Origin of the sequence: Caulobacter segnis (assembly GCF_023935105.1) — a bacterium.
GTDB lineage: Bacteria > Pseudomonadota > Alphaproteobacteria > Caulobacterales > Caulobacteraceae > Caulobacter > Caulobacter segnis_B.
The window spans coordinates 1335527-1446490 of the sequence record NZ_CP096040.1; the positions used below are offsets into that span (position 1 = coordinate 1335527).

The 110964-nt window shown below is 67.2% G+C and carries 116 protein-coding genes and 1 tRNA gene (1 of these 117 running past the window's edge); 48 read left to right on the forward strand and 69 right to left on the reverse strand.

Annotated elements, in window-relative coordinates; genetic code table 11:
- Window positions 1-221, forward strand: partial view of a histidine utilization repressor gene (hutC, locus tag MZV50_RS06600; protein ID WP_252633608.1) — the end only. The gene continues 487 nt to the left of window position 1, outside the view; the window shows 221 of its 708 coding nt (coding positions 488-708); its start codon lies beyond the left edge, outside the window; the stop codon is at window positions 219-221.
- 40 nt (window positions 222-261) lie between these two features.
- On the forward strand, window positions 262-801 hold the full coding sequence (locus MZV50_RS06605) for a DUF1993 domain-containing protein (protein ID WP_252633609.1): 540 nt from the start codon (window positions 262-264) through the stop codon (window positions 799-801).
- A gap of 16 nt (window positions 802-817) precedes the next feature.
- Here MZV50_RS06605 and MZV50_RS06610 read toward each other — a convergent pair whose 3' ends face one another.
- From MZV50_RS06610 to MZV50_RS06630, 5 genes are all read right to left on the reverse strand, one after another.
- Window positions 818-1372 carry a hypothetical protein gene (locus MZV50_RS06610; protein WP_252633610.1) on the reverse strand — a complete coding sequence of 185 codons (555 nt, stop codon included), beginning with the start codon at window positions 1370-1372 and terminating at the stop codon, window positions 818-820.
- A gap of 10 nt (window positions 1373-1382) precedes the next feature.
- A complete protein-coding gene (locus MZV50_RS06615) occupies window positions 1383-1673 on the reverse strand; it encodes a hypothetical protein (RefSeq protein ID WP_252633611.1) in 291 nt (96 codons plus the stop codon).
- Window positions 1674-1842: 169 nt separating this feature from the next.
- Window positions 1843-2268 (reverse strand): GFA family protein, encoded by a 426-nt coding sequence (locus MZV50_RS06620; RefSeq protein ID WP_436792211.1) that lies wholly within the window; start codon window positions 2266-2268, stop codon window positions 1843-1845.
- 486 nt (window positions 2269-2754) lie between these two features.
- Window positions 2755-3978, reverse strand: coding sequence for a histidine-type phosphatase (locus MZV50_RS06625; RefSeq protein WP_252633613.1), 1224 nt, complete (start codon window positions 3976-3978; stop codon window positions 2755-2757).
- A gap of 96 nt (window positions 3979-4074) precedes the next feature.
- Entirely contained in the window at window positions 4075-6876 is a 2802-nt protein-coding gene (locus MZV50_RS06630; RefSeq protein WP_252633614.1) for a TonB-dependent receptor, read from the reverse strand.
- A 172-nt stretch (window positions 6877-7048) separates the two neighbouring features.
- Here MZV50_RS06630 and MZV50_RS06635 point away from each other — a divergent pair, with 172 nt between their 5' ends.
- Together MZV50_RS06635 and MZV50_RS06640 are read left to right on the forward strand one after the other, a co-directional pair.
- The gene (locus tag MZV50_RS06635) at window positions 7049-7810 is read left to right on the forward strand and encodes a DeoR/GlpR family DNA-binding transcription regulator (protein WP_252633615.1); all 762 of its coding nucleotides are present in this window, start codon (window positions 7049-7051) and stop codon (window positions 7808-7810) included.
- Between the two features lie 107 nt (window positions 7811-7917).
- A complete protein-coding gene (locus MZV50_RS06640; protein ID WP_354668924.1) occupies window positions 7918-8682 on the forward strand; it encodes an endonuclease/exonuclease/phosphatase family protein in 765 nt (254 codons plus the stop codon).
- On the opposite strand, the gene MZV50_RS06645 is transcribed toward MZV50_RS06640, so the two are convergent.
- The gene (locus MZV50_RS06645; protein ID WP_252633617.1) at window positions 8679-9101 is read right to left on the reverse strand and encodes a helix-turn-helix domain-containing protein; all 423 of its coding nucleotides are present in this window, start codon (window positions 9099-9101) and stop codon (window positions 8679-8681) included. The two genes, MZV50_RS06640 and MZV50_RS06645, sit on opposite strands and share 4 nt — an antisense overlap.
- A 301-nt stretch (window positions 9102-9402) precedes the next feature.
- On the opposite strand from MZV50_RS06645, the gene MZV50_RS06650 reads away from it, so the two are divergent.
- The 4 genes from MZV50_RS06650 (at window position 9403) to MZV50_RS06665 (ending at window position 11683) form a co-directional block, all read left to right on the forward strand.
- Complete coding sequence (locus tag MZV50_RS06650; RefSeq protein ID WP_252633618.1) at window positions 9403-9930, forward strand: RNA polymerase sigma factor; 528 nt, start codon at window positions 9403-9405, stop codon at window positions 9928-9930.
- Window positions 9927-10451 (forward strand): hypothetical protein, encoded by a 525-nt coding sequence (locus tag MZV50_RS06655; protein ID WP_252633619.1) that lies wholly within the window; start codon window positions 9927-9929, stop codon window positions 10449-10451. Before MZV50_RS06650 ends, MZV50_RS06655 begins: the two co-directional genes overlap by 4 nt.
- Window positions 10439-10966: a FecR family protein gene (locus tag MZV50_RS06660; RefSeq protein WP_252633620.1), complete on the forward strand. Its 528-nt coding sequence runs from the start codon at window positions 10439-10441 to the stop codon at window positions 10964-10966. The genes MZV50_RS06655 and MZV50_RS06660 overlap by 13 nt, the downstream gene beginning before the upstream one ends.
- Window positions 10967-11071: 105 nt before the next feature.
- Entirely contained in the window at window positions 11072-11683 is a 612-nt protein-coding gene (locus MZV50_RS06665) for a hydrolase (RefSeq protein ID WP_252633621.1), read from the forward strand.
- Window positions 11684-11758: 75 nt separating this feature from the next.
- Here MZV50_RS06665 and MZV50_RS06670 read toward each other — a convergent pair whose 3' ends face one another.
- From MZV50_RS06670 to MZV50_RS06680, 3 genes are all read right to left on the reverse strand, one after another.
- Window positions 11759-12244: a cupin domain-containing protein gene (locus MZV50_RS06670; RefSeq protein ID WP_252633622.1), complete on the reverse strand. Its 486-nt coding sequence runs from the start codon at window positions 12242-12244 to the stop codon at window positions 11759-11761.
- Window positions 12241-13161, reverse strand: coding sequence for an alpha/beta fold hydrolase (locus MZV50_RS06675; RefSeq protein WP_252633623.1), 921 nt, complete (start codon window positions 13159-13161; stop codon window positions 12241-12243). The genes MZV50_RS06670 and MZV50_RS06675 overlap by 4 nt, the downstream gene beginning before the upstream one ends.
- Window positions 13162-13251: 90 nt before the next feature.
- Window positions 13252-16395 carry a TonB-dependent receptor gene (locus MZV50_RS06680; protein WP_252633624.1) on the reverse strand — a complete coding sequence of 1048 codons (3144 nt, stop codon included), beginning with the start codon at window positions 16393-16395 and terminating at the stop codon, window positions 13252-13254.
- Window positions 16396-16746: 351 nt separating this feature from the next.
- Here MZV50_RS06680 and MZV50_RS06685 point away from each other — a divergent pair, with 351 nt between their 5' ends.
- Genes MZV50_RS06685 through MZV50_RS06695 form a run of 3 tightly spaced genes read left to right on the forward strand, consistent with a single transcriptional unit; the run spans window position 16747 to window position 18123 of the window.
- Window positions 16747-17082, forward strand: coding sequence for a hypothetical protein (locus tag MZV50_RS06685; protein WP_252633625.1), 336 nt, complete (start codon window positions 16747-16749; stop codon window positions 17080-17082).
- A gap of 44 nt (window positions 17083-17126) precedes the next feature.
- Entirely contained in the window at window positions 17127-17528 is a 402-nt protein-coding gene (locus MZV50_RS06690) for a hypothetical protein (protein WP_252633626.1), read from the forward strand.
- A gap of 4 nt (window positions 17529-17532) precedes the next feature.
- Window positions 17533-18123, forward strand: coding sequence for an SOS response-associated peptidase family protein (locus tag MZV50_RS06695; RefSeq protein WP_354668925.1), 591 nt, complete (start codon window positions 17533-17535; stop codon window positions 18121-18123).
- An 85-nt stretch (window positions 18124-18208) separates the two neighbouring features.
- Here the strand turns inward: MZV50_RS06695 and MZV50_RS06700 are convergent, their stop codons facing one another.
- From MZV50_RS06700 to MZV50_RS06930, 47 genes are all read right to left on the reverse strand, one after another.
- Window positions 18209-18832: a hypothetical protein gene (locus tag MZV50_RS06700; protein WP_252633628.1), complete on the reverse strand. Its 624-nt coding sequence runs from the start codon at window positions 18830-18832 to the stop codon at window positions 18209-18211.
- Entirely contained in the window at window positions 18829-19428 is a 600-nt protein-coding gene (locus MZV50_RS06705) for an N-acetylmuramidase family protein (RefSeq protein WP_252633629.1), read from the reverse strand. Before MZV50_RS06705 ends, MZV50_RS06700 begins: the two co-directional genes overlap by 4 nt.
- 35 nt (window positions 19429-19463) lie before the next feature.
- Window positions 19464-19781, reverse strand: coding sequence for a hypothetical protein (locus tag MZV50_RS06710; RefSeq protein ID WP_252633630.1), 318 nt, complete (start codon window positions 19779-19781; stop codon window positions 19464-19466).
- A complete protein-coding gene (locus MZV50_RS06715) occupies window positions 19778-20164 on the reverse strand; it encodes a hypothetical protein (protein ID WP_252633631.1) in 387 nt (128 codons plus the stop codon). Before MZV50_RS06715 ends, MZV50_RS06710 begins: the two co-directional genes overlap by 4 nt.
- A gap of 36 nt (window positions 20165-20200) precedes the next feature.
- Window positions 20201-21439: an SGNH/GDSL hydrolase family protein gene (locus MZV50_RS06720; protein WP_252633632.1), complete on the reverse strand. Its 1239-nt coding sequence runs from the start codon at window positions 21437-21439 to the stop codon at window positions 20201-20203.
- A gap of 78 nt (window positions 21440-21517) precedes the next feature.
- The gene (locus MZV50_RS06725) at window positions 21518-23692 is read right to left on the reverse strand and encodes a sialate O-acetylesterase (RefSeq protein ID WP_252633633.1); all 2175 of its coding nucleotides are present in this window, start codon (window positions 23690-23692) and stop codon (window positions 21518-21520) included.
- Between the two features lie 9 nt (window positions 23693-23701).
- Entirely contained in the window at window positions 23702-24361 is a 660-nt protein-coding gene (locus MZV50_RS06730) for a hypothetical protein (RefSeq protein WP_252633634.1), read from the reverse strand.
- Window positions 24358-24846 (reverse strand): hypothetical protein, encoded by a 489-nt coding sequence (locus tag MZV50_RS06735; RefSeq protein WP_252633635.1) that lies wholly within the window; start codon window positions 24844-24846, stop codon window positions 24358-24360. Before MZV50_RS06735 ends, MZV50_RS06730 begins: the two co-directional genes overlap by 4 nt.
- 1 nt (window position 24847) lies before the next feature.
- Window positions 24848-25504, reverse strand: a complete 657-nt coding sequence (locus MZV50_RS06740) for a hypothetical protein (RefSeq protein WP_252633636.1) — start codon at window positions 25502-25504, stop codon at window positions 24848-24850.
- Window positions 25505-25550: 46 nt separating this feature from the next.
- Entirely contained in the window at window positions 25551-26573 is a 1023-nt protein-coding gene (locus MZV50_RS06745; RefSeq protein ID WP_252633637.1) for a phage late control D family protein, read from the reverse strand.
- A 1-nt stretch (window position 26574) separates the two neighbouring features.
- On the reverse strand, window positions 26575-26787 hold the full coding sequence (locus tag MZV50_RS06750; RefSeq protein WP_252633638.1) for a tail protein X: 213 nt from the start codon (window positions 26785-26787) through the stop codon (window positions 26575-26577).
- Window positions 26784-27194, reverse strand: coding sequence for a phage tail protein (locus MZV50_RS06755; RefSeq protein ID WP_252633639.1), 411 nt, complete (start codon window positions 27192-27194; stop codon window positions 26784-26786). The genes MZV50_RS06750 and MZV50_RS06755 overlap by 4 nt, the downstream gene beginning before the upstream one ends.
- Window positions 27194-29416: a phage tail tape measure protein gene (locus MZV50_RS06760; protein WP_252633640.1), complete on the reverse strand. Its 2223-nt coding sequence runs from the start codon at window positions 29414-29416 to the stop codon at window positions 27194-27196. Before MZV50_RS06760 ends, MZV50_RS06755 begins: the two co-directional genes overlap by 1 nt.
- A 119-nt stretch (window positions 29417-29535) precedes the next feature.
- A complete protein-coding gene (locus MZV50_RS06765) occupies window positions 29536-29814 on the reverse strand; it encodes a phage tail assembly protein (RefSeq protein ID WP_252633641.1) in 279 nt (92 codons plus the stop codon).
- A 98-nt stretch (window positions 29815-29912) separates the two neighbouring features.
- Window positions 29913-30446, reverse strand: coding sequence for a phage major tail tube protein (locus MZV50_RS06770; protein ID WP_252633642.1), 534 nt, complete (start codon window positions 30444-30446; stop codon window positions 29913-29915).
- A gap of 65 nt (window positions 30447-30511) precedes the next feature.
- Complete coding sequence (locus tag MZV50_RS06775) at window positions 30512-31960, reverse strand: phage tail sheath C-terminal domain-containing protein (RefSeq protein WP_252633643.1); 1449 nt, start codon at window positions 31958-31960, stop codon at window positions 30512-30514.
- Between the two features lie 66 nt (window positions 31961-32026).
- A complete protein-coding gene (locus MZV50_RS06780) occupies window positions 32027-32536 on the reverse strand; it encodes a hypothetical protein (protein WP_252633644.1) in 510 nt (169 codons plus the stop codon).
- 263 nt (window positions 32537-32799) lie between these two features.
- Window positions 32800-33855, reverse strand: a complete 1056-nt coding sequence (locus tag MZV50_RS06785; protein ID WP_252633645.1) for a phage tail-collar fiber domain-containing protein — start codon at window positions 33853-33855, stop codon at window positions 32800-32802.
- Window positions 33856-33867: 12 nt separating this feature from the next.
- Complete coding sequence (locus MZV50_RS06790; protein ID WP_252633646.1) at window positions 33868-34425, reverse strand: phage tail protein I; 558 nt, start codon at window positions 34423-34425, stop codon at window positions 33868-33870.
- Window positions 34422-35390, reverse strand: coding sequence for a baseplate assembly protein (locus MZV50_RS06795; RefSeq protein WP_252633647.1), 969 nt, complete (start codon window positions 35388-35390; stop codon window positions 34422-34424). Before MZV50_RS06795 ends, MZV50_RS06790 begins: the two co-directional genes overlap by 4 nt.
- Complete coding sequence (locus MZV50_RS06800) at window positions 35387-35761, reverse strand: GPW/gp25 family protein (protein ID WP_252633648.1); 375 nt, start codon at window positions 35759-35761, stop codon at window positions 35387-35389. The genes MZV50_RS06795 and MZV50_RS06800 overlap by 4 nt, the downstream gene beginning before the upstream one ends.
- A complete protein-coding gene (locus MZV50_RS06805) occupies window positions 35761-36357 on the reverse strand; it encodes a phage baseplate assembly protein V (RefSeq protein ID WP_252633649.1) in 597 nt (198 codons plus the stop codon). The genes MZV50_RS06800 and MZV50_RS06805 overlap by 1 nt, the downstream gene beginning before the upstream one ends.
- Window positions 36358-36371: 14 nt before the next feature.
- On the reverse strand, window positions 36372-37100 hold the full coding sequence (locus tag MZV50_RS06810; RefSeq protein WP_252633650.1) for a hypothetical protein: 729 nt from the start codon (window positions 37098-37100) through the stop codon (window positions 36372-36374).
- Window positions 37097-37423, reverse strand: a complete 327-nt coding sequence (locus MZV50_RS06815; protein WP_252633651.1) for a hypothetical protein — start codon at window positions 37421-37423, stop codon at window positions 37097-37099. Before MZV50_RS06815 ends, MZV50_RS06810 begins: the two co-directional genes overlap by 4 nt.
- A 65-nt stretch (window positions 37424-37488) precedes the next feature.
- The gene (locus tag MZV50_RS06820; protein WP_252633652.1) at window positions 37489-38517 is read right to left on the reverse strand and encodes a major capsid protein; all 1029 of its coding nucleotides are present in this window, start codon (window positions 38515-38517) and stop codon (window positions 37489-37491) included.
- A 69-nt stretch (window positions 38518-38586) separates the two neighbouring features.
- Complete coding sequence (locus tag MZV50_RS06825; protein ID WP_252633653.1) at window positions 38587-39258, reverse strand: head decoration protein; 672 nt, start codon at window positions 39256-39258, stop codon at window positions 38587-38589.
- 53 nt (window positions 39259-39311) lie between these two features.
- Complete coding sequence (locus MZV50_RS06830) at window positions 39312-40373, reverse strand: head maturation protease, ClpP-related (RefSeq protein WP_252633654.1); 1062 nt, start codon at window positions 40371-40373, stop codon at window positions 39312-39314.
- A 37-nt stretch (window positions 40374-40410) separates the two neighbouring features.
- Window positions 40411-40683: a hypothetical protein gene (locus MZV50_RS06835; RefSeq protein ID WP_252633655.1), complete on the reverse strand. Its 273-nt coding sequence runs from the start codon at window positions 40681-40683 to the stop codon at window positions 40411-40413.
- On the reverse strand, window positions 40664-42274 hold the full coding sequence (locus MZV50_RS06840; RefSeq protein WP_252633656.1) for a phage portal protein: 1611 nt from the start codon (window positions 42272-42274) through the stop codon (window positions 40664-40666). The genes MZV50_RS06835 and MZV50_RS06840 overlap by 20 nt, the downstream gene beginning before the upstream one ends.
- A 3-nt stretch (window positions 42275-42277) precedes the next feature.
- Window positions 42278-44308 (reverse strand): phage terminase large subunit family protein, encoded by a 2031-nt coding sequence (locus tag MZV50_RS06845; RefSeq protein ID WP_252633657.1) that lies wholly within the window; start codon window positions 44306-44308, stop codon window positions 42278-42280.
- Window positions 44309-45016, reverse strand: a complete 708-nt coding sequence (locus tag MZV50_RS06850) for a hypothetical protein (RefSeq protein WP_252633658.1) — start codon at window positions 45014-45016, stop codon at window positions 44309-44311.
- 160 nt (window positions 45017-45176) lie between these two features.
- On the reverse strand, window positions 45177-45797 hold the full coding sequence (locus MZV50_RS06855) for a hypothetical protein (protein WP_252633659.1): 621 nt from the start codon (window positions 45795-45797) through the stop codon (window positions 45177-45179).
- Between the two features lie 156 nt (window positions 45798-45953).
- Window positions 45954-46574: a transcription termination/antitermination protein NusG gene (gene nusG / locus MZV50_RS06860; protein WP_252633660.1), complete on the reverse strand. Its 621-nt coding sequence runs from the start codon at window positions 46572-46574 to the stop codon at window positions 45954-45956.
- Entirely contained in the window at window positions 46574-47596 is a 1023-nt protein-coding gene (locus MZV50_RS06865) for a DUF1376 domain-containing protein (RefSeq protein ID WP_252633661.1), read from the reverse strand. The genes nusG and MZV50_RS06865 overlap by 1 nt, the downstream gene beginning before the upstream one ends.
- A complete protein-coding gene (locus MZV50_RS06870) occupies window positions 47586-49256 on the reverse strand; it encodes an SNF2-related protein (protein ID WP_252633662.1) in 1671 nt (556 codons plus the stop codon). Before MZV50_RS06870 ends, MZV50_RS06865 begins: the two co-directional genes overlap by 11 nt.
- On the reverse strand, window positions 49253-49477 hold the full coding sequence (locus MZV50_RS06875) for a hypothetical protein (protein WP_252633663.1): 225 nt from the start codon (window positions 49475-49477) through the stop codon (window positions 49253-49255). The genes MZV50_RS06870 and MZV50_RS06875 overlap by 4 nt, the downstream gene beginning before the upstream one ends.
- Window positions 49474-49833, reverse strand: a complete 360-nt coding sequence (locus tag MZV50_RS06880; RefSeq protein ID WP_252633664.1) for a hypothetical protein — start codon at window positions 49831-49833, stop codon at window positions 49474-49476. Before MZV50_RS06880 ends, MZV50_RS06875 begins: the two co-directional genes overlap by 4 nt.
- A gap of 2 nt (window positions 49834-49835) precedes the next feature.
- Window positions 49836-50048 (reverse strand): hypothetical protein, encoded by a 213-nt coding sequence (locus tag MZV50_RS06885; protein WP_252633665.1) that lies wholly within the window; start codon window positions 50046-50048, stop codon window positions 49836-49838.
- The gene (locus MZV50_RS06890; protein WP_252633666.1) at window positions 50045-52624 is read right to left on the reverse strand and encodes a DNA methyltransferase; all 2580 of its coding nucleotides are present in this window, start codon (window positions 52622-52624) and stop codon (window positions 50045-50047) included. Before MZV50_RS06890 ends, MZV50_RS06885 begins: the two co-directional genes overlap by 4 nt.
- A complete protein-coding gene (locus tag MZV50_RS06895) occupies window positions 52621-52914 on the reverse strand; it encodes a general stress protein (RefSeq protein WP_252633667.1) in 294 nt (97 codons plus the stop codon). The genes MZV50_RS06890 and MZV50_RS06895 overlap by 4 nt, the downstream gene beginning before the upstream one ends.
- Window positions 52911-53387, reverse strand: a complete 477-nt coding sequence (locus MZV50_RS06900) for a hypothetical protein (protein WP_252633668.1) — start codon at window positions 53385-53387, stop codon at window positions 52911-52913. The genes MZV50_RS06895 and MZV50_RS06900 overlap by 4 nt, the downstream gene beginning before the upstream one ends.
- Window positions 53384-53689 carry a hypothetical protein gene (locus MZV50_RS06905; RefSeq protein ID WP_252633669.1) on the reverse strand — a complete coding sequence of 102 codons (306 nt, stop codon included), beginning with the start codon at window positions 53687-53689 and terminating at the stop codon, window positions 53384-53386. The genes MZV50_RS06900 and MZV50_RS06905 overlap by 4 nt, the downstream gene beginning before the upstream one ends.
- Window positions 53689-55605: a DNA cytosine methyltransferase gene (locus MZV50_RS06910; RefSeq protein ID WP_252633670.1), complete on the reverse strand. Its 1917-nt coding sequence runs from the start codon at window positions 55603-55605 to the stop codon at window positions 53689-53691. Before MZV50_RS06910 ends, MZV50_RS06905 begins: the two co-directional genes overlap by 1 nt.
- Window positions 55598-56116, reverse strand: coding sequence for a hypothetical protein (locus MZV50_RS06915; RefSeq protein ID WP_252633671.1), 519 nt, complete (start codon window positions 56114-56116; stop codon window positions 55598-55600). The genes MZV50_RS06910 and MZV50_RS06915 overlap by 8 nt, the downstream gene beginning before the upstream one ends.
- A gap of 3 nt (window positions 56117-56119) precedes the next feature.
- A complete protein-coding gene (locus tag MZV50_RS06920) occupies window positions 56120-56521 on the reverse strand; it encodes a hypothetical protein (RefSeq protein WP_252633672.1) in 402 nt (133 codons plus the stop codon).
- A complete protein-coding gene (locus MZV50_RS06925; RefSeq protein ID WP_252633673.1) occupies window positions 56518-56970 on the reverse strand; it encodes a hypothetical protein in 453 nt (150 codons plus the stop codon). The genes MZV50_RS06920 and MZV50_RS06925 overlap by 4 nt, the downstream gene beginning before the upstream one ends.
- Window positions 56967-57566, reverse strand: a complete 600-nt coding sequence (locus MZV50_RS06930; RefSeq protein WP_252633674.1) for a hypothetical protein — start codon at window positions 57564-57566, stop codon at window positions 56967-56969. The genes MZV50_RS06925 and MZV50_RS06930 overlap by 4 nt, the downstream gene beginning before the upstream one ends.
- A 150-nt stretch (window positions 57567-57716) precedes the next feature.
- Here MZV50_RS06930 and MZV50_RS06935 point away from each other — a divergent pair, with 150 nt between their 5' ends.
- A complete protein-coding gene (locus tag MZV50_RS06935) occupies window positions 57717-57953 on the forward strand; it encodes a hypothetical protein (protein ID WP_252633675.1) in 237 nt (78 codons plus the stop codon).
- Window positions 57954-58070: 117 nt separating this feature from the next.
- Window positions 58071-58319, forward strand: coding sequence for a hypothetical protein (locus MZV50_RS06940; protein ID WP_252633676.1), 249 nt, complete (start codon window positions 58071-58073; stop codon window positions 58317-58319).
- Between the two features lie 16 nt (window positions 58320-58335).
- Here the strand turns inward: MZV50_RS06940 and MZV50_RS06945 are convergent, their stop codons facing one another.
- Window positions 58336-58542: a hypothetical protein gene (locus MZV50_RS06945; RefSeq protein WP_252633677.1), complete on the reverse strand. Its 207-nt coding sequence runs from the start codon at window positions 58540-58542 to the stop codon at window positions 58336-58338.
- Between the two features lie 12 nt (window positions 58543-58554).
- Here MZV50_RS06945 and MZV50_RS06950 point away from each other — a divergent pair, with 12 nt between their 5' ends.
- Window positions 58555-59322 (forward strand): LexA family protein, encoded by a 768-nt coding sequence (locus MZV50_RS06950; RefSeq protein ID WP_252633678.1) that lies wholly within the window; start codon window positions 58555-58557, stop codon window positions 59320-59322.
- Here the strand turns inward: MZV50_RS06950 and MZV50_RS06955 are convergent.
- Window positions 59319-59957, reverse strand: a complete 639-nt coding sequence (locus MZV50_RS06955) for a hypothetical protein (protein WP_252633679.1) — start codon at window positions 59955-59957, stop codon at window positions 59319-59321. The genes MZV50_RS06950 and MZV50_RS06955 overlap by 4 nt on opposite strands.
- Before the next feature lie 160 nt (window positions 59958-60117).
- Between MZV50_RS06955 and MZV50_RS06960 the strand changes: the two genes are divergently transcribed.
- From MZV50_RS06960 to MZV50_RS26550, 20 genes are all read left to right on the forward strand, one after another.
- On the forward strand, window positions 60118-60507 hold the full coding sequence (locus MZV50_RS06960) for a hypothetical protein (protein ID WP_252633680.1): 390 nt from the start codon (window positions 60118-60120) through the stop codon (window positions 60505-60507).
- Entirely contained in the window at window positions 60504-60728 is a 225-nt protein-coding gene (locus tag MZV50_RS06965) for a hypothetical protein (protein WP_252633681.1), read from the forward strand. The genes MZV50_RS06960 and MZV50_RS06965 overlap by 4 nt, the downstream gene beginning before the upstream one ends.
- Window positions 60725-61057 (forward strand): acyl carrier protein, encoded by a 333-nt coding sequence (locus tag MZV50_RS06970; RefSeq protein WP_252633682.1) that lies wholly within the window; start codon window positions 60725-60727, stop codon window positions 61055-61057. Before MZV50_RS06965 ends, MZV50_RS06970 begins: the two co-directional genes overlap by 4 nt.
- Complete coding sequence (locus MZV50_RS06975) at window positions 61054-61437, forward strand: hypothetical protein (protein ID WP_252633683.1); 384 nt, start codon at window positions 61054-61056, stop codon at window positions 61435-61437. Before MZV50_RS06970 ends, MZV50_RS06975 begins: the two co-directional genes overlap by 4 nt.
- Window positions 61434-61622, forward strand: a complete 189-nt coding sequence (locus MZV50_RS06980) for a hypothetical protein (protein ID WP_252633684.1) — start codon at window positions 61434-61436, stop codon at window positions 61620-61622. Before MZV50_RS06975 ends, MZV50_RS06980 begins: the two co-directional genes overlap by 4 nt.
- A gap of 12 nt (window positions 61623-61634) precedes the next feature.
- A complete protein-coding gene (locus MZV50_RS06985; RefSeq protein ID WP_252633685.1) occupies window positions 61635-63863 on the forward strand; it encodes a ParB/RepB/Spo0J family partition protein in 2229 nt (742 codons plus the stop codon).
- Complete coding sequence (locus tag MZV50_RS26465; RefSeq protein WP_289781904.1) at window positions 63860-63985, forward strand: hypothetical protein; 126 nt, start codon at window positions 63860-63862, stop codon at window positions 63983-63985. Before MZV50_RS06985 ends, MZV50_RS26465 begins: the two co-directional genes overlap by 4 nt.
- An 11-nt stretch (window positions 63986-63996) precedes the next feature.
- Window positions 63997-64242, forward strand: coding sequence for a hypothetical protein (locus tag MZV50_RS06990; protein WP_252633686.1), 246 nt, complete (start codon window positions 63997-63999; stop codon window positions 64240-64242).
- 123 nt (window positions 64243-64365) lie between these two features.
- Complete coding sequence (locus MZV50_RS06995) at window positions 64366-65367, forward strand: 3'-5' exoribonuclease domain-containing protein (protein WP_252633687.1); 1002 nt, start codon at window positions 64366-64368, stop codon at window positions 65365-65367.
- Window positions 65364-66011 carry a hypothetical protein gene (locus tag MZV50_RS07000; RefSeq protein WP_252633688.1) on the forward strand — a complete coding sequence of 216 codons (648 nt, stop codon included), beginning with the start codon at window positions 65364-65366 and terminating at the stop codon, window positions 66009-66011. Before MZV50_RS06995 ends, MZV50_RS07000 begins: the two co-directional genes overlap by 4 nt.
- Window positions 66012-66014: 3 nt before the next feature.
- Window positions 66015-66215, forward strand: coding sequence for a hypothetical protein (locus MZV50_RS07005; RefSeq protein ID WP_252633689.1), 201 nt, complete (start codon window positions 66015-66017; stop codon window positions 66213-66215).
- The gene (locus MZV50_RS07010; protein ID WP_252633690.1) at window positions 66212-66769 is read left to right on the forward strand and encodes a hypothetical protein; all 558 of its coding nucleotides are present in this window, start codon (window positions 66212-66214) and stop codon (window positions 66767-66769) included. Before MZV50_RS07005 ends, MZV50_RS07010 begins: the two co-directional genes overlap by 4 nt.
- Window positions 66766-66903 (forward strand): hypothetical protein, encoded by a 138-nt coding sequence (locus tag MZV50_RS07015; RefSeq protein WP_252633691.1) that lies wholly within the window; start codon window positions 66766-66768, stop codon window positions 66901-66903. The genes MZV50_RS07010 and MZV50_RS07015 overlap by 4 nt, the downstream gene beginning before the upstream one ends.
- Window positions 66900-67358 carry a hypothetical protein gene (locus tag MZV50_RS07020; RefSeq protein WP_252633692.1) on the forward strand — a complete coding sequence of 153 codons (459 nt, stop codon included), beginning with the start codon at window positions 66900-66902 and terminating at the stop codon, window positions 67356-67358. The genes MZV50_RS07015 and MZV50_RS07020 overlap by 4 nt, the downstream gene beginning before the upstream one ends.
- Window positions 67351-67785, forward strand: coding sequence for an ASCH domain-containing protein (locus MZV50_RS07025; RefSeq protein ID WP_252633693.1), 435 nt, complete (start codon window positions 67351-67353; stop codon window positions 67783-67785). The genes MZV50_RS07020 and MZV50_RS07025 overlap by 8 nt, the downstream gene beginning before the upstream one ends.
- Window positions 67785-68333: a hypothetical protein gene (locus MZV50_RS07030; RefSeq protein ID WP_252633694.1), complete on the forward strand. Its 549-nt coding sequence runs from the start codon at window positions 67785-67787 to the stop codon at window positions 68331-68333. Before MZV50_RS07025 ends, MZV50_RS07030 begins: the two co-directional genes overlap by 1 nt.
- 38 nt (window positions 68334-68371) lie before the next feature.
- Complete coding sequence (locus tag MZV50_RS07035; RefSeq protein ID WP_252633695.1) at window positions 68372-68578, forward strand: hypothetical protein; 207 nt, start codon at window positions 68372-68374, stop codon at window positions 68576-68578.
- The gene (locus MZV50_RS07040; protein ID WP_252633696.1) at window positions 68575-68730 is read left to right on the forward strand and encodes a hypothetical protein; all 156 of its coding nucleotides are present in this window, start codon (window positions 68575-68577) and stop codon (window positions 68728-68730) included. The genes MZV50_RS07035 and MZV50_RS07040 overlap by 4 nt, the downstream gene beginning before the upstream one ends.
- Window positions 68727-69173, forward strand: coding sequence for a hypothetical protein (locus MZV50_RS07045; protein ID WP_252633697.1), 447 nt, complete (start codon window positions 68727-68729; stop codon window positions 69171-69173). Before MZV50_RS07040 ends, MZV50_RS07045 begins: the two co-directional genes overlap by 4 nt.
- 214 nt (window positions 69174-69387) lie before the next feature.
- Window positions 69388-71001 carry a recombinase family protein gene (locus MZV50_RS26550; protein WP_354668947.1) on the forward strand — a complete coding sequence of 538 codons (1614 nt, stop codon included), beginning with the start codon at window positions 69388-69390 and terminating at the stop codon, window positions 70999-71001.
- Here the strand turns inward: MZV50_RS26550 and MZV50_RS07055 are convergent.
- Window positions 70958-71034 (reverse strand) — tRNA-Met (locus MZV50_RS07055). The genes MZV50_RS26550 and MZV50_RS07055 overlap by 44 nt on opposite strands.
- A gap of 54 nt (window positions 71035-71088) precedes the next feature.
- Window positions 71089-71565, reverse strand: coding sequence for a Cys-tRNA(Pro) deacylase (ybaK, locus tag MZV50_RS07060; protein ID WP_252633699.1), 477 nt, complete (start codon window positions 71563-71565; stop codon window positions 71089-71091).
- Between the two features lie 49 nt (window positions 71566-71614).
- Here ybaK and MZV50_RS07065 point away from each other — a divergent pair, with 49 nt between their 5' ends.
- The 3 genes from MZV50_RS07065 to MZV50_RS07075 all read left to right on the forward strand — a co-directional run bounded on the left by MZV50_RS07065 (window position 71615) and on the right by MZV50_RS07075 (window position 75760).
- Entirely contained in the window at window positions 71615-73291 is a 1677-nt protein-coding gene (locus MZV50_RS07065) for a copper resistance system multicopper oxidase (protein WP_252633700.1), read from the forward strand.
- Window positions 73291-74070: a copper resistance protein B gene (locus MZV50_RS07070; protein WP_354668926.1), complete on the forward strand. Its 780-nt coding sequence runs from the start codon at window positions 73291-73293 to the stop codon at window positions 74068-74070. The genes MZV50_RS07065 and MZV50_RS07070 overlap by 1 nt, the downstream gene beginning before the upstream one ends.
- 97 nt (window positions 74071-74167) lie before the next feature.
- A complete protein-coding gene (locus MZV50_RS07075; protein WP_252633701.1) occupies window positions 74168-75760 on the forward strand; it encodes a fatty acid--CoA ligase in 1593 nt (530 codons plus the stop codon).
- A 130-nt stretch (window positions 75761-75890) separates the two neighbouring features.
- On the opposite strand, the gene MZV50_RS07080 is transcribed toward MZV50_RS07075, so the two are convergent.
- From MZV50_RS07080 to MZV50_RS07090, 3 genes are all read right to left on the reverse strand, one after another.
- A complete protein-coding gene (locus tag MZV50_RS07080; RefSeq protein ID WP_252633702.1) occupies window positions 75891-76814 on the reverse strand; it encodes a Gfo/Idh/MocA family protein in 924 nt (307 codons plus the stop codon).
- A 183-nt stretch (window positions 76815-76997) separates the two neighbouring features.
- Window positions 76998-79283 carry a beta-glucosidase family protein gene (locus MZV50_RS07085; protein ID WP_252633703.1) on the reverse strand — a complete coding sequence of 762 codons (2286 nt, stop codon included), beginning with the start codon at window positions 79281-79283 and terminating at the stop codon, window positions 76998-77000.
- Window positions 79284-79346: 63 nt separating this feature from the next.
- Window positions 79347-80390 carry a LacI family DNA-binding transcriptional regulator gene (locus tag MZV50_RS07090; protein ID WP_252633704.1) on the reverse strand — a complete coding sequence of 348 codons (1044 nt, stop codon included), beginning with the start codon at window positions 80388-80390 and terminating at the stop codon, window positions 79347-79349.
- Between the two features lie 639 nt (window positions 80391-81029).
- On the opposite strand from MZV50_RS07090, the gene MZV50_RS07095 reads away from it, so the two are divergent.
- From MZV50_RS07095 to MZV50_RS07105, 3 genes are all read left to right on the forward strand, one after another.
- Entirely contained in the window at window positions 81030-84158 is a 3129-nt protein-coding gene (locus MZV50_RS07095; RefSeq protein ID WP_252633705.1) for a TonB-dependent receptor, read from the forward strand.
- 148 nt (window positions 84159-84306) lie between these two features.
- Window positions 84307-85827: a tryptophan halogenase family protein gene (locus MZV50_RS07100; protein ID WP_252633706.1), complete on the forward strand. Its 1521-nt coding sequence runs from the start codon at window positions 84307-84309 to the stop codon at window positions 85825-85827.
- 11 nt (window positions 85828-85838) lie between these two features.
- Window positions 85839-87401 (forward strand): tryptophan halogenase family protein, encoded by a 1563-nt coding sequence (locus MZV50_RS07105; RefSeq protein ID WP_252633707.1) that lies wholly within the window; start codon window positions 85839-85841, stop codon window positions 87399-87401.
- Here the strand turns inward: MZV50_RS07105 and MZV50_RS07110 are convergent.
- Both MZV50_RS07110 and MZV50_RS07115 read right to left on the reverse strand, forming a co-directional pair.
- Entirely contained in the window at window positions 87398-89047 is a 1650-nt protein-coding gene (locus MZV50_RS07110; RefSeq protein WP_252633708.1) for an ankyrin repeat domain-containing protein, read from the reverse strand. The genes MZV50_RS07105 and MZV50_RS07110 overlap by 4 nt on opposite strands.
- A gap of 174 nt (window positions 89048-89221) precedes the next feature.
- Complete coding sequence (locus MZV50_RS07115) at window positions 89222-89839, reverse strand: peptidylprolyl isomerase (RefSeq protein WP_252633709.1); 618 nt, start codon at window positions 89837-89839, stop codon at window positions 89222-89224.
- A 219-nt stretch (window positions 89840-90058) separates the two neighbouring features.
- Between MZV50_RS07115 and MZV50_RS07120 the strand changes: the two genes are divergently transcribed.
- The 5 genes from MZV50_RS07120 (at window position 90059) to ggt (ending at window position 98707) form a co-directional block, all read left to right on the forward strand.
- Complete coding sequence (locus MZV50_RS07120; protein ID WP_252633710.1) at window positions 90059-91726, forward strand: MFS transporter; 1668 nt, start codon at window positions 90059-90061, stop codon at window positions 91724-91726.
- 88 nt (window positions 91727-91814) lie between these two features.
- Window positions 91815-92408: an RNA polymerase sigma factor gene (locus MZV50_RS07125; RefSeq protein ID WP_252633711.1), complete on the forward strand. Its 594-nt coding sequence runs from the start codon at window positions 91815-91817 to the stop codon at window positions 92406-92408.
- The gene (locus tag MZV50_RS07130; RefSeq protein WP_252633712.1) at window positions 92372-93367 is read left to right on the forward strand and encodes a FecR family protein; all 996 of its coding nucleotides are present in this window, start codon (window positions 92372-92374) and stop codon (window positions 93365-93367) included. Before MZV50_RS07125 ends, MZV50_RS07130 begins: the two co-directional genes overlap by 37 nt.
- A gap of 258 nt (window positions 93368-93625) precedes the next feature.
- Window positions 93626-96901: a TonB-dependent receptor gene (locus tag MZV50_RS07135; RefSeq protein WP_252633713.1), complete on the forward strand. Its 3276-nt coding sequence runs from the start codon at window positions 93626-93628 to the stop codon at window positions 96899-96901.
- A 48-nt stretch (window positions 96902-96949) separates the two neighbouring features.
- Entirely contained in the window at window positions 96950-98707 is a 1758-nt protein-coding gene (gene ggt / locus MZV50_RS07140; RefSeq protein WP_252635199.1) for a gamma-glutamyltransferase, read from the forward strand.
- Window positions 98708-99151: 444 nt separating this feature from the next.
- On the opposite strand, the gene MZV50_RS07145 is transcribed toward ggt, so the two are convergent.
- From MZV50_RS07145 to MZV50_RS07160, 3 genes are all read right to left on the reverse strand, one after another.
- The gene (locus tag MZV50_RS07145) at window positions 99152-102013 is read right to left on the reverse strand and encodes a M14 family metallopeptidase (protein ID WP_436792212.1); all 2862 of its coding nucleotides are present in this window, start codon (window positions 102011-102013) and stop codon (window positions 99152-99154) included.
- Between the two features lie 173 nt (window positions 102014-102186).
- Entirely contained in the window at window positions 102187-105027 is a 2841-nt protein-coding gene (locus tag MZV50_RS26470; protein WP_289781905.1) for a TonB-dependent receptor, read from the reverse strand.
- Window positions 105028-105444: 417 nt separating this feature from the next.
- A complete protein-coding gene (locus MZV50_RS07160; RefSeq protein WP_252633716.1) occupies window positions 105445-106605 on the reverse strand; it encodes a glycoside hydrolase family 88/105 protein in 1161 nt (386 codons plus the stop codon).
- A gap of 175 nt (window positions 106606-106780) precedes the next feature.
- Here MZV50_RS07160 and MZV50_RS07165 point away from each other — a divergent pair, with 175 nt between their 5' ends.
- On the forward strand, window positions 106781-108040 hold the full coding sequence (locus MZV50_RS07165; protein WP_252633717.1) for an alginate lyase family protein: 1260 nt from the start codon (window positions 106781-106783) through the stop codon (window positions 108038-108040).
- A gap of 76 nt (window positions 108041-108116) precedes the next feature.
- Window positions 108117-108731 carry a dihydrofolate reductase family protein gene (locus MZV50_RS07170; RefSeq protein ID WP_252633718.1) on the forward strand — a complete coding sequence of 205 codons (615 nt, stop codon included), beginning with the start codon at window positions 108117-108119 and terminating at the stop codon, window positions 108729-108731.
- 50 nt (window positions 108732-108781) lie between these two features.
- Here the strand turns inward: MZV50_RS07170 and MZV50_RS07175 are convergent, their stop codons facing one another.
- Window positions 108782-109543 carry a FadR/GntR family transcriptional regulator gene (locus MZV50_RS07175; protein WP_252633719.1) on the reverse strand — a complete coding sequence of 254 codons (762 nt, stop codon included), beginning with the start codon at window positions 109541-109543 and terminating at the stop codon, window positions 108782-108784.
- Window positions 109544-109712: 169 nt separating this feature from the next.
- Here MZV50_RS07175 and manD point away from each other — a divergent pair, with 169 nt between their 5' ends.
- Window positions 109713-110924, forward strand: coding sequence for a D-mannonate dehydratase ManD (manD, locus tag MZV50_RS07180; RefSeq protein ID WP_252633720.1), 1212 nt, complete (start codon window positions 109713-109715; stop codon window positions 110922-110924).
- Window positions 110925-110964: the final 40 nt, after the last annotated feature.

The following is a 110964-nucleotide window of genomic DNA, read 5'->3' on the forward strand; positions in this document are numbered from 1 at the left end:
CCTGGCTTCTGGAGCACGTCGCCTGGACCGAGGCCGAGAGCCGCATCGGCGCCATCAACGCCGATGCCGCCGACGCCCGCCTGCTGGCCCTAGACGAAGGCGCGGCCTGCCTGGTCGTCGACCGCCGCACCTGGCGCGAAGGCCAGCACGTCACCCGCGTGCGGCAGGTTTTCCCAGGCGAGGCCTATGATCTGGTGGCGCGGTTCGGGCCTAGCGCCTGACGCGGACTCCCGCTTAGCTTCCGCCGAACCGGAGGACGCCATGGACCTGCACGCGATCGCCATCCCCACCTACGTCCAGATGCTGAAGGGCCTGTCGGCCCAGCTGACCAAGGGCGAGGCCTATGCGGCCGAGGGTGTCATGCGGCCGGAGGCGCTGATCGGCGCGCGCCTGGCGCCGGACATGTTCCCGCTGGCGACCCAGGTGCGGTTCGTCTGCACCCAGGCCAGCGACATGCTCAAGCAGTTGGCGGGCGGTGAGCCGTTCGCCCCGGCCGAGGACGCGACCGATTTCGACGGCCTGCGGGCCCAGCTGGCCGACGCCATCGCGCGGGTCCAGGCGACGCCCGCCTCGGCCTTCGACGGCGCCGCGGAGCGGAAGATCGAACTGAAGATGCCCAACGGGATCATCTTCGACCTGACCGGCGAGCAGTTCCTGCGCGACTGGGCGCTGGCCCAGTTCTACTTCCACCTGACGGCGGCCTACGCGATCCTGCGCCACAAGGGCGTGCCGTTGGGCAAGCCCGACTGGGTCCCGCACATGTTCGCCTACATCCGGCCGGGGACGCTGCCGGGGCGATAGCACCGGGCGCTAGGCCCTAGCGTCCCGCCCACGGCGCGGTGGGATCGCGCGGTTCGCCCCAGCGGTTGACGGCTGGGTCGTCGGACGGGGCGGGGCAGGTCTCGGTGGGCAGGTTCGCCTTCTTGTCGATCGCGCAGGCGCAGAGGCCGCAGACCTGGCTCTGTCCGGCGCCGACGAGCCTGTGGACCAGGTGCTGACCCGGCGGCCGGAGCTCGGGGCAGGCCTGGCAGGCGGCCTTGCGCGTCTGGACCTGGGCTTCGGGCACGGGGCGAAAGCCGATCAGGGCCCATCGCGCCAGGGCCTTCGTCGCCGCGCCCAGCAGCGCCGACGTCGGGGGCGGCGCCCACTTGGGCAGGCTGGCTCCGACCGCGCGGGCGGCGACTGGGGAGCCGGCCAGGGCGCCGGGGCGCTCCTCGATCAGGTCGCGCAGGAACATCGGGTCGACGGCCGCGCGCAACGCGACGGCCCGGGGAACAGGCTCGTCCAGTTCCAGCGCCTGGGCCAGCGACCAGGAGAAGGCCGCCAGGGCCTCCTCCTGACCGTCGAGAGATCTGGGGCTCTCGGAGGACACCGGGCTGGCCCTAGGCGAAGGCTTCCACGGTGACGCCGCTCGACTGGTAGCAGCCGTCGATATTGGACTGCAGCGCGCTGTTGATCGACGAGCAGGGCACGATCCAGGGGCTGTCGGTGCACTGGACCCAGGCCGTCTGGGAGCCGGGGTCATAGGACCAGGCGAAGGTGAAGCCGCTCTTGGAGAAGGACCCGCTGTTGGGGAACGGGTTGGGGCCGCCATGGTTGATGGCCAGTTGGCTGACGCACGACCAGACGGCGGGCGTGACGTTGTTGTAGTTGAGCTGAGCGCAAGCGGACATGACAGGCCTCCCTTATGAAATGCAATTCTTGAGCGAGAATTGCTGATATAAACCTATTAGGTGCATAAGGGCATTTATGCAAGCATGAGATGTCTCAATGCGAGAATATCTCGCATAGGATGTATTTTAAAGATCGATGGCCCTGGTGAGGGAGGCGGTCGAGGCGAGCCTAGTCCGGCATGGTCTCGAACCGCGTCACGCCCTCGGGCGGGATCACCCAGGCCGGGCGGTCGCGGTCGAACAGCAGCATGGTCGGCTTGAACAGGCTCGGGTCGTCCAGCGAGCCGGCGTAGATCGTGTGGCTGTCGTGCAGGCCGTGCTCGCCGCCGAAAACGAGGCCGCCGCAGGTGGGGCAGGAGTTGCGCGTCGCCTCGCCGCCCCGGAACGCTAGGCTGCGGTACTGGCGCGCCGGACCGGTGATGGCCAGGGCCGAGGCCGCGAAGCCCATGAACGGAATGAACCCCGCCCCGGACGCCTTCCGGCAGTCACCGCAGCAGCACATGCCCATGAAGTCGGGCGCGCGGGACGCTTCCCAACGTAACGCGCCGCACAGGCATCCGCCTCTGAAGGTGGGGTTGGGCGTGGGAGAGTCCAATTTAGAGCATCTTCAAAACTTGAATAAGTTCAGTCTGCTGAAAGTTCATGGACAGGGGCGCTTAATGAACTCTTGTCCGCGCCGAATTCCATCTGGCGCATCTTGGATCCATTGAGTCAACGCCGTCACGGAGCTCGGAAGATAGTGCCAGTAGCGGAGCGTTCTATCATCGCGATCATAGCATGCGATCCATTTCGTCAGGCCGTCTTCGCACGGGGCCTGCATGCTGATGTTGTGCCCTGGAGTATATGAATAAGAAACATTGGCGACAGAGGCTGCAACGCTCAGAGTCGCGTCCATATCGGCCAGAACCTTATCGTAGTGAAGTGTACCCATTGGACGCCTTCTCAAGTTCATTATCAAAGCTGAAGCAGCTATACTTGGCGACAAAGGTTGAGCTGGCGTTTCTAAAAGACTTCAATCCGCACCTAGCGTGGAGCGTATATGGCTGGGAGAAGCTTTAGCAGAGAGCCTTAGAGGGCGGGTTCAGTCTGGCGAGTCCGTGTTCGTCGTGATCGCCGCTTCGAGGCGGCGGCGAAATTCGCCCGATGGAATGGCGCGGGAGTCATGGCCCAGGACACCGATCGCCGGCCTCGAAACGCGGTCGTTCAAGCCGCGCAGCGCCTGTGGCGACTGGGTCTGGTAGTAGACGCGGACCGATCGGCTTCCCGCGTCGTCCACTAGGCTCATGAAGATCAGCGCGCCGCCGGGCGGAACGTCGCCCGTCGCGTAGCCCGGCGCGTCGAGGCGTGCGCCCAACGCCGCCGCCATGGCCGTGACGTTGGTGTCGTGGCCCATGAAGATGTCGACGCCGCCAACGCTGGGCGCATCCAGGGCTTCCAGCACCCGCCGGCTGAGCGGGCCGGCCTGGCGCGCGGTCATGTAGGGCGGGCGGGTGAAGACGTCGAACAGGGCGGCGTGGAGCGCGCCGAGGCGTTTCAGGGTGTCGGGCTCGACACCGCGCCAACTGGCGGCGGCGGGAGACAGGCCCTCGACATATTGCAGCAGCAGCACCTGGGCCGTGCCCGAGGCGTCGCGGATCGGTCCGGTCAGATCGATCCCGCGTCCGTCCGCCGAAGGGGCGACACTGGAGGCGCGCCGGGGCGAGCAGGCCTTGCCCGCGCCGCAGTCCAGCACCCGGTCCAGCTCGTCGAGCGCCGGTTGCAGGCGAGCGGCCAGGTGATCGACGCCGCCGGTATAGGCCTGGATCGAGGCGATGGCCGCCGCCGGATCGAACGGGGCGACACCCGCGCGCAGCGGTTCGAACAGCGGATCGACTTCGTTTGGCGGGCGATGGCCGACAGGAGTTTCGCAGCCGGGCGTCAGGCCCCGGGCGAAGGCCTCGCCACTGGCGATCGTGCGCTCGGCGGTGTTGGTCCAGATTCTCACCTGGCCCTCGGCGGGGCACCCAAGCGCCGGCAGCACGCCCAGGCCGGCCAGCCAGCGGCGGTCGGAGCGCCCCAGGATGTCGAGCGCCTTGGCGCCATGCGCGGTCAGATGCTCGGGTGGGACGGACCAGGTCGGCCAGGGGGCGCCGGTCAGGGTGTCCAGCGGCGCCTCGCCCACGATCGGCGCGCGAACGCCGTGGCGCATGATGATGACGACCCGCTCGACACGCGGAGAGGCGGCCAGGCTGGCGGTCGCGCACGCCATCATCGCGCAGGCGAGCAGCACTTGCGCCAGCAAATGGCGAGGGCGGAGGCCGGGCATGATCAAGTCCTTTGCGGTGTCTGGCCGAAACGCGGCGATGCGCCCCTCGCGGGAGGAGCGCATCGCGTCTTCAAAGCGCCGGGGATGGCGGCGCCGTCAGAAGCTCTTCTTGAGTGTCAGCAGCGTGGTGCGGCCGGAGTCGACGACGTCCGAGACGGCCAAGCTGTCGCGGCCGACGTGCGACCAGTAGGTGTAGTTCTTCAGGAGGTTGGCGACCGACAGGTCCAGCTTGAAGCCATTGCCGAAGGCGTAGCCCACGTGCAGGTCGACGCTGCGCATCGGCCGGACCCACAGATTGTCCCATTCCCCGGCCTGATCCAGCACGTCGTACGCCGACAGGTAGGCGCCCGAATAGTGGTAGATCACGTCGAAGCTGAAGCCGCCCTTCTGGTAGAACAGCGTGGCGTCGGCCAGCCAGTCGGGGGCGTTCTGGATGCGGTTGTCGACGCCGTCGCCGAGGTCGACGCTGGTCCACTGGCGGGTGACGTTGACGCCCGCGCCCAGGCCGCTCAGCAGGCCCGGCAGGTCCGCGAACTTCTGGCGCAGCTGCAGTTCCACGCCATAGACATCGCCGTCGCCGCCATTGGTAGGCTGGCTGATCGTGGTCTTGCCCTCGGCGTAGGTGTCGGTGTTCACCGAGCTGGAGCCGTTGTCGTACATGTAGTCCGACAGGCGCTTGTAGAAGCCGCCGAGCATGGCGTAGCCGCCCTTGCTGTTGCTCCACTCGCCCGACAGATCCAGGTTGATCGCCTTGATCGGCTTCAGGTCGGGATTGCCGCGCGAGATCGAGACGCTGCCGTCGTCGCTGATCGCGCGGCGCTCGCCGCCGGCCAACTGGATGAAGGCCGGACGGGTGTAGGACGTCCAGACCGAGCCGCGATAGACGGCCGCGTCACTGGGGCGCCAGGTCACGAACACGCTGGGCAGCACCTCGTTGTACTCGGTGCGGCTGGTGGCCCAGGCGCCCGTCTGTTCGCCCGCGCTGGTGGTCGGGATCGCCCAGTACAGGTTGTCGATCTTGGTGTGCTCGTAGCGCAGGCCGGGCGAGACCTCGACGTCGCCGAACTGGTAGTCAGCCACGGCGTAAAGCGAGGCTACGGCCTCGTCGCCCTTCTGGGTGTTGCAGTTCCAGTTGTTGACGGCGTTCGAGCCGCAGGTGTCGAAAGAGGCGTCGGTCTTGTACTTGTAGAAGTACTCGAACAGCTTCTCCTGGCTGACCTTGGGCACGCGCCATTCGTATTGGCCCGGGAACACGGCGTCGTAATAGCTGGTCGACAGGCCCAGGCTCTGCCAGGTCAGGCCGCCCTGGCCCAGCAGGTTGGCGAAGTGGTCGTTGGTCCAGTCGCGGTTGGTCACCCGGCGGTGGCTGTCGACATATTTGCCACCCAGCTTGACCCATTGCAGGGCGCGGCCTTCGAACACGCGCTTGGCGTCGAACTTGAAGCCGTACTTCTGCTGGCCGCTGAACTGCTCGGTCAGCTGGCCCGCGCGGCGCGCCAGGAGGGCGGTGTTTGCGTTGTTCAGGTCATCGTGGATCGTCGGGGTGAACAGCGGGTAGGGCAGGTTGTCGGCGTAACCGATCGACAGACCGCCCAGCGGCCGGTTCGAGCCGCTGTTGTACCGGTCGCTCTGATTGATGCGGGCCGAGGCCTCGATGTGGTTAGGGCGATCGTTGTTCCCGGCGCTGTAGAAGACCTGCGGCGACAGCGTCCACGCGCCGAGGGTCTTGTCGAAGCCGGCCTGCACGGTGGCCAGATCAGCTTCTTCCGGGTTGGTCTCGTACCAGACGCGGGTGGAGATCTGGTCGACGCTCAGGGCGTAGCGACCGCTGCCGGCGACCGTCTCCTTGTAGCTCTTGCTTGTGCTGACGAACTGGCTGAGCGTCGAGTTTTGCTGGGTCTTGGCGAAGGCGTAGGAGCCGCGCAGATAAGCGTCCAGCGTCTCGTCGGGGCGCCAGTTCAGGGTGAAGTTGCCGCCCCAGCGCTCGGTGTAGCCGTTGGAGACGCCGATGTTCAGGCCGGTTTGGGTGATGTTCTTCTCGGGATCCAGGCCCGGATAGCTGGCGCCGGCGGCGTCGCGGACCAGATAGCTCCAGCCGCCGTCGTTCTGGGCGGCCATGACGCCGGCCATCTCGCTGTTGGCGTAGTTGCGCTTGTCGTAGAAGGCGCTGGCATAGACGCCGAAGCTCTGCTCGGGGCCGAACTTCTGGGCCCATTCGGCCGACAGCCCTCCGCCCAGGCCCTCGTCGCCGTAGTCGCGAGCCCGGCTCTCGACGCGGCCCGACGCGGTGATCGAGCCGGCGAAATCGTCGCGGAAGTCGCAGGCCGACGGCGTGCGGAAGTCGACCGTGCCGCCGATGGCGTCGCCGTCCATGTCGGCGGTCGAGGTCTTGTTCAGCACGATGGTGTGCAGGCCGGACGGCGGCAGCAGGCTCAGCTGGACCTGGCGGCTGTAGGGCATGCCCTGGGCGACCGTCACGCCATTGATCATGTTGACGTTGAACTCGGCGTTCAGGCCACGGATCGACACGAACATGCCTTCGCCGCGCGAGGCGCCGTCGATTCCGCCGAAGAACGACGAGCCGGTGTTCATCACGTTGACGCTGGGCATCATGCCCAGGGCCTCGGCCACGTTGTGGACGGCGGTGTGCTCCAGGTCCTCGGCCGACAGCACCGCCACCGCGTTGGCGGCGCGCATCTGGGTCTTGGCCGCGTCGTTGCGATTGGCGACGATCACCAGCGAGTCGATCGTGTCCGACGGTTCAGCCGAGGCGGCGGTCTCGGCGTGAGCGCCGGCGGCCCAACCCAGGCCGAAGACGCTGGCCAGCAGGACGGCCCTGATCGCCTTGCCCGTCGCGCGAGCCCCGCGCGCGCCGTGTTCACCCGTCCACTCAAACATGTCTGCCCCTGCCCATTACGCGGTTTCGCGACGGCGGGGCTCTTAAGGGGGCGTCGAGACAGTCCTGTGACGTTGTTGTGCAAATTGAGAGAATGTGCGCCTTGATCTTGGAAAATCCACAGGAATGGGTCACACATTCCACAACTTGGCGACGACAGGGGAGGAAGGGCGCATGCTCAGGCGCGAGGATCGCCAGCGCGAAATTCTGCGCAAGCTGAAGCCGGGCGAAAACCATGCGATCGGGCGACTGGCCCAGGATCTGGCGGTCTCCGAGGAAACGATCCGTCGCGAGCTGCGCGTGCTGGCCGCGCGCGGCGACGTGGTCTGGACCCATGGCGCCGTCCAGCTCGCGGTGGTCTCCAACGAAGGTCCACTGGACCGGCGCATGCAGGAAAACGTCGCGGAAAAGGGCCGCATCGCCGCGGCGGCGGCCGAGTACGTCCGGGACGGCGACACCATCTTCATCGACGCGGGAACGACAGCCTGCTTCGTGGCGCGCCGTCTCGCCTCCGTGCGCCAGGGGCTAAAGGTGATCACCAATTCCCTGGTGGTCGCCGAGACGCTCGGCGGGCGAAACGGCAACACCCTGTTCCTGGCCGGCGGAGAGCTGGACTACGACTACAGGGCGTTTTCGGACCACGTCGCCCAGGCCTACATCGCCCAGTTCACGCCGCATCTGGCGATCCTGACCGTCGGCGGCGTGCATCCCGACCACGGCCTGATGGATCGACACGCACGCGAGGCGGTGATGAGCCGGATCGTCTACGAGCGCGCCGACCGCGTGCTGCTGGCCGCCGACCACACCAAGTTCGGCCGGCTTGGCCTCATTCGCACGGCCTCGCCCGAAGAGGTCGACATCCTGGTGACCGACGCGCCGCTGGATGAGGCCCACGCCCAGGCCTTCCGTCGCGCCAACGTCGTCATCGCCCCCTAAGCGTCATGGCCATGATCTCGCACCGTCTCCGACTCGCCGTAGCCGCCCTCGCGCTCGCCACCGCGCATCCCGTCGCCGCCCAGGCCCAAGAGCCTTCGTTCCGGGTGATGAGCTACAACATCCGCTACGACAATCCCGAGGATCGCCCCGACTGGCGCGCCCGTCGCGGCCCGATGGCGCGGCAGATCGCCTCCATCTCGCCGGACATTCTGGGCGTGCAGGAAGCACTGCTCCCCATGGTGGCGGACCTGTCGGCCGGACTGCCCGACTACGCGCACTATGGCGTCGGGCGCGACGACGGCGACAAGGCCGGGGAGACCACGACCATCTTCTATCGCGACGCCCGGTTCGAGCGACTGCTGGCCGAGACCCGTTGGTGTTCGCCGACGCCCGAGCGGCCCGGCAAGGCCTATGACGCGGCCCTGCCCAGAACCTACACCCGGGTCGTGCTGCGCGATCGCGCCAGCGGGGTGCTGCTGGACGTGCGCAACGCCCATCTCGATCACAAGGGCGCGGAGTCGCGGCGGCTGTGCGCTCGGCAGATCCGCGACCAGGCCGCCTGGCCCAACGCTCGTCTGGTGGTGCTCGGCGATTTCAACAGCCTCCCGACCGATCCGCCGCACGCCGCCCTGACCTCGGGCGAGAACGGATTGCGCGACGCGCGGGCCGCCAGCGCCGTCGTGTCCGGTCCGGCGGGGACCTTCAACGACTTCTCGCCCAGCGCTCCGCCGACGGGGCCCATAGACTATGTCTTCGTCGATCGCGGCTTCCGGACGGCGCGCTTCGCCACCCTGACCGACACCCACGATGGCCAGGTGATCTCGGACCACTTTCCGGTCGTCGCCGAGATCGTCCTGCGTCCGCTGAACTAGGCCAGCGCCTGTTGGCGACGCCAGCGGCTGGGCGTGCTGCCGATCACCGTGTGGAACAGGCGTGACATGTGCGCCTGGTCGCAAAAGCCGCAATCCAGGGCGATGGCGCAGAGCGGCGTGCGGCTCTGGCGCATCAGGCTCTGGGCGCGCTCCAGCCGGCTGCGGATCACGTAGGCGCGCGGCGCCACGCCGAAGCTGCCCCGGAAGCGCCGCGAGAAGTAGCTGGCGCTCAGGCCGACCAGGCCCGCGAGATCGTGGACGCTGATCGGCTGGTCGAGATGCTCGCGAATATGCCGGGCGACCTTGCGCTCCTGCCATGGCGCCAGGCGTGACGCTTGCTGAAGGATCTCGGCTTCGAACGCGGCCGCCGCCGTCGGCAGTTCGCTCGCGCCGATCAGGGAAAAGCTCATCATGCTCATGATCGTGACCTCCGTCGGCGGCCGCTGTTGTCCGCCTGACCTGGGAGCACGCAGGACGATCCGAATTCCTCATCGACCATCGTTCGGGAATTCGGCCGGCGAGATTTTTCATTCGATCAAAAAGGCGCTTATTTACAGGAGCTTACTCGCCGCCTGAGCGCCGGCGTGGTGCGAGGTCGACGAAAAAGAAAATTTTCCGGTGAGGACTTTTTTCGGGGCTGCGTTCTGCCTCCTCGAAGCCGGCGTCCGTGACGTTGGACACAAGGCGGAGTCTCTGATGGGAATGGCGCGAGAGGGGCTGATGACAGATGCTTCCGACGCCGCCGCGCGCGCGGACGCCTTCGCCAGGCAGGCGGCGGCGATGCGCGGACCGCTGGCCGCCTATTTCCGTCGGCGGGTGCGTAACGCCGGCGAGGTGGAGGACCTCGTGCAGGAGGTCTTCCTGCGCCTGACCGTGCGCGGCACGCCGGAGAATACGGACCACGCCAGCGCCTATATCTTCCAGACGGCCGCCAGCGTGCTGGCCGACCGCTACCGTCGTCGGGTGGTCCGTCACGCCGACGACCACGTCGCGCTGGATCCCGACCTGCAGGGCGAGCAGGATTTCGACCCCGCCCGCATCTATGCCGGCAAGCAGGCCTTGAACGCCGCCGCCGCGGCCCTCATGACCATGCCGGAACGAACGCGAACGATCTTCCTGCTTCGCCGCATCGACGGTCTGCGCCACCAGGCCATCGCCACGCAGCTGGGCCTGTCGGTGAGCGCGGTGGAGAAACATATGGTTCGCGCCATCGAACATCTCATGGCCCACGCGGGAGGCGCCCGATGACCCGCCAAAGCCCCGATCCGGCGCAAGAGGCCGCGCGCTGGCTGGCCCGTGACGATCTGGACCAGTCGCCCTATCGCGAGCAGTTCGCCGCCTGGCTGGACGCCAGCGAGGACAACCGCGAGGCCTGGGTCAAGGCCCACGAGATGTGGGACGTCTTCGACGACGCCGAGGAAAACGACCTGATCGCCGCCATGGCCCGCGCCGCCCGCCAGGCCAAGCCCGAGCCCGTGGCCAGGACTTATTGGCCGCAGCTGATCGCCGCCTCCATCGCCACCCTGGCGGTTTCGGCGACCCTGCTGATCGGCGCGCAGCAGGGCTGGTTCGGCGGGCACGCCGCCAAGCCGGTCCAGGTCGCGACCAACGAGGCGACCTCACTCACCGCCGTCGGCCGCGCCGACTACGTCACGGGCAAGGGCCAGAAGTCGATCGTCGACCTGCCGGACGGCACCCGCGTCACGCTGGACGCCGAGAGCGCGGTGGACGTCGCCTTCACGAGGGGCGGCGCGACGTGCGCCTTCTGAACGGCCGGGCCTTCTTCGACGTGGCCCACGACCGCGCCCATCCCTTCGCCGTCCAGGCGGGCGGACGTGTCGTGACGGCGCTCGGCACCCAGTTCGACGTGCGCCTGACGCCGGGGGCGGTACGGGTGGTGCTGGCCGAGGGCAGCGTCTCGGTGGCCTCGGCGCCCGGCGGCCCCTCCGCGCCGATGGTCAAGCTGGCCCCCGGCCAGGACTTCGCCGCCCAGGATGGCAAGGCGGGCAAGGTGTCGTCGACCGACCTCGGCGAGGCCCTGGCCTGGAAGCAGGGGGTGGTGGAATTTCAGGACCGCCCTTTGTCCGACGCGATCGAAGTGCTGAACCGCTACACGCGCGCCCAGATCGTCATCAAGGATCCGAAGGTGGCGGCGCTGCGCATCACGGGTGTGTTCAAGACAGGTGACATCCCGCGCTTCGGTCGTTCGGTGTCTCAGGTCTTGCCCGTCAAGATGATCGCGCGTGACGCGGATACATATGAACTGGTTTCGACGCGCCGGTAGTCGTCATTCTACATGAGGAAATTTGAAAAGGCTGCGTTCTGACTCAGTAGAGCGCGGCGAAATCATTTCGGTCGATGCTCGAAAAACTTGAGCGAGGACGCCGACATGACATCGCCCCTGACCCTCCGCGATCCGCTGGCCGATCACCTGCTGACGCCGCAGAACGCCGCCCTGCTGATCATCGACTTCCAGCCCGTCCAGGTCTCGTCCATCGTCACGATGGAAAAGCGCCTGCTGATCGCCAACGTCGCAAACCTGGCCAAGACGGCGCGGCTCTACGACCTCCCGGTGGTGCTGACCACGGTCAATGTCGCCACCGGCCTGAACACGCCGACCATCACGCCGATCACCGACGTCCTGCCCGGCGTCACGCCCATCGATCGCACCGCCATCAACGCCTGGGAGGACGAGGACTTCGTCGCCGCGGTGAAGGCCACGGGCCGTCGGAAGCTGATCATGGTCGCCCTGTGGACCGAGGTCTGCCTGGCGTTCCCGGCCCTGGACGCCCTGGCCGAGGGCTACGACGTGTTCGCGGTGGTGGACGCGGTGGGCGGCACCTCGGAACTCGCCCATCGCGCGGGGATCGACCGCGTCGTCCAGGCCGGCGGCAAGCCGGTCAGCTGGATCCAGGTGGCGTGCGAGCTGCAGCGCGACTGGAACCGCAAGGACACCGCCCAGGGCTTCGCCGAGATCGTCCTGCGGTCGGTCGGCCACTAGAGGCAGGCGCGAAAAGAAAGGGAGCAAGGCTGGTCGGCCTTGCTCCCTTTTTGTCGGATCATGGTCGCGGTCGCCTCAGGGCTTGGGCGCGTTGGCGGCCTCGACATAGTCGGTGCTGGTCGGGCCATAGCCCGAGATGTAGACGCTGGCGCCTTCTGGACCGGTCATGGCGAAGTGATCGACCCCGGCCGGCTCGCTGTAGAAGCTGCCCGGCGGCAGCACCTTGACCAGCGCCGCGTCGGCCTGGCGGCCGTAGCCGAAGCGCCAGACGCCGGCGACGACGATCGCGGTGCGGTCGTCGCGATGGCTGTGCGCGGCGATGCGCATGTTGGGCGGGACCCGCAAGGCGATCGTGTAGGGGCCGGCCTTGGTCGGATCCCCGTACAGCACTGTCGTGCGGATGCCGGACACGCCCGAGGTGCCGGCGGTGGCGCCGCCCTCGACGAGGGCGGCGACGTCCGTGGGGCTCAGGCGCACGAGGCGCTCCTGGGCGATGGCGGCGCCGGCGAAACCGATCAGGACGATCGCGGCGCCGACAGAGGCGAGACGGCGGCGGCTCATTGTTTCGCATCCAGGAAATCGCGGACCAGCGTCACCGTCGCCTTGGGGTTTTCCTCCATGATCCAGTGACCGGAGTCGGGGACCACGCCCTCGGTGACGTTGCTGGCGGCGAAGCGCATCACGGTCGCCATCATCGGGCCGAACGACTTCTCGCCGCCCAGGGCCAGCACCGGCATGGTCAGCTTGCCCTGCGCCACGAAGACCTTGTTGTCGGCGGCGTCCTGGTCGAAGGCGGCGAATTGCGAGAACCCGCCGTGCATGGCGCCGGGCTGGGCGTAGAGCTTGGCGTAGTGCTCGCGCGAGGCTTCGGTGAAGCGGGCGGGCGTGGCCGAGAACTCGTTCCAGAAGCGGTCCAGATAGATCCGCTCGCGGCCGGCGACCAGCCGCTCCATGTCCGGGCCGCCGAAGCGGAAGTGCCATAGCAGCGGGTTCTTGAGGATCTCGTCCCACGGCCCGACGCCCGGCAGGGGCGCATCGATCAGGACGAAGCGGCCGACCCGATCGCGATGCTCGGCGGCGAAGGCGTAGCCGACCATGTTGCCGATATCGTGGGTGACCAGGTCGGTCTTGGTGACCTTCAGGGCGTCCAGCACGCCGGCCACGTCGCCGCCTTGAGTCTTCTTGTCGTAGCCGCCGGAAGCCGGCTTGGACGACAGGCCCAGGCCGCGCAGGTCCGGCACGATGACGGTATGGTCCTTGGCCAGGTTCTCGGCGAGCGGCTCCCACATGTCGCCGGTTTCGCCATAGCCGTGCAGCAGCACCACGGCGGGTCCCTTGCCGCCGACCCGGACGTGGATCGTCACCCCGTTGGTGGCGATCTCCTGCATCTTGAAGTCGGCGGGGAAGGGCTTGACCTGCGCCATGGCCGAGGTCGAAAGCAATGTCGCCGCCAGGGCGACGGAAGCGAGTTTGAACATCTGCTGTCCTCCGGATTGGACGTCCGGCGGGACGTCCTCATCAGGCGGAACGCAGGTTTTCGAAGAACCCTCATCAGGCGCGACGGAAAGCTAGAAACGCGCGACCAGGCCCAGCTCGAGACGTCGCCGACGGGGGTCGCCGTAGGTGCTGTAGTTGAAGGCGTCGAGGCCAAAGCCGACACGGTCGGCGATCACCGGCGGACGATGGTCCAGCAGGTTCTGCACGCCCAGGCGGACTTCGGCGTCCTTGAGGGCCTGGCCGAATGTGATCCGGCGGCTCGCGAACAGGTCGACATAGGCCTGGGAAGGGACCCGGTCGGCGCCCTGCCACAACGTCAACTGGGCGATGCGCTCGGCGATGTCCGATCGCCCGAAGATCCGATACCCGCCATAGAAATAGACGTTGAAGCCCAGCGTGGTCCCGCCCTTCGACCAGTCGAGCCCGCCGTTGGCGCGCCAGGACAGGGGACCATCGGCATAGTCGACATAGTCGAGCGCGGGGCTTCGCGGATCGGTTCGCCGGCGCAGGTGCGGTTGCCAGGTCGCCGCAGCGCGCAGTCGAAAGTCCCCCAGGCGCTCCGTCGGGATCAGGTAGTCGCCTTGCAGGTCGACCGCTTCGACGAAGGTTCGACCGATGTTGAAACTGGTGGTGTCGATCGCGGTGATGACGCCGGCCGTATAGCCCCGAGCGCGATCGGCGTCGGTGAGCGCGGCTCGGCGCACGCGACCCGGAAACTGATCCTCGTTCTGGAGGAAAAAGGTCGTGTCGCCGTTGTGGAAGTTGAAGATCTCCTGGCGCTTCTTGATCTGGGTGTAGTCGATGGACACGCGCAGCCGGTTCAGCGGAGTCACGACCAGACCCGCCGAGAAGCTCCGCGCGTGCTCGGGCCGCAGGCCGATCGCGCCTCCCGAACGAAGGTCGTAGACGCCGAGCTGTCCCAGCGGCTCGCCACCGCGGCGAGGATCCACGGGCTGGTTCTCCGCGGGCAGGAGCACCTTGCGCCCGGTCGCCGCCGCATAGGCCACGGGGTCCGAGGTATAGTGGATCGTGGTGGAGCCGAGTTGCGCGGCCACCGGCGGAACGAAGCCTGACGACAGGCTGGCCCGCGCCATCAGCCAGGACACGGGGAAGACCTTGAAGCCGGTGGTGTAGAGCGTCGAGGACTGGCTGCTGTGCTCGGTGACCGCATTAATCAGGCCGCCAGGCGACGCGTTGGTCGGCGGGCCCTGTCGCGAGGTCTCCCGCCGCAGCGCGAGTTGGAATTCCAGGCCTCTCAGACCCGCGGGACCCGCATAGCGATCCGTCAGCGGCGCGCGAAGCTCGCCGTAGTATTGGCGCGTCGACTGGACCAGCCCGTTGATCATCAGGTCGATCGAACCGAATCCGCCGCTCGAGAGATGCGCGGTGGTTGACGGCACCGCCTCGTGTCGATCCTCGACGGCCAGGGACAGGGTCATCGGACCGCCGCCCAGGTCCAGCACGGGCCCAGCCAGTCGAAGCGAGATATCCTTGAACCGATTGCTTTGGGCGAGCGTCGAATGGGCGGGCACCGTCACCTTGGCGACGTTGGCGAGAAACGCCTGCTGCCCGCCCAGCGGGTCGATCTGGCCGGACGCGACCCCGTCGTAGTAGGCCCCCGCCAGGTCCTGCTCGACCAGATCGGCGTCGATGCTGGCGCGGCCGACGCCGTAGTCGGCGTTCAGTTTCCAGTCCCTTGGGAGGTCGATGATCGCGCCGAACGATGCGCGCGCGGTCTTGGCCGTGTTGCGTCCGACCGGATCGAGGCCCGGCAGCGGGACGGTCATGTAGATGGACTGCTGGAATGGATTGCCCGGCGCGTCGGCGTCAAGGCCGACAACGCCGCCGACGCCGCCTTGCGGAACCCGCGCCCGCCCCTGGTTGCGCATCGCCAGCACATCGGCATAGGCCTCGACCGACGCGCCGAACCGATGGCGGATGCTGGCGATCACCGATGCGGTCGTCCTCCGGCTCAGCAGCGCCCGGCGCGCGCCGCGGACATCGGGCGACAGGCCGGTGTCCACGCGACCGGCATTGGCCAGCAGCATCGCGCCGCGATCCGAGGCCACCCCGCCGTACGACGCCGGCGCGAAGGTCGAGTTCGCGCCCAGGCTGGCGCCGCCATAGGCCGGATCGAGCGTCAGGGGCTCGCCGGTGGCGCTGAAGATATTGACCGAGCCGCTGACGGGGTTCTCGATCGACGCCTGCGCTGGATCGTTGCGATAGCGCCGCGCGCGCGCCGTGACCTCGTAGTCGCGGTCGCCGACGTCCAGACCGTCGCCGCGCAGCAGGCCGAAGGCGACCATGACATTGGTCCGACCCTCGTCTGGCGAAAAACCGATGCGTCCGTCCAGCCTTCGGACGGGCGCATCGCCCCGATCGGTGATCCCGTAGGTCACGCCGACGTCCGCGCCGCGATAGTCCCGCTTGAGCACGATGTTGATCGCGCCCGCCGTGGCGCCGGCGCCATAGACGCCCCCGGCCGTGGCGTTGAGCACTTCGATACGGTCGATCGCGGCCAGCGGCAGGCCGTTGACGTCGGTCTGGGCGACCATCGTCGTGGCGCCCCCGGCCGGCGGCAATCCGGGCATGCGGCGACCATCCACCAGGATCAGGGTCTGGTTCGAGCCCATGCCCCGCAGATTGACCTCCGAACGGGGGCTGGCGGTCGTGTTCGAAGGATCCTGCAGCGCCGAGGCGATCTGGGTGTCGCCGGTCGCCATCATCCGCAGGAACTCGTTGATGTCGGCGGAGTGGGACTGCTGGATGTCGCGGCTGCTCCAGACCTTGTAGGCCTGGATGTCGTTCTCGGTGCGCTGGATGTCGCTGTTCTGCGAGCGCGCCGTCACCAGCAGCTCGGGCAGGGCGACCGGCACGTCCGGCGCGGGCGGCGCCAGCGTCGGCGCGGCGTCGACGACATAGGCGCCGTCGGTGGTGCGCCGATAGGTCAGGCCTGAGCCTGCCAGCAGCAACGGCAGGGCCTGATCGAGCGTATAGCGGCCTTTCAGGCGCGGCGCCGGACGGGCCTTCAGCGCCGGTCGCGCCATCAGCAGTTCCCGCCCCGAACGCTGGGCGATGTCGGTCAGGGCGGCGGTCAAGGACTGACCGGTCGTGTCGATCGGAACGGATCGGGTGCGCTGGGCGAGCGCCGGGGTGGCGGCGCCGAGCGCGACGCCCCAAAGCAGCACTACCGCCCACCGATCATTCCCGCGCATCGAGGCTCCCCAGCTCGCCACGCACGTAACAGTTGGCATAACGGTGATCAATCATCCGCGGAGCCGTCCGCGTCATGGCGGCGAAATCGGACCGATCAGCGTCCGCTGGCGCCTTCGAGCGCGCTGGCGATGAGACGCGTGGGAGAACCAGACTGTCGCGGAAATCGTCCTGGTGGCGGGGGGCGGTTACATGACGGAACCCACACCTCCGCGCGCGCCATATCGGATCGCCGTCTAGCGCCTCCGAGGCAACGCCGCTAAGCCCTTGACGCGAACGGCGTTCGCGAGCCGAGCCTTGACTCTTCCGCTCGCGCTGGCGCAGAACATTTGGAGAACATTCCGGAGCTTTCCATGCCGACCACCCGCGTTCAGGAGCGCGCCAGTACGCACGCCAGCGCGGCGCCGCCGCCAACGGTCGGAGACCTGATGACCGCGAACCAGCGTCTCGAAATCGGCTGCTGTCGGTGCGGGCGGCGGGAACTGATCGAGGCTCCGCGCGCGATCGAACTGTTCGGGGCCTTCACGACCTATCCACAGCTGAAGCGAGTGGCCAAGTGCTCGAAGTGCGGGGCCCGTGGAGTTGACGGGGACATCTGGGCCCGCGCATCGGTCGAAGACCATTACCGGAACCATGGTGTGACAGCGACCGCATTGCAGGGCGAAACCAAGAGCCCAAAGCCTACCTAGGCGCCGGCCGACCGCGCCGATAGCTTCCAGCCATGGAGACCGACATGACCGCAACCCCGGAGCCCTTCACCTGGCAGATCGTCGACACGTCGACCAACGAGGTCCGGCGCTTCTACGCCGATGGCGCGGCGCTTGTTGCGACAGGCACCCGAGCGCCCCATGCCTTCTGGCAGCGTCATCCGTTGATCGCCCAAGCGATCGAGACTGCGGGGCCGGACGGCGAAACCGCGACGGTGCGGATCTGGCTGGCGATGCTCGGCGCACCTGAGGCGCCAAACACCGCGCGCCCTTCTCGGCCGGCCGACATGACCTTGACTGGCGAGTGGAAGACCGACGTCGACTTCTGGGCGGCGCACCCGTCCGTCGAACATGTCGAGCTGCACCAGCTGGTCGACGACGACCCGGCCGGAGACTGCTGGACGGCTTCACTCTGGCTGAAGGCCTGAGGCGATGTGCAACCTATACAGCCTCAAGACCGCCGATCTCTTCCGAACCTGGGAACGCGTACTGCGCCTGCCCGTCGTTTGGGACAGCGATAGGCCGGTATCGAACCTTGAACCCCGACCCGAGATCCGGATGACGGAGATCGCGCCGATCGTCCGCCATGTCGGTGATCAGGCCGTGGTCTCCATGACCAAGTGGGCCTGGGCGGGGCCCGGCGGGAAGCCCGTGTTCAACTTCCGATCCGACGGTCGAACCTTCGGCGATAGTGATCGCGTCCTGATCCCGGCCGACGCCTTCTATGAGTTCACCGATCCGCTGCCGGGCCAGAAGCGCAAGACCCGTTGGAAGTTCACCATGCCGGAAAGCCCGCTGTTCTGGGTGGCCGGGATCGTCAAGCAGGGCTGCTGGTCCATGCTGACCACCGAGCCTGGTCCGGACATCCAGCCCTACCATGATCGTCAGATCGTCGTGCTGCCCGGCGAGCAGGGACGCGATTGGCTGGACCTGACCAAACCCGAGGGCGATATCCTTCGCCCCGCGCTGGCCGGCACGCTCGCTGTCGAGCGGGACTTCCCGCCACCGGAGCTTCTGGGCTAGCCCGATCGGCCGTATCGAGCGGCCGATCGCTGAAACGAAAACGGCCCCATCAGCGCAACGCCGATGGGGCCGTTCGATTGGTCGCTCAGCCGGCAGGCGAGCGGTCAGACGCCGGATCCGGCGGCCTGATGTTCTGCTTCCAGAGGTCGGCGTGGCGCACGTACCAGGCGCGCCACGCGATCACCTCGGCAAGCCATTCGTGGGCGACGCCGTAGTTGACGACGACCGTTTCGCCGACGACAGAAAGCGGAATGCCGGAGGGGGCTTCGACAGATCCACTGGCGGATCCGGGAAGGGCGGCGCCATCGGCAGCGGCGTCGTGCAGGCGGACAAAGCCGTCAGGCACAATGCAAGCACGATCACTTTGAACGGTGACATAGACGGGGACCTCCTTCGTCAGGGTCTTGGTGACGGTTCGGATCTCGACCCGGCGCGCCTCGAGGTCGTGGGAAACCTCGGCGGTGATCGCCTTTCCAGCTGTTGCGACATGGGCGATTACCTTCGCGGCCTTGGCGTCGCGCGCCGCGCGGGCGGCTCTCTCGTCAGAGACCCCGACGCCGTAGGCATGACGGCAGGCCAGCCAGCCGACAAATGCGACCAGCAGCGCGAGCGCCGCCAACCGACCAGCTCGGGATTTCAAGAAAGCCCCAGCAAGGTCGCGCGCGATCGTCCAGCCGCGCGCCGCCAACACGCCCAGCCCGCCGATCACGGCTTGGCCCGCGCATAGGCGGCCTTCAGCTTCTGGTCATAGGCGTGCTTGGCGTAGCTCTTGCCGTTGTACAGCCGCGCGAAGCCCGCCCAGTCCGACGCCCGCAACGCGGCATGCATCGGCGGGTTCGCGATGATGAACATGGCGAAGGCGGTGAGCTGAAAGCGCTCCCCCTTGATCATGTCGGCCACGAAGCCCTGCACCGTGGCGTGACCACAGGCGCGGTGATTGAAGCCCATGACCTGAAACAGGCCGTAGGACGCCGATCGCAAAGCGGCCGTTTCGTTCAGCGCCATGGCCCGCTCCAGCTGGTTGTAGCGCTGGATCTGCGATGACGGGTAGTCGCGGGCGCCGAAGTCCGGATAGGAGATGTCTGGGTGCGAGGCGTCGAACACGCCCTTGGTCTCGCGCGAGAAGACATGCGGCTCGAACAGGATGATCGGCCGCCTTGTGTCGGGATGAACGCCACGGCCGTTACTTTCGACCGCCATCACGGCCCGCACGTGGCGCATGGTGACGTTCAGGATCTTGGCGACGGCGCACACGTCGTCGTCGGTGACCGGCAGCGCCGGACCCGCGAAGTCTGCGATCTTCATGGAAGTCTCCGGAAAGAGGCGAACGGCGTTCGCGGTCAGGGGCGGGGCGGCGTCCGATTGCCTGCACGGACCGGCCGCCGCTTGATCACCCAGGCCAGGACGGCGAAGCCCGCGAGGGCGAAAAGGGCGACCAGACCAACCGTGGTCCAGGAGACGACGGCCGCCGGCTGAACCATCGCCACCATGGCGGCGACCAGCCAGAAGATGGCCAGGCCATGCAGGACCTGGCGCAGCCAGACCGGGGCGTCGCGCCAGCCCTTGGCGTCATGCCCCAAGAAGAAGGCCGACATGGCGAACGTCCCGACCGCGACCATCGCGAGCACGACGCTCAGCACCTGCAGGAAGCCGCTCATTGGACCACCCCCGGCGCGACCTTGCCCTTGATCCAGGCGAACAGCCTTGCCCGCGCGTCGGGATTGGCGATCAACAGAACGGTCAGGCTGGCCAGCAGCGCCACGGCCGTCAGGTGGTCGACCTTGAAGCCGACCTTGACCGGACTGATCAGGTTGACGAGGCTGAGCGCCCAATTGACCGCGTCAGCCGCCCAGGGCGCGCAGAGCGGCGCGGCGGCAGTCACCGAGGCGATGGTCAGAACCGCTTCCAAGGCCTGCTGGATGACCTTGCGCCGCCCAGGCGGCGGCTCGCCGAAGATGAAGGCCACCATCTTGAAGCCCGCCCAAAGGGTGGACACGATGAGGGCCACGGCCGCCGCGTGCAGCCGGTGCTTGTCGTCCATGGGGACGGTCTCCTTGTGATGCGAGGGGAAGACCCCTTATTGCCGCCCGATCGCGGCGTAGATCGTGTCGGCGACGACCTGGTAACCAGCGTCGTTCAGGTGGATCGCGTCGAAGCGAAGGGACCTCGGGGTCCAACCCTTTGCGATGTCCGACAGATCGCCTGGTGAACCATCGTTCGCCGCCGCCAGGGCGCTGTTGATGTCGATGAACCGGCGCCCATAGAGCGTCTTAAGGTCTGCATTCAGTTGGACGATTTGCGCGTTGAGCGCCGCAGCGCTGTCGACGCAATTGGGCAGACCCGAACGGATGAAGTAGTGCGGGCCCAGAAGGGTGATAGCCGTCGCGATGTTGGCCTTGGTTGTCGCAGCCGTTACACCGTTAGCAGGATCGTTCTCCAACATTCCCAGAATGTGGATGTTGCCCGGATAAAGCCCCGAGCCTTGCGACGTCACCCGCGTGAGGATTTGGGTGGAAATATCGCCGCCATTTCCCTTTGGGAAACTGAGCCTAGTCGGCGTGAACTTGGCGGCCAAACGACCAGGATAACCGTTGGCGACAATGGTCGCCCCCGTGGCCGCCTCGATCGAATTCCCCCACTCCAACAGGGCCGGACGCACACTAGTTTGCGTCAGCACGACTTCGGAAATCGTCAGGTCCGCGCCAGACGACCCAAAGCCGAAGTTGAGGTAGATGTCCGGCGTCGATGGAGTGAAGGCGTTGGTGTAGGTGACGTTGTCGCCCGCGTTCACCGCCCGAGAGAACAGCTCCGCCCCTGTGGTCGCAGCGCCAGCGCGAACTGAGGTCTGAGATGCCGCTCCAACGACTTTGAATTGCACCTTGTAGGCGCTACCCGGAACCACCCGGATCTTCTTGTAGACGCCCGCCGCCCCCGTTCCATCGCTTACGATCCGCGCCGAGACGTCGGAGTTCAGCGTGTAGGTTCCTCCGCCCAGCCAAACCTGCGGGGGTCCGCTGAAGAGGTTCGGCTGAACCATCGTCGAGATCGACATATTCGCGATCCACTCGGCCAGGGCGTCAGCCTGGGGCGAGTAGAGGTTCGGAAGCGCGACGAAGCCGACGTCCGAGGTGAGTGCACCCCCGGCCGCCGAGATGCCCGCCGACGTGTTTGCGAGCTGCGCGTCCTTATAGGCCTTGCCGGCGATGCCAACGGCGCTGTTCTGGGCGAACGCCTCGGTGACCGGCGCGAAGCCGATCACCGCCACCAACAGGACATGCAGCATCATCGCCGCCAGGCGGCGGAGCTTGGTGCTCATCTTAAGTTCTCCGGATTATGAAGAAGCCGCCCCGGAAGATCTGCCGAGCGGCTTAAGGCGCGCCGAGGCGCACTGATCTCAGTTGACGGTCCAGGTCCCATTGACCGCCGTCGCGACCCACTCCGTCGAGTTGATGGCAGCCAATGTTACGGTGTTGCCGATCGTGGTGGCCTGGATGTTGCCAGCTACCGCTGAGACGCTGGCGCCGATCCTGATCGTATTGCCAGAGCCGGCCACAAGCCGAATACCGTCACCGTCCTGCACAACCGCAGTATAGGTCAGACCAGCCGATGCCGCTGGAAGCGTCTGGGCCGAAATGGCCGTCGCGCCTTCATTGGTGATGACGCTCCCGGCTTGTGAAGCCAGCAGCGTCGATGCGCTCGGCTTAGGCAGGACAACCTTCAGCCTGGACGACGGATGAACGATGTAGACCGAACTTGCCCAGGTCAGCTCAACCCATTCACCGGCATTGAGCGTGATTGACTGGACGGTCGGCCCGCCACCCTCGAACTGAAAGGCCACAGATCCAGACGCGGTGACCGTGGACGGTCCCGTGACAGCATAGGCCACGACGCTAGAGCCAGTCTGTAGCCCGCTCGTCGGAAGCGTCATGCCCGAGGCGTTCAGCGTGATGATGCTGTGGAGGATTTCGGAAGTAGTGACGCTTCGGTTTTGGCCCGACGGGACGTTCGTGAAGTAGCGCTTGGACGAGCCGATCTTAGGGTAGACGCTTTCCAACAGCCATCGGTCACTCGCGGGCTCGCTGGTGGCGCGGTAGATGCTGGAGTTCTGCCCCGAACCGACAGTCACGCTCCCCGCCGGCGCGCCGGTCTCGTTGAAGATCGTGCTGGTCGCCGCTGATAAGGTGAATGCCGCGCCGGTGCTTTGATAGAAGGTGACCTCGGTCCGACCGACAGTCGCGGCCCTCGGGAGATTAATGGTCGCTCCCGTGCCGGTCACGTTGATAGAGACGCCGCCACCGCGAAGATCGCCGACGCCAACATTGAGCGTCCCCGACGTCGCCACGGACAAGCCGCCGGAGAAGATCGGGGCCGAAGCCGTGTCGGCCGACAGATGGCCGGGCGAGTAACCGCCCGAGATCCGGGCTTCATGCCAGGCCTGGAAGTGATATCGCCCCAACGTTGCGAGACCGACGCCATCGAAGTGGAACTGCGGACTATCGGTGCTCTCGCCAATACCAGCGCTGGACACCGTCGTGACGTAAGGATCGAAGAGACCGCTTCTCATGGTGTAGATGGCGTCGTTGCGGTCCCGCTGGATGGCGTCGCCCCAGTCGCCGAGTTCCTGGACCGACACTGTCGTGCTGGACTGCCATTCCGGCAGAGCCCGCCATTGGCCCAGAAGGGCGGAGAACGCAGAGATGTACGTGGACTTGCTGGCGTACGACGTCCCGCTAGCATTGTTGTCGCCTTCGCCTTGCGACCAGATGACATGGTCAATCTTTGCGCCTGGATAAGCGGCCGTCAGCGCGGCGAGGCTGCTCTTGAGGTTGACGAAATAGGCCGAGCTGGCGCCGGAGCCGACCCATTGGGTGATGGACTGGCCGCCGACCGCGTTCATGATGATCACGATCGGCCGCGATGCGGGGATCAGGCCGGAGGCGCGGAGGGCGTTAGCGAAATGAACGCCCATGTTGTTCGTGGCTTGCGCCGGGTCTGATGTCGTTCCGACGCCGCCCGGCCCCTGGTTAAGAGGGGCGGTTCCGAAAGCGGCTGGAACGAACGTCGTTCCCCCGTTCATCGTACTGGTGATGAACGTGTTGGCCGGATTGGTCTTGTCTCCGCTGTGGTCCCGACCGTTCGCGTTCGATTGACCCGCCAGAACCAAGACGTAAGGCTTGGTCGTAGTGGCCCCTACATCGGCAAGGGTCGGCACTTCCGCGCGTGTGAGGCCGCCTGCGGCCGAAATCCCAGCAGTCGTAGACGAGTTCACGTAGGCTTTGAGGGCGACCGCTTGATCATCAGCGAATGCCGGGGCAGCAGGCGCGGTGATCAAGATAATCGCCGCCACCGCACCCTTGCCAAATCTCGGAACGAGGCGCGTCGATCGGCACGATAGAACGCTATTCACTGGGCGCTCGACCGCGAGTGGCGCGTCCGGGACCGTCTTAGCGGCGGCGGGCGCGGGAACCGCAAACGAGATCAGCGTGCCGATCAGAAAAAGAAGCGCACCGATCAGGATGAAAGGAGACACAGCGCAGACGCCTGCGACACTCAAGAAGGTCTTGAACATGTCCACCCTCTACTGGCTGAAGGCGAACGAGACCGTGCCGGTCACGGTGCCAGAGCAGGCCGAGCCGGAGGTCATGGAGCCAGGGCAGAGAGCCGCGATGACGCCGCTTTCGGTGACGACCAGCGGGATCCGGATCGGGACGCCGGCGTAGGCCACCTTGTTCGAAGTGATCGGTGCAGAGCCATCGACGCCGGTGGCCTCAGCGGCCCAGGTCGTTCCGCTGTCACGGCTGTAGATCACGGTGACGGTCGCAGAGCCGGTGCCGCTGATCGTGGCGTAGAAAGTCCGCCCTGCCGTCGGCGTGAAGGTCGATGACAGGGTGTTGCTGGCCAGAGAGCCGGTGACGGCACTGACGCCGCTCGCCGGCAGAGCGGCGGGGACCTGATAGACCGGAGCGCCCGACGTGCCGGCCGGCTGGGCGGCCAGGAGGGCGCGCACCGCCTCGATCTTGGCGTAGGAGCCCTTCTCGACGCCGATCAGGGTCGAGGAGCCGGTGCCGGTATAGGTCGCGTCAGCCGGCGCGCCGACGCCGTCCTTGATGCCCTGGCCAGTAGCCTGGTCCATGGCCTGGTAGGCCGAGGAATTGTCGGGCTTGCGCAGGATCTGCGCCGACGCCGGCGAGCTGATCGCGCTGGCGAGCGCGACTAGGGTGAAGAGGCGACGGATCATCCCCAGAACTCCACTTCGATAACGGAGGGGTAGGCGGCGAACACCGAGACGCGGTCGGTGAACTTGCGGCCCTCGAACAGGGTCAGATGCTGGCCCACCAGAAGCCGGCGCTCGCTGTCGGCCCCCTGGGCGTCGGCGCCGGTCTTGAAGGTGACGAAGTCCGCGCTGCCAGCGCTGCGCAGATACAGGCGCACCGCGCGAGGCGAGCTGGCCGCTGCCACGACGTCGGTCGCGTCATCGGCCGGAACGTCGACGGCAAAGCCGCCGGGATCGTCCGCGACCTGCTGGTTGACCAGACTGAGAACGGCAGCCGCCAGCGCCGCGTCGACCGTCGGCAGCGGGTGGCCGTCATCGACCGGCTGGTCGGCCGAGTGCGCCAGCGCGTGCAGAGGTACGGCCGGGCCGTCCTGCCCGCTGGGGCCGCCGAGGAAGGAGGCGATGAAGTTGCCCGCGCCGGACCGAAAGGTCCGCGTGAAGATAGCCATGTCAGATGACCCCCAGAACCAGGCCAAGGCCCGTATTGTCGATGTTGCTGAAGTCGTCGTGAGGCGCGATCAACTCGGCCCAGATGGCCGTGATGGCCGCCTGGACGTCGGTCGCGCCCAGCCCCGTCAGGGCGTCGTCGAAGCTGACGCCGTCGGCATCGCTCGGCCCCTGCGCGCCGGTCAGGCCGCGCGGGCCCTCGGGCGAGCGCACAACGCGAACGCCGTTCGCGGCGCGGATTATCTTCAGGCCCGCCGCAACGCCGGACACGGCGGCGCCGGTACCGACCAGCGGGGCCCCGGCGCGGCGCGAGACGCCCTCGCGGATCGACTGCCGGCCGATCAGCAGGCCCTCGGTCGAGCCGTCCTGGCCAATCCGCCGAAGGGTCCATTCGTAGTCACCGATCGGGATCGCCCCGACGTCGACGGCCGCCACGCGGATCTCGACGACGTCAGGTCCGTTGGCGACCAGGCCACCGCCGACGGTGCCCAGCCGGAACCCGGGCAATTCGGCGCTGTCGCCGACGCCGGCGAATGCCAGGTCAAAGTCGCTGGCGGTCCAAGGATCGACCTCGGCGTCGGTCAGTTCGAAGGTGAACGGAAACGCCCAGTCGACATCGTTCCAGACGATATCCAGCGGATCCTTCAGCCGAAGGGTCATCGGGCAACTCCAACCATGAGAGAGGATGCGAACGGCGTTCGCGCGATCAGCGGTCGTCGACGCCAGCAGTCCCGGAGGGCTCGCCCAGCTCCAGGCTGGTCTCGGTGCCCTGGCCCCGAGTGTAGGCGTGTCCGACAGAGGTGATCCGATAGGTCCCGTCGATCCCGGCGCGCGCGCCCTTGATGACGCACTGCCCTTCAGGCTTGGCGCGTGGGTCGCAAAGGACGTTTACCGTTCCGCTGCCACCATGGCGCACCACCTCGCCGGCGTCGGCCTCGGCCCTGCCAGCCGCCGCCGAGGCGCTGCCCGCGGGAAAGCGCGACTTGTGCTTGGCGCTCGACCTCTTGGTCTTGGCCGTCGCCGTGTGGGTGGTCCAGCCGCCCGTGTCCGGGTCGTACACTCGGACGCCGGCCGATCCGTAGGCCGTCCGCCCGACATCCGGCGCGATGTCCCAGTCGATCAGGTTGACGCCGTACTCGGCGGTGACCGTGGCCAGCGCCTTGCCCCGCGCGTTCACACCGCCGCCGCGCTGGATCAGATAGGCCTTCTTCCCGGCGATCTTGAACGTGCCGCCGACCTCGCGCGCCAGGCGCTGGCCGAAGGCCATGAAGCTCTCGCCCTGCTGGGCGACATAGTCGCGCGCCTGAGCCGCGAACTTCTCGTCGACCGTCGCGCCTTCAAGGCCCGCGTCTCGCGCGGCCTGGTCCAGCACCGCGCCCAGCTTGGCGTCGTCCCAATGCCGGCTGCGCAGCTCCTTCAGCCCGCCGGTGACGTCCGCGCCCTTGGCCGTGATCGACAGCTCGGCCCCGCCGCGACCGCCGCGCGAGCGGACGGCGTCGACCGTCCCCTTGAACGCCGCAACCAGGCCGTCGGCCGTGGACAGCGAGATCTCGATGCCGACACCCTTGCGTGGCAACTTGATCCGACCGCCCTCGTCGTCCAGCGTGATATCGGCCGTATCGCTAGCCGCGCCTGAACTGTCCTTGATGGAGATCGCCGACACGACCGGCTCCAGCGCCGAGGTGATGTCCTTGCCGTCGATCGTCACCTTGAACTGGGCGTCGGCCATGTCAGTCCCACAGCTGCACGACCTCCACGGTCTTCGTGGCCACGGTCGGTATGGTGATCAGCCGCCCCAGCGGCAGGACGGGACCGACGTCGGCCAAGCCCGGATTGGCGTCCAGGACCGCCTCGGCCAGGCCGGGGGTCGGCTTTCGATAGCGCCGCCACAGGAAGCGGCTGAGGGTCAGGCCCTCGATGTCGACGCGGACGACCTCGCTCATTGCGCCCCCCGATAAGCGGCCCCGGCCGGGGCCTGGGATCGCTTCAGCGACAGGTCGAACTCGCTCAGGCGCGCCACGCCCTGGCCGTCGATGAACGACCCGCTCTCGCGCAGCTGGGCGATGCGCCACCAGCCCATGTTGGTTCCGTCGCCGCGCTGCAGGTGCCGCGCCTTGCCGTCCTTGGAGGCGGAGCGGAGCACCTCGAAGGCCGCCACGCCATCGGGCATCAACGCCGCGTACAGCTTTCCCCGGAACGACCAGTCCTCGCCCGTGGGCCCGACGCTCTCTAGCGGCGGCTGGGCCCCGAGCACGGCCTTTTCGACCAGCTCGGAGCCCGTGGTCCGCTCGAAGCCCTCGACGTTCAGCGGCGCGACCTCGAAGAGGATCCCGTCAAGGGCGTACAGCATCAGGCGGGCCTCATGTCGCTGTCGTAGAACGACGCTTGGGAGAACTGGCGATACTCGGCCTTCAGGCGCGCCAACACCTGATCGGCGATCGCGCGAGGGTCGCCGCCAGCGATGTGGAAGTTCAGCGTCGGCGAGAACACCGGCGCCTGACCTCGACCGCCGGATGTCGGCGGCGATGATCCGTTGGGATAGACCATGCCCCGGCGAGGGAAGCGGACGATTTCCGGCCCCTCTTCGCCGACCCAATAGTCGTGGCCAGGCTCACCCCAGCCGCCGATCGCTCGCCCTGGCGGCGGCTTCTTGCCGCCCCCGCCGAACAGACCGCCGAAGATCCGCTTGCGGCCCTCGGTCCCGACATCCGGCGCCTTGCCCCTGATCCCGAAGAACTCGCGCACCTTGGCGATTGCCTCGCCAACCCATTTGATGAAGTTGACCAGGGTGGCGATCGGCCAGGCAATGGCGTTCCCGACCGCGACACCCCATTTCGACCAGTCCTCGCCTGGCACGCCGCCGAAAAACTTGGCGATCGTAGCACCCAGGCCTCGGACCCAGCCGATCAGTGGCTGGAGCGCGGGCATGACGGGTGCAAGCCCCTGCATGATCCCGCGCCCGACACCCTGGAAGAACGTCAGGAAGCCTCGCCAGTGGCGGATGATGAACACGGCGGCAAGGCCCAAGCCGACGGCGATCAGGCCGATCGGATTACCCAGAAACGCGAGGCGCATGAGGTTCATTGCGCCACGGACCAGGTTCATGGGGTTCAGAAGGCTGAGGAGAGAGCGCCCAAAGCCCGTGATCGACGCAGGGCTCAAGCTCTGAACAAACATCGTCACATTCAGCGCAGATCCCACGGCAGCCAAGATCACCTGTCGCGCGGCGTTCAAGGCGAAGCTGCCCAGTTGGCTGAAGCCCAGGGCCATATCGACGAGCGCCTTTTTCCCGACCGCATTCGCGAGCTTCACAGCGATCAGCGCCGTCTTGAACGCCAGGAGCGCGCCGATCGCTAGCGTGACGTTCGCGACGAGACGAGGATGGGCCGAAACGAAGGCGGTCAGGCGATCCAGAATGGGACCAAGGATGCCGGCGACAAGGCCGAAGGCCGGCTTCAATGCCTCGCCGAAGGTCCGGGACAGGTTTTGCGCCGCGATCTTCGCCGCCTGCATTTTCTGCTCGGCGTCCTGCATGCGCTCAATGAAGTCCTTGTCGGCCACGCCCTTGGACTTGCTCGCTTTTTCACGGATCGCGACATAGTCCTTCATGTCGGTGATCAGCGGTCGCAGGGCCTTCTGCACTTGAGCGTCCTCGAACAGGTAGCTCAGCCGCGAGAGATCTCCGCCGAGCGTCTTGTTCGTCAGCTCGGCGATCGCCTCGATCGGCGTACGACCTTCGGCCTCTAGGCGCTTGAGCGAACCGACAAGGTCGACGCCCATCTTCTCGAACGCCTTGACGGTCTGTTTCGCCGTCATCTTCTGCAATAGGTTGGCTAGGTTAGTGGCGGCCTCGGCGCTGTCCGATGACCCGCGCCGCACGATCTGGAGCGCGGCGGCCAGATCCGTAACGCCCGGAACACCCTTTTGACCGACCGCCGCCGCCGATGCGGCCAGACCGGGCAGATACTTGGCGAGGTCCTCGATCTCGAAGTTGCCCTCCTTGCCCGCCACAGCCATCGCGTCGAGCGCGTCACCGACCTGGTCGATCGGCACCTTCAAGTTCGAGTAGGCCGCAAAGCTGGCCGTCGCCAAATCCTTGATCTCGACCTTGTAGGCTGTCGCGGCCTTGCCGATCGGCGTGATCAGGCGAAGGGCGACACGCGGGTCCAGGCCGGCGCCAGCCAGGACATCGACGCCCTCCGCCAGATCCGTGGCGAACTGGTTGGTCGCCTTGGAAGCGCGAACGATTTCGACGCCCAAGGCTGTGGCCTGTTGCCGCGTAAGGTTCGCCTTCTGGGCGATGGTTGTCAGCTTGGCCTCGAACGCCGTGGCGCTTTTGATCGGCCCCGACAGCGCGAAGCCGAAGGCGGCCAAGGCGCCGCCCGCCCCGACCAGATCACCCGTGAGGCCTCGGATCCTACCGCTCAGCGCGCGGCTGGTCGCGGTCAACTGCTGGACGTTGTTATCGCGGATCGCCTTGGTGATCCCCTGGATCGACTGGGTCGCCTGACGGGCAGGCGCGGAGACGGCGTCAGTCAGACGGAGCAGCAGTTCGGTGACAAAGCGCGCCATGGATCATTCCCGATTTCGGACGATGCGCTCGACCTCTCGATGCCAGGCCTTCACGCGTGAGAACCGCATCTCGCCAACAGCGGGAAGCGGGGTGTTGAAGACATGGGCGATGTCGGCCGCTAGGCTCCGCCAGCCGCCGAACTGGTCGAGCCAGCGCCAAAAGGGCCGTCGATCGCCTGCGCGAACTTCATGATGTCCGACAACCGCATCTCGCCCACGACCTCGACCGGCACCTCGGCGGCTTGCGAGATCATGGCCTTGACCAGCGGGACCTGGTCGCCACCAGCCGCCACATCGGCCTCGAAGCGCTCCAGCTGGTTCACCGTCGGATCGAAGTCGATCGTCTCGTAGGTCTTGCCGTCGTGTTCGATCGGCTTCTTCAGCGTGATAACCGGCATGCTCTGCTCCCGAAGATCTTGGCCGTGAGGGCCTATGAAAAAAGGCCCGCCCAGCAGCACCGGACGGGCCTTCACATTCACGGTTTGGCGGACGCCGATCAGGCGATGCCCAGGTTCGCCATCACGTCGCTGTTCTGGCTGACGCCGCCGACGCGCCAGGCCGAGGTCATGAAGTCGAAGTAGTAGATCTCGCGCCCGCCGATCGTCAGCTCGTAGTGGAAGACCTCGGTCAGGGCGTAGTCGTAGCCCTGGAGTTCGCCGCGCTTGAACTCGTCGGCCTCGACCTTGGTCATGCGCGCCTCGAGGATCGCCTTGCTTTGCAGCGAGGCGCCCGTCAGCTTGTCGCGGATCGAGCCGTAGGCGGTGAAGTTCTGACGCCGCTTCGACCCCAGACCGAACTGGGTCAGGATTTCGGGCTGGACACCCTTCAGCTTGAAGCCCGCGTCCAGCTTCTTCAGGACGCTCATGCCGACCTCGACGCCCGCGACGGCGCCGCCCGGCGTCCATTCCTGCGTCGTCTCTTCCAGGCCCGGCAGCTTCAGGCTCTCCAGCACCAGGTGCAGCGAGGCGGTCGGGTCGTGATCGCCGACGAACAGGTTCGCGGCTTCCATGAAATACAGGGAACTGGCCATCATCGGCTCCAGTTGGAAGGGGAAAGGTCACCGCCCGCGAACGGCGTTCGCGAGCGGCTCGGGGATCACGCGGCGATCTGCGTCAGCAGATCGTCGAGCGCGGCGCTGTAGCGGTACGTATTGATGGCCAGGTTGCGCAGCGTCGGCACCGGCTCGGCGCGGAAGTTGACGGTGAACTTGCCGGCGCGCAGAGCCTCCGGCGTGTTGCCGGCGGCGTCATAGTCGACCTTGCCGCCCAGCACGTGGCCACCGACCTGCAGGTCGCGCAGGATGGTGTTCATCGTGTTCAGCACCGCCTGGATCGTCTGCACCTTCAGGCCGAAGCGACCGATGTAGCTGCGCGTCGTGCGCACCAGCAGCAGGTCGATGTAGTCGCGCATCCGCACCTGGTGATACTGCCGCCACAGCTCGTCTTCGCCGGCGTTGTCCAGGACGACGGCCACGAAACCGCTGTCAGCGATCGCGCCGTCGGCGGTCGAGCCGCGAACGGTGATCCCGATCTGATGCGCCAGCAGGTCCTGACCATCGACGGAGCCGTCGGTCAGGCTGAAGCGGATCGCTCGGGTCAGTCCGACCGAACCCTGAACGGGACGATTGGCGATCACCTTCGAGGGCACGCCGCCAGCCTCGGCGTCACACAGCACTTGCAGGCCGTTGAAGGCGCTGGCCGGATCGATCGTGACCAGGCTTTCACCGACCTGCACCTTGAGGCCATTGTCGACGGGCATCAGGCGCTGATGGGTCAGCAGGGCGCGCCAGGCCTTGGCGGCCGTCGACGTGCTGTCGGGACCCGAGACGAAGGCCACGGCCTTCAGGTCGTCGAGAACCGGGCCCAGGGCGACGCAGACCGAGTTGGCCAGGTCCACCAACGTCACGGCGACCGCCGCGCCGGTCAGCCCGGCCGAGGCGGTCACGGCGGCCGTTGGAGCGGCGGTGTAGATGCCCGGGTTAGTGACGGCGAGCGACGCGATGCTGCCGCCGGTCACCGTGAACGTACCGGCCGCGCCCGTACCGGCGCCGCCGCTGAACACGAAGTTGAAGGTGCCGTTGGCGCCGCTGTTACCGGGGGTCGTGATGGCCAGGCTGACGCCCTTCTGGACCACGCCCGTGAAATTCGGGACCAGGATCAGCCGCGGCGTCACGCCCAGGACCTGGGCCGCCTCCTTGAAAGCGTGCAGGCCAGTCTTGGTCGAGGCGTCGCCGATGATGTTGACCATCGTCGCGGCGGTGTTGGCGCCCGCCGTCACTCGGACGACCACGATCTTGGCCGCGCGCCCGCCGGTGTTGGCGTCCAGCTCGGCGATGGCGTTCTTCAGCTCGCCAGCCGCGCCCAGGTCCGCCAGCATGCCCGCATCGTCCGAGGTCATCAGGACGGGCGTGTTCACCGGGAAGGTCCCGGCGTCGGCGTCGGCGGCCGTGCCGATGATCCCGACGATCGACATGTCGGCCGCCGACGGCGTCCGCGTCTCGTTGTCGACCGGCGTGAGGGTGATGCCGAAAGTCGGCTCGGTCATGGGTGTCTCCACGTGGAAGCGCCCGCGCAAGCGCGGGGATGATGGACGAACAAGCGGATGAAGCGGTTAGGGCGTCGGCTCGCCGGGCAATTGAGCCGGCGTCAGGATCGCCGAGATGATCGTTTCGGCGGCGACGGGATCGTCACCGAAAACCTGACGGTCCTGCTGAAGGCCACGCAGCAGCGCGGCGACAGCGGGGTCCAGGACATTGATGCGGTCCGCGGCGTCATAGTCGGCCAGGGCCCGCACATACGGGCGCAAGGCGACCCAGGTAGGGTCCTCGTTCGTCGGCCAGTCCGCCGGCCGGTTGCGCGCTGTGATGCGCAGTCCGTCGAGCAAGGCAAACGCCGGATCGCTGAACCGGCGCTCGAACGTCACCTTGGCGAGGTAATATTCGGTCGGCGCGGGCACGGGCTGATCGGGCGGCGCGGTCCAAACGCCGTTGACCTTGATCCAACCGTCGCGGACCTCGTCCGTCACGGGTTTGAACAGCTTCTTGGTCTCCGCGTCGAAACGTGACCATGCGGCAGCAGTCGCGGTTACGGCGATGCCGTCGAAATCTCTGGCATAGATCATCGGCGAGCTCCGTCAGACGTCGTAGAGGAAGCCAGTGAAGCCGAAGCTGGCGTCGGTGGATAAGGTATCACCAGCGTTGAGGCAGAGTGGCGACGGCCCCCCCTCAAAGCCCGATGTGTAGGTCGCCCTCGCAATTTGCACTGCGTTAACAAGTACCGCCGAGGTAGTGCTCAGAGGCATTACACGCAATATTGCCTGCTTGCCGGTCGGGACCACGTAAGGACTTCCGGTGGTGACGTTGCCATTGACTGCGGTTCTAGCCATCACATCAATCCCAGAAAGAAGGTGTCACTGTCAGCCTGGCCAATGATCAGCGACACGCCCCGTGGCGTAGCGGCGCGATCGGTGTCGACGCCAGCTCGCATCTCAGCGTCAGTCGCCAACTCGACCAATCCGCGCCGCGCCGACGTGGCGGTTAGAGCCGCCAAGCCTTCCGGCGTCACCGCACGTTCAGTGTCCGTACCGGCGATGACCTCGGGACCAGTCGCCAGCTCCACGAGGCCGCGGCGGCTCGCTGTGGCCGTTAGGCCCGCCAGACCGGCCGGGGTCACAGCGCGCAGGGCGTCCGCGCCAGCAATGGTCTCAGCCGTCGTAGCCAGCTCGACTAGACCGGCCTGGCTATCAGTCGCGACCAACTCGACCCAGCCGGTGACGGTGAAGCGATAGAGCTTCGCGCCGGTGGCGACATGGGCCCCGATGCGCGGGATCTTGAACAGCCACTCTCCGGCGAACCAGACCGCAATCGCGCCATCCAGGCCCGCCCAGGCGCCGGTGGCTCCCGTGGGCACCAGGTAGGCGTCGCCGCTCGATGGCGTCGGCGGCGGCGCCGTCAGCATTGCGCTGATCACCGCGACGAAGTCCTTCGACGCCTGGACGTAGTTCTGGCTAGCGTACTGCGTTCCCGAGGCCACCACGGTAATGTCAGAGGTCGAACTGATCACCAGCCGCAAGGTGATGATCATCTCTGCTTCCTGGCCATCACCCGGCGCCGGCTTCAGGGTTGGCGGATACTTGACCACAGCAAACAGTGTGCCGTTGTCCAGCTTCAGCCCAACCTCGCGAATGGTGAAGCCGCCGACGTCCAGAGGGACGATGGCGCTGATGTTGACCCAATTGGCATGGCCGGGATCGATCGCCACCGCGTCGATCGCCACGCTGGCCAGCTCGTGGACCAGCGCGGTCTGGGCGGGATTGGGCTCATAGGACGCGCCGTTGCCGTCGCCCAGAACCATCGACGCCAGTAGCACCGGCGACGACGACGTCTTCGCTGCCAAGGCGGCCGCGCCGGCATTGGTAAGGATGGCGTAATAGTCGGCCAAGCTGGCCTCCAGCTAGATCCCGCTGTCCACGACGAACAGCGAGGTGATGACGGATTGACCGGCCCCGCCGACATGGACCGTGCCGATCTCTCGGAGGCCAAGGCGCAGGTCACCAACGCGGGATTTGGGCTTTGCCCCCCGGATCGCCTGCCTCAGGGCGACGATCAGCGGCAGGTCGATCAGCGGCGATCCGTCCGCCCAGGCGGTGACGCGGAACGTGCCGCGCCGCCCCTCGGGGGCCATCTGCCACCATTCGTCGAGATCGAAGTCGATCCCCAGCGCCTGCAGCGCCAGGCGCACGGCGCGAACCGTGCCCTTGGCGCGATGGGTGGCCGGCGCGGCGGCGATAACGGCGCGCTTGGTCGCTTCGGACCAGGACGGATCCCATGTGTCGACCGACATCGACCAGGCCAGCCAGGGCAGAAGCTCCAGCGGGCAGGTCGCGGGATCGACCAGCGTCCGGACGATCGCCGGATCCAGCCCCGCCAGCCTTGCCCACTCCATGTCGGCCCAACTGCGCTCCAGACCGGTTGAGTTGTCAGGCAGGGCGTCGGAGCCGCTGAAGGTCATCGCCAATCGTCCTCCACGACCTCGGCCGTCAAAGTGATGCTGGTGCAGTAGGCCGCGCCCTTCGACCCGGGATCGATATCGGCGACCGGGCTGGACAGCTCCAATTCCTCGGCGTCCGTGACTTTCATCGCCGCGCCGATCCCCAGAACCTGCACGACCCGGCCAATGCGCCGCCGTGCGTCGCAATAGGCCTGAACCTGGGCGGTCGCCGCCGCCAGCAGCGGCGCGGGATCGGCCCCGCGTCGATGCTTGACGACGCCCGCGACCGCGTATGGCGTGATCGTCGCCGGCTCGACCGTGACCTTGTCGCCGATCGGCCGAACCTCCTCGGCGTTCACCGCGGCGGCGACCGTGTCCAGCAGCTCGTCGGCGGGCTCACCGTCACCGACGCGCGACAGGACGACCAGCAGCACCTCGGGCGCCAACACCGGGTTACCGGAGCCAGCATAGACCGCATCGTCCTCCTCGCCGTAGCAGGCCACGTCCAGAACGTCCGGATCCGCGCTCAGGGCGAAGTAGACGTAAGCGCCTTCCGGCCCCGCCGTGCTCCGCGCTTCCAGCGACAGGACCGCCCGGGCCCGGAAGTCATCATCCTTTTCCAGGACGGCAGGGACAGGCGGATCCGCGTCGAGGTCTTCCGCGACGAGGACCAGGCGCTCAACGCCGTAGAAGGTTGCGACCAGCTGGTCGAGATCCGCACCGGTCGCCGAGGCGATCAGGTTCGAGCGGACCGCATCGTTGATCCGCTGCCGGATCACCAGCTCGAAGTTGGCGCCCGTCTGCTGGGCGATCGTCAGCGGCTCGCTTTCCAACACCAGCAGCGCGGCGACGGCCGATAGATCCTTAGCTTCAAGGCGACCCTGCAGGTCGGCGATGCGCGCCGCCAGGATCGTCTCAAAGTCCAGGGCCTCGACGGCGGGCGGCGGCGGCAGGCCGGCCAGGTTCGGCGCGACGAAGCGGGTCATGCGGTCTCCACCCCCGAGGGGCCAAGCGTGACGGTGCGAACGCCCTCCGGCGTCAGGTCACCCAGATGGCCGTTAGGCCGATATTCGCCGTCGATCCGCAGCACCAGGTTTCCGCCCGCACCGATCTTGGTGAAGGCCGCGCGCTTAACCCCAAAGCGCGGCTCCCACAGCTCTATGGCGACGGTCACCAGCTGACTGACGCGCAAGGCCACCGCCGGCGTCAGCGGCTTGCCCAACTCGCCGGCCAGTTCGGACCCGAACCACGGCCGCATCTCGCGCTCGTTCAGTCGGGTCGACCAGACAATGCCAAGCGACTGGACGACGTGCGGCCAGCCGCTCAGGATCCGGCCGGTGTCGCGGTTCAGACCCATCAGACCAGCACCCCGCTTCCCGCGCCCTGGTTGTTCGTGTCGCCGTGACTGTCCAGCGAACCCTTGAAGACGACCTCGCGTGTGCCGTCATTCAGTACGGTTTTGCCGCTCGTACGGACCTCGGTCGAAGCGGCCCGGATCTGGTCAGCCGTTACGTTGAAGGATGACGCACCGACGGTGACGGACAGGCCGTCCGCCGCCGCGAACCGGATCACCGCCCCGCTAATCGCGACCTCGACGGCCCCTTCCTCGACGGTGACGCGGACATCGCCGAACGTCATCACTGGTTCGGCGCCATCGCCCGGCGAAACATTGTCGTTAGACCAGCCCAGCGGTGTCGCCAGGCCCTGTTCAAGATCCCCGGAGGCGCTGAACAACGTCATCTGCTGCCCGAGGCTCGGCGGCGTGTGCATCTTCAACGCACCGGCGACCTGGGCGTAGCGCACCCAGGGCGACAGCATCGGCTCGTCCTCGTCGCCGAGGTCCAGGCGGATCCGCTTGCGGGCAAGGTCGACGTGCGTCACCCGGCCCGGCTGGATCATGGAGGCCAGCCGACGTTCCAGTTGCGCGATGCGGGCCTCGAGTTCGGCGTACACGGCGGCTCCCGGTTCTAGTCGTCGGCCACGATCTCGATCTCCGAGGTCTCCGGCGCTTCGTCGTCAATGGTTTCGAATGGCGGCGTGACCCCGATTTCGCGAACGGCGTTCGCGGTCAGCGCCTGGGCCGCTTGGTCCTGTCGCCACGACGCCAGTGGCTCGCCGGTCACGACCGCCACGATCTTGTCGTAGACCTCGGCGAACAGCGGCTCGACCGCCAGGGCGGCCAGGAAGTCCGTCCAGAATATCGGCAAGGGCGCGCCGATCGGCGGGTCCGCCAACAAGCCGCAGGTCATGGAGATCTCCCGCCCCGCGAGGCGAACGCCGTTCGCCTTGTTCGCGCCGCGCTCGAACTTGTACGTGCCCTGCTTCAAGGTCAGCTGGCGCCATAGGCGAGACCATACGACCGTCTCGTCCAACAGCGCACGGCGGACCTGGTGCTCGACCAGGTCGATCGCCAACTCCAGACCGCTGCCCGTCTGCGGCACACCCAGACTACTATCTGGCCCCCGGGTCGTGGCCAGGATCTCCACCACCAACTGGGCGGAACCCTCACCGGCGCCGAAGTCGGCGAGGCCGCCGGTTGCGCTCATCTCGTCGACATAGACGGCGACGCCTACGCCGCCCTCGACCTCGTCGTCCAACGCGCGGATTTCGCTGTCGGCGACGCGATCCCCCGCATCGGTCCGACCGAACAGAGCCAGAACCGTGCAGATGCGCAACGCCATGGTCGCAAGGCTCATGGACAGATTTCCTTGACGCTGAGCCGGAAAACCAGCCGCCCGACCTGGTGACGATCCAGGCGCTCAACCTCGAACTCCGAAGTCGGATGGTCCTTGCTGCGCACGACATCGCCGGACTTCAGCGCTCGGATCTTCGGCCAGGCCACCGGATCGACGTAGGCCTCGGCCTTGCCGTCGGGGATCTGGAGGTCCGACTTGTCGCTGAAGCCGACCTGGCTGCCGGCCCCCACGATCAGCGCGCCCACCACGTCGAACGGTTCTCTCGCGGGGTCGACCTGCGGCGAGCCATAAGGCCCGCCACCGATCATTGGCGTCACGGTCAATTGAGAGCCGTGACGCCGATCCACGATGGCTCGGACGCGGGCGAGACGCTCCGCCCGCGCCGACATCAGGTGCGCCGTCCGCCGATCAGCACCTTCGGACGGGTGCAGACGTTCAGCTCGTTCATCTGGCTGTCGAGCTTGCGGCCCTTACCGTTCTGCATCTTGTACTGACGGGAATAGAGACGCTGACCGATCGTGTTGACGGTCTCCTCGTAATCCGCCGGCGACCAGACCGTGTCGAACAGGCCATCGACACCTTCGGGGAAGAAGTGGGCCTTATTCGTGTCGACGAAGTTCGTCGCGCCGACCGAGCCGCGGTAGTTTTCCCAGATCACGCCGCCGAACTCGAAGGCACCGTAGGACTTGCCGTTGGCCTCGATATAGCCCTCGCGCAGGATCTGGGCCTCGGTCCAGCCCTTGTAGGTCGCGCGAACCTCTGGGTGAGCCAGAAGATCGTCGAAGAAGTTGTCGCCGACGAAGGAGCGGACCTTGCCGGTCCAGATCAGACCGTCCAGCGCTCCGGCGGTCTGGCGCACGATCGCCGCGCACTTCTTGCGGAGAGCGCCGTCGACCGGGTTGGCGTTATCCAGATCCAGGTCGATTTCAGTCGGTTGGGTGACGTCGAATTCGCTGAAGAGGTTCAGCGTCTTGCCGCCCTTGTAGGTGATGATGCCTTTCACGGCGCCGATGCGGGACAGTTCCGAGGTCGCGGCGAAGCTGTTGACGTGACGCGCCAGCTTCTTGCCGACGCGGTCCTGGACCGTCTCCAGCTCGTCGGTCGTGCCGAGCTTACGGACGTTCTGGACCGACTCCGCCAAGACGCTGTCGTTGATCTCGAAGTGCGGAACCCGCAGCGAAACCAGGTCGCGATCGGGGTCACTCTCCATCGTGACGCCGTCGCCGCCGCGTTCGGTCGGCTCGACGAGAACCAGGATGTCGCCCTCGCGCTCGTAAACGGCCGTCGTCGTGGCGATGCCATCGCCAGCACCGAAGATGCCCAGCTCGGCGCAGCGACCCGGCACGAAGGCCATCTCGTTGATGACACCGCTGAGGCTGACGACGCCGAACGCGTCGTCGTCGAAGATATCGATCATGTGCAGGTTACCCTCTCGGGGCCTCGATAGGCCGCGAGGAATGAAAGGTTGGAGACGTGGAGCGGCGCGCTATTGGATCTTGATGAAGCGCTTCTTCAGCTCGCGAATGGCCTTGTTCTTTTGGGCGTCGGTGACACCGTCGGGCCACTGGATGTCTTGACCGTTGATCACCGCGAGCTTGTCGATGACGACGATCCGCTGTGTATCGGAACTGTCGGTCACAGCGCCGTAGCAGCTGAAAGCGACCGGGGTTTCCGCGCCATTGGTGGCGGTCGGATCCCACTCGACATACTGCTCGCCGGCGTCGTCGTCCTCGCCCATGTCGACGTTGAAGTCGAAGGCGTCGCCGACCACGAAGTCAGTAGCCCCATCGGCGATGGCGAACTTCAGCTCTTTGGTAAAGTTCGCCGCCACCGCCTTGGTTTCGACCTCGACGCCATCCCGTTCCAGGCGGAACGTGCCGCCGTTGGCGGCGGCGATGGTGCAGACCGCCGAATAGGCGCCAGGCTTCAGCTTGGCGGTATAGGCGGGCGTCGCCAGCGTCAGGACGCCGTTGCCGGTGTTGCCCGCCCGGGCAGCGGACGTGACGGTCACGCCGGTGGCGGCGGCGAGTAGCGCCAGGATTTGACCGGGAACGATCGTTTGGCTCACCGCCAGATCGCCCTCGTCACGCGACAGGTTGCTGTCGGCTTCCGACAGCACGAACGTCAGGGCCCGCGGCCCCATCTTCTTGATAGCCATAGGGAGGTTTCCCGCAGTTGAGTTTCAGGTCACAGCGCGAACGGCGTTCGCGTTTAGCGGCGGCGGGCCTCGACGGCCTTGTTGTGCTTGTCGACGACGTTGCCCCAGCCGGCCTTGGCCTTTTCCGCTTGCTCGGCCCTCGCTGAAGGGCGCTTGCCCGGCAGGCCCAGGCCATCGCCGTCCTGCATTCGGGTTTTGCGTTCCGCGAAGGTTTCAGGCGGATCCTCGGGTTCATCGCCATCGGCGGACGCCGTCGGCGCCAGCTTCAGGGCGGCGACAGCGGCTTCGACCGACATGTCGGTCTCGTAGGCGAAGTGCTCGGCGAGGGCTTCGCGGCCCTTGGCTTCAGGGCTCGCCATGATGCCCTTGGCGCGAACGCGCTCGGCCTTCACGGCGTCGGTGACTTCAGACATGGTCGGCTCCTTGAGCGGTCTTTCCGCCTTGGGTTGCTGGGGGGGCAGGACGGGCGGAGCCGTCATGGTGGGGCCACGGGGCTTCCACCCCTTGGCTGAGGCGAGCGCGCGAAGCGGCTCGGGCGCCTTGGCATAGATGCCGTAGGCGAAGGCGGAGGCCTCGACGGCCTGGTTGTCGTTCGAGGCGGTCTCGACCTCATCGGCGAAGCCCTTGGCGACGGCGTCCTCGGGCGTCATCCACAGCTCGTCGCGCATGAAGCCGCGCATCGCCTCGATCGTGCCGCCGGACTTGGCGGCGTAGATCCCGGCATAAGAGGTCGCGAGCGCGTTCAGCATGTCGATCGTGCGCTGATGATCGGCCGCCGTGCCCCAGGTGATGGTCGACGGGTCGTGGATCATCATCACCGACCCCAGCGACATGATCACCGTCTCGCCGGCCATCGCGATCAGCGACGCCGCCGAGGCCGCGATGCCCTGGACGATCACCGTGACCGACGCTCCATGACCCTTGAGGGCCGAATAGATCGCCGCGCCCTCGGTGGCGTAGCCGCCGCCCGAATTCAGCTGCACCGTCACCGGGTTGCCGGCTCCGACCATCGCAAGGGCGGTGATGACGTCACCCGAAGTGAAGCCGTCATCCCAGAAGTTGTCGCCGACCACGCCCGTAAGCGTGATCGTGCTACCGTCGACACGGCAGACCATGGGTTCTGTTCCTGGATTGGAGGCCCGCAGGCCTGCGTCAGTAGGAGCGCGGCCGGAACCGACCGGTTATCGCGTAGCGGATCCGCTTTCCGGACTTGCGCGCGCAGGCGGCTTTGAGGCGTTCCGCTTGAGCGAGGATCTTGTCCGGATTGACGTCGCCGAACTCGACCTCTTCGGTGTGCCCTGCCTGGGTCGAGAACTTGACCCGCACCTCGGTGTCACCCTTGAGACGTCGGTAATACGCCTTCATCAGGTCGGGCCACACCAGGCACGGATCTAGGTCGGGATGATCATCCAGCAGGTCGGCCACGCGGCGGGTCCTCGGCTAGGTCAGGATCGTTCGGGTCGACCCCAGGCGCGGTCTTCGGCGCGTGCGGATCAGGTTGGCCGTTGGCGATCGCGTAAGCACTCTCGCGACCTCGCTGGTCGAACTCGGTCTGCCAGTCGAGACCGTCGCCGGCCAAGATCGTCTGGAGCGAATAGCCCAATCCATGACGGACTTCGGCGGCCTTGGCCGATTTGAGATCGTCGGCCTTGGGCATCGGCGGACCAAGCCAGTTTGCTTGAGACGCAGCGACACGGTTCCGAAGGAAGGCGGAGTATCCGCCGGGGAACGGCGTGCGGCCGGTGGCGATGTCCTCTTCCAGCCAAGCCTCGTAAGCGGCCTGATAGAGCGGGACAGGAACCCGTTCGCGACGACGCTCGACATGAGGATACTTCGTTGCGATCCCCAGGTTCAGAGCGGCGTAGCTCGTCCCCTCGTAGTCCCCGGAAAAGCCTTCGTAGGTGACGCCGATGCACGCGGCGATTTCGCGCCCCAGCTGGCGGTCGAACGGCAGATAGTTGCCGCCCGGATGGTTCGAGGTGTGCATCTCGAACTCGTCGCCCGGCCACAGGTGCGCGACCTTGCCGTGGGTGCCAAGGTCGACGCTCGCGCCGTCATAGAAGCCGTCGCGCATCTCCATCATCGCGGCAACGCCGCCAGGATCCGTCAGGCCCGCGCCGGCCTTTGCATCCTCGATCATGCCTTCGAACGCTTCGGCCGAAGGTGCCGCGCTCTTGAGAGTGGCGGCGAAAATCGTCTGTAGCAGTGCAGCCGTCAGCGTGGCGTCGGCGAGCGTGTCGCGCTGACGCGTCACCCGAAGGGCAGGCGCAAGGGGCGAGATGCCGCGCGTCTGATCGGGATCGCCGTCAAAAACGTGAACGATGATCGGACGACCATCGCGATCTCGGGCCGGAAGGTCGATGGTTCGGTCGAAGCCGTCGACACGGGTCTTGATCCGATAGCCTACGACCAGGCCGTCGCTATCCAGGAACACGCCCTGGTGCAGGCCATCCAGGTCGGAACGGTCCTGCACCAGGCGGTGCGGGGCGAACAGCTGGACGCGGCTGCTGTAGCGCGATCCGGGGCGAGGCTTGACCAGCATCCGCGCCGTGCTCTCGCCGTAGAAGTACCACATGCGGATCCAGGCATCGGCCAGCCCGGCCAACGTCTGCTTGCCACGAGCGTCCACTTCGAGAGGGTTGTTCGCGTAGGCTTTGAAACGACGCTCGATGCGACGCGACCACCCGTCGGCGTAGTCCTTAGTCCAGCCCAGTTCCTCGTAGTCGGGCGTCGCACTCAGCATCAGGCCCTTTGGGCCGTTGATGTCGACGACGCCTTGATCGACGGCGCCCGCGATCCAGCCTTGGTTCTGCGCCGCGTCCACGACCATGGCCGCGACCTTGGTGTAGGCGCCCTGGACGTCGTCCGCCTTGGACCGCAGCGACGGGTTATGGGCCTTGAGGATGCCCGCGCCATCCGGCCGCAAGTAACGCATCGTCGGCTTGCCACGCTTGCCAGACTTGCCGCTAGCCTGGGCTGCTCCACCAGCGAAGCGACGGAGCAGCCCTCCGAACATGCGTCATCTCCTATTCAGTCGTCGTCCCAGGTCCCGGAGGGAAGGGCGAGCCGCAGGCGCCGGAGCCGGCGGCTTCGCCGGAGGCGGAGGTTCGTCTTCAGGGGCGTCGTCGCGAACGGCGTTCGCGGCCAGCTCGTCGGCCGCGCCCGTGGGCGCTTCCGACGCCGGCGGCGCAGCGGCGTTCATCAGATCCTCGAGGTCCAGCTGAAGCCCCTTGATTGGCGCTTCGCGCTCAGCCTCCAGCCGGTCCCAGTGCGTGTCGGTGAACGACCGGACGCCCAGCTTGATGGCCGCCGTCTCGGCTTGGTTCATCGTGTCGAGATCTTCGTTCGCCTGGGTGGCGTCCTTGATCCAGGTCCAGACCTCGAAGCCCTGTTTGTTCTTCTTGGCCTTTCGCCGCTCGGACGTCAGCTGTTGGAAGTAGTCGTCTTCCAGACCGACCGGGAACCCGACATAGCCGCGCTCCAGGGGATCGGTCTTATTCAGCAGGCGGTAGAGACCCATCTTCAGGACCGAGGCCCCGAAGTTGAAGAACCGGCGGCTATACTTCAACTTCTTGCCGGTCTTGGCGTTGACCTCTTTCTTGACCCTCGCGATCAGCGGGGCCGTCTCGGTGTTGGCGCCGCGCACCATGATGACGCGATGCGCCGGGTGCTTCTTCGCCCAACCCCAGACGTCCTCGGTCCAGGCGTTGCCGTCGATGGCCAGCAGATCGCAGCCCAGGCCTCGCCCGGCGCTGTTGATCCACAGCTGTTTGACCAGGTCGTCCAGCAGCGCCTGACACGAAGGCTCGCTGATGTGGCCCGGGAAGACCCCTCGCTCGACCACCCAGCGGCGGACCTCGCGGCCCCAGGCGACGACTTGCCATTGGACATAGTCCTTCTGACAGTCCACGCCGATCGTGATGACCAAGCCGCCCGCGGGGACTTGGCCTCGCCGGTAGTGTGACTGGGCGGCCCGATCCCGCAGGACCTCCCATGCGACGGCTTCGCCGGCGGCCTCATAGGCCAGGCCGGCCATGTCGTTCATGAAGGTCTGTTCGCGGGCCGGATCGCCCTTCGCCGTCAGCCAGGCGCGGGCGATGCCCTCCCAGCTTTGCAGCACCGAGTACGCCGCCCACCACCAGAACGACCGGTGATAGCGCATGGCCTTGGGGTTGCCGGCGACGAACCTGTGTCGCTTCAGCATCCAGGGCCGGTGATGTTCTTCGATCAGGCCACCGCACGAGACGCAGCTGAAGCAGGCGGCTTCCGGCTTGGCCTCGTCGAGGTTGGCCAACATGTTGTCCCACGTCAGCACCTGGTAGTGCTGACAGTGAGGGCAGGGCAGTTCCGGCACCTCCTGGCTTCCCGCGCGGAAGCTCTTGGTGATGCGGCAGCCCGGCCAGATCAGCGGCGTGCTGATCTTGAAAATCTTGGCGAACATGTGCGCGGCCGAGCGGCTGTCGGCCTGCGTTTCCGGGTCGCCCCCGGCGTTCATTTCCCACTTGGCCAGGTCGTCTTGACACTGGCGCTTCATCGTCACTTGCGACAGCGACGCGGGCGAGTTCGCGCCCGAGATCTGGAGGGCGCCGCGACCGTCGATGCGCTCCTTGTAGAGGACGCTGTCGCCGCCATCCCGCGACTTGGTCGGGAACAGGCGCGCGATTGCCGTCGTGCCCTTGAGCATCGGCATTAGCTTCATCTTCGACCAGCGACGAGCGTTGTCGTCCGTCGGGTGGACGTAGAGGAAGTCGCCCGGGTCCATGTCGAGGGACCCGAGCGTGAAGATGTTGGCCAGGACCGTGCCGCCGAGCTGGGCGCTCTTGGCGAAGGTCACGATGCGGCACGGATCATCCGGGCCCAGGGCCTTCAGGATCTCGCTGTTCAGCGGGAACCGGTCTTCGTTGTACGGGCCGCGCTCCGGGCTCTCCCGTTCGGAGAACACGATGTTGCGCTTGGCCCACGAGAGGTAGTCGACAGCCGGCGGCGGATCCCACGCCTCCGCCGAGGTTTCCATGGCCAGGCGCTCGGCGTTGGTGAGATGGATGCACACCTAGCCGGGCTCCTCTCCTTCGATCGCGACCTCGTCGGGGACGAGGTTCGGCATGCTGGCGACCTTGCGCCGGGCGGTTTCGGCCGCCTTGCGGCGAACCTCCACGAACGCCGTTCGCAGCTCGTGCAGGACGTCGCGTTGCGACAGGCCGAACTTAGCGGACATCGCGGTCGCCAGATCGGCCAGACCGCCCTCGAAGACGTCGATCATGGACCGCGCCTGGGACGCCAGCGCCGCCGCAATCTCGGCGGTCAACGTGTAGGTCCCACGCCGGGCCAGTTCCTGCTCCGCTTTCTCGCGGTTGGTGAACTGCAGCGACCGAAGCCGTTCCTGTTTGATCGCCTCCTCGAAAGGATCGACGACCCGCCGCATCGGCGATGGCGGCATCGGCCGACCGTCGTCCTCGCCGCTGGTCGATACAGGTGACGGCGCAACGGCGTCGCTCTCCGCAACAGCCGGTTCACGGTCAGCCAGGTCGGTCGTGATCCCGTTGCCCAGGCGCTGGCCCAGGTCCAGCGAAGCCTTCAGCTGCTGGCGCGCGATCGTCACGTTGATCCGCGCCGACCGGCCTTCGCCGACGATGGCAGGCCCGTAGATCTTGGCCTCAGCGATGTACTGGGACACCCGCCCGGCGGACACGTTCAACTCGCGGGCGGCCTCGCCCTTGGAGAGGATGAGGTCGCCGTCTTTAGCGGCGGCAGCGCTCATCTTTAGCCTCTTTAGCCACGACTTTAGGTCTTTAGGCTTCGAAAACTGGGTCTGACTGCTGGAAAATCGGGAGCGGTGTCGCCCGCAGGTGATCGGTGCAGGTACGGTCCCTAAGGGGGTAGGGGGGTGTTGGCCCTCCGGCCGAGGGGTCGGGGGAGGCCTAGCCCGCCCATGACCCCATGGGGATGCCGGTCATCTCGGCGATGAGCTCGCGTTCGATCTCGTGACCGACGCGGTCGATGAGATCGTTGTGGTTGGCCTCCCATGCTTCGATGGGCTCGCCCTTCAGGACCTCGCGAGCGAGGTTCGGACCGTAGACCTGACGGATCGGCAGGCGGCCATGACCCTTGTGGCCATAGTCCATCAGCTTGTAGCGCGTGGCCTTGCTGGCCTCGCCCGTCCGCTTGAACACCCGCCCGCCGTACTTGGCGACGATGAAGGTGTGCGGGAAGATCCGGCGTACACCCCAGGGTGCGGCCGATACCCCTTGCTTGGTCTGACGGGCCTGGAAGACGTTCAGGTTCGTCTCGCGCCCGTTGAATTCCAGCTTGTATTCGAGGCGACCCTTGGTCGCCCGTACGGTGCGGATCGCCTTGGCGATGTCGCGATAGCGGAGGCCCGTGGCCTCAGCCAGCTTGCGCTGGACCTGGGTGCGCTTCTTGTCGCCCTCGTGGTTGAGCGCGCGGGCCATGACCTTGGCCGCGCCGCCCTCGGAGAGCGCCGCCAAGGCGTTCTCGAAACGGGCGAGGCGTTCATCCTTCGGATAGAGCCGGACTTCCATGGGAACTCCGAGAGAAGGCCGGCCGTTCAGACCACACGCGAGCGGCCGGCCAGAGGGGATCTTCAGGGAGGATCGCCCAGCGCGAACGCCAGACAAAGAAAAGGCCCGCTCGACAGGGTGTCGGCGGGCCTCTCGGAAACTCGTATCAGCGGGGTCTTAGATGGCTGCCGCACCCTCCCTCAGAACGATCTGAGCATGGGTGACCTCGACGTCCACGTCCCGGCCTAGGAGCTTGAGTACGACTGACACGCGCTTCGTGTCAACAGGCTCATGGAACACCGCATTCCACTCCGCACCGAGGTGATTGACCTTGAGCGCGTCGCCCGGTTTGAGCGCCGCGATCTCCTCGGCGGACACCGTCGGCTCGGGCTCAACGGCGATTACCGGGTTCTTCCCTTGCGGGCCATTCTTCGGCAGCCGCTCGGCCAAGGCGCTGTCCTCGCGCTCGCGGATCTGGTCAATAACCGCGTCGCGGACCGGAAGCGGGCGCTCGCCGAACATCAGCATCGTTGAAACGCCCTGGGTGTTGAAGATCCGCTTCCAGCGCTCGACGTCGAGGTCCAGTCGCACGAACAGGTGGCGGGCGAACAGCGGGCGAACCAGAGGGTCCGTGTTGACCTTGCCCTTTCGCGCCGGGCGCTCAGTCACCGCGTACGGCAGGTAGCTCTTATAGCCCTCGACCTCGCGAAACATGTCGTTCAGCCAGTAGAGCGCCGTCTTTTCCGCGAAGGGTTTGCTGACCACCACGTACCAGCGCAGGTTCAAATTCGCTTCCATCAGGCCGCCCCTTTCCAGATCACGTCGCGGACACCCGCCCGCTCCAACTTTTCGAAGATTTTCTTCAGCACCTCGGCCGCCAGCTTGGTGCTGGTCAGGATCGTCGCGTCCGCCGCGCGCCAGGTCGCCGGGTCGAGGTAGGACCTGGCGTAGTCATCGCCGCCGGCCGCCACGACGGCAGCCCGCACCTGCGCCGGCCCATCGAACCCGAACAGGTCCGCCACGCCGCCGGGGAGACCTGCGGCATCGGCCGTCGCGCCGAAGTTTTCCCAGCGACCCTCGTCGTAGAACCCGTGGCAGGACTTGGGCCGACCTCGGACGCCCCAGGCCGGTTTGTCGGCGGCATAGGCGAAGGCCGCCGCGATCAGCCGGGCCGCCGTGACGCCATCGGCCAGCAGCGCGGCGACGGCGAGCGCCAGCAGGTGTCGGCTGGAGGTCTTCCGGCCGTCCTTGGGCCAGACGTCCCAGATCGCCTCGACGACCTCACGAACGACGTTCGCGCCCACCTCCGCGCCTTGTGAGGAAGCTTTAGCTTCCGAACTTCTATTCTCTTCTTCTCTTCTCTTCTCTAGCGCTCCAACGTCCTGAATTTCCTCTATTTCGTGGTCGAGAAGTGGCAGGTTTTCCCCGACACCATCCGACTTCTGTTCGACTTCTCCCGACTTCTCCCCGACTTCTCCCGACTTCTCCCCGACCTGAGCCCGCCCCGAACGGGTCTTGGACGGCCCTTTTACGGCCCGCCGTTCGACCTCGAAGGCCGCGTCCGAAAGGTAGGTGCGCGCGCCCTCGGTGAAGGTGATCAGCCGCTCCTTTTCGATCAGGCGCTTGATGATCGGGTTCAGCTTCTGCACCGCGCATCCGCACCAATTGGCGATGAAGGCGCGGTCGTCCTCCAGGGGGAGCCAGGTGCTGTAGAGCAGGTCGATGATGGTGTTGTAGACCGCCCGCTCCTCCAGGCTCAGGCCGACCATGCCGGCCAGGGCCTTGCTGGGATCGCGGCGATAGAAGTTCTCACGCTTCATGGCACTGCCCGGCCTCGCCGGCCCCCGTCCTGTCGAGATATCGCTGCACCAACCCGCGCAGCCTGGTTTCGTCGGTATTGGCGGCCTGGACGCCCAGATCGGGATCCACGACCGCGTGCGCCTCGCTGGCCTTCAGGCCGAGGACATCGAGCATCGGCGGGTCGGAGCCGTCCTCGACGACCAGATAGATCGCCAACACACCCTCGCCACGCTCCCAATGCGGCTGGCCCTCGCGATCGACCCGACCGACGCACTGGTGATGCTGCCCCGGCGACCAATCCAGCTCGCCGAACACCACGGTCGAGCACCGTGCCTGCAGCCCATCCAAGCCCGCGCCGGAGCGCAGGGACATGATCAGGATGTCCGTCTCGCCATTCAGGAACCGCGCCTGGGCGGCGGCCTTCTGACGCGGCGTCTCCGAGCCGGTGAACATGGCCGGCGCGAGGTCGGCCAACTCCTCCAGCCAGATGTCGTAGACCTCGCGATGCCAGCCGAAGAGGAGGATCGGAGCCCCCCCTTCGACCAGGATCCGCGCCACCCGCGCCACGGCCCGGGCCTTGGCCACACCGGTCGCGTGGCGGACCCGAAGGTCCAGTTCGCGGGTAGCCTCGCCACGCTCGCGGAAAGCCCCGGTGGCGGCCGTGTGCGCCAGCGCCCGGGCGATGCCCTCCACGGCCTCCAGCTCGCCCTCGTCGTAGCCCTCCAGGACCTGCACGACCTTGACCGGCTGGGGATCATCCTTGCGCTCGCGCACGAAGGCGTTCTGATCGCGCAGGAACGCGCCGAGTGCCTTGCCGTCGACCGATCCGTGCGGCGCGAACTCGCGTAGGAAGTCGCCGCGCTCGCCCAGGACCTCGGGACGCAGGAACCGCATAATGTTCCAGATCTCGGTCCCATAATTGAAGATCGGCGTGGCGGTCAGGCCAAGGCGATAGCGCCCAGCCTCACCCAGGCGCATCGACGCCTTGCCCTTCTCGGTGTCCAGGCCCGCGCGCAACTCGTGGATCTCGTCCCAGACGACGAGCCCGTGCCCGAGCGAGCCGAACATGTCCGCCCACCCGGCCAGGGTCATGTAGCTGAAGATCCGCACGTCGGCGGGCGGCAGCTCGTACGGCGATCCGCCTTCGACCAGGTGACAGGTCAGGTGCGTGAACTGCTGGATCTTGTTCTGCCATTGCCGCTTCAGGCTGGGCAGGACGACGACGGCCGCTGGCAGGGCGCCGGGCAGCAGCATGGCCCCGGCGGCTGTGTAGGTCTTGCCCTTGCCGACCTCGTCGCCGACCAGCAGACCGCCGAACAGCCCCAAAAGCTCGATGTTGCGCGCCTGGTGCTCGCGCAGCGCCTGACCCTCGCGCAGACCGGTCAAGAGCGGCGGCGTGTAGTCGGTCGCGCGGATCCTGTCGGCCTCGGCGCGCAGACCCGCGAACGCCGTTCGCGCCGTGTCCAGAGCGTTGAGGTCGTCATTGCTGGCGCGCAGCGGATATCGCTCGCAGAACCAGCCCAGATCGGCCGCGATCAAGGGCGTGGCCGGAAAGGTCACCACCTTGTTCGCCTTGGGCACGCCGGGGAACAGCGCCTTGAGCTTGATCGCGACGTGCGGCTCCAGGTCGTTGATCACCCACTGGTCCGCGACCAAGGCGAGGTTGCCGTAGGTCCTCATCGGTCGACGTCCCGATCCCGGCGCAGTTCGATCAGCCGACGGCGAGCGGCGCGCACGGTCGGCACGCCGGCGCCGATGGTCGGGGTCGGTTGGCCGGACCAGGCCGCGAGCAACTTCTCGTCCGGATCGGTCATTCCCGCCGGGATCGCGACGGGGATCGGCGCGAAGAACGCCGCGCCATTCTGACGCTTGCGCAGGCTGCGATTGTCAGGTCCCTTCACAGCCAGGCCCTCCCCAGATGCACGATCAGCACCGGCTTGGCGGCGCGGATCGGCGGCATGCTGCGCCCGGTGATCAGGACGATCGCCTCGACCTGCGGAAACTCGGCGTAGCGCTGCACCTGGCGCACCGTGTCGCGGCGCGAGGACCGCGAGATCTTGGCCTCGACGACGAAGCGGCCGTCGATCAGCCAGTCCGGCCGATTGGCGCGGTCCAGGCGGTGCTCGCGCGAGATCTCGACGCCGGGGAAAGCCTCGCGAAGGTACGGATCGACCTCAAGCTGAAGCGAGCTCTCGCTTGACAGCGAGAAACGGCCTCGGCTGAGCACGTCGGCGATGTCTTTGACGCCCCCCAGCATGGTCAGGGTCTCGCCGGAAAGGCGTCGAAGGGCAGCTCGATGCGGGGTCCGACCTCGAACAAGCGGTCAATGCTGCCGCCATAGATGCGCGTACGCCCGATCTCGTCGGCAACACGCCAGGTCAGCCGACAGAAGAAGCCCATTCGCATAGCGCCGTCCCTTCGGCGCCGGAGCCAGTAAATGCCGTCAGGATGCGGATAAAGCTTGCTAGTCACTCTGCCACCTCCGAAGCCAGCGCCGCGCCCTCGAGGACCTCCAGCAGCGACGGGATCGCCAGCTCGTTTTCCTTGCCCTGCAGGTAGCCCAGGGCGTCGCGGAAATAGCCGGGGTTCAACTCGACGCCCCGGCCCTGGCGGCCCAGGTGCAGGGCGCGGAACGGCACGGTGCCGATGCCGCCAAAGGGATCGAAGACCAGCTCGCCAGGCATGCTGTAGCGTTCGATCGCGCGGTCGACGATGTCGAACTGCAGCGGGCAGACGTGCTTTTCCCGCCCCGCGGCGGCCTGGTCGGTGTTCAGCGTCCGGATCCTCGACACGTCGGTCCAGACGTCGTCGTCGGCCGCGTGCGGCGGCAGGGCCATGAAGGTCTTGGGCAGCTTGCCGACCAGCTCCAGCGCCTCGCCAACCTTGACGTGGTGGTCGAAGTCGTAGAGCGCGGCCAGGTTCTCGCGCTTCCAGGTCCTGACGATGGCGTCCGAAGGGACGGCCTTCCACTCCTCCGGCGACAACAGGCGGTCGCCCGACGATCGCCACAGCGCGTGCGCGTCCAGCTGCCATCGCGCCAGCGAGTACGCCTCGGCCGTCTTGACGACCGGCTGGTCGGCATAGCCCTTGCTCGCGTCGGTCTGGGGCTTGGCGAAGATCAGCAGGAACTCGGGGCTTCCCGCGCCCATCTTGGTGCTGTCCTTCAGCATCTCGCCGTACGACAGCCGATAGGTCTGGTTGTTCTCATAGACCACGTCGGTCGTGATCACGTGCATCCCCATGTAGAGGAAGCCCCCGCGCCGGAACGCCTCGATCGTCTGGGCGTGGAACGGCTCGACCGTATAGCGCCCCGTCCCCGTGACCGACCCGAACTCGACCCGGTCCTTGACGTGGATGCAGGCGATCCGGCCCGGCCGCATCACGCGGCGCAGGCCGTCGATCAGGAACGCCAGCTGGTCGAAGAACCGACCGTTGTTCTCGGTGTGGCCGAAGTCGTTGTAGCTGGGCGTGTACTCGAACTGGTTCGAGAACGGGATCGAGGTCACCACCAGGTCGACGCTGTCGTCGGCCATGCCGCGCACTTCCTCGACACAGTCGTTATTGGCCATCAGCCAGCCCGCGCCACGCGCCTCGATGCGCTGGTCGGTGCGGATCGCCCGGCCGAACTCGGCGGCCATGTCGGGCGACGACAGGCCGTATCGCCGAATGATCTCGCTCATTCGCGCCACCATGTGCTCATGGGCCTTCCACTTTTTCTTGAGGGTGCGGACCGCCTCGGTCTCGCTTTCGGCGTAGATGACGTCGATCGTCACGACCCGCGTCTGGCCGAAGCGATAGACGCGGTGGATCGCCTGGATGAAGTCGCGGAACTTGAACCCGACCCCGACGAACACCGCCCAGGCGCAGTGCTTTTGCAGGTTGCATCCCGCGCCCGCGATCGACGGCTTGGCCGCGAGCTCGTCGACCCAGCCCTCCGAGAAGCGCAGGATCGCATCCTTGCGCGCGTCGATGTCCTGGGAACCATAGATGCTGACGCAGGTCGGAAGACACGCCTCCAAGGCGTCGCGCTCGGCCTCGAGGTCGTGCCACAGCACCACCCGATCATCCGGCCGGGCCCGGCGCAGCGCCACGGCCTTCATGACCCGCGTCGACAGCGTCTCGCGCTTCTCGCGGCTGGCCTCGACCACGCCCAGTGCGGCGTCGCGGAACAGGCGACCCTGGCCGTCGGGCTCGCACCCGGCCGTCGAATGGTCGACCGGCACCTCGTGCCAGCGCACATCGAGCGGCGGAAGGTCGTAACCCTCGTCGCTGCACCCAAGGTCGCTGGGCCGCTGGATGAACAACGCCCAGCTGGCGACCCACAGCCAGAATTCCTCTTCCTTGTGCGGATAGAGGGTCAGGTTGCCGGCCTTGGCGCTGTCGCGCTGGAAGAACCGTGTCAGGGCCTGACCGGTGTCCATGACGCCCAGATAGCCCGCGTAGTGGATCAACTCCTTGTAGCGGTTCGGCGACGGCGTCGCCGTGGCGACCAGCTTGAACGGCACCAACTCGAACAGCGTCAGGAAGGTCTGATAGGTCTTGGACCCGAACGAGCGCAGCACGTCCGCCTCGTCCAGCGTCGTGCCGACGAAGTGGTTCGGATCCAGCTTGCCGTCGCGGATCGGCTCGTAATTAGTGATGTAGACGCCGGGCCCGTCGACATCCTCGACGCGCTGGATGAAGCGCGGGCCGGCCGGCCAGCCCAGGATCGTCAGGGCGTCGCGCTCGAACTCCTGATGCGTGCCGTACGGCGCGACGATCAGGGCCACGCCCGGTCCGCCCTCGGCCAGCGATCGGCGCGCCACCTGGTCGGCCCATTCCAGCTGCATCGACGTCTTGGCCAGTCCGAAGTTGGCGAAGATCGCCCGCCGCCCGCCACGCAACGCCCACAGCACGGCGATCCGCGCGTGATCCTTCAGGCGCGGACTGACCGCGTCCAAGGTCAGGTCCAGATGGCCCGACTGCACCACCACGGGCGCCTTGCTGGCCAGGAAGGCGCGATAGTCGGCATGCGGCCCCGCGACCGCCTCGCGAACGGCGTTCGTCATGGGCGGCGGCTCCGGATCACGATCCCCCGCGCCTCGGCGACCGAAAAGCCCTTGGCCCTGGCCATGCGGTAGTCGGCCAGTTCCGCCCCCTCGAACTCCGCGACAACCGCCCGGGAAAGTCCGCTGGCCAAGCCGCCCTTGCGGCCAGCCTCGACGGCCTTGACCGGATCCTTGCTGAACGATCGCGCGCGCCCAGGCTGGGCGGCGCCGCCCGCCGCGGCGATGGCGCGCATCAGCTCAGGATTTTTGGCGGCCGTGACGGCCCAACCCCGGAAAGCCTTCTTGGTCACGCCGCGCTCCGATGCTTCGAGCGAGCTTCGAACGCGTCGATGCGCTCGGCTAGCTTGCCGATGCGTTGCTCTAAACCCGCCTGCATGGCGTCGACCTGCCGGCCATTCCGCGCGAGGCGGGCATGCGCCTCACTCAAGCGCCACTGCGCCCAGCGCATCACGGCGCGCATGAGGTCATAGTCGCCGTCGGGTCTAGGCGTGAGGGGAACGTAGTCGGGCCACAGCGCCCGCGCCCGAGGCAGCTCGTGCCATCGCCACCAGTCCACCTCAGGCTCGTACGTGAATGAGCCCGGCAGCACCAAGACCGCGAGGCCGTCGTTCCACAACGGCCGGATCCGGTAGAAATTCCAGAGACTGGCGGCATTCCAGAACACGCGTTTGCCGTCGACACCGTCGACAGCTCCAGGGATGATCACGAAGCCGCAAGGCGGCCGGCGCTCAAACAACTCGTGCAGCCAAGGATCCCGCTTCATTGACGTCGGCTCCCGCGCTTATCGATCATCACGTTGTCGACGGTGACGCCGCACAGGGCCTGCATGCGGGCCCGGAACGGGACCTCGCCCCGCTGGTCGAGCGGCAGGCTCATCCACACGGCATGACCGATGGCGCGCATCGCGCCCATGGCCGCCACCGTCCCGGCGTACTTGCCCAAGGACGATCCCGCCGCTTCGCGGTCGAGAAGTTCCACCACCTTGACCGCGACAGCGCGGTCAAAGGCTTCCTGTTCCTCGGTCATCAGCGCCGGTGACGGCACGTTGCGAACGCCGTTCGTCATCAAAGCCACCGCGCGGCCTGTTCGGCCGTCCCGAGGTTACAGGCGATGAACGGCGCAGCGCCTTCGGGCGAGACGCTGTTGCCGATGTTCGCGATCTCCTCGGTCAGGGTTGCCGCCCGGCCGGTGATCGCGTTCCAGCCGGTGACGTAGTCCTTTGGGAAGCCCTGAGCCCCGGCCATCTCCTTGGGCTTCAGCATGCGCATCCCGATGTCCGAGATCTGCATCAGCTGGCCACGGACCACGACTAGGCCAAAGCGGGCGCGCGTCGTGGCGCAGTGCATCGGATCGCCCAGCGGCTGTCCCACGGCTGGCCCGTAGTATTTCATCAGGAAGGCGCGCAACTCGCGCCCATGGGGCGCGTAAGCCATCGCCAGCTCGTGCTGGACGAGGAAATGATGGTTGCCACCCGCCGAGATGCCCCAAGCGGGATCTCGCAGATCACCCGCGCCCTCGGCATTGCTGCCATAGGCGTACTGCAGGTTCGCACTGACGAGCCGCTGAGTGCAGCCCTTGGTGACCATGCCGCTCATGGGCTCGGTCGGGCAGCGACCAACCATGCCGGTGTTGGCTTGCTCGACGTAGGCGGTAACCACGCCCTGATGGGCCCGCGTCGCCATGCCGCGCAACGGATCCTCGACCGGCCCACCAACGTCGCGGGTGTTCATCTGGTCGAGATAGGCGCTGACGACCCCCAGAGGCGCGGCCCCGCCCGGACGCTTGATGTAGCTGTTCGCGGTCGCAGCCGGCATGGGGTCGTTCATGTCGACCCCGACCGCGCCGTTGCGGAACTTCGTCAGATGTGCCGCGACCAGCTGACCGCCGTTTCCAGTCGGAACAGCGGTAGGGTAGGGATCGTCAAGCGACCGGCATCGCGGCTCCTGACCGTCCCGCTCGCCGTAGCGTGGAACCAGGCACCCCGCCATCAGGTCGACGACTTCCGGATCGATAAGGGCGTACTCGCCCCGGTTCGCAGACGTGAAGCCAGGCGCCGGCTCATAGACCGACCGGCCTCGCTCCTCATCTTGGTGCGTCACCGGCACAATGAAAGGATCGCTGGCGCTGATCACATAGCGGAAGACGCCCTTGGCGATCCGCGCCATCGTGGCCTCGGTGAGCGGACGCTTGACGCGCAGGCCCTGAGCCTTCGCCTCTTCCTGGGTCAGGAAGATCGACGGCGTCTTGATCGACCAGTCGATGTGATCGGCCATCGGAGCCCAAGGTTCCAGCCCCTTGGCCTTGGCCTTGGCCCGCGGGGCGTGAGTAGGCTTCGGCCAGACGATAGGCTTGCCATCGCGCCGCAAGATCATGATCAGACGCTTGCGCGTAGTGGCGACGCCGAATTCGGCCATCACCCAATCTTCGCGCCACTCGACGACATAGCCGCACTGTTGGAAGCGCTTGACGAAGGTCCGGAAGCTGCGGCCCAACTGTTTCGGGTCCGGGTACTGTCGGCCATGTTCGTCTGGCGGCAGTAGCGGGCCATAGGTGACGAAGGCGGGGACGTTCTCGATGAAGATTACGTCCGGCGCCTTATCACCCAGCAGCTTGGCGACTTTCAGAACCACCCAGCATAGGCCGCGCACGCTGGCGCTGACCGGCGCGCTGCCCTTCGCGGGGCTGAAATGGCGGCAATCGGGCGACGCCCAGAACGACCGCCATTTCTTCCCGGGGCGGATCTGGCGCGGGTCGATGTCGAACACGTCGGCCAGCAGATGCTCGGTCTCGGAGAAGTTCGCCATGTGGACGCCGAGCGCGCTGATCTTGTGGTTCAGCGCGAGCTTGGGATGGATGCCCAGGGCGATCTCGTACGCCTTGGACGATCCGCCACACCCCGCGAAGTAGACGACGTCGAACGGATCGTCGTCGTCCAGGACGTTCGACGGAACAACGATTGGACCTGCCGAACCGTCAGCCATCGGCGCCAACTAGGTCGCGACCGAGAGTGGACAATCGCCAGCCGAACCGTCCGGTCGGCAGCCGGCGGGAGACCACGACATCGCGGCGCTCAAGCTCGGGGAGCAAGGCACCGACCTTGTTCGCGCCCAGATCCAGGCGCTGGCGAATGTCGGTCACCGTCGCATCGCGCACATCGCGCGCGCCGGCCGCGTAAGCTTGGCCGAACTCGGACAGCGCGCCCAGGATCCTCAGCGAGGTTTCGTCGAAGTCCCTTAGACGCAAGCGCGGCTTGGCAGCAGCGCCACAATCGCCGAGCGGCTGGTAGTCCGGATCGCAGGCCAGGCGCACGTCATGCACCGACCGCCCGACCATCTGGGCGCACGCCTGCCAGCTGGCCCGGAAACGCTCTCGGAAGCCCTCGACCTGTTCGATCTCGTAGCGCCCCATACGGACGCGCGGCGCGACGCCGACATCCGACACCGGTCCGCAGGCCGTGCGAACGACCTGGGCCGTACTGCCCCCCCTAGACATGGCTTAATCCTCCAAGCCCATGCGGGCCCGGCTGGCGATGGCCAGCTCGGCGCCCTGTTCGATCAGGAATTCCTTCAGCACGCGGACGTCGGCCCGCAGGCCGTCCGCGAACGCCGTTCGCATGGCCGCGCCGGCGGCGACGTACAGGTGCATGCGGTCCAGGAACGACTTGGCCCAGCGGGCCCGCGTGTCGCCCTTCGGCACGGGAAAGCTGTCGCCGCTCAGGCCCTTCAGACTGTGCGACAGGTCCCACAGCGGCTCGCCCGAAGGCGCGGCCACGGCCGGCTCGGCGAAGGCCAGCATGGCCAGCCACGCCGCGCGGGGCGTGCGTCGCTCGCCGCCGGACATCGCCGGCTTTGGCCGATAGGAGGAGCCGCCGTAGGGGCGGCTGCCGCGATAGCTCATGCCTCGCCTCCATCATCCAGATGCTTGGCCGCCTCGTTGAAAGCGTCGGCCGCCTCCAGGCACTCGCGATGCGCCAGCCGGCGCCGGCGCGGGTCGGACGGGTTCTGGATGACGGCGACCAGCGCCGCGCCACCCTCGCCACCCTCCTTCAGGGCCGACTGCGTGATCGCCACGATCTTCTCGATGTCGGCGGACGGTCGGGCGGACTGATCCAGGAACTTGGCATAGGCCGCGTGGATCGGCGCTTCCCGTCCGGTCGCTGCGACAAAGGCCGCGTCCAGGCGCATGGCCGCCGCGATCGGCGGCGTCTGGCGCGAGCGGTCATTCGACCAATTGCGGACCGTGCCCTCGCTGACCTGCGCGATGTCGGCGCAAGTGTCCCAGCCCAGCTCGGCGACAATCTTGGTGATGGCGGCGCCGACGCCGCCGGGGTGACGTTCCAGGGTCATGCGCGCCTCCGCGACACGGCCGCGCCCCCGGCGGCGACCAGGTCGCCCGCCCGTTCCAGCGTGCGGTACAGCCAGCGATGCAGGCGCGCCCACCAGGGCCGCCGGACCGTCGTCGCGAACGCCGTTCGCGGCGCATCTGGACGACCGCTTGAGAAAATCGCCACACGATTGCGATGGGACCCAGATCGGGTAAGCGCTAGAAGCTGGGCCGGTTCAGGCGAGAGGGCGCACGAATGACGTTCGAGGAAATGACCAAGGCCCGGTTTGAAGGCTTGGCCAACGTGGTCGCCTTCATGCTGGCCGATCACCTCAAAAGCCGATCGGACCGGGAGATCGAGATCATTCGCGATCTGATCGCCACGCCCCATGCGCCGCTCGCCGAGGCGGAGGTTGACCCCGAAGCGAGCGCCAGGCAGGAGCGGCGACAAGTAATGCGCGACACCAGCGACCTGATTGTCGATCGCGCGCTCGACTTCCTCGGCCGCCGACGATGAGCCGTCGCCTGACAGGATCAAGAGCACCAGGCGCGAGCGCAGCGGGCAAGCTTCGTCGCGGAACACGGCGGGCCATTCGCCGCCCAGTTCATAGGCGCTCATGCGCGCCTCCACGGTCCGTTGGAGAAGCCGCGACCTCGCCGAACAGTGGTCCCGCCGTGGCGCGTCAACCGGGGCTCGACGGCGATGTGTCGCGTATCCGAGACGGGCGTTTTAACTGTGTCGCCAATGGCCACGCTGTATGGGTGTCGGATGACCGACACCTCCGACTTGCCGCACCCGCCCGACCCGATGAAGGCCCTGACGATCGTCACATCGGCGCTGGCCAGCACCCTTTCCAAGACCGAACACCACCTGCTGGAGGTGTTCATGGTCAACTTGCAGGTCGTCGCCAACGAGGTCAGCGAGGATGGCGGGGAGGACGATCCAACCCTGAAATGGGTTGCAAACGTGTCGGCGCAGTTGCTTCGGTCGTATTCTACCACTTGACCGTGAGCGGGGTGCGTGCAGCAATCACAACCTCTGGGGGGGGCGATGCTGCGATCAAGGATAGACGTTGCCGCCGTGTTGAATGGCGGCGAACCACGCATCGAACGACGCAGGGCCATGATCGACTTGCGCCCCGCCAGGCCCGAGCAGACACGCCGCCTCTCGACCCGGCACAGTCGGGCCGTGGCCCTGGCGGACGCGGCGATGATCATCGGTCTGGGCGACAGTCCGCGCGCCAGGCGCCGTTGCGCCATCACAGTGCAGGGGGCGCTGGACGTGCTGGACGAGGCCGCGCCAACCAGCGCGGCGGCTGTCGACGCCGTCAGCGTGATCCTTGCGCGGTGCGGCGACTGCCGGCGCTGCTGATCGCTACACCCGGCGATCACTGGGTAAACTCCGCAGCCGCCTTCTCGAGCTCGACGAGCTTTTCCTCGGCGACCGCGAGCGTACGAACGCCGATGTCCCGGCCATCCGCCAGGAAATCCAGCTTCTTGCCGTCGTTGAAGATCAGGGTGCTGACGCGCGACCGGCTGATCCCTCGGCGGGATGCGACGGCGTCACAGCGCTGGATGAACGTCTCGATGACCATGGAGGCCATTGGATGCGGGTAATTACCCCCGTCGTCAAGGCCCAATTACCCGCGTTCGCCGCTGGTAGCTGTTGCGGCAATGTGCGGGCAATGACCCGCGACCTTTTGTCCCGTATCGAGGCGCGCTTAGTCGCGACCGGAAAGACCGCTGAGAAGGCGTCTAAGGATGCAGATCTCGGACGTGAGTTCGTGCGCACGATTAAGCGCCGACCAGACACCGTGCCACGCGCCGACAACCTGTTGGCGTTGGCCCGCTCCCTTCATACCAGCGTCGAATATTTGCTTGCCGCGACCGATGATCCGACGCCGATTGAGGAGATGAAGGGCGCGGTGGAGCAACCAAAAATGCCTATCCTCTTCACGGCAGCGGCAGGGCCGTGGCTCGAAATTGATCAAGCCGCCCAAGCTCCGCTCGGTTGGGCCGAGGTCGCTCCGGACGCGCGCTTTCCGTACGATCAATGGCTCGAGCGCGTGGCGGGAGACTCGTTCGATCGAAAAATTCCCGACGGGGCGCTTGTCCAGGTCGCCGACGCCAAGGCGATGGGCTACGCGCCAAGGAACGGCGACATTGTGATCGCTGTCCGCACCCGTGCTCAAGGCTCGCTAATGGAGAGGACGCTAAAGCAGGTTGAGGTGACGCCAACTGGCCAGGTTGAGCTTTGGCCGCGGAGCCACAACCCCGCCTATTCCAGCCCAATCGCACTGGGCCACGAGGGTAGCGACGACGTCACGGTCGAAATCGCCGCGCTCGTGTTGAGAGCACATCTGGACGCGGTTTAGCCGCCGAGCATTTCTGCGCAGAAGGCGCCACCTCGGTCAGCGTTGTCGGGTTTAGCGCACCAGGCCTCGACTATTCTTCGGCCGGCTCCGCTGGAAACCCCACCCTCGTGAACAATGTTCAGTAGGTCGCTGCCATACAGGCCATCGTAGTTCGCCGCCTTCATGTCGTCGGCGCGCAAGGCAAAGCTCATCACCTTCTCCCGGCGGTCATTTCCAAGTCGGTCGACAACGTCTGTATCGACAAGGAAATCGACAGATTTGACCGTCGCTGGCAGATCCTTGCTTCTCGCCTTGATTATCTTGCCTTCGCTACGGACGGCGTCCGCCGCATGGTCAAGGAAGCTGGCCTCACTGGCGGTGCCCGCCGGAAGATAGAGGCGCACGGTCACCGTGACATCCCGGATCTCGACCTTATCGACAAGACGGACCTCGGCCAGCTCATCTTGCAGGGACTTTGGCGGCTCGCTCGAAGGCGGAGAATGGGTTGAGAGATAATCCGCACAACCGTTGCAGCCGACGAGAGCAACGAGCGCAAACAGCAGGACTGCGCCGCAGCCCAAGAGGTTCGTCTTCAGGTCGCGCTTCGGCGCAAGCGTTTCATCATTCCCCATTTCCGCCCCCGGCAGGTTCTTCAAGGCGATCCTAGGCCAGCTTCAGCAGAAGCATACGCGGGTAATTACCCTCATTGCCTCTTGACGGGGGTAATTGCCCGCATCTATGGTCCCAGTCACCCGCACCGGACGAGCAAGCACGCAGGGTGTTTGTCCAGGACCAGAGAGGCGCTGAGAACCCTCATTGGCCCCCGTCGCTCCGGTGCGGTTCGGGGTTCAGATGCCAGCCATCGACACGCCGCCGCCCGAGCGAACCTCGGCGCAGGTGATCGACTTTCAGGCCGTCCGCCTTCGGGCCGGCCTCGATCCGGCGCCGCTGCGCGCCTTCGCGGTCGTCCAGCCGGACCTGCTGAGCCCCCAGGAGCGCTGGGCGCTGGAGGCGGTCGTCGACCACTTCGCCCGCCGCGACATCGCCATGCCCCAGCACGCGATCGACGCAGCCTGGGATCCTCGCCTCGGAAGGTTCGACCTGCCCAAGGCCATCGCCGAGGCAGTCGGTGACAAGCCGATCGTCCTGCCGTTGCCCGCCGGTCGTGTGACGCCGTTCGCTCGCCTGTTCGGAGGAGCGCTGTGAGGGACTTCGACTTCGACCTCGACCGCATCCGGATCCGCCGCCAGATCGCGTTCATGCACAGGCTCGCGGTCGCCTGGATCGCCGTCTGCGCGACCGGCGTCCTCGCGGTGATCGCCATCCTGATCTTTGCGGCCTTTAAGGCCTCCACGGCTAGTCCGGAGGAGATGGCCGCCAAAGCCGGTCGCGTCGCGGCGGCCTTTGAGAAGGCCCGCGACCAATGACCATCGATACCGACATGGCCGCCATGCACGCCGACCTCGACGCCGAGACCGCGAACGCCGTTCGCGAGAAGTGCGCGGCGAGGGTGCGTAAGATCGTGCTCGAGGTGCTGAACATTCCCGCCTCGGATCGCAAGCGCGGGCTTCCCGACAGCGCCGGCCTGCACATCGAATGGGGCGCGGACAGCCTGGACCTGATCGACATCACCATGTCGGTCGAGGACGAGTTCGACATCAGCATCCCCGACGCCGAGGCCGATCTGATCGACAGCATCGACGCCATCGTCGATCGCGTGCTGAAGGGCCCCGCGCCCAAGGGGGCGCTGTCGTGACCGCCCTGAAGCGCCAGGCGAACCTTCAGGCGACGACCGCCTACGTTCAGCCGCCGACCCTGGCCATCGAGCCGCACAAGCGGAACGTCGTGTTTCACCTGACGCCGTGGGCGCCGGGCTGCGAGATGTCGCTACCCAGTGACCGAACCCGCTGCTTCGAGGTGTTCAACCGCCGGCCGGGCCAGGCGATGGACGCGCTATGCAGGCGCCTCGAGGTAGGCCCCCGGGCCATCGCGCTGACCGGCCTGGAGGACGGCTCGGTGTCGGTGCACCCGATCGACCAGCCGCGCGATCCCTGGGCCTTCATCTGGCGGGGCCTGACCTTCGCCGAAGCCCGCACCGCCCTCGACAAGCTGATCGAACTGGAGACCCGCCGATGACCCTTCGCCCCGGCATGAGCGCCCGCGTCGTCAACGTCGACGGCATCCGCCTGCCCGGCAAGGGCAAGGTCCCGTTCGTCGTCGGCGACCTGGTCAAGATCAACAAGCTGACCCGCGACGGAAAGCAGGCCCAAACCTCTGCCCATCCCGGCTGGTTCGCCGCCTTCCGCTTCGAACCCCTCTAGGAGCCACACCCTTTGTCAGCCCTGACCCTCCTGGCGTTTCAGAACGCCACCCTTCTTCGCGCCTTTCGCACCGAGACCCGCAACGGCGGTCAGGTCATCCACGCCCTCAAGGATCTGGGCGACATGCTGGAGCGAGACCCCAGCAACGTGCGCAAGTCGCTGAACGCCGTGGCGGAAGACGGCCTGCTGATCATCGACAACCCCAACCCTGTGGCGGGCCGCCTGACGGCGGCGGGCGAGGCGGCCCTGGCCGCGCTGGAGCAGGCGGAAGATGGATATCTCGGCGGCAGCTCGGCGCTCCCCGACGGCTTCGTCGCCGTGCGCCATGACCAGATCGGCCAGGATCCGGACAACGCGCGCAAGACGTCCGGCCTGTCGCCCGAAGCCATCCAGGACATGGCCGACAGCCTGGTCGACAAGGGCATGCTGCAGCAGCCCGAGCTGCGCAAGAACCCTGACTATCCCGCCTGGGAGCCAGAATACCTGCTGACCATGGGCGAGCGCCGTTGGCGCGGGTGGGGGCTGAACATCGAGCGCGGCGACTGGCCGGCCGACAAGCTGATCGTCTGCAAGCTGGAGAACCGCGGCGAGGTCGAGCGCCTGGAGGCGGGCCTGGTCGAGAACCTGCAGCGCGCCGACATCTCCAACCTGGAGATGGCCGAAGGCTTCTTGATCCTGCACGAGCGCCACGGCCGAACGTCCCAGGACATCGCCAAGACGGTCGGCAAGACCTCGCGCTTCGTGCAGATCGCCATCAAGGTGGCGCGCGAGGCCTCCGCCGAAGACAAGGCCCGCTACGTCGAGAGCGAGCGCGCCTACGCCGAGGGCAAGGCCCAGAACATTCCCGGCACCAAGCGCCTGTTCACTTGGGAAACCCTGCGCGACACGGTCAAGACCGCCCGCTACGTCACCATGCTGGAGAAGCGCTCGCGCCTGACCCTGATGGTCGCCGAGCTGGCGATGAAGGTCGACGCCGATCCTGACGCGGTCGAGGTCTACGAGGTCGGCTACGATGGCGTCACCGCCAAGGCCTCACTGATCTCCACCCCGCCCGGCGGCGGCCATTGGGGCGAAGCCCAGGACCTGGGCGTCGCTGTCGACTACCGAGAGGACGGCAAGATCTACGGCGGCGTCACCGCCGTGGCCCGCGAATGGCTGAAGGACGCCGGCTTCGACAAGGATCCTCGCGCCTGGACCAAGGCCCTGGCGGTCGAGGTCCTGACGCCCATGCCCGTCAAGCTGGCCGAGGAAGCAGGGATCTGGAACACCCAGTTCCTCAACCCGCCCAAGCCCGCCCCGGCTCCTCCGCCCCCGCCAGCGCCCGCTGAACCCACGCCGCCCGCCCGTGACAGCTTCGCTGAGGCGATCCGCCAGGTGAACGAGCCGCCCGAGGACCAGGTCAGCCTGCACAAGCCCGCCGCGATGGGCCTGACCGAGAACCTGACGGACCAGCCCGCCATCCAGGCGGCCATAGGCGGCGCGTCGTCCCCGGAGCCGGTCCGCGACGAAAGCCAGCTGTCGCCCGACCTGTTCGTCGCCTTGGTTGAGACGGGCCACAAGATCACCCACCATGGGATCGACACGCGTGGCGGCGTCCTTCGCGGCTGCCGTGTCGGCAACTATTTCTCGGGTCCCGACGCCAAGCTGGCCAGCGCCCTGATCCAGAAGCGCTACATCGCCTTCGTCCAGGCCCCCAGCGGCAACGAGCTGCTGGCCAGCCTGACCCAGGCCGGCTGGGACTACATCGACGGCTCGATCGACGACGCGGTTCTGGAGCTGCACCAGTTCGAGAACCTCGGGCAGGACACGCTGAACAGCCTGCACGCCTCGGGCCGCAAGTACCTGACCGACTGGCTTCAGGATCCGGTGAAGGTCGAGCGCGTGACGCCCACGGCCGCACCGGCGCCAACTCAGGCCTTCGAGGCCCCCGCCGGGGAAGCCTTCGGCGGCGGCGGAGAACTCGGCGCTTCATTCGACGACGACTTCAACGAGATCGATCAGGTCGGCGTGGGCGCGACGCTCTCTCGCGACGAAGTCGACGGCTACATCCGCCAGTGCGCGGCGTACCTCCTGGTTTTCGCCCGGCCTGAAGACGCGATCCACAGCCACGCCGCTTTCGGAACAGCCATGGAAGCCGAAGAGGTCGCCGAGATCCTGAAGGCGTCCGGGCAGTACGACACCGTCGACATTTACGACGGCGGCCCAGGCGGCGCGCTGCTTAGCACGTGGTCCGCGCAGTGAGCGCGGCCCGCGCCCACGGCTGGTCGATCGCCCTGACCATCACCGCCATCAGCGGCCTGGCCTTCCACGCCGCCTGGACCCTCTCCATCCACCTGCTGGCCAGCCCGGCCGGCCACCCCTGATCGGAGCCCTGATGACCGAGATCCGCGCCAAGACCCTGGACGACGTCCGGGCCTACCACCTGGCCGAAGCCGAGCGCTATCTCGCGATCGGCGCCAACTGGCGACAGTCCGCCGAGCGCGAGGCCACACGCGCCGACGGCCGCGCGAACGGCGTTCGCCGCGAAGACTTCGAGGCCTGCCCCCGCGTGGCCGTGGCCATCGCCAGCGAGCACGCCGAGATGGCCGGGCTCTGCTTCCCCCAGCAGCAGGCCCCCTAATGCGCTGGCCGCGCGCCCTCGGCTGGAGCGTCGCCACGCTGCTGGCCGTGGCCGCGTGGATCGCCCTGCTCGAACTCCAACGCATCACCTTCGGCCCGCGCGGCTGAGAACCTGGAGATCCCCATGGCCGACATCATGCTCGACCTCGAAACCCTCGGCACCGCGCCGGGCTGCGTCATCCGCTCCATCGGCGCGGTCCACTTCGACCCGACCGACGACGTCATCCGTGAGCAGCTGTACGTCATCATCGACCGCGCTTCGTGCGAGGCCGCCGGCCTGACCGTCGACGCCCAGACCGAGCAGTGGTGGAACGATCAGAGCCCCGAAGCCCGCGCCGAGTTCGACGGCAAGGGCGTCACCCTGGCGACCGCCCTGGACCTGTTCGACGACTTCTATCGCGCGCACGCGCCGGTCGATCTCAAGACCGATCGGCTGTGGTGCAATGGCCCCAGCTTCGACGAGAGCATCCTGGCCGCCGCCTACCGCGCACTCGGCCGCAAAACGCCGTGGCGCTACAACGCCGCCCGCGATTGCCGAACCATCTACGACCTCAACGGCCTCAAGCTGCAGCACACCGTCGGCGTCTTCCATAAGGCCGACGATGACGCGGCGGAACAGGCGCGGCTGGTGCAGCACGCCTACCGGCTGATGTTCGGCGGCTGGGGAACCGGAGATCTGTCCGAGGCCGAGCGCTTCGACATGTCCGAAATCCTCGGTGGGATCCGGCGCGCCTATCAGCCGTCGCGCCGCAAGGCCGACGTGATCAACGAGACGATCACCCAACTAAGCGTGGCCAACGCCGCCATGCTCGGCGGCTTCCGCAACGCCATCCTTTCGCACGCGATCATCGCAGCGGGCGACATCAACCCGCCCGACGGCGAGACCTGGGACGCCCAGCTGGTCAGGGAAATCAGCCTGCGCATGGTGGCCACCGACCTGGTCAGCTCCGCCAGCTTCTTGGTCCACGTCATCCGGAACCTCGCTGGAGAACCCTTCGATCCAGCAGCGTTCGCCCTGGCCGCCTACGCAATCGCCCAGACGCAGGACAGCGAATGGCAGTCCTGCGAGACCGCACACGCCGACGATGACGCGACGGTCGAAGTCAGCTTGGAGGCGGCCCAATGAACGTCGTTCAACCCTGGGTCCAAGACCTTTCGCTCATGCAGCAGAGCGTGCTGCTGTCGGCCATTCGTGGCCCCGACGGATCGCCCAAGTACGGCAAGACCAAGCTGCTGGTTCGCTGGTTCCGGCGCTGCGTCTTGTTGGGCTCGTTCGAGCGCGCCGCCTTCGCCTCGCCGCACCAGCTGGGCGGCGGCTCCTTCACCGGCCCCAGCATCAGCTACAACGATATAGGCCTCCACTTCGAGAAGCAGCGTTGGGAGAGGTTCGAGGCCGAGCACGGCAGGAACTTGGATCTCTGGGTCGGAAAGCACCACGTCGATCTGGAAAAGCTCAGCGCAGCCGAACTAATCGACCTGTTCGATCGCGAGGATGGCGACTGGACGCCGTACATGGACCGCATCGTCGGCCAGTATCTGCGCGAGCTTGACGCCCTTCCGCACCACTTCCAGCTCCACCTCATGCACGCCGCCGAGATCCTCGGCTACAAGCATCCGGACCCGCGCACGCGCACCTGGTGGAACAAGACCTACCTGCGCCTCGTCCACGACATGCACCTTTGGCCCGAGACCGAAGACCAGCTTGACGCCCGCCTCGGCGACACCCGCGACGGCTGGCTGGCGCGCAACGATATCGCGACGGTGGATTAGGCCATGGGCAAGCGGATCATCATCGGCCTCCCAGGATACCTGACCGCCGCGGCGATGCTGGCTGCGGCCTCGTGCACCGACGGCATGTTCGTAAAGCCCGCCGACCTCGGCGGCTCAGTCATGCCGAAGCTGCCGCGCAGGGCGCCGGACCCGGCCATCGTCAACCGCAGAGGCAAGCTGCAGAAGTCGCGGGGCCGGCTATGAGCGGCGGCGTCCCCATCCCCGGCGTTGAAGGCTATGTCACGCCACGCCTCAGCTGGCCGCGCGAGGCTACGCCGACGACGCTTGAGCCCCGCTGGGCGGGCGAGTTCGTCAGCTTCGACGACTGGGTGAACTTCGCCACGAACCGCCTGGCCGGCACGGTCGATCCGCTAATGGGCGGACAGGTTGGGTCGGTCTGCGTCGATGCCTTTGGCCGTCGCTGCACCATGGGCGGCCACTTCCAGCGCGCCCGCGACGAAGGCGCATTTCCGGTGCGCTATTTCTTCGACTGCGCGCCCGCCCCGCCGAGGGAGCACAAGCCGTCGTCCGATGTCACAATCGGCCTGATCATGGCCGCCACTATCGTCATGCAAGGGCACGGCGAAGATACGATCGCCAGCGAGATCCTGACGGCCGCCGGCATCACCTCGACGTCCGCCGCGATCATGGCCGGCGCGGATCCGTACGACCTTGAAGCGCTGAAGTCGGTTTTCGCCGAGCTGGAGCGCAAGGAAGCCTTGGAGGCCGCGACCGCCGTTCGCGCGACCGCGCCATGACCCGGCTCGACCGCACCGCCATCGCTGTCTGGGCGACCATCATCCTGGCGGCGATCGCCGCAGGCGGAATGACCGCCGTGATCGGGATGCACAACCAGGTCAGCGCCGCATCAGATCGGGGAGGTCAGCCATGACGCCCGAAATCGACGCCGCAACTCGCGACGACATGCACCACGCCCTCGGCCGTCCAACCGACGAGCGGGTCGAACCCTACCGCAACCGGTTCGTCTGCGGCGCTGGCGGCAAGACCGCCCAGCGCTTCGAGGCGAGCGGCATGTGGACCTTGGAGGTGCTGATCAACGGCGGCCGCGAGGCCATCTATGGCGTCACCGACGAAGGCGTCGCGCTAGTCATGGCGGAGGTTCGGGCCGCGCGCCTGGCCAAGTTGGAGGACGAGCGGGCGGCCGGCATCCGGGATTGGACCGTTGAGCTTCGCTTCGGCTCGGAGCGGTTCACGTCGACCGTCCGCGCTAAGAGCCGCTCGGGCGCCCGATATCAGCTCTACCTCAAGCTCGCCGACGCCGGCTGGTACCACAGCTACCCCGATTTCATGAAGGCAAGCGTCAGCGCACGGGTCGCCCATGCCTGACCAACTTCCCACCGTCGCCCTGTCGATCCTCCAGCCCTGGGCGTGGCTGATCGTCAACGGCTACAAGGACATCGAAAACCGCAAGTGGCGCACCCACCGTCGCGGCCCGATTCTGATCCACACCGGCAAGGGCATTGACCAGGACGCGCATGCCGACATGCTCCGCGGCGTCCACCCCTGCTATGACTTGGGACACCTGCCCGCCGATGTACACGAGGCGTACCGGCAAACGTGGGAGGCGGGCCTAATCCGCCGTGGCGGCATTGTCGGACAGGCCACCATCACCGGCTGCGAGACCCAACATAGAAGCTGGTGGTTCTGCGGCCCGTTCGGCTTCACACTGACCGACGCCCTGCCGCTGCCATTCATGCCGCTGAGCGGCGCGAGAGGGTTCTTCCCGGCGACTTACACTCACGAGGCTGCGTGATGCCTCCCCGGATCGCGCCGCACCACATCCCAGGAACGCCTGAACATCAGTTGTCCAGCGCGCTCGATCGGGAAGTCCTCTACACACCCAAGCAACCGTGGCCGGACGAAGCTTACGTTCAGTGGGGCAATGGCATCATCCCAGCCAATCCGTTCTTTGAAGCATTTGTCGCGGATACCTTCCTGCGCGGCGATGCCGACACCATCGACGCCGCCGAGGAGAAGGCATTCGCCAAGTATCAGCGGTTCGTCGGGTGCGAACACGTCTGGAGCCGCACCAGTCGCAAGCGCGGCACCTATACGAACGGCGCCGGTTGGTGCGTGAAGTGCGATAGCTTCAAGAGCCGCGAATTCCCGCCGGTCGTAACCTTGGGATCAAAGCGGAAGCCGATCAGCAAGTCCGAGCTATTCCTGATCGAAGACGTCGACCCCGAGCTCGATGCGATCATGGACGCGAAGTACCCGCATGAGATCGCCCGCCGCCGCCAGGACAAGCGCGAGCTGACGATCCGCCGCCGCATCTTCGGCATCAGCGGGAACTACTTCTAATGGCGCGCCAACCCAAGCCCCGCCGCGCCGAGCAAGTCATGCTCACACCTGACCAGCACCGCCTGTGTCGCGCGCGCACAGCCTTTCTACTCTACGAGGTCAACCGACCCGACCAGGTGAAGCTGATCGACTTGCTGGCCAACGCCTATCACCAAGGCCTGGTTGATGCCGTCGAGACCATGGACAAGCGTGGCTGGATCCGACCGCCTGACAGCGCGCCAGCGCAGCAGGACGGCTGGGCATGACACCGCCGCCCGTCCACCAGGTCGACGAGCGCCCGCCGGCGACTGGCGGCCTTCACCCGGCGATCCTCCGGATCATCGAGGCCCTTGCCGTCGCCGACGTCGAACGCGACTATGACGCCGCCCAGAAGGCGGCCGACGGAGCCCTGTCATGACGTCCCGAGAGTTTCCCTACCGCCCAGATCTCTTTCAAGCTCCGCTAATGGAACTGGCGGTTGCTCCGGCCGGCGCGCCATGGGTCAACGCTCACCTCGAACCGTCAACCTTGCGTAAGAATGCCTGGTCATGGCGCGCAATGCTTACCGACGATCCCAACCATGACACCTACTTCAAGATCCGGTCAGGCCTAGTCGACGCCGAGGCCCGCGTGGCCGAAGCGCTCGACAACATGATCGTGATGGCAGTGGAGCAGGGCGCGGATCTCGCCGTCAGCGATTGGATCTATGACGACACGACCAAGACCCATCGTCGCGAGTTTGCTCTTCTCGGCCCCGGCGCATCACCGCCATTTTCGGCACCGTACCGGATCTACCAGACCTCGGCTGGTTGGCCTGACGGCCAGGACCCTCGCAAAATGACACGGAGCTTAGCGCGTTGAATATGACCATCCGCGATCTCTTCCACGCGCTTGGCCAATCACCGGCCTTCTATGCCATTGGCGATCTCCCGCTCTGGGCCGCCGTCTTGGCGCTCTTAGCGCTCAGCATCATCGCCGCCTACCTGCGAGGCCTCGGCGGCGCATTGGCTCGGGATATGCTCGCCCGCCGCAAGCCACGCCGGCTACTGAGCCGCCGTAGCGATCGTACCTGATCGTGCGCGTCGCCCTCTACGCCCGATATTCCGACGCCGTCCAGAACCCCGCGTCGATCGAAGACCAGCTCCGGATCCTGATCCGCCATTGCCAGGCGCGTGGCTGGACCGTGGTCGCGCACTATACCGATGCGGCGATCTCGGCCGACTTCGTCGTGACCCGGCCGGGCGCGCTGGCGCTGCTGGCCGCCGCCGATCGGCGCGAATTCGACCTGATCCTGGTCGAGCATCAGGACCGCCTGTTCCGCGACCTGGCCGACCATACGGCGGCGTTCAAGCGCCTGAACTATGTGGGCGTCGGCATCGCCACCCTGCGCACCGACCGGGTCACCAAGCTGGACGTCGCCTTCGAGGGGCTGATGTCCGAGATGTACCTCGACATCCTGTCGGCCAAGACCAAGCGCGGCCTGCACGCCAACGCCGAGGCCGGCAAGTCGACCGGCGGACGAACCTTCGGCTATCGCTCGTCGCCAGGCGGCAAGGTCGAGATCCACGCGGAAGAGGCCGACGTCGTGCGAACGGCGTTCGCGCGCTTCGCCGCCGGCGAGACAGGGATGGAGATCGCCCGCGACTTCAACGCCCAGGGTGTGCCCGGGCCCAGCGGCGGCGCCTGGACTTCGGCTGGCCTGACCGGATCGCGCCAGCGCGCCAACGGCGTCCTGCGTTGCGAGATGTATAACGGCGTGAAGGTCTGGAACCGCTTCAGCTACGCCAAGGATCCCGCCACCGGCCGCAAGATCCTGACCATGCGCCCCGAGGCCGAGTGGAAGCGCACGGCCGTGCCCGAGCTGGCCATCATCGATCCCGAGACTTGGGCGGCCGTCGAGGCGCGCTTCGCCGAGATCGGCAAGACCCGGCCGGCACAGCTGGCCGGGCGGGTCAATGCCGGCCTGTTCACCGGGCTTCTGAAATGCGGGTGCTGCGGCGCGAACATCATCTCGATTGATGCGCGGCGCATGAAGTGCAGCACGGCCAAGCACCGCGGCCCCGCCGCCTGCGACAACGGACGGGTCATGCGCCGCAATGAGATCGAACAGCGGATCCTGGACGGCCTGCGCAGCCAGTTGCTGACGCCCGAGGCGACGGCCGCTTACGTCCGCGCCTACCACGCCGCTTGGGCGGCCAAGGCTGGCCAGCGCCGCGATCGGCGCGGTCCGATCCAGAAACGCCTCGCCGAGGTCGAGCGGTCGATCACGCGCATCGTCGACGCTATCTGCAACGGCTCGGACACACCGGCGATGACCGCGCGCCTGAAGGACCTCGAGGCCGAGAAAGCGACCCTGACGGTCGACCTGCAGACCATCGGGCCCGACGAGCCAGTGCAGCTGCACCCCAGGGCCGCCGAACTCTACGCCAAGCGCGTCGAGGTCCTTCAGGCCCGCCTCGGCCAGATCGGCCCCAAGCCTACGTTCAAGGATCGCCAGCTGATGGACGCCGTCCGCGCGCTGGCCGATCGCATCACCCTGACGCCGATCTCCAAGGAGAAGTGGGCGCACGTGAAGATCGATGTCCAGGGCGACCTGGCGCAGTTCCTTCACCCGGTTACAGAACCCCCGTCCGTTGGGTTCCGATTGGTGGCTGGGGGCGGGATCGAACCGCCGACCTGTGGGTTATGAATCCACCGCTCTAACCATCTGAGCTACCCAGCCGCACCAGGAGGCGCGGCTTATAGGCGAGAACCGCGCGGGATATCAAGCGGGCGCCTACTCGGAAACGATCGCCGCCGTCGTCGCCCCCAGCGCCTTCACCGCATCGGCCGGGGCCAATCTGACCTGCAGCCCTCGCTGGCCGCCGTTGATGAAGACGTAGGGCTCGGCCAGGGCGGCTTCCTCCAGCACTGTCGGCAGGCGCTTCTTCTGGCCGAAGGGGCTGACCCCGCCGACCTTGTAGCCGGTGATCCGCTCGGCGTCGGGGACCGGGGCCATGGCGGCCGACTTGCCCTTCAGGGCGGCGGCCAGCTTCTTCATGCTGACCTCCTTGTCCGAAGGCAGGATGGCGCAGGCGGGCTTGCCGTCCAACATCACCACCAGGGTCTTCAGCACTCGGCGCGGATCCTCGCCCAGCGCCTCGGCGGCCTGCAGGCCCACGCGCTCCGAGCCGGGGTCGTATTCGTACGTATGCAGGTCGAAGGCGACGCCGGCCTTCGTCAGTGCGATCGTGGCGGGGGTGCTCTTGGACATGGTTGGCGTAGTACCCAAGTGCGCCAGGCGTTGGAATACGGAACTGCGGATGATCGATCGACGGACCCTTCTGCGGGGCGGACTTGGGCTCGGCGCGGCCGGCCTGCTGCCCAAGTGGGCGCTGGCCGACGCCGGCCGCTCGCCGGCGGCGCTGACGGGCGAGGACATCAAGCTCACCGTCGGCCACACCATGGCGACCATCGACGGTCGTTCGGGCCACGCCGTCACCGTCAACGGCTCGCTGCCCGGCCCGCTGATCCGGCTGAAGGAAGGCCAGCACGTCCGCATCGCGGTGACCAACGCCCTGGCCGACGAGGACACCTCGATCCACTGGCATGGCCTCCTGGTGCCGTTCCAGATGGACGGGGTGCCGGGCGTGGCCTTCCCGGGGATCAAGCCGGGCGAGACCTTCACCTACGACTTCCCGGTGCGCCAGGCCGGCACCTACTGGTGGCACAGCCATTCGGGCCTGCAGGAGCAGGTGGGCCTCTATGCCCCGATGATCATCGATCCGGCCGGCGAGGACCCGATCGCCTATGACCGCGAGCACGTGGTGGTACTGTCGGACTGGAGCTTCCTGCATCCGCACGAACTGTTCCGGAAGCTGAAGGTCAATGCCGGCCACTTTAACATGCAGAAGCAGACGGTCGCCGGCTTGCTGAAGGGCCAGGACCAGTCGCTGAAGGACCGCCTGGCCTGGGGCAAGATGCGGATGGACCCCACCGACGTCGCCGACGTCACGGGCTCGGTCTACACCTATCTGGTCAACGGCCACGGACCCGGCGAGGCCTGGACGGGCCTGTTCACGCCCGGCGAGCGGGTGCGCCTGCGGTTCATCAACGCCGCGGCCATGACCATCTTCAACGTCCGCATCCCCGGCCTGGCGCTGGAGGTGGTGGCGGTCGATGGCCAGCCGGTGTCGCCGGTCAGCGTCGACGAGTTCCAGATGGCTCCGGCCGAGACCTTCGACGTCATCGTGCGTCCCGTCGACGACCGCGCCTTCACCCTGGTGGCCGAGGCCTCGGATCGGTCGGGAATGGCGCGCGCGACCCTGGCGCCGCGCCTGGGGTTATCCGCGCCCGTCCCGCCGCTGCGCAAGCGTCCCCTGGCGACCATGAAGGACATGGGCATGGGGAACATGCATCACGGGATGGACATGCCCGGCACGGACATGTCGATGCGGGCCCAGAGCAACGCGCCGGACGTGCCGCTGACGCCGGGCGTCCAGACCATCTCGCCGATGCCGATGGACCGAATGGCCGAGCCGCCGCAAGGCCTGGAGGACGTCGGCCACAAGGTTCTGATCTACGCTCAGCTGGCCAACCTGCATGAGCCGGCGGACAAGCGTCCGCCCGAACGGACGATCGAGATCCACCTGACCGGCAACATGGAGCGCTTCATGTGGGCGTTCGACGGCGAGGCGTTCGGGCCGATCAAGAAGCCGATCGCCTTCCGCCGCGACGAGCGGGTCCGGGTGGTGCTGATCAACGACACCATGATGGCCCACCCGATCCACCTGCACGGCCACTTCTTCGAGCTGGTCAACGGCCAGGCGCGCCAGCCGCTCAAGCACACGGTCAATGTCGCGCCGGGCGGCAAGGTCGCCTTCGACCTGACGGCCAGCGAGCCGGGCGATTGGGCCTTCCACTGCCACCTGCTGCTGCACATGCACGCGGGGATGTTCAACGTCGTCACCGTGCGTCCGCTGGACGGGGAGGTCGCGTGATGCTGATCCTCGACCTCCAGCACGAGCAGCATCAGGCCGCCGACCCGCACGCCGGCCACGACATGGGAAGCATGAAGCCCGCCGCGGAGGCCAAGCCGCCACCGGTCCCGACCGGCCACGCCGCCGACCGCCTGTTCGATCCCAAGGCCATGGCCGCCGCCCGCGCCCAGCTGATGAAGGAGCACGGCGGCGGGACCTTCTGGACCGTCCGCGCCGACCAGCTGGAGTATCGCTCGCGCAAGGGCGCCGACGCCCAGGCGTTCGAGGGCGAGGCCTGGTGGGGCGACGACTACGGCAAGTGGGTGGTGAAGGCGCGCGGCGAGCGGGTTGACGGCGTCGGGTGGGAGAAGGGCGAGGCCGAGCTGCTGAAGGCCTGGCCGGTCGGGCCCTATTTCGATCTTCAGGCCGGAGTGCGCTACGACCTGGCGCCCAAGGGAAGAAGCTACGCGAGCGTCGGCTTCGAGGGCCTGGCGCCCTACTGGTTCGAGGTTCAGGGCGCGGCCTATCTGTCGGACCAGGGCGACGTCTCGGCGCGGGGCGAGGCGTCCTACGACCTGCGCCTGACCCAGAAGCTCATCCTGCAGCCGCGTGTCGAGGCCGACCTGGCCGAGGCCGGGGCCGCCAAGCTGGAGGGCGGCCTGCGGCTGCGCTACGAGATCACGCGGGAATTCGCGCCCTATGTCGGCTTGGTCCGCGAGCGGGCCTTCGGTCCGGCGGTGGTCGCCGGCGAGCGGACGGGGAGCACGGCGTTCGTGGTGGGCGTCAGGGCCTGGCGGTGACCCCCTATCGTTACGGATAGGTTGTCGCGCGCGTAAGTCTGGCCCAACATTCGTTTGAGCCCCCATCAGAGCGGGCCGAACGAGGGAGCCTGGCCTTATGTCGACCGCGATCGATTTCGACCGCATGCGGACCCTGGGCGACGTCGCCCGCTACCACGCGGAGGCCAGGCCCGACGCCGTGGCGTTCAGCTTCGAGGGGCGTGACACCACCTTCGCCCAGTTCGACCGCCAGACGAACCAGGTCGCCAACGCCCTGATCGCGGCGGGCCTGGGGACCGGCGACCGTGTCGCCTATGTCGGCAAGAACAGCGACGCCTATTTCCAGCTGCTGGTCGGGGCCGCCAAGGCCGGGGTGGTGACCACCCCGATCGGCTGGCGTCTGGCCGCGCTCGAGATCGCCTATATCGTCGGCGACAGCGAGGCCAAGCTGGTCTTCGTCGGGCCCGAACTGATCGCCCACGTCGAGGCGGTGGCCGCCGAGCTGACCCATCGACCTGTTGTCGTCGCGATGGAAGCTGAGGGCGCGGGCGACCACCAGACCTTCAAAACTTGGCGTGACGCCCAGCCCCGAACCGATCCGCACAAGCCGGTCGCGACCTCCGACATCGCCATTCAGCTCTACACCTCGGGCACGACGGGGCGGCCCAAGGGCGCGATGCTGACCCACGACAACCTCTTGGGCATGCGGCGCGAGGCCGCCAAGACCCCGCTGGCCTGGAACCAGTGGGGCCCTGACGACGTCAGCCTGGTGGCTATGCCGGTGGCCCATATCGGCGGCACCGGCTGGGGTCTGGTCGGGCTGATGAACGGCGCCAAGGGCGTGGTGGCGCGCGAGTTCGATCCGTTCAAGGTGCTCGACTTCATCGAGAAGGACCGGATCTCGAAGATGTTCATGGTGCCGGCGGCGCTGCAGATCGTGGTGCGCCAGCCCAGGGCCCGAGAGATCGACTATTCGCGCCTGTCGCACATCCTCTACGGCGCCGCGCCCATTCCGTTGGATCTGCTGCGCGAGTGCATGGAGGTGTTCGGTTGCGGCTTCGTCCAGCAGTACGGCATGACCGAGACGACCGGCACGGTGGTCTATCTGCCGCCGGAAGATCACGACCCGGCCGGCAACACGCGCATGCGGGCGGCGGGCCTGCCGATGCCGGGCGTCGAGATCAAGGTGATCGACGAGGCGGGGAACAGCCTGTCGGCCAACACCGTGGGCGAGATCGCCATCCGCTCGGCCTCGAACATGGCTGGCTACTGGAAGCTGGACGAGGCGACGGCCAAGACCGTCGACGCCGACGGCTGGCTGCGCACCGGCGACGCCGGCTACCTGGACGAGGACGGCTATCTGTTCATCCACGACCGGGTGAAGGACATGATCATCTCGGGCGGCGAGAACATCTATCCAGCCGAGGTCGAGAGCGCCGTCTATGGCCACCCGCACGTGGCCGAGGTGGCGGTGATCGGCGTCCCCGACGACAAGTGGGGTGAGGCCGTCAAGGCGGTGGTCGCGGCTAAGCCAGGCGTGACCCCGGACGCCGACGACATCATCGCCTTCGCCCGGACCCGGATCGCGCATTTCAAGGCGCCGAAGAGCGTGGACTTCGTGGCGGCGCTGCCGAGGAACGCGTCCGGCAAGATCCTGCGCCGCGAACTGCGGGCACCGTACTGGGAAGGGCGGGAGCGGCAGGTGAACTAGGCGGCCGGTGCAGCAGGCCCCCACCTGACCTCGCTGCGCGAGGTCGTCCGCCCCCGAAGGGGGCAGAAGGTGGCGACGTCCTGCTTCCCCCTCCGGGGGAGGAGGGCCGAAGGCCCGGAGGGGGCAAGTCCTATTCGATAAACGCCTCCACGACCTCCCGCGTCCCGACCATGAACGCGTCCGCCACCAGGGTCAGGGGCCGCACGTCCACTTCGGACCGGCCTTCGGCGATCAGCGTCGCGAACCGGTCGTAGAGTCCCGGATACTCGCGGTTCTCGCCGACCTCGACAGCCGTCCCGTCGATGGTCAGCTCGGCGCCGCCCAGCGACAGCTTCAGCACGCCGTCTTCGGTCCAGGCGGTGATGTCCCAGGTCTGCGGGCCGGTCTGCAGGAAGTCGAGGTCGGCGGTGATTGCCATCCCGCCCAGGGTGGTCATGTCGACATGGCCGGCGATCGGCGACTGGACGTTCTCGGGCACCTGCAGCTTGGCGTCAGTGACGAACACCTCAGCCGGCATGATCTCGGTCAGGATCGACAGGGCGTTGATGGCCGGGTCGAAGACGCCCATGCCGCCGGCCTGCCAGATCCAGGTCTGGCCGGGGTGCCAGCGGCGGACGTCCTCGCGCCATTCGATGGTCAGCTTGCGGACGTGGCGCGAAGCCAGCCAGGCCTTGGCCTGGGGCACGCCGGCGGCGAAGCGGGAATGCCAGCTGGTGAACAGCACGACGCCGTGTTCGCGGGCGACGGCGGCCAGTTCGGCGACCTCGCTGACCGTGGCGCCGGGCGGCTTCTCCAGGAACACGTGCTTGCCGGCGCGCAGGGCGGCCAGGGCCGTCTCGCGGCGGGCCTGGGGCGGGGTGCAGAGGGCGACGGCGTCCAGTTCCGGACCCTTGGCCAGCATTTCGTCGATGTCGTAGAAGACCGGGATCCCGCCCAGGTCGGGCAGGCTGCGGCTGGCGGCGGCGACCAGCTGAAAGCGCTTGTCCCCCGCGAGGGCGGGAATGTGCTGGTCATGGGCGATCTTGCCCACGCCGACGAGGCCGATCCGGATCACGCGTGTTTCCTCCATCGGCGTCTTTCCCAAGCGCGCCTTGGGGCCGAGCGGCCTAATTATATTATAAATGGCCAAGCGCAAGCGCGAGCCCAAAAAAAGGAGCGCCACCGAGGCGGCGCTCCGTCAAAGGGGAAGAGCGTAAAGGGCGGCGGGGCAGGGGTAGTCTGGACCCCGCCGGTCCCCCTACTTGCTTGCCGGCGAGACCGGCAGGCTTCGGGCCGCCAGGGTGACCTGGGCGGTGGTGGTCAGGGCCCGGGACGAGGCGCCCAGGGCGATGTCGTACTGGCCGGCCGCGATCGACCAGCCGTGAGCCTTCTCGTCCCAGGTGGCCAGCAGGCGCGGATCGACGCTGAGCGTCACGCGCTGGGTCGCGCCGGGGGCTAGGGAGACCTTCTTGAAGCCGGCCAGGCGCTTGGGGGCTTCCCAGCCACCAGCCTTCGGGCCGACGTAGACCTGCGGCACGTCCTTGCCGGCCCGAGCCCCAACGTTCTTGACGTCGAAGCTGACCGTGACCTTGTCGCCGGCCGCGCTGGCCGAGAGGTTCGAATAGGCGAACTTGGTGTAGGACAGGCCGTGGCCGAACGGGAACAGCGGCTCGATCTTCTTGAGGTCGTACCACTTGTAGCCGACGGCGGCGCCTTCGATGTCGTAGTTGGTGTCGAACAGCTCGCCCTCGGCCTTGCCGACCCCGTCCAGCGTCGGGCGCGGCAGGTCGGCCACGCTCTTGGGGAAGCTGACGGGCAGGCGGCCGGTCGCGTCGACCTCGCCGGTCAGGACGCGGGCGATGGCCTCGCCGCCGGCCGTGCCCGGATACCAGGCCTCGACCACGGCGCCGACCTTGTCCAGCCACGGCATGACCACCGGGCCGCCGGTCAGCAGCACCACGATGGTCTTCCTGTTGGCCGAGGCCACCGCGTCGATGGTGGCGTCCTGGTTCTTAGGCAGGTTCAGGTCCTTCACGTCCCAGGACTCGGTGGTCCACTGGTCGGCGAAGACCAGAGCCAGCTCGCTCTCGGCGGCCAGTTTCGCGGCGCGCGCGGGATCGGTCCCGTCGTCATAGACGACCTTGGCGTTCGGATAGCGGGCCTGCAGCGCCTTCAGCGGCGAGGACGGATAGTAGATCACCGGGCCGGGCCAGGTCGCCGGCTCCAGGCCCTTCACCGCGCGGCCGCCGACCGGATAGACCTGGGACGAGCCGCCGCCCGAGATCACGCCGGCGTCGGCGTGGCCGCCGATCACCGCGATGGTCTTGGCGGTCTTGGCCAGGGGCAGCAGGTCGCCGTCGTTCTTGAGCAGAACAATGCCTTCCTCGGCGTCGGCCTGAGTGATCTTGGCGTGGGCGGCCAGGGTCGCGGCCGGCAGGTCCACCGGGCCGGGGCTGGCGACCGGATGATCCACAAGGCCGCTGGCGAACATGGCGCGCAGCACGCGGCGGGCCATGTCGTCGATACGCGCCTGGCTGACCTTGCCCGAAGCCAGATCGGCCTTCAGCGGCGCGCCGAAGAACGGCTGTTTATCGAAGGCCTCGCCGGCCGATTCCTGGTCGAGGCCGGCATTGGCGGCCTTGGCCGACGAGTGGTCGGCGCCCCAGTCCGACATCACGTAGCCCTTGTAGCCCCAGTCCTTCTTGAGGACGGTGTTCAACAGCCAGTCGTTCTCGCAGGCATAGGTCCCATTGACGCGATTGTAGGCGCACATCACCGAGTGCGGGTCCGACTGCTCGATGGCGAACTGAAAGGCCAGCAGGTCCGAGGTGCGGGCCGCCGCGTCGCCGATGTTGCTGCTGACCACGAAGCGGCCGGTCTCCTGGCCGTTCAGGGCGTAGTGCTTGATCGTCGAGATGATGTTGTTGGACTGGATGCCCTTGATCTGGGCGGCGACCATCGCGCCGGCCAGCCAGGGATCCTCGCCGCTATATTCGAAGTTGCGGCCGTTGCGCGGCTCGCGCACCAGGTTCACGCCGCCGGCCAGCTGGACGTTGAAGCCCGAGTCGCGGGCCTCCTTGCCGATCATCGCGCCGCCCTTGAAGGCCAGTTCGGGGTTCCAGGTCGCGGTGGTGGCCATGCCCGAGGGCAGGGCGGTGCGCGCCCGCAGGTCCTGGTGGCTGCCTTGCGTGGCGACGCCGACGCCGGCGTCGGTCTGGTACTGGCCGGGGATGCCCAGGCGCGGCACGCCCGCGACGTAGCCGGCCGAGGCGTCCAGCGAGTCCGGATGGCGCGTGTACCTCGGCTTCATGTCCGAACCGAAGTAGCCGAAGATGACCGTGAACTTCTCGTCGTTGGTCATCGCCTTCAGCACCAGGTCGGCGCGCTGGTCGGCGGAGAGCTTGGCGTTCAGCCACGGATGGGCGGGCTTGGTCGCGGCCGGTTTCTTGGCGGCCTGCGCCAGGGCCGGGGCGACGGTCAGCGCGGAAGCCGAGGCGCCGATCAGCAGGGCGAGCGACAGGCCCCGCCAGGTCGTTCCAGTCATGTTTCCTCCGTGGTCTTGTTCTTCAGCCCCCGCGCGGCTTCGGACCGCGTCGGGGGAGGGGTCTTAAGGTCGTCTCCGGGGCGGCGCGCCGCTCCGGGCTGGACCCGTGGACTCGCGCACCACCAGGCTGTGCTGCGCGAGGAAGGGGGTGTTGGTCTTGCCGGCGCCCTCGTTGGCGCTCCAGGCGGCGAAGGTCTGCATCGCGCGCAGGGCCATCTGCTCGAACGGCTGGCGGATGGTGGTCAGGGTCGGCCAGATGACGCCGGCGATCGGGGCGTCGTCGAAGCCGACCACCGAGATGTCGTCGGGGATCCGCAGGCCCCGGCGCTGGGCCTCCATGCAGGTGGCGGCGGCCATGTCGTCGTTGGCGGCGAAGATGGCGGTCGGCGGCTCGTCGATGTCCAGCAGCGTCTGGGCCGCGTCGAGGCCGGTCTTGAAGGTGAACTCGCCCTGCACGATCAGCTCGGGCGACGGACGCGGCAGGCCGCGCGCGGCGTAGGCCTCGAAGAAGCCGTTGCGGCGGTGGGTGCTGGCGGCGTGGTCCGGATGGCCGGCGATGTGGCCGATGCGGGTGTGGCCCAGCGAGAACAGGTGCTCGACCACCTCGCGGGCGGCGGCGCGATCGTCCATGCCGATGGCCGGGAACTGCGGATCGGGCGTGGTGGGCGTGATCAGCACGCAGCGCACCTCGAGCTCGCGCATCAGCTCCTTCATCGGACCGAAGTCGCATTCGGGCGGCAGCAGGATCATCTCGCGGATGCCCCCGTCGCGGACGAAGGCGCGGACGCGGTCGGCCCAGCCGGGGATCGGCCCTTCGCTGAGATCGACCGACAGGTGGCGGCCGGTCTCGACGCAGGCCAGCAGCAGGGCGTGGTGGACGCGGGTGTGATAGCCGCCGGACGGGTCGCCCATCAGCACGCCGACCGAGCCGGAGCCTTGCGAGCGCAGGCTGCGGGCCACGGCGCTGGGCTGGTAGCCGAGGTCGTTCATGGCCGCGCGGACGCGATCGCGCGTCTTGGCGCTGACGCTGTCGTGATCGTTGAGAACGCGGGAGACGGTCTTGGGCGAAACGCCCGCCCGTTCGGCCACGTCGTTGATCGTCGTCATCGGTCCCCGCACCCGCTCAACCGCCAAGCTTGCCGGCGCACCCCATCAGCGAAAGGCGGCGCCCGCAAGGCGGCGAACGCCTGAAGGCATAGTCCATGTTGTCCTGACTGTCATGTCCTCAGGACATAAATGGGTCAGAAAATATCGCTTATCGGGACAATTTAGGGACATTTTCGGAGCCGGAATCGCGTGTTTCCTGAGCTCAGAATATCCACCTACGGTGACCGCGATACATTGTGGAGATCGTGCGAAGAGACCGGTACCATTTCTAAAAAAATCAATAAAAACAATGCAAAAGCGATCCGTTGCCTGCGCGCGAGGCGAGAGTTTGGGTCTTTCGGGCGCGCCAGGGGTTGAGTTTTGGGGCGCCGGAAGCCCTCGCGGTCCAGAAATGACAACGTTGACATTATTGTTGACTTGGCCGGGACATTTGACGAATGTGACGGCGTTCGATGAAGGCTGCGGGGCTGGAATCGGATGTCCAGGCGCCGGGGCCGCCGAAGGATTTGGACAGTCGCTGGACAGGCGGCCGGACAAAGCCAGCAAAGCCTCGACCGTTCCTTGACGACCGCCGGCAAGAGCGGCGGCACGGGGTGCGGACGGCAGGCCAATAAGAACGACTATTTGGGGAGCGAGGAATTGTCACAGGAAGCAAGGAAAGCCGTGCTCAAGCGCGGCCTGACGCTGGCGCTGGTCGCCGGCGCGTCGCAACTGGCCCTGGCCAGCGGGGCCTTCGCCCAGGACGGCGGTAGCGACTCCGCCCAGGTCGAGGAAATCGTCGTCACCGGGATCCGGGGCTCGCAGCTGAAGTCGGTCGACATCAAGCGCAAGCAGACCGCCATGGTCGACGCCATCTCGGCCGAGGACATCGGCAAGCTGCCGGACATCACCATCGCCGACTCGCTGCAGCGCATCTCCGGCGTGCAGATTCAGCGCGACGCCGGCGAAGGCAAGACCGTCAACATCCGCGGCTTGGCCCAGGTCATCACCCTGCTGAACGGCGAACAGTATCTCAGCGCCGGCAACATGGGCTCGGCCCAGCCGAACCTGCTGGACGTGCCCTCGCAGCTGATGAACCAGGTGCTGGTCTACAAGTCGACCGACCCGCGCAACGCGCTGTCGGGCATCTCGGGCACGCTGGACCTGCGCACGCGTCGACCGTTCCAGTTCGCCGACGGCTTCAGCATGGCTGGCGGGCTGGAAGGCCAGCGCGGCGACCGCACCAAGGAGAACGACTACCTCCTGAACGGTCTGGTCAACTGGCGTAACGACAATGTCGGCCTGATGATCTCGGCCACCGGCAGCAAGTCGAACCTGGGTAATAACTCTTCGGGCGTCGTCGGCCTGTCGGGCAACAACGACTGGGGCGGCGCGGCGGCCAACAACTGGGTCTCGCCGCACGGCTACGAAAGCTTCAACCGCGTCGTCGAGCGCAAGCGCCTGGGCGTGAACGCCTCGTTCGAAGCGCACATCGGCGAAGGCTTCACCCTGATCGCCGAGGGCTTCTACGCCAAGCTGGACGAGTACAACCGCGGCGCCGGCATCAACATCTCCAACCGCTGGGACGGCGGCGCCTTCGGCGTCTGGAACCAGCCCACCGTATTCCAGAACGCCGGGGTGGTGAACCCGTCGAACGGCCGTCCGTGGGTCGCCGTCGACGAGTACGACATCGACGCCTGGTGGGTGAACTCGTTCACCGTCAACCGAACGACCAAGTCGACCTCGAAGAACTACAACCTTGAGCTCAACTACGACAACGGCGGCAAGTTCACCTTCGAGGCCCGCGCCATCCGCGCCGACGGCCACCGTCTCAGCATGAACGGCCAGGTGCAGGGCGACCTCAGCAACTGGCAGTACGGGCCGGGCCGCTTCAACCTGTTCCGCGACGCCAACGACCGCACCCGCGGACCGTTCTATCCGAAGGGGATCTGCGACCAGTATCCGGCCGCGCAACGCTCGAACGCCGTCGTCGGCAGCGCCGGCGGCTGTTATCTGAACCCGAACCCGCTGGGCTACGGCCAGAACCCGCAACTGCACTACAACATCAGCGGCGACCATCCGGTGTGGAGCGGCTTCGACCGTCCGATCAGCGGCGGCCTGGGCGCGGGCAAGTCGCTCAAGGACTACATGGCCAACAAGGACAGCTACGCCGTCGCGGCGTTCTCGTCCGAGGGCAACAACGAAGTCGACTCGGACATGAACGTGTTCCGCGCCGACGGCCACTACAAGTTCGACGAGAAGCTGCTGGGCTTCATCACCAAGGTCGACGGCGGGGTGCGCTTCAGCGACCGCTCGGTCAGCGTCGAGCAGTTCCACCTGTTCTCCAGCTTCTACGGCGGCACGCCGGGCGCGGTGCAGATGGACGGCTCGCCGGTGCCGGCCTCAGGCTGCGAGGCCCAGTGGAAGGCCATCGACGTCGTGATGAACCAGGCCCAGTGCCAGGCGGGCGAGTTCGTGCCCGATCCGATCTCGGGCCTGCCGGTGTTCCAAGGTTATACGGTCAACCGGCCGACCAAGCTGTCGACCTATAACAACGTCATCTGGGTCGACGACCTGGGCGGCGTCACCTCGGGCATCCCTGGCTTCTGGACCGTCGACCCGCGCGACTTCGACAATGTCGAGGCCTTCCACAAGAAGGTGTTCGGCGGCGCGATCCGCGTCACGGTCCCGGGCCAGACCTACGACGTGACCCTGAAGGAGGAGAGCGCCTATGGCGCGGCCAACTTCGAGATCGGGGCGCTGCACGGGGATGTCGGTCTGCACGTGATCCAGACCGAACTGACCGTGAAGCAGAACCTGACCGGCGACACCCGTAGCTATGGCGACACCAACGCCGACGCGGGCGACCAGGTCACCAAGCGCAAGTACACCGACTGGCTGCCGTCGGTGAACGCGGTCTACGACGTCAACGAGCACATCAAGCTGCGCGCCGCCTACGCCAAGACCATGCAGCCGCTGGACCTGGGCAGCTATGGCGGCGGCCTGAAGATCAACACCGCTGATTGCGGCTGCGCACAGAATATCCGCATCGTCACCAGCGCCAACGCCGACGGCAACCCGAACCTGAATCCATGGCGGGCCTCGAACTTCGACGTCGCCGCCGAGTACTATTTCGGCTCGGCCTCGATGCTGAACATCTCGGCCTTCAAGATGAAGATCGACAGCTTCGTCACCGGCGGCCAAACGACCGGCCGCTTCCCCGACCAAGATGGCGTCATCCGCCGCACGGTCAACGTCTCCCTCCCGATCCAGGGCGACGGCGGTTCGGTCAAGGGCCTGGAAGTCGGCGCTAAGCTGGCCTTCAGCGACATCATCCCGGACATGGGCCTGCTGTCGAACTTCGGCGTTGACACCAACTACACCTACTCGCCCAGCCACGAGAGCCGCCTGGACCTGGAGAAGAAGGAGATCCCGTTCTTCGACAACTCCAAGCACCAGTTCAACCTGATCGGCTGGTACCAGGACGACAAGCTGCAGGCCCGCGTGGCCTACAACTACCGCACCGCGCGCCTGTCCGGCACGATGGGCGGCGGCACGGACAGCAACAACGTCTCCTACGTGATCCCGATCATGCAGAAGGCCACGGGCTATGTGGACGTGAACGTCAGCTACAACGTCCGCGACAACGTCACGGTCTACTTCAACGGGTCGAACGTCACCGGCGAGATCGAGGATTACTACCTGCGCTTCGCCAAGGGTAAGACCCAGTACGCCAACCAGAACGAGTTCGAGCCCCGCTATACGCTGGGCGTCCGGGCTCGCTGGTAGCCAATCCCTCTCCTCCTGCGGCCGCCGTGGAGTTCCACGGCGGCCATCTTTTCTGGGGGCGGGACCTGTCGGGCGCGGCGCCGAGCCGTTAGCCTGGACCAACCGGACGCCAGATCCGGGATGTGAAGACCTCTTGGGGAGCGGTCCGATGCAGGACAACAGGATCCGCAAGCTCGTGATCGTCGGCGGTGGGACCGCCGGCTGGATGGCGGCCGCGGCGCTGCGCCGGCACTTCCAGGGCGGTCCTCTGGAGATCACCCTGGTCGAGAGCTCCGAGATCGGCACGATCGGGGTGGGCGAGGCGACCATCCCCACCATCCGTGGCTTCTACCAGCAGCTGGGGCTGAGCGACATCGAGGTGATGCAGGCCACCCAGGCGACCTGCAAGCTGGGCATCCGCTTCAACGGCTGGACCCGAGAGGGCCAGTCTTTCATCCATCCGTTCGGCCTGTTCGGCCAGGACCTGCGAGGCGTCCCGTTCCATCACTATTGGCGCAAGCTGGCGCAGGCGGGCGAGCCGACCGACCTTCAGGACTACTCGCTGGGCGCGTCCCTGGCGGCCGCAGGCAAGTTCATGGCCCCGCCGCGCAACCCGACCTCCAGCCTTGGGATCTTCGATTGGGCCCTGCATTTCGACGCGGGGCTGTTCGCCCAGCTGATGCGCCGGGTGGCCGAGGACAACGGCGTGCGCCGGATCGACGCCAGGGTCACCCAGGTCAACCTGCGCCCCGAGGACGGCTTCGTCGCCTCGCTGGATCTGCACACCGGCGAGACGGTCGAGGGCGACCTCTTCATCGACTGCTCGGGCTTCCGGGGTCTCCTGATCGAGGAGGCCCTTGGGACCGGTTACGAGCCCTGGAACGACATGCTGTTCTGCGACCGCGCCTACGCCGTGCAGAGCGAGGGTGTCGGTGATCCGGCGCCCTACACGGACGTCACCGCCCACAGCGCGGGCTGGCGCTGGCGCATCCCGCTGCAGCACCGCTACGGCAACGGCTATGTCTACTCCTCGCGCCATATCAGCGACGAGGCCGCCCTGGCCGAGCTGAAGGCGGCCGTGCCCGATCCGTTGCTGTTCGAGCCGCGCCAGATCCGCTTCAACCCCGGCCGCCGCAAGCGGGTGTGGAACAAGAACGTCATCGCCCTGGGTCTGGCGTCAGGCTTCCTGGAGCCGCTGGAAAGCACCTCGATCGCCCTGATCGAGACGGGCATCGACAAGATCAAGGCGCTGTTCCCGGACCGCGACTTCGCGCCCGAACTGATCGACGAGTTCAACGACTGGTCGCGGCGCGAGATGGAGCGGGTGCGCGACTTCATCATCCTGCACTACTGGGCCAACAAGAGAGGCGACGCGGCCTTCTGGCGCGACTGCAACGCCATCACCCTGCCCGACACGCTCCAGCGCAAGGTGGACCTGTTCCGCCAGCGAGGCCACTTCGTCCGCTACCGCTGGGAGATGTTCCAGCCGGCCAGCTGGATGGCGATCTACGCCGGCTTCGAACTGCTGCCCGACATGGTCGACCCGGCGCTGGACGGCGTCGATCCCAAGTCACTCAGCGCGCCCCTGGCCGAAATGCGCAAGGCCATTCGCGAGGTGGTGGCTTCGGCCCCGCCGCACGGCGCCTTTCTCGAACAGTACTGCCGTCCGGCCGCCATGGCCGCGCAGTAGGAATTGCGATCATGACCACGACCAATCCCAACGCCATCAAGAAGATCGTCATCGTCGGCGGCGGCTCGGCCGGCTGGATCTCGGCGGCGATGCTCAGCCACTACTTCCAGAAGGGGGCTGCCCAAGGGGGCTGCGACGTCGAGCTGATCGAGTCCGAGGAGATTGGCACCATCGGGGTCGGCGAGTCGACGATCCCGCCGTTCCTGCAGCTGATCGCCAGCCTCGGCGTCGACGAGCGCGAATTCATCCAGGCCACCCAGGCCAGCTTCAAGCTGGGCATCCGCTTCGAGGACTGGAAGGTCAAGGACGAGCACTACTACCATCCGTTCGGCGCCATCGGCGGCCCGATCGGCCCGCACGAATTCTATCAGTGCTGGCTGCGCGCCAAGGCCAACGGCCACCCGTCGAATCTGCAGGACTTCGCGCCCGGCACGGTGATGGCCGACCAGTGGAAGTTCATGCTGCCGTTCAAGGCGCAGCGGACGCTGATCGCCGGCGCCAGCTACGCCCTGCACATCGACGCGCGACTGATCGCCAAGTTCCTGCGCGACTTCGCCGAGACGCGCGGCGTCAAGCGCACCGAGGGCATCGTCACCGACGTGGTCACCCGCCCCGACGGCGGCGTCCAGAAGGTGATCCTGAAGGACGGCCGCGAGGTCGCGGGCGACCTGTTCATCGACTGCTCCGGCCTCCGCGCCCTGCTGATCGGCAAGGCGCTGGAGACGCCCTATGTCGACTGGGCGGACATGCTGCTGTGCGACCGGGCGGTGGTGGTGCAGACCCAGAACGTCGGTGACCCCCACCCCTACACCCTGTCGCGGGCCGAGGACGCCGGCTGGCGCTGGCGCATCCCGCTGCAGCACCGGGCGGGCAACGGCTATGTGTTCTGCTCCAGGTTCCTCAGCGACGACGAGGCCCGCGCCACCCTGGTGAAGAACCTGGAAGGCGAGGCGCTGATGAACCCGATGTTCATCCCGTTCAAGACGGGCATGCGCCAGCAGCTCTGGAACAAGAACGTGGTGGCCGTCGGCCTGGCGGGAGGCTTCATCGAGCCGCTGGAATCGACGGCCCTGCACCTGATCTATCGCGGCATGGACTTCCTGCTGCGGTTCTTCCCGGACCGCGACTGCGACCCGGCGTTGGCGGCCGAATACAATCGCCGCATGACCGCCGACTACGAAGAGATCCGCGATTTCATCGTGCTGCACTACTGCACCAGCCAGCGCGACGACACGCCGTTCTGGAGAGCGGTCCGCGAGGCCCCGATCCCCGACAGCCTGCGCGAGCGGATCGAGCTCTTCAAGGCGCACGGCGCGCTGCGCGAGGGCGTCGACCAGATGTTCCGCGACCCGTCCTGGCAGTCGGTGATGGAGGGCATGGGCGTGCGCCCGCGCCGCTACCAGCAGCTGGCCGACACTGTGCCCTACGAGGTGATCGCCCAGACCCTGGACCAGTCCGCGCCGATGCTGGCCAGCCAGGTCGCGGGCCTGCCCAGCCACGGCCAGTTCCTGGCCCAGAACTGTCCGGCGCCGCCCCCGGAAGCGGTGACGGCGCCCTTCAAGACGGTGGCCTAACCCAGCACCGCCGCCGCCTCGTCCAGGCCGCGCTTGCGGGCGGCGTCGGCGGGGGTGTCGTCCTTGCCGTTGCGCGCGCGTGGATCCGCCCCGCGCGCCAGCAGCAGGCGGGCGACCGCCACGGCGTCGTCCTCGTCGTCGGGCAGGCAGAACAGCACCGTCGGCGCGTCGCCGGGCAGAACCTCGCTTATCCGCTGGGGCTCGGCGTCCAGCACGGCGGCCAGGCGGTCCAGCCGCGCCTGGCTGGCCAAGGCGCGGACGTCGCGACTGATCGGGGCCAGGCGATCGGCCAGATGGGGCTGGCCCAGCACGACCGCCCAACTGAGCGGCGTGCCGCCCCAGCGCCGCTCGCGCGCGTCGACGTCGGCGCCGGCCGCCAGCAGATGCTCGACCGCTTCCAGCGAGCCGGACTGCACGGCGCGATGCAGGGGCGTGATCCCTTGGTGGTCGCCGGCGCCGACATCGACGCCCAAGGCCAGCAGCAGGGCCACGGCCGGGGCGTTGCCGTGCTCGGCGGCGGACAGCAGGGGCCGGGGCGAACGGATCACCTCGGGCCGGGCGGCGACCAGGGCGCGGGCTCCAGCCTCATCGCCGCGCGCCGCCAGGGCCTGAAGCGCGTCGACACCGTTCAGGGCGACCGGCGTCGCGCCGTGGGCTTCCAGCAGGTCGGCCATCGCCGTGAAGCCCGACAGCCGGGCGACCGCCAGGACGGGCCGCTTCTCGTAGGCGTGCGGCGTGTCGGCGTCGGCTCCGCGTTCCAGCAGCCATTGGGCGCGCAGCAGGTGGTTCTGGCCGACCGCGTTGCCCAGCAGATAGTTCAGCGTCGAGCAGCCCAGGTGCTCACCCAGCCGTCCGGGGCCCTTCACGCGCCATTCGTCGAGCTTTCCGGCGACCTCGGCCTGACGCCACAGCAGCTCGTACCAGTGGGTGTCGTGGCCGACGATCGAGACGTTGTACAGCGACTGGGAGTCGTAGGCCTCGGCCCCGGCCTCGACCAGCAGGGCGACCAAGGCCTCGGCCTGCGGATGGCTGGGCTTGGCGCCTTCGCCCAGGCCGATGGCGCCGGTCAGCACCTTGAACGGCGTCTCCCAGTCGTCCGTGAAGCCGAAGTTCGGGTCCGATCCGGCCTCCAGCAGGCGACGGGCGATCGCCAGGCCGTTGGCGTCATCCAGGCGGCCGTAGGTGACATGGGCCAGGGCGGTCCAGCCGCGCACCGGATCGACGCGTCGGACGGCCTGCGGATCGCGGGCCAGATGTCGTTCGACGGTTTCCAGATCGCCGGCCGCCGCCGCCGTGAACAGGCTGTCGCGCGCCAGGTCTGGATAGCGCTTGAGGATCCGCCGGGCGATGGCCGGCTGGCCGTCCCAACCGTGGCGCAGGATCTGTTCGATCCTTTGGCCGCGCGTCTGGCGTTCGATGGCCAGGTCGTCGAGGGCGGCCTTCAGGGCGATCCAGCTCTCCTGTCCGTACTCCAGGGCCAGGGCGTGCTGGACGTCGCGCAGACCAGGTTCGGTCGGGGCCTTGGGCCAGGCGACCGACAGCCGCGATCGGGCGGCGGGATCGCCGGCGCGCAGGGCTTTCAGCCACCGCTTGGCGTCCTTGCGCAGGGTCTCGAGTTCAGTTTTGGGCGTGAGCGCGCGGCTCATGGCAAACCTTCCTTCCCATGGCCGAGCGTCCGCTTACGAAGGGCCGGAAGAAGGCTCGTAAGACCAAGAAGGTTGAGCTGGATGGGAGTATTCTCCCTTGCCGCGGACAGGTGGCGCTCCAGAAGCGCGCTGGGGTCATCAAAAGCCCAGCGCGCCCGGTCCGTCAACTGGCGGCTAGACCCGCTTCATCGAGAGGATCTTCACGGGCGGGTTCAGGATCTGGCCCTTCATCGACGGGACGTTGGTCGGACCGTCGGTGCGGCCGGCCAGGATCTTCCTGACGACGTCCATGCCCTGGACCACGTAGCCGAACACCGCGTAGCCCTGGGCCGCGTCGGACTTGCCCGGCTTGGCGTCCAGATAGGGCTGGGGGCTGGCGCAGATGAAGAAATCGGCCGTGGCCGACCCCGGCGCGTCGCGGCCCATCGAGACGGCGCCGGTGGTGTGCTTGAGGCCGGTCTTCAGCGTGCTCTCGTGGGCGATCGGCGGGGCGCGGCGGGAATAGGGCTTGGGCTGGCCCTGGATCGAACCCGCGCCCGGCGCGCCCTTGGCCCGGTTGGCGCGGAAGAACTGCCCGCCGTCGAAGCGATGCCGGTCGACATAGGCCAGGAAGTTGGCCGCCGTGATCGGGGCCTTCTTGTCCTCCAGCTCGACGACGATGGTCCCCTTGTCGGTCTCGATAGCCACGCGCGGCTTACCGGCGGCCAGGGCCGGAGAGGCCGCCCCCATGAACGCGGGGAGCGCGGCCAGGGCGCCGATCAGGGCGCGGCGGGCGATCTTGGAAACGGTCATGGCGGCTCCTGGTCTGGTCGGGCCGTTATGGCGCCTCGCCGCCGCGCCCGACAAGGTTGACGTCGCGTCCCCGGGCGTCGCGGGGGCGTGCAGGCTTCCCCAGGAAAAAGTGACCGCTACAGATTTCCTCGGTCGCAATAGTCGCGTTCGTCGAGTTAGGGTCTGCCGACTGGCGACCGCGGGGGACACGCGGCGTGTTTGAGGGAAGGGACTAAGCGTATGGGGGCTGATAGCCAAGCCGCGCCCGGCCAGATGAAGGCGGGGAAGGGGCGCGACGCGCTGGTGATCGGAGCATCGTCGCTCGGCACCGTGTTCGAGTGGTACGACTTCTATCTCTACGGCTCGCTGGCCGTGATCATCACGGGCCACTTCTTCTCGGGCGTCAACGAGACGACCGGCTTCATCCTGGCGCTGCTGGCCTTCGCCGCCGGCTTCGCGATCCGGCCGCTGGGCGCGGTGATCTTCGGGCGCCTGGGCGACATCTGGGGCCGCAAGAACACCTTCCTAATCACCATGCTGCTGATGGGGATCTCGACCTTCGTCGTCGGCCTGCTGCCATCCTACGCCCAGATCGGCGTCGTCGCGCCGATCGCCCTGATCGTCATGCGCTTGGTGCAGGGCCTGGCCCTGGGCGGCGAGTATGGCGGCGCGGCGACCTATGTCGCGGAACACGCGCCCGAGGGGCGTCGCGGCTTCTACACCAGCTGGATCCAGACCACGGCGACGGTGGGCCTGTTCCTGTCGCTGCTGGTCATACTGGCGACCCGCACCTGGCTGGGCGAGGAGACCTTCAAGACCTGGGGCTGGCGCATCCCGTTCCTGGTCTCGCTGCTGCTGCTGGGCGTATCGCTGTGGATCCGCCTGAAGCTGCACGAGAGCCCGACCTTCCAGAAGATGATCGCCGAGGGCAAGGGCACCAAGAAGCCGCTGGCCGAGGCCTTCGGCGACTGGAAGAACCTCAGGATCGTGCTGCTGTCGCTGGTCGGCCTGACCATGGGCCAGGCGGTGGTCTGGTACACCGGCCAGTTCTACGCTCAGTTCTTCCTCGAGAAGACGCTGAAACTGGACGGCGCCTTGGCTAATACGCTGATCGCCACCAGCCTGCTGATCGGCACGCCGTTCTTCGTGTTCTTCGGCTGGCTCTCGGACAAGATCGGCCGCAAGTGGATCATCATCGTCGGCTGCGTGCTGGCGGCCGCCACCTATTTCCCGATCTTCAAGGGCATCACGACCTACGCTAACCCGGCGCTGGCCCACGCCGAGGCTTCGGCGCCCGTCGTGGTCTCGGCCGATCCGGCCACCTGCGCCTTCCAGTTCGACCCCGTCGGCAAGGCCAAGTTCAACACGCCTTGCGACGTGGCCAAGGCCTATCTGGCCAAGGCCGGCGTCAGCTACAGCACCCACGACGCTTCGGCCGGCGCGGCGACCTCGGTCCAGGTGGGGGGCGTGACGCTCGAGGGTTTTGACGCCAAGGGCGCGACCGGCAAGGCCTTCGCAGACGGTCGCAAGGCCTGGGAGGCCGACCTGGGCGCCCAGCTGAAGGCCGCCGGCTATCCGGCCAAGGCCGACCCGGCCCTGGTGAACAAGCCCGCCGTGATCGGCCTGCTGGCCCTGCTGGTGCTCTATGTGACCATGGTCTACGGCCCGATCGCGGCCATGCTGGTCGAGCTGTTCCCGACCCGGATCCGCTACACGGCCATGTCGCTGCCCTATCACATCGGCAACGGCTGGTTCGGCGGCTTCCTGCCCACGACGGCCTTCGCCATCGTGGCCGCCACCGGGAACATCTATTCGGGTCTCTGGTATCCGGTGATCATCGCCGCGGTGACCGCTGTTATCGGTGGTCTGTTCCTGAAGGATACGCGGCACAACGCGATCGAAGACTAGGCATTCGACCCTCCGCGACCCGGTGACGATGGCGTCACCGGGTTGCCTTCCCGGCGCTAATCCGATTGGTTGCGCGCCGAGGGGAGCGTTGATGGCTCAAGACGACGAAGACAGGCGCGCCTGGTTTCGGCGGGAAATCCTGCCGCTGGAGCCGGACCTGCTGGCCTATGCGCGGCGGTTCTGCCGTGACGGACAGACCGATCCCGAGGACCTGGTCCACGAGACGTTCGCGCGCGCCATCGCCTGCAAGACCTGGCGCGAAATCGGCAATCCGGGCGCCTTCGCCACCCGCATCCTGCGCAACTGCGCCCTGGACGCGCTGCGCCGCCGCAAGGTGCTGACCATCACCGCCGTCGCCGACTTCGAGCGCATCGATCCGATCGACGAGACGCCCGGCGCCCAGATGCTGCTCGAATCACGTGAGGAACTGCGCGCCTTGGCCGACGCGATCGCGGAACTGCCCGCGCAGTGCCGCCGCGTCTTCACGTTGAGAAAAGTTTACAGCCTCTCGCCCGACGAGATAGCGGTTAGGCTCGGCCTCTCCGTCTCTACTGTTGAGAAGCACTTGGTGAAGGGCCTCCGGTACTGTTCCGACAAGCTGGGACGTCGTATCGGGCGCAAGAGTAAGGTCGACGAAGGACGCTCATGGAGCGCGAGACGGGATCACGACGCGAAGCGGTGAGGCAGGCGGCCGCCCTCTGGGTGGTCAGGCTTGACGACGCTTCGTGTTCCGCCGCCGATCGCGCCGCCTTCGAGGCCTGGCGCGACGAAAGCCACGAACACGAAGCCGCCTTCGAACGCGAAGCCGCCGCCTGGCAGCGGCTGGATCGTCTGCGCGCCATGCGGCCGGGCGTGGAGCGGCCGGACCGCGACCTGTTGGCGCCCGAGCGCCGCCTGACCCTGCCTGGCTTCAGCCGCTCGCCCTGGGCGCGGGGCATGGCGGCCGCCGCGGCCGTGGCCCTGGCGGTGACCGGCGTCATGACCTTCGGCGGCGGTACGGCCTACGCCACCGCCATCGGCGAGCGCCGGGTGGTCGTGCTCAGCGACAACAGCCGCATCGAGCTGAACACCGACAGCAAGGTCGTCGTGCGCTATCGCCACGGCGTCCGCGAGGTGAAGCTGGTGCGCGGCGAGGCGGTGTTCGAGGCCGCCAAGGACGCGCGGCCCTTCCTGATCAAGGCCGCCGATGCGGTGATGCAGGCCGACGCCGCGACCGAGATGGCCGTGCGCCTGCGCTCGGACGGCGCGGCCGTGACTGTCAAGCGCGGCGCCGTCGCCCTGGATCCCGAGCCCGCCGAGCGCAAGGACGAACTGCGGCTGAAGGCCGGCGTCACCGCGATCTACGGCTCGGCCGGCAGCCGTTCGCGCGCGGTGTCGGACAGCGAGATCGACCGCGCCCTGGCCTGGCGACAGGGCGCCATCGCCCTGAACGGCCAGTCGCTGGAGCAGGCGGTCGCCGAGTTCAACCGCTACAATCGCCAGCGGATCAGCATCGCCGACCCGTCGATCTCGGGCCTGCGCCTGGCCGGCTATTTCCAGACCACCGAGCCCAAGAGCTTCGTCAGCGCCGTGACCAGCGCCTTCCCGGTCCAGGCCTCGGAAGGCGCGGACGGCGCCATCCGCCTGACGCGGCGGGGGTAGGCCTATCCCCGCTTCCCCGGCGAAAGCCGGGGCCCAGATTCATCCAGAGCGTTTGGGATGACGCGCGAGCCGCCTCGGCAACACGCTGACGCTCAGGGCTCGACCTGGATCCCGGCGTTCGCCGGGAAGGTGAGGTAGGGAAGCGGTTTAAAAAAGTTCCATCCCTCACTAGCGGAAGCTCGCCCCATCCTCGTCGGTGCAGTTGAAGGCGCTCTCCCGTAGGGGATTGGAGAGGGCCGAGAGGGGTTATCTAAAGACATGCCGATCGACACCCGTCGCCGCACCGTGCGCGGCTTCCTGATGGCGTCCGCCGCCGTGCTGGTCCTGGCCGGGCCGGCCCTGGCGCAAGAGGCTCGTCACAGCTTCAACATTCCGGCCGGCGACGCGGTGACCGCGCTGCAGGCGTTCGCCAAGCAGTCGGGCAAGCAGGTGCTGTTCCCGTTCGAGGCGGCTACGGGCAAGCGTACGCCGGCGGTGACCGGCGACGTCACTGACGCCGACGCCCTTTCGCGCCTGGCCAAGGCCGCGGGCCTGATCGTGGCGTCCGACGACGGCAAGACCATCACGCTGCGCCAGGCCCCGGCCGAGCCGTCGCAATCCCCCCAGTCCCAGGGCGCGGGGGCCGGCGCGAGCAATGAAGAGGCCCAGATCGTCGAAGCCATCGTGGTCGTCGGCTCGCAGATCGAAGGCGCCCGGACCACGGAAGCCCTGCCGGTGACGGTGGTGGGCGAGAAGGAAATCATCGCGACCGGCGCGGTGTCGGGCGACGAGCTTTTCCGCTCGATCCCGCAGGCTGGCGACGTGCAGTTCCAGGAAGCCCGCACCACCGGCAACCTGAACGACGCGCGCGGCGACGTCTCGTCGCTGAACCTGCGCAGCCTGGGCACCGGCAACACCCTGGCCCTGCTGAATGGCCGCCGCGCCGTGCTGGCGCCGGGCACACAGACCGAGAACTTCGTCCCGGTCCAGACGGTCAACACCAACTCGTTCCCGGTCGCGGGCGTCAAGCGCATCGAAGTGCTGCGTGACGGCGCCGCCGCCATCTACGGCACCGACGCCGTGGCGGGCGTGGTCAATACGGTGCTGGACACCAAGTTCCAGGGCCTGAAGCTGGAAGCCCAGTACGGCGGCTCGGAAGGCACTAGCTACCGCGAAGGCTCGTTCAACCTGAAGGCCGGTACGCGTCTGGAAGACGGCACGCGCCTGACCTTCTTCGGCAACTACACCGCCCGTAGCCGCCTGATGGCGACCGAGCGCGACTACGCCGCCAGCGAGGATCACCGTTCGCAGGTGGCCAATACGCCGTGGGCGGACAACACCACCTTCGACAGCCGCTCGACGTCCAGCCCCTGGGGGTCGTTCACGCTGATCCCGTCCTCGACGGCCCCGCGCCAGAACGGGACCGCCCTGACGACCTCGGGCGTCTTCCACGTCGAGCCGACCAGCAATACCGCCGCCGGCTGCTCCAGCGCCGTCCTGGCCGGCAATCTCTGCCTGAAGTCGGGCACTATCACCGGCGCCACCGACCGCGTGCTGCGCTATGACGAGAACCCCGACCGCACGCTGAAGGGCGGCGTCGAGCGCACCAACCTGTTCTCGACCGTCGAGCACGAGTTCGGCGATCTGACCGCCTATGGCGAGGCGGGCTACTACCACGCCCTGTTCACCGGCAGCCGCGAGCAGTCGGCCCCGCTGAGCACGGCCCCGATCAGCATCGCGGCCAACGCCTACTGGAACCCCTTCGGTCCGGTCGGCAGCCCCAACCGGCTGGCGGGCCTGACCGGCGTTTCGAACACGGGCGTGGCGATGAACATCACCACCTACCGCCCGGTCGACACCGGCCCGCGCACCTACACCGTCACCGACGACAGCTACCGCCTGCTGGGCGGGCTGAAGGGCGCGTGGAACGGCTGGAAGTGGGATTCGGCCATGCTGTACTCGGCCGCCCGCACCAAGGACATGACCCACAATGCGATCAGCAACACGCTGTTCCAGCAGGCGCTGAACCGCACCGACTCGTCGGCCTACAATCCGTTCAACGGCGGCAACCTCGAGAACTACTCGCTGGGCGACACGACGCCCAACGACCGGGCCACGATCAATTCGTTCCTGATCAACGTCTATCGCGTCAGCAAGACCAGCCTGGCCCTCGCCGACTTCAAGGTTTCGAAGAAGGACCTGTTCACCCTGCCCGGCGGCGATGTCGGCTTCGCGGCCGGCGTCGAATGGCGCCGGGAGACCTACAAGGACGACCGCGACGACCGCCTGGACGGCACGATCAAGTACACCAACAGCGTGACCGGGGTGACCTACAACACCGACGTGCTGGGCGCCTCGGGCGCGCCGGACATCAAGGGTGACCGCTCGATCGTCTCGGGCTTCTTCGAACTGGCGGTGCCGATCATCTCGCCCGAGATGAACATCCCGTTCGTCGAGGAAGTCAGCCTGCAGATCGCCGCCCGCGACGAGCACTATTCCGACTTCGGCAACGTGCTGAAGCCCAAGGGCGCGATCTACTGGAAGGTCGGCCGCGGCCTGGCCATCCGGGGATCGGTCTCGCAGAGCTTCCGCGCGCCGAACCTGCCGCAGTTCTATAGCGACGGCTCGACGGTCTCGAACACCCGTCCGGACTGGGCCGCCTGCCGGATCAACAATCCGGCCGCGACGACCTGCGCCAGCGGCAGCACGATCGAAATCCGCAGCGGCAACAAGAACCTGACGCCGGAGGAGGCCGACAACGCCACGGTCGGCTTCGTCTATCAGCCGGACTTCATCCCGGCCGACTACGGCAAGCTGACCCTGACGACGGACTTCTGGTCGATCCGCGAGAAGAACGTCATCGGCATCCTGGGCGGCGCCAACCAGATCGCCTACGACTACTATCTGCGCCTGAACGGGTCCTCGAACCCGAACGTGGTGCGTGACGCGCCGGTCGGCTCGGCCACCGTGGGCAACATCGCCTACATCAACGACGTCTATCAGAACCTGCAGCCGCGCATGGTCCAGGGCGTCGACTTCAGCGTCGACTACGATCTGGACGACACCGCCTGGGGCGACTTCAGCTTCGGCGTCAACGTCGCCAAGCTGCTGAAGTTCGACCAGTCGCCCAGCCCGATCGAGGCGCTGCTGATCCAGGCGATCTCGGCCGGCCAACTGCCGGGGCTGTCGGTCGCCAGCGCCGGCAACCAGATCAAGATGGACGGCTATCCCGAGTTCCGCGGCACCGCCAGCTTCAGCTGGCGCAAGGACGGCTGGGGCGCCGGCGCCTTCGTGAACTATGTCGGCGAGGTCTACGATACCAGCCCAGCCCAGGTGAACGGCCAGTACTTCCCGGTGAAGGACTGGACCACGGTCAGCCTGTACGGCCAGTACGCCTTCAGCGACGGCATGTTCGACGGCTCCACGATCCGCATCGGCGCGCGCAACGTGTTCGACAAGGATCCGCCGGTGACCTCGTCCAACTTCGGCTACCTGGGCTCGGTCCACAACGCCACGGGCCGCTACTGGTACATGAACCTGTCCAAGCGCTTCTAAGTCCCGACGGGGCGGTCCTTCGGGGCCGCCCCGTTCCTTTTCGCGCGTATCGTCTTGCGAGATCCGACCTTGAAACCGTTCCGCCTGCTGACGACCGCCGCCTCGGCCCTGGCCCTGCTGCTCACGCCGATCGCGGCGACCCCGGCCCTGGCCCAGAAGAAGCAGCTTCTGGAATATCCCAGCATCCACTCGCCGGTGGTCAGCGAGCGCGGCATGGTGGTCAGCCAGAACGCCATCGCCACCAAGGTCGGCGCCGACATCCTGCGCCAGGGCGGCAACGCCGTGGACGCCGCGGTCGCCACCGCCTTCGCCCTGGCCGTGACCCTGCCGCGCGCCGGAAACATTGGCGGCGACGGCTTCATGATGGTCCACATCGCCAAGACCGGCGAGACCATCTTCATCGACTATCGCGGCGTCGCGCCCAGGGCCGCCAGGCTGGAGACCTTCGTCGACGCCAGGGGCAAGGAGATCGACGACGTCGCCTCGCGCGGCTATCGCGCGCCCACCGTCCCGGGCACCGTCGCGGGCCTTTTCCTGGCCCACCAGAAGTACGGCAAGCTGCCGTGGAAGGCGCTGGTCGAGCCGGCGTTCAAGCTGGCCCATGACGGCGTGGTGCTGTCGCCCGACGAGGCCTTCGTGTTCAGCTGGGGCAAGCAGCGCCTGTCCGAGAGCGAGGCCGGCAAGACGGCGTTCTACAAGGCCGGCGGCGAACTCTATCGCGCCGGCGAAACCCTGAAGCAGCCCGACCTGGCCTGGTCGCTGCGCCAGATCGCCGACAAGGGCGCGGACGCCTTCTATCGCGGCGAGATCGCCCAGCGCTTCGCCGCCGACATGAAGGCCCATGGCGGCCTGATCACCGCCGAGGACCTGGCCGCCTACAGGCCAGCGATCCGCCAGCCGCTGACCGGGACCTATCGCGGCCTGACCGTGATGACTTCGCCGCCCGCCAGCGCCGGCGGGGCCACCCTGCTGGAGATGCTGAACATCCTGGAGACCTTCGACCTGAAGGCCTCGGGACCCGGCTCGGCCAAGACCCTGCACCTGGAAGCCGAGGCCATGAAGATGGCCTATGCCGACCGCTACAAATATCTGGGCGACACCGACTTCGTGAAGGTCCCGCTGCAGGGCTTCACCTCCAAGGCCTATGGCGCGGCGCGGGCCAAGCTGATCGATCCGGACAAGGCCACGCCGGCCAAGGACCTGGGCGCGGGCGATCCCTGGGCGTTCGAGAGCCACAACACGACGCACTTCTCGGTGGCTGACGCCGAGGGCAACGCGGTTTCCAACACCTTCACCCTGGGCGCGGACTTCGGCTCGGGCGTGATGGTGGCCGGCGCCGGCTTCGTGCTGAACAACCAGATGAACAACTACGCCCACGAGGCGGCCTGGCGAGCCCAGCGCGACGGCAAGCCGGCCCCGCCCAACGCCCTGGCGCCGGGCAAGCGCGTGCTGTCGACCATGATGCCAACCATGATCTTCAAGGACGGCAAGCCGTGGCTGATCACCGGCACGCCGGGCGGCAGCACGATCATCGACACGGTGCTGCAGGTCATCGTCAACGCGGTGGATTTCAAGCTGAACGTCGCGGAGGCGACGCATCAGCCGCGTATCTTCCAGGACGCCAGCGACACGTTGCGCGTCGAGCCGAACTTCAATCCCGACACGGTGGCCCTGCTGAAAGCCATGGGCCACCCCATAACCTCGGACGAGACCATGGGCTCGGCCCAGTCGATCATGATCGACAACGGTCTCTATCTGGGCGGCGCGGATCCGCGCCGACCCGGAGCCGAGGCGATCGCGCCCTAGGGGGGCATCCTCCCCCCCGAGCGTCCCCTCGAGGGCGTGATCATTCGGCGCCGGAGCTGCCCCTCCGGCGCCGATTTAACTTTGGCGTTTGCGCTAGATCAACGTCGCCGCCCTGGGGCCGGCGCAAGCTTCGTCTCGAGGTCGGCGAGGGGCTGCGGTCCGGCGTCTCGCATGATCCTCACGGCTCGACGTCATCGCCAGTCGGCGTCGGACTGGTTGCTGCTCTCGGGACGCTCCCCCAGTGGTCCCGAGCGAGATCGGCGCCGGATTCCCCTCCGGCGCCGATTTTTAGTTTCTGCCCGCCCACTATCAACACCCGCCTCCCCGGCGAAAGCCGGGGCCCAGATTCATCCTGGGCGACGGATGTGAAAGCGCCCTCCGCCGAGGATCGACGAAGGGCGCTGTGGGTTCGATCTGGGCCCCGGCTTCCGCCGGGGAGGCGGTTTATTTGCTCGCCACCGCCGGCCCGTACAGCAGGCCGTTGAACAGGAACTTGAACGTCCCCCACGACTGCGCCCGCTGGGTGATCTCGGGGCCGAAGGCGAAGACCTTGCCCTTGCCGATGTCGATGTCGAGCATGGCGGTCGAGCCCTTCAGCTTCTCCTGGCCCACGGCCCAGCCGCTGCGCAGCGGCTTGTCGGTGTCGAACCAGGCCACGCGCGACACGCCCTTCACGTCGGGCTTCACGGTGAAGGTCGGGCTGCGGTCGAAGAAGACGTCAACCTGGTCGCCCGCGCCGTAGGCCAGGGGCTGCCTGGGATCTACCTTGGCGCGCAGCACCGAGCCGGGGATGTAGAGTTCGCGGTTGGTCAGGGCCTTGAGTTGCCCGTTCTCCAGCTTGGCGGTGGCGACGTCGACCGGCGCGCCCAGGGCCGTGGCCAGGCGCGTCGAGGCGCCGATGGCCACCACCGTGCCGCCGCCCTTCACGAACTCGGCGATCTTCGGCAGGGTCTTGTCGTCGCTGACCCGGCCCAGCCACGCGCGATATTCGGCCGGGATCTCTTCCGGCTTGGGCTGGGTCGAGGGCCGGCCGGCCTTGAATGGACCGTCGGCCGGGGCGGGCACCACGCCGTCGGCGAACACCAGCACGTCGAAGTCCTTGGCGATGTCGCCGGCGTCCAGGCGCTGCGGATAGACGACCTGGAAGGGGGCCTCGAACTTCTCGAACATCCAGCGGTTCCAGCCCGAGGGCATCGAGCCGCCATAGACGTCCACCAGGCCGACGCGGATCGGCTTCAGGGCGATGGTCGCGCCCGAGGGCTTGCCGCCGACGGCGTAGGCGTCGACGCCCAGGTCCTTGACGCCCTTGTCGATCACCGTCTTGGCGGCGGGCGAGGCGGGGACCCAGATCGCGCCGGGACCGAAGGCCGTCTTGCCGGCCTTCGCGCCGTCCTTGACCCAGTAGACCTTGGCGCCGGCCTTCAGCAGGCGGTTGGTCAGGGTGAAGCTGCCGTTGGTCTCGTGGCTGACCAGCCAGCCCGCTCCGCCCGACCCCTTCACCGAACCGGGCGTCACCGCGATCAGGTTCGGCACGCGGGTCGTGGGGGCCTCGAAGCCGTCCAGGATGCGGTCGAACTTGATGCCCATCTGATAGGCCAGGGTGTAGCCGGTGACGTCGTACGGGGCCTTGGGCGGGCCGCCCGGATATTCCAGGTCGTGCGGGTGGTCCTGCGGCTCGAACATGTCCAGCACGTGCGGGCGATAGGCCTGGGCGGTGCGCACGACGTACGAGCCGGCCGGATAGGTCTTGCCGGCGATCGCGAAGGGCTTGGACGCCTTGTCGACGTCGACGCCGGTCTTGATCAGGGCGTTGAGGAACGCGACCACGGTCGGCATGTCGGCCTGGTCGGCGGGGATGACATAGGCGCGGGCGTCGCGGCTTTCCGGCGTCTGGATCACCGACTTGAACAGGCTCGGATCGACCGCCGCGCCGTACGGTCCTGGCTTGCCCTTGCCGGCGGCGGCCAGGGCGTCGACCTTGGTCGGGGTGATCGTCCAACTGTCGCGGCTGCCGCGCTTGATGCTGTTGTCGCCCATCTTCCAGATGTTGAAGAGCAGGCGCTCCTTGTTGCGGGCGGCGTAGTCGATGACCGCGCGGTTCATCGTCCACTGGTAGTCCAGCGAGTCCTGAAGATGCCATTCGCGCGGCGCGATCGGCGCGGGGCGGTCGTTGCCGGGCAGCTGCAGCTCCGGCACCAGGTTGACCGTCGTCGGGGTCGGGCCGCCGATGATCTCGGTCAGCAGGCCGATCGAGTTGTGGAAGTAGGCGACCGACCGCTCCATGCCGTTGTGCCAGGTGGAGTAGGGCGCGGCGCTGCGCGCGCCCGAGCCGGGCTTGTCCTCGGCCACCAGACGGCTGTGCATGGCCATGCCGACTTCCTGCAGCTCGGTCATGACCAGCGGGTCGTAGTTGAAGTTGAACGGGTCGCGGAATGGCGGGACGAACACCACCATGCCGTTCGGGCCGGTCTGGTGCTGGTTGTAGACGATCTGCGGATACCATTCGCGGAACAGCATCTTGTTGACGTTGGTCGTCTCGGCCATCGACGACATGAAGCTGTCGCGGTTGTTATCGTGGCCGATGTACTTGTGGTACAGGCGCGGCAGCGAGTTGAACTCGCGCGTCTTCGGATCCTGGTTGCGCATGTACCAGTCCGAGATCATCTCCATCCCGTCCGGATTGTCCTGGCCGAACAGGATGATGGTGTCGTCCAGCATGCGCAGGGTCTCGGGATCGTTCTGCGAGAGCATGCGGTGCAGGACTTGGATCTGGCCCTGCGAGGTGATGGTCTCGCTGGCGTGCAGGCCCGCGTCGATCCAGACGATCGCCTTGCCTTCGGCGGCCAGCTTGCGGGCCTCGTCCTCCTTGACGCCATCGGCCTTGGCCAGCTTGCGGGCGATCTCCTTGTAGCGGTCCAGCTTGGCCAGGTTGGCCGGCGAGGAGACGATGGCCACCCACATGGTGCGGCCTTCCTCGGTCTTGCCGATGTCGACCAGCCTCATGCGGTCGGACTGGCCCGCCAGGGTCTTCAGATAGGCCTCGTAGGCGGTGTAGTCGGCCAAGAAGTAGTCGCTGCCCACCGGCTGGGCGAAAGCCTTGTCGGGCGGGGTGATGTCGGCGGCGACCGCCATGCCGATCCCGCCGAAAGCCAGCACCAAGCCCAAGGCCGCACCGGCCATCGCTCCGCTACGCGTCATTTCCAACCCCGTAAGCCCTCGGCGGACGCATCGGCGCGTCGGCCCCTCCTTAGACTGACGTAAGTGGATGGCGTTTCCGCACCCGGAGCAACGGCGCGGCCAGCCCATTTTTTCTCTGGCCGAACATGGGCGCACGAAAAAGGGGCCGCCCTCGCGGGCGACCCCTTTCCATCTCATCCGGTCATACTCACGCGACCGGTACGCGAGATAGCTCTTGGCGTGGCGCGTGGCGGCCGCCGAAACCGGCGTCCACTTTCGCCTGCCACGCTTGCTTGGCGCGCCTAGTACTTCAGGCGGACGCCCACGCGGAAGTAGCGGCCCACGATGCCCGACTGCGAATAGGTCGGGTTCCAGTTCACGCCGGCGTAGTTGGCCGGGTTGAACATCGGGCCGGTGTCGAACAGGTTCATCACGTCGGCATAGACCGTCGCGTTCTTCGTAACGTCGTAGGCGCCCGTCAGGTCGACGGTCGTGAACGACTTGATGCGGCAGTTGAAGTTCGAGTCGCCGTAGAGGCAGGCGCTGTCGTAGCTGTCGTCCTCTTCGCGCATGCCCGAGACGTAGCTCATGGTGCCCGTCACGTGGATGGGGCCGCGCTCGAAGGTGTTCATCCAAGACAGGCGGTTCTTCGGCGTACCCGCGCCCGACGACAGCACGTACGGGGCTTCCTTGCCCACATAGTTATAGGTCGTGCCGTCCTGGGTGTACTTGTAGTCGAAGATGGTCGTGGCATCGAGGTTGCTCGTCCACTTCACGTCGGCCGGCAGGTAGAACGTGGCCTGGACGTTGAGGTCCAGACCGCTGGTCACCAGCGAGTCGGCGTTGATGTAGGGCGAGGCGACCGAGAGCACGCGCGCCAGGGCGGTTGGGTGTTCCGGGTCGATCGCGTCGGCCACGACGGTGTAGCCGGCCGGGATGGCCTGGCCCGAGTAGTAGGCGGCCAGGGCCGTGCCCGCGCTGGCTTGCGCGATCACGTCGTTCTTCTTGATGTGGTAGTAGTCCAGCGAGACGCTGAAGGCGCGGGTGGGAGCCCACACGGCGCCGAAGGTGTAGCTGGTCGACTTCTCCGGCTTCAGGTCCGGATTGGCCGTGGTGATCGACGAGAGCGAGTAGGCCTTGGTGTACTCGTTGTTGCCGTGGGAATCACGGAACGCGGCGTACTGGTCGGCCTTGAACGAGAACGTCGTGAAGCCCTGGCTGGCCGAGTTGCCGGCTTCCGAGAACGACGGCGCGCGGAAGCCCTTCGAGATCGTGCCGCGCAAGGCGACCGTCTTGATGGGCGTGAACTTGACGCCGATCTTCGGGGAGAAGTTGCCGCCAAAGTCCGAATAGTGGTCGTAGCGACCCGAGAGATTGACCTCGAGCTGCGTGGTCACCGGCAGGCCGACTTCGGCGAAGGCCGAGGCGACGGTGCGGTTGCCCTCGGTGCGGGCGTTGCCCAGACCTTGCGCGTCGTTGACCGGGTTCAGGGCCGGGTCGTTCGTGGCCTCGTAGCGGAACTCGCCACCGATCCCCAGCTGAGCGTCGCCGCCCGGCAGGCTGAACAGGGCGTGCGAGGCCTGGACGTTCACCGAGTCCATGTCGGTGGTCGAGGTCTTGGCCAGGACCGGCGATAGGGCGTTGCGGACGGCCTGGCTGTTCTTCGACGGGTCGACGAAGTTGTAGGCGCCCGTCTGGATGTCGCTCATCAGCTGCTTGTAGCTGAGGAAGCCGGTCTGGGCGCTCTCCAGGGTGTCGTGCGCGATGACGACATTGGCCTGGTAGTTCCAGTCGTTGATGTCGCCCTTCACGCCGCCGACCACACGGAACATGCGGTTGGTGTAGCGCGCCGTGGCCGGCAGGTCGCTGAAGCGGTACTTGATCAGCGCGTAGTCGCCCGTCGAGGCGAACGGGTTGTTCGGGTTCAGGGTGCGATCGGCGGCGGTGGCGCACGAGACGCCAGCCGAGCAGATGTAGACCGGCAGGACCAGGTTCGACAGGTTGTTGGGCGTGCTCGACGAGATGGTGACCGGGGTGCCGTTCACCGAGGTCTTCGACTGGATGAAGCTGCCCGACAGATAGGCTTCGAAGTTGTCGTTCGGCTTGATCGTGAAGCGACCATACGTGCCGACGCGCGACTGCTTGGGCTGGATGTCGCCGAAGTCGGCGATGTTCTGGGCGCAGTACGAGCCCATCAGCAGACCGTCTTCATCGAACTGGTTGGTCAGCGGGGCGCCGGCGCCGCAGGTGCGCAGGGGTTGCCAGACGTTGGTCGGGTCGTCGATGGCGACGCCGGTGGCCAGGTTGCCCGGCGTGCCCAGGGTGGCGCGCTTGATGTTGCCGTAGAAGGTGCTGCCACCGGTCTGCGGGTTGTTGTTCGCGCCGCCTGGGATCGAGCTGAGATCGTTGGTGTTGTAGGGGAAGCCGCGCTGGTCGCCACGGATGCGCTTGTCCAGCTGGTACTCGACGTCGAAATAGACGTTGTACTTGTCGGTATCCAGGTCGCCGTAGCCGACGTCGCCGTTGAAGCGATATTGGTCGCCGCCGCCATGCTCGCTCTTGCCGTACGAGGCGTCGGCGGACATGCCCTGGTAGTTCGACTTCATGATGATGTTGACCACGCCGCCGATGGCGTCGGCGCCGTACAGCGACGAGGCGCCGTCCTTCAGGGTCTCGATGCGCTCGACCGCGTTGAACGGGATCGAGTTCAGGTCGACGAACGCCTTCTGGCCGTCATCGGCCAGCGGGTAGTTGGCGTTGCGCAGGCCGTCGATCATGACCAGGGTCGAGTTGACCGACAGGCCGCGCAGCGACACGCCGGTCGATCCGGCGGCGAAGCCGCTGCCGAAGGCTGCCGGGATCGAGCCCGAGTTGTCGGCCGACAGGCTGCGGATGGCGTCCGACACCGTGGTGATGCCCTGGGCCTTCAGCTGTTCGGTCGTCTGGACCGTGACCGGCGAGGGGGTGGCGGTGTCGGTGCGGCGCAGCAGCGAGCCGGTCACCACGACGGCGTCGACCTCGTTGTCCTGGGGGGCGGGCGGGGCGGCGGTCGTCTGGGCGTTCGCGGCGAAGCCGGCCAGCGCGGCCACGCCCACGATCATCGAGGTCGCGAGCAGGCGGCCCCGGGTAAGCTTGTACATCATGTTCGATCCCTTCCGGGCCGCCCTCGTCGGCGCGAGCGCCGGCGTCCTTACAGCCCGATGCAAGATGAGTATCCCGTCGCGATCCGGCGGTTGGCGGGCGGCTTAGGACTCGTGGATCAAAGGGGTCAATCGCACGCTTCAAAATGTAATGGAATTGTCTTGAAGCTGTCTCTTTAAGGCAACGCCTTGCGATGATTGAGGCGTGAATAAGTCAAATCGATCTCTGTTATGAAACGTACGTGAAATCCATAAGGTCGTTTCTGGAACACAATTGAAATGACGCCGTTCGCGGAACGGTGAAGTTTACGGAGCGTCGAAAATGGGATTTCGAATAGTGAGTTTCGTTGAATAACGATGTCCATGTACTGCGCCGTTGGTAGACTTCGCGGTGGTGATACCGTGGGCGTGAAGGCGGCGCTAGAATCGGCTGCGGGAGACTTCCGAGGCAGCCAGCAGGAAGGCGCCGGAGCCGTACAGCTGGGTATCGCCGGCCTCGACATGGTCGGGCGCGTAGCCGACCTGCTGCACCCAACCCAGCTTGCCGTCGGACGCCACGGCGTTGACCAGGGCCGACCAGCCCAGGCGGGCCGACCGGACGTACTTCGGATCCTTTAGCAGCCCCTGGTTCACGCCCCAGGCCAGGCCGTAGACGAAGAACCCCGTCCCGCTGGTCTCCGGCGGGCTGTGCTCGGGCGCCAGCAGTGACACCGACCAGTAGCCGTCCGGCTTCTGCAGCGACACCAGTCGCGCGGACATCTTGCGGAACAGGGCGACGTAACGCGGTCGGTCGGGATGATCGGCCGGCAGGGTCTTCAGGATGTTGACGATCCCCGCATAGGCCCAGCCGTTGCCGCGGCTCCAGAAGATCTTGCGGCCCTGGTCGTCGCGACGGTCGAAGTAGCGGCTGTCGCGGAAATAGAGGCTCTCGCCCTTATCCAGCAGGTAGTCGGTGCTGGCCCAGAACTCCCGGTCGCCATAGGCGGCGTAGCGCGGGTCGTGGGTCGCGGCCGACAGGGCGGTCCAGGTCGGCGGGGCCATGAACAGGGCGTCGCTCCAACACCAGCGGGCCTGGCACGGCTGGTCTTCCGTGCCGTCGATGAACTTGAGGTCGGCGTGGGGCGGGTCGGCCAGGATGGCGTCGAAGCGCGCCTTGACCGGGGCGATCTGGGCTGGGTCGCGGTCGCGCAGGTTCAGCCAGATCCAGCTCTGGGCGATGACGTGGTCGTCGGCGTGCAGGGGGCGCTTGCCCAGGCCCCAGTCCTGCTCGACGCCATGGGCGCGCAGGGCCTGGGCGTAGCCTGTGTCGCCGGTTCGCTCGGCGAAGGCGGCCAGGCCGACATAGAAGGCGCCCTGGATCCAACCGCGCGGGTTCTGCGTCCCGGGGCGATGGGTCTGGACGTAGTCGAACTTGCCGTCCATGTGGCGCAGCTGCCAGTCGGCGACGGCGCGGCCCAGGGTCAGGGCCGAGGCGGCCGGATCGGAGACCTGGGACGGTGGCGATGCCGCCGGAGCCGGCGCGGCGAGCGCGCCGGAGACGCTCAAGGTCAGGCAGGCCAAGGCGGCGGCGATCCTGCGCATCGTGTTCTCCCCTCTAGATCCTCGCGCCTCTGCGGGCGGTCGAGGTTGTCTGACCGATCTTGCTGCGTCGGGCCAATTTCGTCAAATCGGAATGACCAATCTGGTCAGGCCAATCCTTGCGCATTGGCGACATCGCGCTAAGGTGTGCGCCAAAATTCCCAGGGAGGGATCCATCATGTCCGCTTCGATCCGCGTCGCGATTCTGTGCGCGAGCCTGGCCGCCGGGGTTGTCATCGCCGCGCCCGCCGTCGCGGCGGCGCCCGTGTGCAGGGCCGACGACGGCTATGCCGCCGCGTTCGATGGCCGCCGCACCTTCCGCTGGAAGCCGCAGGGGCTGGCGGCGGCCAGGACCGAGGCGAAGGGCGGGGCGGCCTACCAGGCGCTGATCGCGCGCGCCGACAAGGCCCTGGCCGGGCCGGTCTACAGCGTCGTGGACAAGAGCCGAACGCCGCCCAGCGGCGACAAGCACGACTACATCTCCATGGGCCCCTACTGGTGGCCCGACCCCGCCCAGCCAAACGGCGAGCCCTATATCCGCAAGGACGGCGAGGTGAACCCCGAGCGGAACACCAACGCCTTCGACGCGGGCCGCATGGACGCCATGGCCGGCGCGGTCGAGGCCCTGTCGCTAGCCTACTATTTCACCGGCAAGGACGCCTACGCGACCAAGGCCGCCCAGTTGCTGCGGACCTGGTTCCTGGATCCGGCCACGCGGATGAACCCGTCGATGACCTATGCGCAGGGCGTGCCCGGCCGCACGCCCGGCCGGGCCGAAGGCGTGCTGGACACCTATCGCCTGCTGCGCGTGGTCGAGTCGATCGGCGTGCTGGCGCCGTCCAAGGCCCTGACCGCCGCCGAGCAGAAAGGCTTGGAGGTCTGGTTCGGCGACTATGCGGCCTGGATGCAAACGGCGCCCACGGGCCAGCAGGAGCGGGCGGCCAGGAACAACCACGGCCTTTGGTACGACTATCAGCTGGCCGCCTTCGCCCTGTTCGCCCGCCAGCCGGACCTGGCCCGGAGCGTGCTGGCGGGCGTCGGCAAGGCGCGCATCGATCCGCAGATCGAGGCCGACGGCAAGCTGCCCGAGGAGCTCGCGCGGACCAAGGCGCTGCACTACAGCTACTTCGCCCTGGAGCCGCTGGTCGGCATGGCCGAGCTCGGGCCCTGCGTCGGCGTCGACCTCTGGAACTACAAGGGGCCGAAGGGGCAGGGGATCCGCGCCGCCTTCGACCACCTGGCCCCATTCGTCGGGAACGAGGCGGCTTTTCCCTACAAGGACCTCAAGCCCGAGGACGCCACGAAAGAGGCCCTGCCGCTCTACGACCTGGCCGCCCGGGCCTATGGTGACGCCGGTTTCGCCGCTAAGGCCGACCTGATCGCCAAGTCGACGCCGGCGGCGCAAAGCCGCCTGATCATCGCGCCGTACCGAAAGTAGCTTTTTCCGCCGCGTCGGTGTCGGATGCCGCGACCTCGGCCCGTTCCTTGGTTCGATAGCCGAGGAGGACATCGAGATGAGAAAGCTGAAAGTCGCCGCGTTCGTCAGCCTGGACGGCGTAATGCAGGCCCCGGGCGGGCCCGAGGAGGATCCGTCGGGCGGCTTCGCCTTCGGCGGGTGGCTCCCGCCGATCACCGACGAGGCGGTCGGCCAGGCGGTCGGCGATCTGTTCGACAAGCCCTTCGACCTGGTCCTGGGCCGGCGGACCTACGACATCTTCGCCGGCTACTGGCCGCTGCACGATGAGCACCCGATCGGCAAGGCGTTCAACGCCACGACCAAGCACGTCGCCACCCGCGATCCGGACCTCGCGCTGGCCTGGAACAACAGCCGCTGGCTGGGCGCCGACCCGGTGGCCGAGATCCGGCGGCTGAAGGCTCAGGATGGTCCCGAGCTTCTGACCCAGGGCTCGGCCGACTTCCTGCGGACCCTGTTCGCCGCCGATGTCGTCGACGACCTGCAGACCATCACCTTCCCGGTGATGCTGGGCGCCGGCAAGCGGCTGTTCCAGGACGGCGTGGCCCCGCGCGCCTGGCGCCTGACCGAAGCCAAGATCACCCCCGGCGGCTCGATCGTCGGCCGCTACGCCAAGGCGGGCGCGGTGGAGACGGGCAGCTTCATGGGGGACTGATGGGGCATTTCCCCTTCTCTCCAAGGAGAGGGGGATGACGCGCCGTTCCGCTAGATCGCCGAGCGGCGCGCCAGTTCCGTGCGCCGCGCGGCCACTTCGTTGCGGGCCCGTTCCAGAGCGTCGATCTCGGTGGCGGTCAGCAGGTTGTCGATGACCCGGCCCAGATGCTCGCGCATGGCGTTGCGGGCGCTGGCGGGATCGCGTTCGCGCAGGGCCATCAGGATTTCCTGGTGGTCGTCGATGCGTGGGCGCACGCCGACCTGGCGGGCGCGCTCCAGCATGGCGCGGCACAGCGGCGACTTGTAGCGCAGGTCCCAGAGGTTCTCGACGACGGTGACCAAGGCGCTGTTGCGGCTGGCGCGGGCGATGGTGACGTGGAAGCGGCGGTCGGCCCGTTCGCCCTTCACGTTGTTGTCGTTCTCGACGACCATCTCGTCCATGATCGAGGCCAGCTCGGCCAGCTCCTCGTCGCTGATCGTCGCGGCCGCCAGGGCGGCGACCTCGCCCTCGATCAGGCGGCGAGCCTCGGTCAGCTCGAAGGCGCCGATGTCGAGGTCCGGCGCCGGCGCCTCGGGGCGCGGGGTCTCGGTGACATAGACGCCCGAGCCATGACGGGCCTCGACTAGGCCGCGGATCTCCAGGGCGATCATCGCCTCGCGCACGGTGGGGCGGCTGACCTTGTAGTCCTCGGCCAGGTCGCGTTCCGACGGCAGGCGCTGACCCGGCCGATGCACGCCATCGCGAATCGCATCGGCGATGGAGTTGGCCACTTGTTGGTAGAGCTTGCGGGTTTCGGCCGTGGAGGTGGTCATCTTCTCATTGTCCATCCGACGCCACGCCGGTCGGCGTGGCCGGTTGCATGGGTCTCAGCCCCGCTAAAGCGCACACATTCGCACAAAGTGGCAAGGCCACTAGCATCTTGCCTGATAAGTCTGTAGAAGTGGTCAGGCCACTTTTGGTCACGCTTAGCTTATTAGGTCCATGCTGAAGATCATCGACGCCAAGGTCATCGTCACCTGCCCCGGCCGCAATTTCGTGACCTTGAAGATCACGACCGAGGACGGCACCACCGGCGTCGGCGACGCCACGCTGAACGGCCGCGAGCTGGCGGTGGTCAGTTATCTGAAAGATCATATGATTCCCTGCCTCATCGGTCGCGACGCGCACCAGATCGAGGACACCTGGCAGTTCTTCTACCGCGGCTCGTACTGGCGCGGCGGTCCGGTGGGCATGAGCGCCCTGGCCGCCGTCGACATGGCGCTGTGGGACATCAAGGCCAAGGTGGCGGGCCTGCCGCTGTATCAGCTGCTGGGCGGCGCAAGCCGGGTCGGCGTCACCGTCTACGGCCACGCCAACGGCGAGACGATCGACGACACCATCGCCGAGGCCGTGAAGTACAAGGCCATGGGCTACAAGGCCATCCGCCTGCAGACCGGCGTGCCGGGCCTGGCCAGCACCTACGGCGTGTCGGGCGACAAGATGTTCTACGAGCCGGCCGACGGGAACCTGCCGACCGAGAACGTCTGGTCGACCTCAGCCTATCTGAGCCACGCGCCCAAGCTGTTCGCCAAGGCCCGTGAGGTGCTGGGCTGGGACGTGCACCTGCTGCACGACGTCCACCATCGCCTGACCCCGATCGAGGCCGCGCGCCTGGGTAAGGATCTGGAGCCCTACCGCTTGTTCTGGCTGGAGGACTCGGTCCCGGCCGAGAACCAGGCCGGCTTCCGCCTGATCCGCCAGCACACCACCACGCCGCTGGCCGTGGGTGAGATCTTCTCGAACGTCTGGGACTGCAAGACCCTGATCGAGGAGCAGCTGATCGACTATCTGCGCGCCACCGTGCTGCACGCGGGCGGCATCACCAATCTGAGGAAGATCGCGGCCTTCGCCGACCTGCACCACGTCAAGACCGGCTGCCACGGCGCCACCGACTTGTCGCCGGTGACCATGGCCGCGGCCCTGCACCTGGGCATGGCGATCCCGAACTTCGGCCTGCAGGAATACATGCGACACACGCCGGAGACGGACGCGGTGTTCCCGCACGCCTACACGTTCAACGATGGCATGCTGCACCCCGGCGACAAGCCGGGCCTGGGCGTCGACATCGATGAGACCCTGGCCGCCAAGTACGACTATAAGCGCGCCTATCTGCCGGTGAACCGCCTGCAGGACGGGACGATGTTCAACTGGTAAGGCCAAATTGGCTTGACAACTGATGGGCGGCGGCGAGATT

Excerpts from the sequence above, each read along its gene's own strand:
- MZV50_RS06605 (WP_252633609.1), top strand. The coding sequence starts at position 262 with ATGGACCTGCACGCGATCGCCATCCCCACCTACGTCCAGATGCTGAAG.
- MZV50_RS06615 (WP_252633611.1), bottom strand. The coding sequence starts at position 1,673 with ATGTCCGCTTGCGCTCAGCTCAACTACAACAACGTCACGCCCGCCGTC.
- MZV50_RS06625 (WP_252633613.1), bottom strand. The coding sequence starts at position 3,978 with ATGCCCGGCCTCCGCCCTCGCCATTTGCTGGCGCAAGTGCTGCTCGCC.
- MZV50_RS06630 (WP_252633614.1), bottom strand. The coding sequence starts at position 6,876 with ATGTTTGAGTGGACGGGTGAACACGGCGCGCGCGGGGCTCGCGCGACG.
- MZV50_RS06635 (WP_252633615.1), top strand. The coding sequence starts at position 7,049 with ATGCTCAGGCGCGAGGATCGCCAGCGCGAAATTCTGCGCAAGCTGAAG.
- MZV50_RS06640 (WP_354668924.1), top strand. The coding sequence starts at position 7,918 with ATGAGCTACAACATCCGCTACGACAATCCCGAGGATCGCCCCGACTGG.
- MZV50_RS06645 (WP_252633617.1), bottom strand. The coding sequence starts at position 9,101 with ATGAGCATGATGAGCTTTTCCCTGATCGGCGCGAGCGAACTGCCGACG.
- MZV50_RS06650 (WP_252633618.1), top strand. The coding sequence starts at position 9,403 with ATGACAGATGCTTCCGACGCCGCCGCGCGCGCGGACGCCTTCGCCAGG.
- MZV50_RS06655 (WP_252633619.1), top strand. The coding sequence starts at position 9,927 with ATGACCCGCCAAAGCCCCGATCCGGCGCAAGAGGCCGCGCGCTGGCTG.
- MZV50_RS06665 (WP_252633621.1), top strand. The coding sequence starts at position 11,072 with ATGACATCGCCCCTGACCCTCCGCGATCCGCTGGCCGATCACCTGCTG.
- MZV50_RS06670 (WP_252633622.1), bottom strand. The coding sequence starts at position 12,244 with ATGAGCCGCCGCCGTCTCGCCTCTGTCGGCGCCGCGATCGTCCTGATC.
- MZV50_RS06675 (WP_252633623.1), bottom strand. The coding sequence starts at position 13,161 with ATGTTCAAACTCGCTTCCGTCGCCCTGGCGGCGACATTGCTTTCGACC.
- MZV50_RS06680 (WP_252633624.1), bottom strand. The coding sequence starts at position 16,395 with ATGCGCGGGAATGATCGGTGGGCGGTAGTGCTGCTTTGGGGCGTCGCG.
- MZV50_RS06685 (WP_252633625.1), top strand. The coding sequence starts at position 16,747 with ATGCCGACCACCCGCGTTCAGGAGCGCGCCAGTACGCACGCCAGCGCG.
- MZV50_RS06690 (WP_252633626.1), top strand. The coding sequence starts at position 17,127 with ATGACCGCAACCCCGGAGCCCTTCACCTGGCAGATCGTCGACACGTCG.
- MZV50_RS06695 (WP_354668925.1), top strand. The coding sequence starts at position 17,533 with ATGTGCAACCTATACAGCCTCAAGACCGCCGATCTCTTCCGAACCTGG.
- MZV50_RS06705 (WP_252633629.1), bottom strand. The coding sequence starts at position 19,428 with ATGAAGATCGCAGACTTCGCGGGTCCGGCGCTGCCGGTCACCGACGAC.
- MZV50_RS06710 (WP_252633630.1), bottom strand. The coding sequence starts at position 19,781 with ATGAGCGGCTTCCTGCAGGTGCTGAGCGTCGTGCTCGCGATGGTCGCG.
- MZV50_RS06715 (WP_252633631.1), bottom strand. The coding sequence starts at position 20,164 with ATGGACGACAAGCACCGGCTGCACGCGGCGGCCGTGGCCCTCATCGTG.
- MZV50_RS06720 (WP_252633632.1), bottom strand. The coding sequence starts at position 21,439 with ATGAGCACCAAGCTCCGCCGCCTGGCGGCGATGATGCTGCATGTCCTG.
- MZV50_RS06725 (WP_252633633.1), bottom strand. The coding sequence starts at position 23,692 with ATGTTCAAGACCTTCTTGAGTGTCGCAGGCGTCTGCGCTGTGTCTCCT.
- MZV50_RS06730 (WP_252633634.1), bottom strand. The coding sequence starts at position 24,361 with ATGATCCGTCGCCTCTTCACCCTAGTCGCGCTCGCCAGCGCGATCAGC.
- MZV50_RS06735 (WP_252633635.1), bottom strand. The coding sequence starts at position 24,846 with ATGGCTATCTTCACGCGGACCTTTCGGTCCGGCGCGGGCAACTTCATC.
- MZV50_RS06740 (WP_252633636.1), bottom strand. The coding sequence starts at position 25,504 with ATGACCCTTCGGCTGAAGGATCCGCTGGATATCGTCTGGAACGATGTC.
- MZV50_RS06745 (WP_252633637.1), bottom strand. The coding sequence starts at position 26,573 with ATGGCCGACGCCCAGTTCAAGGTGACGATCGACGGCAAGGACATCACC.
- MZV50_RS06750 (WP_252633638.1), bottom strand. The coding sequence starts at position 26,787 with ATGAGCGAGGTCGTCCGCGTCGACATCGAGGGCCTGACCCTCAGCCGC.
- MZV50_RS06755 (WP_252633639.1), bottom strand. The coding sequence starts at position 27,194 with ATGCTGTACGCCCTTGACGGGATCCTCTTCGAGGTCGCGCCGCTGAAC.
- MZV50_RS06760 (WP_252633640.1), bottom strand. The coding sequence starts at position 29,416 with ATGGCGCGCTTTGTCACCGAACTGCTGCTCCGTCTGACTGACGCCGTC.
- MZV50_RS06765 (WP_252633641.1), bottom strand. The coding sequence starts at position 29,814 with ATGCCGGTTATCACGCTGAAGAAGCCGATCGAACACGACGGCAAGACC.
- MZV50_RS06770 (WP_252633642.1), bottom strand. The coding sequence starts at position 30,446 with ATGGCCAGTTCCCTGTATTTCATGGAAGCCGCGAACCTGTTCGTCGGC.
- MZV50_RS06775 (WP_252633643.1), bottom strand. The coding sequence starts at position 31,960 with ATGACCGAGCCGACTTTCGGCATCACCCTCACGCCGGTCGACAACGAG.
- MZV50_RS06780 (WP_252633644.1), bottom strand. The coding sequence starts at position 32,536 with ATGATCTATGCCAGAGATTTCGACGGCATCGCCGTAACCGCGACTGCT.
- MZV50_RS06790 (WP_252633646.1), bottom strand. The coding sequence starts at position 34,425 with ATGACCTTCAGCGGCTCCGACGCCCTGCCTGACAACTCAACCGGTCTG.
- MZV50_RS06795 (WP_252633647.1), bottom strand. The coding sequence starts at position 35,390 with ATGACCCGCTTCGTCGCGCCGAACCTGGCCGGCCTGCCGCCGCCGCCC.
- MZV50_RS06800 (WP_252633648.1), bottom strand. The coding sequence starts at position 35,761 with ATGGGTCTGAACCGCGACACCGGCCGGATCCTGAGCGGCTGGCCGCAC.
- MZV50_RS06810 (WP_252633650.1), bottom strand. The coding sequence starts at position 37,100 with ATGAGCCTTGCGACCATGGCGTTGCGCATCTGCACGGTTCTGGCTCTG.
- MZV50_RS06820 (WP_252633652.1), bottom strand. The coding sequence starts at position 38,517 with ATGATCGATATCTTCGACGACGACGCGTTCGGCGTCGTCAGCCTCAGC.
- MZV50_RS06825 (WP_252633653.1), bottom strand. The coding sequence starts at position 39,258 with ATGGCTATCAAGAAGATGGGGCCGCGGGCCCTGACGTTCGTGCTGTCG.
- MZV50_RS06830 (WP_252633654.1), bottom strand. The coding sequence starts at position 40,373 with ATGGTCTGCCGTGTCGACGGTAGCACGATCACGCTTACGGGCGTGGTC.
- MZV50_RS06840 (WP_252633656.1), bottom strand. The coding sequence starts at position 42,274 with ATGTTCGGAGGGCTGCTCCGTCGCTTCGCTGGTGGAGCAGCCCAGGCT.
- MZV50_RS06850 (WP_252633658.1), bottom strand. The coding sequence starts at position 45,016 with ATGAGCGCTGCCGCCGCTAAAGACGGCGACCTCATCCTCTCCAAGGGC.
- MZV50_RS06855 (WP_252633659.1), bottom strand. The coding sequence starts at position 45,797 with ATGGAAGTCCGGCTCTATCCGAAGGATGAACGCCTCGCCCGTTTCGAG.
- nusG (WP_252633660.1), bottom strand. The coding sequence starts at position 46,574 with ATGGAAGCGAATTTGAACCTGCGCTGGTACGTGGTGGTCAGCAAACCC.
- MZV50_RS06865 (WP_252633661.1), bottom strand. The coding sequence starts at position 47,596 with ATGAAGCGTGAGAACTTCTATCGCCGCGATCCCAGCAAGGCCCTGGCC.
- MZV50_RS06870 (WP_252633662.1), bottom strand. The coding sequence starts at position 49,256 with ATGAGGACCTACGGCAACCTCGCCTTGGTCGCGGACCAGTGGGTGATC.
- MZV50_RS06880 (WP_252633664.1), bottom strand. The coding sequence starts at position 49,833 with ATGCTGGGGGGCGTCAAAGACATCGCCGACGTGCTCAGCCGAGGCCGT.
- MZV50_RS06890 (WP_252633666.1), bottom strand. The coding sequence starts at position 52,624 with ATGACGAACGCCGTTCGCGAGGCGGTCGCGGGGCCGCATGCCGACTAT.
- MZV50_RS06900 (WP_252633668.1), bottom strand. The coding sequence starts at position 53,387 with ATGAAGCGGGATCCTTGGCTGCACGAGTTGTTTGAGCGCCGGCCGCCT.
- MZV50_RS06905 (WP_252633669.1), bottom strand. The coding sequence starts at position 53,689 with ATGACGAACGGCGTTCGCAACGTGCCGTCACCGGCGCTGATGACCGAG.
- MZV50_RS06910 (WP_252633670.1), bottom strand. The coding sequence starts at position 55,605 with ATGGCTGACGGTTCGGCAGGTCCAATCGTTGTTCCGTCGAACGTCCTG.
- MZV50_RS06915 (WP_252633671.1), bottom strand. The coding sequence starts at position 56,116 with ATGTCTAGGGGGGGCAGTACGGCCCAGGTCGTTCGCACGGCCTGCGGA.
- MZV50_RS06920 (WP_252633672.1), bottom strand. The coding sequence starts at position 56,521 with ATGAGCTATCGCGGCAGCCGCCCCTACGGCGGCTCCTCCTATCGGCCA.
- MZV50_RS06925 (WP_252633673.1), bottom strand. The coding sequence starts at position 56,970 with ATGACCCTGGAACGTCACCCCGGCGGCGTCGGCGCCGCCATCACCAAG.
- MZV50_RS06930 (WP_252633674.1), bottom strand. The coding sequence starts at position 57,566 with ATGAGCGCCTATGAACTGGGCGGCGAATGGCCCGCCGTGTTCCGCGAC.
- MZV50_RS06935 (WP_252633675.1), top strand. The coding sequence starts at position 57,717 with ATGACCGACACCTCCGACTTGCCGCACCCGCCCGACCCGATGAAGGCC.
- MZV50_RS06940 (WP_252633676.1), top strand. The coding sequence starts at position 58,071 with ATGATCGACTTGCGCCCCGCCAGGCCCGAGCAGACACGCCGCCTCTCG.
- MZV50_RS06945 (WP_252633677.1), bottom strand. The coding sequence starts at position 58,542 with ATGGTCATCGAGACGTTCATCCAGCGCTGTGACGCCGTCGCATCCCGC.
- MZV50_RS06950 (WP_252633678.1), top strand. The coding sequence starts at position 58,555 with ATGCGGGTAATTACCCCCGTCGTCAAGGCCCAATTACCCGCGTTCGCC.
- MZV50_RS06970 (WP_252633682.1), top strand. The coding sequence starts at position 60,725 with ATGACCATCGATACCGACATGGCCGCCATGCACGCCGACCTCGACGCC.
- MZV50_RS06980 (WP_252633684.1), top strand. The coding sequence starts at position 61,434 with ATGACCCTTCGCCCCGGCATGAGCGCCCGCGTCGTCAACGTCGACGGC.
- MZV50_RS06990 (WP_252633686.1), top strand. The coding sequence starts at position 63,997 with ATGACCGAGATCCGCGCCAAGACCCTGGACGACGTCCGGGCCTACCAC.
- MZV50_RS06995 (WP_252633687.1), top strand. The coding sequence starts at position 64,366 with ATGGCCGACATCATGCTCGACCTCGAAACCCTCGGCACCGCGCCGGGC.
- MZV50_RS07000 (WP_252633688.1), top strand. The coding sequence starts at position 65,364 with ATGAACGTCGTTCAACCCTGGGTCCAAGACCTTTCGCTCATGCAGCAG.
- MZV50_RS07005 (WP_252633689.1), top strand. The coding sequence starts at position 66,015 with ATGGGCAAGCGGATCATCATCGGCCTCCCAGGATACCTGACCGCCGCG.
- MZV50_RS07010 (WP_252633690.1), top strand. The coding sequence starts at position 66,212 with ATGAGCGGCGGCGTCCCCATCCCCGGCGTTGAAGGCTATGTCACGCCA.
- MZV50_RS07015 (WP_252633691.1), top strand. The coding sequence starts at position 66,766 with ATGACCCGGCTCGACCGCACCGCCATCGCTGTCTGGGCGACCATCATC.
- MZV50_RS07020 (WP_252633692.1), top strand. The coding sequence starts at position 66,900 with ATGACGCCCGAAATCGACGCCGCAACTCGCGACGACATGCACCACGCC.
- MZV50_RS07025 (WP_252633693.1), top strand. The coding sequence starts at position 67,351 with ATGCCTGACCAACTTCCCACCGTCGCCCTGTCGATCCTCCAGCCCTGG.
- MZV50_RS07030 (WP_252633694.1), top strand. The coding sequence starts at position 67,785 with ATGCCTCCCCGGATCGCGCCGCACCACATCCCAGGAACGCCTGAACAT.
- MZV50_RS07035 (WP_252633695.1), top strand. The coding sequence starts at position 68,372 with ATGCTCACACCTGACCAGCACCGCCTGTGTCGCGCGCGCACAGCCTTT.
- MZV50_RS07040 (WP_252633696.1), top strand. The coding sequence starts at position 68,575 with ATGACACCGCCGCCCGTCCACCAGGTCGACGAGCGCCCGCCGGCGACT.
- MZV50_RS07045 (WP_252633697.1), top strand. The coding sequence starts at position 68,727 with ATGACGTCCCGAGAGTTTCCCTACCGCCCAGATCTCTTTCAAGCTCCG.
- ybaK (WP_252633699.1), bottom strand. The coding sequence starts at position 71,565 with ATGTCCAAGAGCACCCCCGCCACGATCGCACTGACGAAGGCCGGCGTC.
- MZV50_RS07065 (WP_252633700.1), top strand. The coding sequence starts at position 71,615 with ATGATCGATCGACGGACCCTTCTGCGGGGCGGACTTGGGCTCGGCGCG.
- MZV50_RS07070 (WP_354668926.1), top strand. The coding sequence starts at position 73,291 with ATGCTGATCCTCGACCTCCAGCACGAGCAGCATCAGGCCGCCGACCCG.
- MZV50_RS07075 (WP_252633701.1), top strand. The coding sequence starts at position 74,168 with ATGTCGACCGCGATCGATTTCGACCGCATGCGGACCCTGGGCGACGTC.
- MZV50_RS07085 (WP_252633703.1), bottom strand. The coding sequence starts at position 79,283 with ATGACTGGAACGACCTGGCGGGGCCTGTCGCTCGCCCTGCTGATCGGC.
- MZV50_RS07090 (WP_252633704.1), bottom strand. The coding sequence starts at position 80,390 with ATGACGACGATCAACGACGTGGCCGAACGGGCGGGCGTTTCGCCCAAG.
- MZV50_RS07100 (WP_252633706.1), top strand. The coding sequence starts at position 84,307 with ATGCAGGACAACAGGATCCGCAAGCTCGTGATCGTCGGCGGTGGGACC.
- MZV50_RS07105 (WP_252633707.1), top strand. The coding sequence starts at position 85,839 with ATGACCACGACCAATCCCAACGCCATCAAGAAGATCGTCATCGTCGGC.
- MZV50_RS07110 (WP_252633708.1), bottom strand. The coding sequence starts at position 89,047 with ATGAGCCGCGCGCTCACGCCCAAAACTGAACTCGAGACCCTGCGCAAG.
- MZV50_RS07115 (WP_252633709.1), bottom strand. The coding sequence starts at position 89,839 with ATGACCGTTTCCAAGATCGCCCGCCGCGCCCTGATCGGCGCCCTGGCC.
- MZV50_RS07120 (WP_252633710.1), top strand. The coding sequence starts at position 90,059 with ATGGGGGCTGATAGCCAAGCCGCGCCCGGCCAGATGAAGGCGGGGAAG.
- MZV50_RS07130 (WP_252633712.1), top strand. The coding sequence starts at position 92,372 with ATGGAGCGCGAGACGGGATCACGACGCGAAGCGGTGAGGCAGGCGGCC.
- MZV50_RS07135 (WP_252633713.1), top strand. The coding sequence starts at position 93,626 with ATGCCGATCGACACCCGTCGCCGCACCGTGCGCGGCTTCCTGATGGCG.
- MZV50_RS07145 (WP_436792212.1), bottom strand. The coding sequence starts at position 102,013 with ATGGGCTGGCCGCGCCGTTGCTCCGGGTGCGGAAACGCCATCCACTTA.
- MZV50_RS26470 (WP_289781905.1), bottom strand. The coding sequence starts at position 105,027 with ATGATGTACAAGCTTACCCGGGGCCGCCTGCTCGCGACCTCGATGATC.
- MZV50_RS07160 (WP_252633716.1), bottom strand. The coding sequence starts at position 106,605 with ATGCGCAGGATCGCCGCCGCCTTGGCCTGCCTGACCTTGAGCGTCTCC.
- MZV50_RS07165 (WP_252633717.1), top strand. The coding sequence starts at position 106,781 with ATGTCCGCTTCGATCCGCGTCGCGATTCTGTGCGCGAGCCTGGCCGCC.
- MZV50_RS07170 (WP_252633718.1), top strand. The coding sequence starts at position 108,117 with ATGAGAAAGCTGAAAGTCGCCGCGTTCGTCAGCCTGGACGGCGTAATG.
- MZV50_RS07175 (WP_252633719.1), bottom strand. The coding sequence starts at position 109,543 with ATGACCACCTCCACGGCCGAAACCCGCAAGCTCTACCAACAAGTGGCC.
- manD (WP_252633720.1), top strand. The coding sequence starts at position 109,713 with ATGCTGAAGATCATCGACGCCAAGGTCATCGTCACCTGCCCCGGCCGC.